General features: G+C 65.2%; 103 protein-coding genes and 5 pseudogenes (1 of these 108 only partly in view). 50 read left to right on the forward strand and 58 right to left on the reverse strand.

From position 1 onward, the window contains the following. Nucleotides 1-113 precede the first annotated feature (113 nt). Nucleotides 114-629 carry a hypothetical protein gene (locus tag M2428_RS04135; protein ID WP_277523998.1) on the reverse strand — a complete coding sequence of 172 codons (516 nt, stop codon included), beginning with the start codon at nt 627-629 and terminating at the stop codon, nt 114-116. 71 nt (nt 630-700) lie between these two features. Continuing rightward, on the reverse strand, nt 701-1,006 hold the full coding sequence (locus tag M2428_RS04140; protein ID WP_277523999.1) for a hypothetical protein: 306 nt from the start codon (nt 1,004-1,006) through the stop codon (nt 701-703). Nucleotides 1,007-1,184: 178 nt separating this feature from the next. Between M2428_RS04140 and M2428_RS04145 the strand changes: the two genes are divergently transcribed. Next, nucleotides 1,185-2,036: an alpha/beta hydrolase gene (locus M2428_RS04145; protein WP_277524003.1), complete on the forward strand. Its 852-nt coding sequence runs from the start codon at nt 1,185-1,187 to the stop codon at nt 2,034-2,036. Between the two features lie 40 nt (nt 2,037-2,076). Here M2428_RS04145 and M2428_RS04150 read toward each other — a convergent pair whose 3' ends face one another. From M2428_RS04150 to M2428_RS04160, 3 genes are all read right to left on the reverse strand, one after another. Continuing rightward, nucleotides 2,077-3,165 carry a DUF3616 domain-containing protein gene (locus M2428_RS04150; RefSeq protein WP_277524004.1) on the reverse strand — a complete coding sequence of 363 codons (1,089 nt, stop codon included), beginning with the start codon at nt 3,163-3,165 and terminating at the stop codon, nt 2,077-2,079. A gap of 156 nt (nt 3,166-3,321) precedes the next feature. Further along, nucleotides 3,322-5,148 carry a gamma-glutamyltransferase gene (gene ggt / locus M2428_RS04155; RefSeq protein WP_277524006.1) on the reverse strand — a complete coding sequence of 609 codons (1,827 nt, stop codon included), beginning with the start codon at nt 5,146-5,148 and terminating at the stop codon, nt 3,322-3,324. Nucleotides 5,149-5,262: 114 nt separating this feature from the next. Further along, entirely contained in the window at nt 5,263-5,802 is a 540-nt protein-coding gene (locus M2428_RS04160; protein ID WP_277524008.1) for a hypothetical protein, read from the reverse strand. 138 nt (nt 5,803-5,940) lie between these two features. Here M2428_RS04160 and M2428_RS04165 point away from each other — a divergent pair, with 138 nt between their 5' ends. Beyond that, a complete protein-coding gene (locus M2428_RS04165; protein ID WP_277524010.1) occupies nt 5,941-6,516 on the forward strand; it encodes an antibiotic biosynthesis monooxygenase in 576 nt (191 codons plus the stop codon). Between the two features lie 35 nt (nt 6,517-6,551). On the opposite strand, the gene M2428_RS04170 is transcribed toward M2428_RS04165, so the two are convergent. From M2428_RS04170 to M2428_RS04195, 6 genes are all read right to left on the reverse strand, one after another. Beyond that, on the reverse strand, nt 6,552-7,424 hold the full coding sequence (locus M2428_RS04170; protein ID WP_277524012.1) for a Rieske 2Fe-2S domain-containing protein: 873 nt from the start codon (nt 7,422-7,424) through the stop codon (nt 6,552-6,554). A 118-nt stretch (nt 7,425-7,542) separates the two neighbouring features. Beyond that, nucleotides 7,543-9,528 carry an aconitate hydratase gene (locus tag M2428_RS04175; protein WP_277524014.1) on the reverse strand — a complete coding sequence of 662 codons (1,986 nt, stop codon included), beginning with the start codon at nt 9,526-9,528 and terminating at the stop codon, nt 7,543-7,545. A gap of 160 nt (nt 9,529-9,688) precedes the next feature. Continuing rightward, nucleotides 9,689-10,750: a hypothetical protein gene (locus tag M2428_RS04180; RefSeq protein ID WP_277524015.1), complete on the reverse strand. Its 1,062-nt coding sequence runs from the start codon at nt 10,748-10,750 to the stop codon at nt 9,689-9,691. Nucleotides 10,751-10,918: 168 nt separating this feature from the next. Further along, the gene (locus M2428_RS04185) at nt 10,919-11,581 is read right to left on the reverse strand and encodes a DUF2182 domain-containing protein (protein WP_277524018.1); all 663 of its coding nucleotides are present in this window, start codon (nt 11,579-11,581) and stop codon (nt 10,919-10,921) included. Between the two features lie 105 nt (nt 11,582-11,686). Continuing rightward, nucleotides 11,687-12,292, reverse strand: a complete 606-nt coding sequence (locus M2428_RS04190; RefSeq protein ID WP_277524020.1) for a DUF1326 domain-containing protein — start codon at nt 12,290-12,292, stop codon at nt 11,687-11,689. Nucleotides 12,293-12,492: 200 nt separating this feature from the next. Beyond that, entirely contained in the window at nt 12,493-12,696 is a 204-nt protein-coding gene (locus M2428_RS04195; protein WP_277524021.1) for a hypothetical protein, read from the reverse strand. A gap of 243 nt (nt 12,697-12,939) precedes the next feature. On the opposite strand from M2428_RS04195, the gene M2428_RS04200 reads away from it, so the two are divergent. Beyond that, a complete protein-coding gene (locus M2428_RS04200; RefSeq protein ID WP_277524023.1) occupies nt 12,940-13,512 on the forward strand; it encodes a GNAT family N-acetyltransferase in 573 nt (190 codons plus the stop codon). A gap of 148 nt (nt 13,513-13,660) precedes the next feature. Continuing rightward, nucleotides 13,661-14,473, forward strand: a complete 813-nt coding sequence (locus M2428_RS04205; RefSeq protein WP_277524025.1) for an IclR family transcriptional regulator — start codon at nt 13,661-13,663, stop codon at nt 14,471-14,473. Between the two features lie 62 nt (nt 14,474-14,535). Here the strand turns inward: M2428_RS04205 and M2428_RS04210 are convergent, their stop codons facing one another. Beyond that, a complete protein-coding gene (locus M2428_RS04210) occupies nt 14,536-15,672 on the reverse strand; it encodes an aromatic ring-hydroxylating dioxygenase subunit alpha (RefSeq protein WP_277524026.1) in 1,137 nt (378 codons plus the stop codon). A gap of 84 nt (nt 15,673-15,756) precedes the next feature. Then, the gene (locus tag M2428_RS04215; RefSeq protein WP_277524028.1) at nt 15,757-16,992 is read right to left on the reverse strand and encodes an FAD-dependent oxidoreductase; all 1,236 of its coding nucleotides are present in this window, start codon (nt 16,990-16,992) and stop codon (nt 15,757-15,759) included. 244 nt (nt 16,993-17,236) lie between these two features. On the opposite strand from M2428_RS04215, the gene M2428_RS04220 reads away from it, so the two are divergent. The 4 genes from M2428_RS04220 to M2428_RS04235 all read left to right on the forward strand — a co-directional run bounded on the left by M2428_RS04220 (nt 17,237) and on the right by M2428_RS04235 (nt 23,145). Next, the gene (locus tag M2428_RS04220; protein WP_277524030.1) at nt 17,237-17,587 is read left to right on the forward strand and encodes a bifunctional 3-phenylpropionate/cinnamic acid dioxygenase ferredoxin subunit; all 351 of its coding nucleotides are present in this window, start codon (nt 17,237-17,239) and stop codon (nt 17,585-17,587) included. A 34-nt stretch (nt 17,588-17,621) separates the two neighbouring features. Further along, the gene (locus tag M2428_RS04225; protein ID WP_277524032.1) at nt 17,622-19,595 is read left to right on the forward strand and encodes a BCCT family transporter; all 1,974 of its coding nucleotides are present in this window, start codon (nt 17,622-17,624) and stop codon (nt 19,593-19,595) included. Between the two features lie 71 nt (nt 19,596-19,666). Continuing rightward, a complete protein-coding gene (gene purU / locus M2428_RS04230) occupies nt 19,667-20,617 on the forward strand; it encodes a formyltetrahydrofolate deformylase (RefSeq protein ID WP_277524531.1) in 951 nt (316 codons plus the stop codon). 20 nt (nt 20,618-20,637) lie between these two features. After that, on the forward strand, nt 20,638-23,145 hold the full coding sequence (locus M2428_RS04235) for an FAD-dependent oxidoreductase (RefSeq protein ID WP_277524034.1): 2,508 nt from the start codon (nt 20,638-20,640) through the stop codon (nt 23,143-23,145). Between the two features lie 311 nt (nt 23,146-23,456). On the opposite strand, the pseudogene M2428_RS04240 reads toward M2428_RS04235, so the two are convergent. From M2428_RS04240 to M2428_RS04250, 3 genes and pseudogenes are all read right to left on the reverse strand, one after another. Next, a pseudogene (locus tag M2428_RS04240) lies at nt 23,457-25,833 on the reverse strand (FdhF/YdeP family oxidoreductase). Then, nucleotides 25,830-26,450, reverse strand: coding sequence for an MBL fold metallo-hydrolase (locus tag M2428_RS04245; RefSeq protein WP_277524035.1), 621 nt, complete (start codon nt 26,448-26,450; stop codon nt 25,830-25,832). The pseudogene M2428_RS04240 and the gene M2428_RS04245 overlap by 4 nt, the downstream one beginning before the upstream one ends. Continuing rightward, on the reverse strand, nt 26,447-27,571 hold the full coding sequence (locus tag M2428_RS04250; protein WP_277524037.1) for an S-(hydroxymethyl)mycothiol dehydrogenase: 1,125 nt from the start codon (nt 27,569-27,571) through the stop codon (nt 26,447-26,449). The genes M2428_RS04245 and M2428_RS04250 overlap by 4 nt, the downstream gene beginning before the upstream one ends. Before the next feature lie 444 nt (nt 27,572-28,015). On the opposite strand from M2428_RS04250, the gene M2428_RS04255 reads away from it, so the two are divergent. Further along, on the forward strand, nt 28,016-28,720 hold the full coding sequence (locus M2428_RS04255) for an HAD family hydrolase (protein WP_277524038.1): 705 nt from the start codon (nt 28,016-28,018) through the stop codon (nt 28,718-28,720). Between the two features lie 79 nt (nt 28,721-28,799). Here the strand turns inward: M2428_RS04255 and M2428_RS04260 are convergent, their stop codons facing one another. Both M2428_RS04260 and M2428_RS04265 read right to left on the reverse strand, forming a co-directional pair. Continuing rightward, complete coding sequence (locus M2428_RS04260; protein ID WP_277524040.1) at nt 28,800-29,219, reverse strand: hypothetical protein; 420 nt, start codon at nt 29,217-29,219, stop codon at nt 28,800-28,802. 182 nt (nt 29,220-29,401) lie between these two features. Then, nucleotides 29,402-29,578, reverse strand: coding sequence for a hypothetical protein (locus M2428_RS04265; RefSeq protein ID WP_277524042.1), 177 nt, complete (start codon nt 29,576-29,578; stop codon nt 29,402-29,404). A gap of 150 nt (nt 29,579-29,728) precedes the next feature. On the opposite strand from M2428_RS04265, the gene M2428_RS04270 reads away from it, so the two are divergent. Next, nucleotides 29,729-30,763 (forward strand): NAD-dependent epimerase/dehydratase family protein, encoded by a 1,035-nt coding sequence (locus M2428_RS04270; RefSeq protein WP_277524044.1) that lies wholly within the window; start codon nt 29,729-29,731, stop codon nt 30,761-30,763. A 644-nt stretch (nt 30,764-31,407) separates the two neighbouring features. Here M2428_RS04270 and ppsA read toward each other — a convergent pair. Together ppsA and M2428_RS04280 are read right to left on the reverse strand one after the other, a co-directional pair. After that, nucleotides 31,408-33,813 (reverse strand): phosphoenolpyruvate synthase, encoded by a 2,406-nt coding sequence (ppsA, locus tag M2428_RS04275; RefSeq protein ID WP_277524046.1) that lies wholly within the window; start codon nt 33,811-33,813, stop codon nt 31,408-31,410. A 149-nt stretch (nt 33,814-33,962) separates the two neighbouring features. Continuing rightward, a complete protein-coding gene (locus M2428_RS04280) occupies nt 33,963-34,781 on the reverse strand; it encodes a pyruvate, water dikinase regulatory protein (RefSeq protein ID WP_277524047.1) in 819 nt (272 codons plus the stop codon). Between the two features lie 125 nt (nt 34,782-34,906). Here M2428_RS04280 and M2428_RS04285 point away from each other — a divergent pair, with 125 nt between their 5' ends. Beyond that, nucleotides 34,907-35,245: a hypothetical protein gene (locus M2428_RS04285; protein WP_277524049.1), complete on the forward strand. Its 339-nt coding sequence runs from the start codon at nt 34,907-34,909 to the stop codon at nt 35,243-35,245. Here M2428_RS04285 and M2428_RS04290 read toward each other — a convergent pair. After that, on the reverse strand, nt 35,172-36,179 hold the full coding sequence (locus tag M2428_RS04290; protein ID WP_277524051.1) for an EamA family transporter: 1,008 nt from the start codon (nt 36,177-36,179) through the stop codon (nt 35,172-35,174). The two genes, M2428_RS04285 and M2428_RS04290, sit on opposite strands and share 74 nt — an antisense overlap. 75 nt (nt 36,180-36,254) lie before the next feature. Between M2428_RS04290 and M2428_RS04295 the strand changes: the two genes are divergently transcribed. Continuing rightward, nucleotides 36,255-37,136, forward strand: a complete 882-nt coding sequence (locus M2428_RS04295; RefSeq protein WP_277524052.1) for a LysR family transcriptional regulator — start codon at nt 36,255-36,257, stop codon at nt 37,134-37,136. Nucleotides 37,137-37,324: 188 nt separating this feature from the next. On the opposite strand, the gene M2428_RS04300 is transcribed toward M2428_RS04295, so the two are convergent. Further along, nucleotides 37,325-37,567 (reverse strand): DUF6480 family protein, encoded by a 243-nt coding sequence (locus M2428_RS04300; protein ID WP_277524053.1) that lies wholly within the window; start codon nt 37,565-37,567, stop codon nt 37,325-37,327. A 182-nt stretch (nt 37,568-37,749) separates the two neighbouring features. Between M2428_RS04300 and M2428_RS04305 the strand changes: the two genes are divergently transcribed. Further along, entirely contained in the window at nt 37,750-40,254 is a 2,505-nt protein-coding gene (locus tag M2428_RS04305; RefSeq protein ID WP_277524054.1) for a nitrate reductase, read from the forward strand. Further along, nucleotides 40,251-40,712: a hypothetical protein gene (locus M2428_RS04310; protein ID WP_277524056.1), complete on the forward strand. Its 462-nt coding sequence runs from the start codon at nt 40,251-40,253 to the stop codon at nt 40,710-40,712. The genes M2428_RS04305 and M2428_RS04310 overlap by 4 nt, the downstream gene beginning before the upstream one ends. 150 nt (nt 40,713-40,862) lie before the next feature. Here M2428_RS04310 and M2428_RS04315 read toward each other — a convergent pair whose 3' ends face one another. From M2428_RS04315 to M2428_RS04325, 3 genes are read right to left on the reverse strand one after another with little or no spacing between them, the layout of a single operon-like run. After that, nucleotides 40,863-41,384 (reverse strand): hypothetical protein, encoded by a 522-nt coding sequence (locus M2428_RS04315; protein ID WP_277524058.1) that lies wholly within the window; start codon nt 41,382-41,384, stop codon nt 40,863-40,865. A gap of 54 nt (nt 41,385-41,438) precedes the next feature. After that, nucleotides 41,439-43,133 (reverse strand): sodium:solute symporter, encoded by a 1,695-nt coding sequence (locus M2428_RS04320; RefSeq protein WP_277524059.1) that lies wholly within the window; start codon nt 43,131-43,133, stop codon nt 41,439-41,441. Further along, complete coding sequence (locus M2428_RS04325; protein WP_277524061.1) at nt 43,130-43,411, reverse strand: DUF3311 domain-containing protein; 282 nt, start codon at nt 43,409-43,411, stop codon at nt 43,130-43,132. Before M2428_RS04325 ends, M2428_RS04320 begins: the two co-directional genes overlap by 4 nt. 496 nt (nt 43,412-43,907) lie before the next feature. On the opposite strand from M2428_RS04325, the gene M2428_RS04330 reads away from it, so the two are divergent. Together M2428_RS04330 and M2428_RS04335 are read left to right on the forward strand one after the other, a co-directional pair. Then, nucleotides 43,908-44,174: a GlsB/YeaQ/YmgE family stress response membrane protein gene (locus tag M2428_RS04330; RefSeq protein ID WP_277524063.1), complete on the forward strand. Its 267-nt coding sequence runs from the start codon at nt 43,908-43,910 to the stop codon at nt 44,172-44,174. A 275-nt stretch (nt 44,175-44,449) separates the two neighbouring features. After that, a complete protein-coding gene (locus M2428_RS04335) occupies nt 44,450-45,577 on the forward strand; it encodes a DUF2382 domain-containing protein (RefSeq protein WP_277524532.1) in 1,128 nt (375 codons plus the stop codon). Nucleotides 45,578-45,855: 278 nt separating this feature from the next. Here the strand turns inward: M2428_RS04335 and M2428_RS04340 are convergent, their stop codons facing one another. Next, on the reverse strand, nt 45,856-46,491 hold the full coding sequence (locus M2428_RS04340; RefSeq protein WP_277524065.1) for a dihydrofolate reductase family protein: 636 nt from the start codon (nt 46,489-46,491) through the stop codon (nt 45,856-45,858). 351 nt (nt 46,492-46,842) lie between these two features. Between M2428_RS04340 and M2428_RS04345 the strand changes: the two genes are divergently transcribed. Both M2428_RS04345 and M2428_RS04350 read left to right on the forward strand, forming a co-directional pair. Then, nucleotides 46,843-47,736, forward strand: a complete 894-nt coding sequence (locus tag M2428_RS04345; RefSeq protein WP_277524066.1) for a potassium channel family protein — start codon at nt 46,843-46,845, stop codon at nt 47,734-47,736. A gap of 152 nt (nt 47,737-47,888) precedes the next feature. After that, nucleotides 47,889-48,686, forward strand: a complete 798-nt coding sequence (locus tag M2428_RS04350; RefSeq protein WP_277524067.1) for a hypothetical protein — start codon at nt 47,889-47,891, stop codon at nt 48,684-48,686. Between the two features lie 143 nt (nt 48,687-48,829). Here M2428_RS04350 and M2428_RS04355 read toward each other — a convergent pair whose 3' ends face one another. Continuing rightward, entirely contained in the window at nt 48,830-49,105 is a 276-nt protein-coding gene (locus M2428_RS04355) for a hypothetical protein (RefSeq protein ID WP_277524068.1), read from the reverse strand. A 401-nt stretch (nt 49,106-49,506) separates the two neighbouring features. On the opposite strand from M2428_RS04355, the gene M2428_RS04360 reads away from it, so the two are divergent. Continuing rightward, nucleotides 49,507-51,195, forward strand: a complete 1,689-nt coding sequence (locus M2428_RS04360; protein ID WP_277524070.1) for an FAD-dependent oxidoreductase — start codon at nt 49,507-49,509, stop codon at nt 51,193-51,195. Next, on the forward strand, nt 51,192-52,436 hold the full coding sequence (locus M2428_RS04365) for a cytochrome P450 (protein WP_277524072.1): 1,245 nt from the start codon (nt 51,192-51,194) through the stop codon (nt 52,434-52,436). Before M2428_RS04360 ends, M2428_RS04365 begins: the two co-directional genes overlap by 4 nt. 78 nt (nt 52,437-52,514) lie before the next feature. On the opposite strand, the gene M2428_RS04370 is transcribed toward M2428_RS04365, so the two are convergent. After that, the gene (locus M2428_RS04370; protein ID WP_277524073.1) at nt 52,515-52,787 is read right to left on the reverse strand and encodes a hypothetical protein; all 273 of its coding nucleotides are present in this window, start codon (nt 52,785-52,787) and stop codon (nt 52,515-52,517) included. Nucleotides 52,788-52,980: 193 nt separating this feature from the next. On the opposite strand from M2428_RS04370, the gene M2428_RS04375 reads away from it, so the two are divergent. Continuing rightward, entirely contained in the window at nt 52,981-53,673 is a 693-nt protein-coding gene (locus M2428_RS04375; protein ID WP_277524075.1) for a DUF998 domain-containing protein, read from the forward strand. Between the two features lie 3 nt (nt 53,674-53,676). On the opposite strand, the gene M2428_RS04380 is transcribed toward M2428_RS04375, so the two are convergent. The 6 genes from M2428_RS04380 to M2428_RS04405 all read right to left on the reverse strand — a co-directional run bounded on the left by M2428_RS04380 (nt 53,677) and on the right by M2428_RS04405 (nt 61,724). Then, on the reverse strand, nt 53,677-55,140 hold the full coding sequence (locus M2428_RS04380; protein WP_277524077.1) for a protein adenylyltransferase SelO: 1,464 nt from the start codon (nt 55,138-55,140) through the stop codon (nt 53,677-53,679). 166 nt (nt 55,141-55,306) lie between these two features. Next, entirely contained in the window at nt 55,307-56,296 is a 990-nt protein-coding gene (locus M2428_RS04385) for a manganese catalase family protein (protein ID WP_277524079.1), read from the reverse strand. Between the two features lie 218 nt (nt 56,297-56,514). Beyond that, complete coding sequence (locus M2428_RS04390; protein WP_277524080.1) at nt 56,515-57,768, reverse strand: DUF6596 domain-containing protein; 1,254 nt, start codon at nt 57,766-57,768, stop codon at nt 56,515-56,517. Between the two features lie 22 nt (nt 57,769-57,790). Continuing rightward, nucleotides 57,791-58,210, reverse strand: a complete 420-nt coding sequence (locus M2428_RS04395) for a YciI family protein (protein WP_277524083.1) — start codon at nt 58,208-58,210, stop codon at nt 57,791-57,793. Between the two features lie 119 nt (nt 58,211-58,329). After that, complete coding sequence (locus M2428_RS04400) at nt 58,330-59,538, reverse strand: trypsin-like peptidase domain-containing protein (RefSeq protein ID WP_277524085.1); 1,209 nt, start codon at nt 59,536-59,538, stop codon at nt 58,330-58,332. A gap of 254 nt (nt 59,539-59,792) precedes the next feature. Beyond that, entirely contained in the window at nt 59,793-61,724 is a 1,932-nt protein-coding gene (locus tag M2428_RS04405) for a glycoside hydrolase family 15 protein (protein ID WP_277524087.1), read from the reverse strand. 208 nt (nt 61,725-61,932) lie between these two features. Here M2428_RS04405 and M2428_RS04410 point away from each other — a divergent pair, with 208 nt between their 5' ends. After that, on the forward strand, nt 61,933-62,223 hold the full coding sequence (locus M2428_RS04410) for an antibiotic biosynthesis monooxygenase (protein ID WP_277524089.1): 291 nt from the start codon (nt 61,933-61,935) through the stop codon (nt 62,221-62,223). A gap of 89 nt (nt 62,224-62,312) precedes the next feature. Here M2428_RS04410 and M2428_RS04415 read toward each other — a convergent pair whose 3' ends face one another. Next, on the reverse strand, nt 62,313-63,161 hold the full coding sequence (locus tag M2428_RS04415; protein WP_277524091.1) for an aldo/keto reductase: 849 nt from the start codon (nt 63,159-63,161) through the stop codon (nt 62,313-62,315). A gap of 453 nt (nt 63,162-63,614) precedes the next feature. Here M2428_RS04415 and M2428_RS04420 point away from each other — a divergent pair, with 453 nt between their 5' ends. Next, a complete protein-coding gene (locus tag M2428_RS04420; RefSeq protein ID WP_277524092.1) occupies nt 63,615-64,004 on the forward strand; it encodes a RidA family protein in 390 nt (129 codons plus the stop codon). A gap of 584 nt (nt 64,005-64,588) precedes the next feature. Here the strand turns inward: M2428_RS04420 and M2428_RS04425 are convergent. After that, complete coding sequence (locus tag M2428_RS04425) at nt 64,589-65,413, reverse strand: VOC family protein (protein WP_277524093.1); 825 nt, start codon at nt 65,411-65,413, stop codon at nt 64,589-64,591. A gap of 230 nt (nt 65,414-65,643) precedes the next feature. On the opposite strand from M2428_RS04425, the gene ligD reads away from it, so the two are divergent. Next, nucleotides 65,644-66,888, forward strand: a complete 1,245-nt coding sequence (ligD, locus tag M2428_RS04430; protein ID WP_277524095.1) for a non-homologous end-joining DNA ligase — start codon at nt 65,644-65,646, stop codon at nt 66,886-66,888. 96 nt (nt 66,889-66,984) lie between these two features. Here the strand turns inward: ligD and M2428_RS04435 are convergent, their stop codons facing one another. Further along, a complete protein-coding gene (locus M2428_RS04435) occupies nt 66,985-67,446 on the reverse strand; it encodes a phage tail protein (protein WP_277524097.1) in 462 nt (153 codons plus the stop codon). A gap of 361 nt (nt 67,447-67,807) precedes the next feature. Between M2428_RS04435 and M2428_RS04440 the strand changes: the two genes are divergently transcribed. Next, nucleotides 67,808-68,326 (forward strand): DUF1269 domain-containing protein, encoded by a 519-nt coding sequence (locus M2428_RS04440; protein WP_277524099.1) that lies wholly within the window; start codon nt 67,808-67,810, stop codon nt 68,324-68,326. Nucleotides 68,327-68,391: 65 nt separating this feature from the next. Here M2428_RS04440 and M2428_RS04445 read toward each other — a convergent pair whose 3' ends face one another. Beyond that, complete coding sequence (locus M2428_RS04445; RefSeq protein ID WP_277524101.1) at nt 68,392-68,778, reverse strand: nuclear transport factor 2 family protein; 387 nt, start codon at nt 68,776-68,778, stop codon at nt 68,392-68,394. A gap of 459 nt (nt 68,779-69,237) precedes the next feature. Here M2428_RS04445 and M2428_RS04450 point away from each other — a divergent pair, with 459 nt between their 5' ends. The 5 genes from M2428_RS04450 to M2428_RS04470 all read left to right on the forward strand — a co-directional run bounded on the left by M2428_RS04450 (nt 69,238) and on the right by M2428_RS04470 (nt 74,991). Next, on the forward strand, nt 69,238-69,525 hold the full coding sequence (locus tag M2428_RS04450; RefSeq protein WP_277524103.1) for a zinc ribbon domain-containing protein: 288 nt from the start codon (nt 69,238-69,240) through the stop codon (nt 69,523-69,525). 35 nt (nt 69,526-69,560) lie between these two features. Next, complete coding sequence (fmdA, locus tag M2428_RS04455; RefSeq protein WP_277524106.1) at nt 69,561-70,817, forward strand: formamidase; 1,257 nt, start codon at nt 69,561-69,563, stop codon at nt 70,815-70,817. 147 nt (nt 70,818-70,964) lie between these two features. Beyond that, on the forward strand, nt 70,965-71,822 hold the full coding sequence (locus M2428_RS04460; protein ID WP_277524108.1) for a prephenate dehydratase: 858 nt from the start codon (nt 70,965-70,967) through the stop codon (nt 71,820-71,822). Between the two features lie 117 nt (nt 71,823-71,939). Further along, nucleotides 71,940-74,111 (forward strand): transglycosylase domain-containing protein, encoded by a 2,172-nt coding sequence (locus M2428_RS04465; protein ID WP_277524110.1) that lies wholly within the window; start codon nt 71,940-71,942, stop codon nt 74,109-74,111. A 295-nt stretch (nt 74,112-74,406) separates the two neighbouring features. Next, on the forward strand, nt 74,407-74,991 hold the full coding sequence (locus M2428_RS04470; protein ID WP_277524112.1) for an HhH-GPD-type base excision DNA repair protein: 585 nt from the start codon (nt 74,407-74,409) through the stop codon (nt 74,989-74,991). 74 nt (nt 74,992-75,065) lie between these two features. Here the strand turns inward: M2428_RS04470 and M2428_RS04475 are convergent, their stop codons facing one another. Further along, nucleotides 75,066-75,377 (reverse strand): MmcQ/YjbR family DNA-binding protein, encoded by a 312-nt coding sequence (locus M2428_RS04475; RefSeq protein WP_277524113.1) that lies wholly within the window; start codon nt 75,375-75,377, stop codon nt 75,066-75,068. Between the two features lie 122 nt (nt 75,378-75,499). Between M2428_RS04475 and M2428_RS04480 the strand changes: the two genes are divergently transcribed. Further along, nucleotides 75,500-76,048: a TOPRIM nucleotidyl transferase/hydrolase domain-containing protein gene (locus tag M2428_RS04480; protein ID WP_277524114.1), complete on the forward strand. Its 549-nt coding sequence runs from the start codon at nt 75,500-75,502 to the stop codon at nt 76,046-76,048. Nucleotides 76,049-76,140: 92 nt separating this feature from the next. Here M2428_RS04480 and M2428_RS04485 read toward each other — a convergent pair whose 3' ends face one another. Both M2428_RS04485 and M2428_RS04490 read right to left on the reverse strand, forming a co-directional pair. Then, a complete protein-coding gene (locus tag M2428_RS04485) occupies nt 76,141-77,172 on the reverse strand; it encodes an NADPH:quinone reductase (RefSeq protein ID WP_277524116.1) in 1,032 nt (343 codons plus the stop codon). Between the two features lie 323 nt (nt 77,173-77,495). Continuing rightward, nucleotides 77,496-78,389 carry a response regulator transcription factor gene (locus M2428_RS04490; protein WP_277524118.1) on the reverse strand — a complete coding sequence of 298 codons (894 nt, stop codon included), beginning with the start codon at nt 78,387-78,389 and terminating at the stop codon, nt 77,496-77,498. A gap of 742 nt (nt 78,390-79,131) precedes the next feature. Here M2428_RS04490 and M2428_RS04495 point away from each other — a divergent pair. Together M2428_RS04495 and M2428_RS04500 are read left to right on the forward strand one after the other, a co-directional pair. Further along, on the forward strand, nt 79,132-79,944 hold the full coding sequence (locus M2428_RS04495) for an MBL fold metallo-hydrolase (protein WP_277524120.1): 813 nt from the start codon (nt 79,132-79,134) through the stop codon (nt 79,942-79,944). Nucleotides 79,945-80,045: 101 nt separating this feature from the next. Further along, entirely contained in the window at nt 80,046-80,432 is a 387-nt protein-coding gene (locus tag M2428_RS04500) for a VOC family protein (protein ID WP_277524121.1), read from the forward strand. A gap of 57 nt (nt 80,433-80,489) precedes the next feature. On the opposite strand, the pseudogene M2428_RS04505 reads toward M2428_RS04500, so the two are convergent. The 4 genes and pseudogenes from M2428_RS04505 to M2428_RS04520 all read right to left on the reverse strand — a co-directional run. Beyond that, nucleotides 80,490-80,867 (reverse strand): annotated as a pseudogene (locus M2428_RS04505) (aldo/keto reductase); the annotation flags it as partial. Continuing rightward, on the reverse strand, nt 80,800-81,390 hold the full coding sequence (locus tag M2428_RS04510; protein WP_277524122.1) for a histidine phosphatase family protein: 591 nt from the start codon (nt 81,388-81,390) through the stop codon (nt 80,800-80,802). The gene M2428_RS04510 and the pseudogene M2428_RS04505, both read right to left, overlap by 68 nt. Nucleotides 81,391-81,741: 351 nt before the next feature. Next, nucleotides 81,742-81,917 (reverse strand): annotated as a pseudogene (locus M2428_RS04515) (ISL3 family transposase); the annotation flags it as partial. A gap of 80 nt (nt 81,918-81,997) precedes the next feature. Further along, nucleotides 81,998-82,127: pseudogene (locus tag M2428_RS04520) on the reverse strand (DUF4193 family protein); the annotation flags it as partial. Nucleotides 82,128-82,473: 346 nt separating this feature from the next. Between M2428_RS04520 and M2428_RS04525 the strand changes: the two are divergent. The 3 genes from M2428_RS04525 (at nt 82,474) to M2428_RS04535 (ending at nt 84,379) form a co-directional block, all read left to right on the forward strand. After that, a complete protein-coding gene (locus tag M2428_RS04525) occupies nt 82,474-83,322 on the forward strand; it encodes an HAD-IIB family hydrolase (RefSeq protein ID WP_277524125.1) in 849 nt (282 codons plus the stop codon). Between the two features lie 96 nt (nt 83,323-83,418). Beyond that, nucleotides 83,419-83,799, forward strand: a complete 381-nt coding sequence (locus M2428_RS04530) for an aldo/keto reductase (protein WP_277524126.1) — start codon at nt 83,419-83,421, stop codon at nt 83,797-83,799. An 82-nt stretch (nt 83,800-83,881) separates the two neighbouring features. Next, the gene (locus tag M2428_RS04535; RefSeq protein WP_277524128.1) at nt 83,882-84,379 is read left to right on the forward strand and encodes a substrate-binding domain-containing protein; all 498 of its coding nucleotides are present in this window, start codon (nt 83,882-83,884) and stop codon (nt 84,377-84,379) included. A gap of 125 nt (nt 84,380-84,504) precedes the next feature. Here M2428_RS04535 and M2428_RS04540 read toward each other — a convergent pair whose 3' ends face one another. Continuing rightward, nucleotides 84,505-85,209 carry an SOS response-associated peptidase gene (locus M2428_RS04540; protein ID WP_277524130.1) on the reverse strand — a complete coding sequence of 235 codons (705 nt, stop codon included), beginning with the start codon at nt 85,207-85,209 and terminating at the stop codon, nt 84,505-84,507. A 49-nt stretch (nt 85,210-85,258) separates the two neighbouring features. Next, nucleotides 85,259-85,432 carry a hypothetical protein gene (locus M2428_RS04545; RefSeq protein ID WP_277524131.1) on the reverse strand — a complete coding sequence of 58 codons (174 nt, stop codon included), beginning with the start codon at nt 85,430-85,432 and terminating at the stop codon, nt 85,259-85,261. Nucleotides 85,433-85,926: 494 nt separating this feature from the next. On the opposite strand from M2428_RS04545, the gene M2428_RS04550 reads away from it, so the two are divergent. From M2428_RS04550 to M2428_RS04570, 5 genes are all read left to right on the forward strand, one after another. Next, nucleotides 85,927-87,255 (forward strand): SulP family inorganic anion transporter, encoded by a 1,329-nt coding sequence (locus M2428_RS04550; protein ID WP_277524133.1) that lies wholly within the window; start codon nt 85,927-85,929, stop codon nt 87,253-87,255. After that, on the forward strand, nt 87,252-87,629 hold the full coding sequence (locus M2428_RS04555) for a sodium-independent anion transporter (protein ID WP_277524135.1): 378 nt from the start codon (nt 87,252-87,254) through the stop codon (nt 87,627-87,629). Before M2428_RS04550 ends, M2428_RS04555 begins: the two co-directional genes overlap by 4 nt. A gap of 265 nt (nt 87,630-87,894) precedes the next feature. Next, complete coding sequence (locus M2428_RS04560) at nt 87,895-88,452, forward strand: putative immunity protein (protein WP_277524137.1); 558 nt, start codon at nt 87,895-87,897, stop codon at nt 88,450-88,452. A 13-nt stretch (nt 88,453-88,465) separates the two neighbouring features. Beyond that, on the forward strand, nt 88,466-88,978 hold the full coding sequence (locus tag M2428_RS04565; RefSeq protein ID WP_346780712.1) for a recombinase family protein: 513 nt from the start codon (nt 88,466-88,468) through the stop codon (nt 88,976-88,978). Between the two features lie 529 nt (nt 88,979-89,507). After that, nucleotides 89,508-89,834, forward strand: a complete 327-nt coding sequence (locus M2428_RS04570; protein ID WP_277524138.1) for a hypothetical protein — start codon at nt 89,508-89,510, stop codon at nt 89,832-89,834. A gap of 145 nt (nt 89,835-89,979) precedes the next feature. Here the strand turns inward: M2428_RS04570 and M2428_RS04575 are convergent, their stop codons facing one another. Beyond that, nucleotides 89,980-90,918 (reverse strand): LysR family transcriptional regulator, encoded by a 939-nt coding sequence (locus tag M2428_RS04575; RefSeq protein WP_277524142.1) that lies wholly within the window; start codon nt 90,916-90,918, stop codon nt 89,980-89,982. A 240-nt stretch (nt 90,919-91,158) separates the two neighbouring features. Between M2428_RS04575 and M2428_RS04580 the strand changes: the two genes are divergently transcribed. Together M2428_RS04580 and M2428_RS04585 are read left to right on the forward strand one after the other, a co-directional pair. After that, complete coding sequence (locus tag M2428_RS04580; protein ID WP_277524144.1) at nt 91,159-92,277, forward strand: PrpF domain-containing protein; 1,119 nt, start codon at nt 91,159-91,161, stop codon at nt 92,275-92,277. Nucleotides 92,278-92,289: 12 nt separating this feature from the next. After that, nucleotides 92,290-93,738, forward strand: coding sequence for an SLC13 family permease (locus tag M2428_RS04585; RefSeq protein ID WP_277524146.1), 1,449 nt, complete (start codon nt 92,290-92,292; stop codon nt 93,736-93,738). A 416-nt stretch (nt 93,739-94,154) separates the two neighbouring features. On the opposite strand, the gene M2428_RS04590 is transcribed toward M2428_RS04585, so the two are convergent. Both M2428_RS04590 and M2428_RS04595 read right to left on the reverse strand, forming a co-directional pair. Next, complete coding sequence (locus M2428_RS04590; protein ID WP_277524148.1) at nt 94,155-95,405, reverse strand: IS256 family transposase; 1,251 nt, start codon at nt 95,403-95,405, stop codon at nt 94,155-94,157. 178 nt (nt 95,406-95,583) lie between these two features. Further along, nucleotides 95,584-97,944 (reverse strand): arylsulfatase, encoded by a 2,361-nt coding sequence (locus M2428_RS04595; RefSeq protein WP_277524150.1) that lies wholly within the window; start codon nt 97,942-97,944, stop codon nt 95,584-95,586. Nucleotides 97,945-98,347: 403 nt separating this feature from the next. On the opposite strand from M2428_RS04595, the gene M2428_RS04600 reads away from it, so the two are divergent. After that, nucleotides 98,348-99,286: a formylglycine-generating enzyme family protein gene (locus tag M2428_RS04600; protein ID WP_277524151.1), complete on the forward strand. Its 939-nt coding sequence runs from the start codon at nt 98,348-98,350 to the stop codon at nt 99,284-99,286. Between the two features lie 294 nt (nt 99,287-99,580). Here the strand turns inward: M2428_RS04600 and M2428_RS04605 are convergent, their stop codons facing one another. The 5 genes from M2428_RS04605 to M2428_RS04625 form a co-directional block, all read right to left on the reverse strand. Then, on the reverse strand, nt 99,581-99,736 hold the full coding sequence (locus M2428_RS04605; protein ID WP_277524152.1) for a hypothetical protein: 156 nt from the start codon (nt 99,734-99,736) through the stop codon (nt 99,581-99,583). Nucleotide 99,737: 1 nt separating this feature from the next. Further along, a complete protein-coding gene (locus M2428_RS04610) occupies nt 99,738-100,196 on the reverse strand; it encodes a DUF6325 family protein (protein WP_277524154.1) in 459 nt (152 codons plus the stop codon). Nucleotides 100,197-100,823: 627 nt separating this feature from the next. Beyond that, nucleotides 100,824-101,036: a hypothetical protein gene (locus M2428_RS04615; protein ID WP_277524156.1), complete on the reverse strand. Its 213-nt coding sequence runs from the start codon at nt 101,034-101,036 to the stop codon at nt 100,824-100,826. Between the two features lie 367 nt (nt 101,037-101,403). After that, the gene (locus tag M2428_RS04620; RefSeq protein WP_277524157.1) at nt 101,404-101,757 is read right to left on the reverse strand and encodes a hypothetical protein; all 354 of its coding nucleotides are present in this window, start codon (nt 101,755-101,757) and stop codon (nt 101,404-101,406) included. Between the two features lie 322 nt (nt 101,758-102,079). Beyond that, nucleotides 102,080-104,569, reverse strand: coding sequence for an ATP-dependent Clp protease ATP-binding subunit (locus M2428_RS04625; protein ID WP_277524159.1), 2,490 nt, complete (start codon nt 104,567-104,569; stop codon nt 102,080-102,082). Between the two features lie 711 nt (nt 104,570-105,280). On the opposite strand from M2428_RS04625, the gene M2428_RS04635 reads away from it, so the two are divergent. Beyond that, the gene (locus M2428_RS04635) at nt 105,281-106,279 is read left to right on the forward strand and encodes an NADP-dependent oxidoreductase (protein WP_277524161.1); all 999 of its coding nucleotides are present in this window, start codon (nt 105,281-105,283) and stop codon (nt 106,277-106,279) included. A gap of 48 nt (nt 106,280-106,327) precedes the next feature. Next, complete coding sequence (locus tag M2428_RS04640; RefSeq protein ID WP_277524164.1) at nt 106,328-107,194, forward strand: alpha/beta hydrolase; 867 nt, start codon at nt 106,328-106,330, stop codon at nt 107,192-107,194. Nucleotides 107,195-107,522: 328 nt separating this feature from the next. On the opposite strand, the gene M2428_RS04645 is transcribed toward M2428_RS04640, so the two are convergent. Both M2428_RS04645 and M2428_RS04650 read right to left on the reverse strand, forming a co-directional pair. Beyond that, entirely contained in the window at nt 107,523-108,236 is a 714-nt protein-coding gene (locus M2428_RS04645; protein ID WP_277524166.1) for an SDR family oxidoreductase, read from the reverse strand. A 74-nt stretch (nt 108,237-108,310) separates the two neighbouring features. Further along, entirely contained in the window at nt 108,311-109,384 is a 1,074-nt protein-coding gene (locus M2428_RS04650; RefSeq protein WP_277524168.1) for an alkene reductase, read from the reverse strand. A gap of 166 nt (nt 109,385-109,550) precedes the next feature. On the opposite strand from M2428_RS04650, the gene M2428_RS04655 reads away from it, so the two are divergent. From M2428_RS04655 to M2428_RS04670, 4 genes and pseudogenes are all read left to right on the forward strand, one after another. Then, nucleotides 109,551-110,153: a helix-turn-helix domain-containing protein gene (locus M2428_RS04655; RefSeq protein WP_277524170.1), complete on the forward strand. Its 603-nt coding sequence runs from the start codon at nt 109,551-109,553 to the stop codon at nt 110,151-110,153. Between the two features lie 332 nt (nt 110,154-110,485). Next, on the forward strand, nt 110,486-110,914 hold the full coding sequence (locus M2428_RS04660) for an Hsp20 family protein (RefSeq protein ID WP_277524171.1): 429 nt from the start codon (nt 110,486-110,488) through the stop codon (nt 110,912-110,914). A gap of 193 nt (nt 110,915-111,107) precedes the next feature. Continuing rightward, nucleotides 111,108-111,464: a J domain-containing protein gene (locus M2428_RS04665; RefSeq protein WP_277524173.1), complete on the forward strand. Its 357-nt coding sequence runs from the start codon at nt 111,108-111,110 to the stop codon at nt 111,462-111,464. A gap of 80 nt (nt 111,465-111,544) precedes the next feature. After that, nucleotides 111,545-111,881 (forward strand): annotated as a pseudogene (locus M2428_RS04670) (hypothetical protein). A 137-nt stretch (nt 111,882-112,018) separates the two neighbouring features. On the opposite strand, the gene M2428_RS04675 reads toward M2428_RS04670, so the two are convergent. Beyond that, on the reverse strand, nt 112,019-112,954 hold the 3' portion of the coding sequence (locus M2428_RS04675) for an NAD-dependent epimerase/dehydratase family protein (protein WP_277524174.1). It continues 9 nt past the right edge of the window; the window shows 936 of its 945 coding nt (coding positions 10-945); its start codon lies beyond the right edge, outside the window; its stop codon occupies nt 112,019-112,021.

Genomic DNA, 112,954 nt, shown 5'->3' on the forward strand with positions numbered 1-112,954 from the left:
CCGCCAGGGCGAGGAGGGAGCACGAGCCCATTCTCGTCTCCCCTGCGGACGCGCGCCAGAGCAAATCAGGCTAGGGGCATAGCGCGCTCGATCGGGCCAAACCGCCGGCCTGCTCAGCTGCCTTGGTTCGTGTAGAACGACCGACGGCGGGCGTACTCATGGACCCGGTCCAGGGTGGCGATCTGTTCGCGTGCCTGCGTGGCCAGTCCGTCGAACCTTGACCCGTCCAGTCCCAGATCGCCGGAGAGGTCGTGCAGCGTCTGCCACATCCCCAGTTTTCCCAGCACAGCCGACCGCATGAGCTCGGATTCCAGCAACAGCGTCATCGGCGAGCGGCTCACCAACCGCCCGTTGAGTTTGAGCCGGCCGGCACGCTCCGCGAGCCACGCCGCCGCGCGCCGCGGAGTTCGCCGGGGCAGGCCAAAATCGCCCACTAGTCCGCGTACGTACTCCCGCTCTTCCCGAAACTGGGCGGCAAGCGCACTAAGTTCGGCGTGGAAGGGGGTGTCCGTGAAGTCGCGCGCCATGCGCTCTATCCGGCCCTGCCCTGCCGTGGCCCCCGCGAGGTGGTCCGACAGGTAGAGTCCGAACAATTTTTTATCGACTGTGCTGGAAATCCGGGGTGCCATGAAAGCTCCACTCTGATGGAGGAGTTGCTTCGGGGTCACCACCCTACAGCAGCCTCCGGCACGGCTGACGGCTATTGGGGCGAATCGTCGCGCGCCGGCCGCACTGCCTCGGCGTCGGGGTCCATCGCCACAAGCCCGGTGTCGTCCGCCACCTCTGTCAGCTCCTGGGCGACGTCGGGCTTGAGCCAGGACGCCACCACGCTGACGCCGCCGCCGTCGTCGCGGTCAATCACGACGTCGATCTCGTTGGCGGCCGCGCCCATGCCCAACAGCTGTTCGCGATACGACGCCTCCAGGGCAACCAGGCTTTCCTCGGTCCACTCCCCCGGCCGAATCCTCGTTGAGATCTCGACCGGTTCAGGCTGATACAGCGTCATGAAAATCCCTCCTTTGGGGTTTGACCCGGGCGGGCACGAGCCCATTCTCGTCTCCTTGGCCGGTGTGCGCCAGAGAGGTCGCATCGGCCGCCGTTGCTGCCGGGCGTTCCGGAGGGAACGCCTCGGTGGCAGACTTTGTTCACCTGCAGTACCGATGAGGAGGATCCCGGTGGCAGACATGGCTGAGGCCCTTTTGCACGACGGCACGGCAATACCGATCCTGGTGAACGGTGACGGCCGGGCGCTCCTGATCCCTGCGGATATGAAGCCGCATTCCGAGTCGGAGGCCCAGACAATGCGCGATTGGGGCGCCGACCCCGGCCTCGGGCCCAACCTTGTTGCGGCTTTGTCGCAGTCCTATCGCGTAGTAGCGGCCGACTACGAGGGGCACCGGATGGCGCACCCGGCACCGGACACCCTCACGCCGGAGAACGTCACCGCCGATTTCCTGGCCATCGCGGATGCGGCACACGCCGAAACCTTCGCCTACTACGGCTACTCCTGGCTGGCCCTGTGCGGTCTGCAGTTGGCGGTCCGCACAAACCGGCTCTGGGCGCTCGTCATGGGCGGATTCCCGCCGTTGGAGGGCCCGTACAAGAGCATGCTGGCGGTGACGCAGGCGGCACACTCGGCGGCTGCCAGGTCCTCGGAACAATCTCCGGCAGTAACCCTACCCGTCGAACCAGGCGACTGGGATGCCGCGACAATACAGACCAACGAAGCGCAGACCCGCCAGTTCGTCACGCTGTACGAGGCGCTCCAGGACTTCGACGACGCAGCTGTTGCCCTGGCGCGGGACCTCCCCCGGCTTGCGTTTGCCGGCTCCGCCGATCAAATCGTTTATGGACCCCGTTGGGGAGACGTGACGGTGCGGATCGGCGAACCGCTTGCTGCCCACGAGCCCGAGCTCATCGACGCCGGGTGGGACGTGCAGGTGCTCCCAGCCCTCGATCACCTGGGCGCGATGCACAGCGACGTCGTCGTTCCCCTCCTGACGGCCTGGCTCGGAAAAGTGGGCCGGGAGCACTAAGAACGCCCACAACCTGCGGGGCTGTGGCAACGCTGGTTCCCTACTTGCTGAGACGGAAGACATCGGCCTTGATTTCGTGGCGTCCGGTTTTCCGCTTTCCCGCCGGTGTCCCATATACAACCAAGGCCGACCTGCCGCCGTCGAGTACGGTGATGCCCTCGGCATGGTCCTCACCCTCACCGAACGGCGCGTCAAATTCGCAAGGCAAGTCGTCTTTCTGCAGGACGGCCTCGGCCTGCGACCTCAGCGCGTTCCGCCAGCGAAACACGGCCGTGCGCCCGGCGAGCTCCATGGTGGGTCCTGCCAAGACGAGCAGGTCCTCTCCGTGACGGCACAGGTCCCGCACGCCCAAACCATGCAGGCGAAGGAAGTGCTTCCGGTACCGACGATTCCCGGGACCGATCGGCTGCGGCGCCAGGCCGGGGCCGTCACCAACCTGGAGCTCGACGATCAGGGCCCACCCGCGCAGCACCGGCCCGCGCAGACCGATGAACACCCGGTCTCCCGCTACGGCGAGGCCCTCGCAGTCAATGCCGTTGTCCTTGCCCGGGATCGGGCGCGACCCGGACTTCGAGGACTGGATGAAGCTCCCCAGGTGAGGGTCATCGGCCAGGAGGTCCACCAAGTCCGTGCCCCGGCCGAGACCCAGGACGGCAGGGCGTTGCTGCTGCCCTGTCCGGCTGCTGCCCGGATCGAGGAGAGACTGAGTCGAGAGGCGGGCCAACACCCGACGGCGCTGGCTGACCTCCACTGTCGCCAGGGACCTCTGCGCCTCTTCGGGCGTGTCGTTGTTCTTGACCTGTTTGCGGGCCGAGCTGTGCGATCCGGCCAGCCACAGCGTGTCACCCTCGACATCGAGCCCTTCGATGTCCATCTCACCCCTGTCACCGGGCAGTTCCAGGAGCTGGGTAAGATCGAAGCTGCGATGGGCGCGAGCCTGGTCGCCGGCCTCCAGCGTGAGGCGTTCGACGCTGGTCGTCTCGTCATTGGCGACCCAAAAGTGGCGGCCCTGGCGGGCGACGGCGGACAACCCGTCGCGGAGGTCAGCCTTCCGGTCAAGGGTGCTGCGCTGATCGAGTACGAGGGTGATGTCACCGATTGGCTCGTCCGGCCGCGGCCATCCGCTCATCGCGGATCACCCGTCCTCATCAGCGGCGGTCGGTCTCTCATTTCAGCTCCAATGCTTCACGACAACATCCCCCTCTGGGCGGGCAGGGCGCGGCCATTGTTCCCCGCCGCCCAGCCTCCGGAAGTGCTCGGCCGGTGCCCCGGATCCGCGCAGGCATCATCGTGACCGTTTGACCACCATCGCAGAGCCGCCCCCGCGCCTCACCGGCTCAGCCGCGGCGACCATGCGTCCGTCGGACTTGAACTCGATTGCTGTCGCCGCGCCGATCTCCGCCGCGGAAGTCGACGGCGCACCCGCCGGCACGAGCTGATGACCGTAGAGTGCCAACTGGCTTCCGTACGCGGTGATGAACTCCGACTCCGCTGTGACCGTTGCCGCGTTCCGCTGCGACGCACGCGGCGCAGCGATCGCCTCCGAGATGCTCATGCCCAGATCCACCCGGTTCAGGATCGTTTGCAGGACGGTGGTGATGATCGTCGATCCACCCGGCGAGCCGAGCGCGAGGAACGGTTTGCCGTCCTTGAGGATGATGGTCGGTGACATCGAGGAGCGCGGACGCTTCTTCGGCTCAATCCGGTTGGGGTCCGTCGGATCATAGACGGCGGAGAAGTCGGTCAGCTCGTTGTTGAGCAGGAACCCGCGGCCGGGAACCACGATGCCGGACCCGCCCGTCTGCTCGATTGTGAGCGTGTACTCAACCACGTTTCCCCACTTGTCCGCGACCGTCAGGTTGGTGGTCGAGATGTTCTCGGTGTCCCTCTCGATCGCAGGCGCCGCGGCGGCGGCGGGACACACGCCGTCGTACGAGGCCACATCACCGGGCGGGACCGGCTTCGTGGCCGCGTGCCGCGGATCGATCTGGCACAAGCGCTCCTTGCCGAAGCGCGGGTCAGTGAGCGCGGCGGTGGGGACGTCGACAAACGCCGGGTCGCCCACGTATATGCCCCGGTCCGCGAAAGCCAGGGCGCTTGCCTCAAGGTAATGGTGCAGGGCGCCGGGTTTGGACATCTCGGTGAGGTTGAGTGGGTCAAGGATGTTCAGAGCCTCCGCGACGGTGGTGCCCCCGCTACTCGACGGCGCCATGCCGTAGATGTCCAGGCCCCGGTAATCCACGTGTGTGGGGGCCTGATCCAGGACGCGATAGGCGGCGAGGTCGGCCTTTGTCATGTGGCCTACGGGAACGGGCAGCGCAGTGCCCGGAGCCTTCGGCGGAGCCTGCACACTTGCCGCGATTTCCGCGGCCAGTGTGCCGCGGTAGAAGCCGCGCGCGCCCCGCTTGGCGAGAAGCCGGTAGGTTTCGGCGAGCTCGGGATTCCGGAAGACACTGCCGACGGCGGGTGCGTCGCCGCCCGGCAGGAACAGCTTGCTGGTGGAGGTGAACGCCGCGAACCGGGGCTTGTTCTCGAGGGTCTGCAATCGGAACGTGTCGTCGACGACGAAGCCCCTCGTGGCAACCTTGATGGCAGGTTTGAGAACATCTGCGAGGCTCAACGTCCCCCATCGGTCGAGTGCCCGCTCCCACGTCGCCGCCGTGCCGGGGACACCAACGGAGACGCCGCTGGTGACGAGCTCCGGGGTGAAGGGGTATGGCTTACCGGTCGCCGGGTCGATGAACGCGTCGTGCCGCATCGCTGCCGGTGCAGTTTCACGGCCGTCGATGGTGCCGACCTTGCGGGACTCCGCGTTGTAGAACACGAAGTAGCCACCACCGCCGATCCCGGCGCTGTACGGCTCGGTCACGCCCAGGGTCGCGGCTGCGGCGACGGCGGCGTCCGCCGCGTTTCCACCCTTGCGAAGGACTTCAATTGCCGCAGCCGATGCCTCCGGATCCACGGTGCTCACCGCGCCGCCGTACCCGGTAGCCGTCGCGGTCCTTTCAGTCTCCCGCGGGTCGGCGAAGGCGGGGGCGCTAACGGTGCCGCTGGCCATGCTCAAGGCCAGAGCCGCCGTAAGGGCAGCGAGTCGACGTCCCGCATGTGGCATGGTCGCTCCGGGGTCAGGGTGATGCGAGTACACGGTGGAGTCACGGTACCCCCTCCCTAGGGCGACACTCAACACCCTCAGGACGTTTGGGCCGAGCGGTACTGCCTGAGGGCCCTAACCCGCCTGCGGGTGGCTGAGCTGGCGCTTGATGGCATCGAGCTCGTCGCTGAGTTCTTCGACCCGCTGGCTGTATCTGGCGAATGCGGCCTTGCGGCGCTGCGCCTCCCGGCAGCTCACAACCAGAGTGAGGATGCCCAGGGGCACGGCGACAACCAAAGCCCAGCCAGCTCCCGAAAGGTAGTCCAAGGCGACCGGAAGCGCGGCCCGGAAATCGATGAACTCGTTGACGCCGTCCACGACTCCGCCGAGGACCGTGTCAAGGGAGCCCAGAAACTGTCCCACTACGGGGGTATCGGCCAGCGACGGCGCACCTAGCCGGTCCGCGGCACCGCCGCCCCAGCGGGAATCTCCGAGGTGGGACAAGACGTAGATGCCCGCGCCGATGTTGGCCACCGCATAGACGAGGACTGAACCGAGTGCAGCCCAATGAAGCCGACGAGGCCGCCAGAAACACAACAGTAGCCCGGCGGCGATGGCCGACAGCCAGGTCAGCGCCTTCAGCCACTCGCTACTGACGCCGCTAAAAATATCCACAACACCGACCTTCCCTAGACCCCTTGGAAGGCTACCGCCTGCCCTCCTGTTCAATCGCACCATGAGGTTCGACACGGGCTAGTGCAAGAGGGCCGACAGATCCGACGGCGGGGCAACTGCGCCGTCGGTAAGATTCGTATGGTGACCATCTCCGATTCCCAGCTCCAGCCCGTTACGGTGTCCGTTGCCCGCACGGTCCAACCCGGCCGGACGCGCCAGGCCAGCGCCTGGGCGCATGCAGGCCAGGAACTCGCCCGCGAATGGCCGGGCTATCTCGGCTCCGGCTGGGTGCGTTCAGCCGCGGACTCCAACGAATGGCACATGCTGTACCGCTTTGCCGATGCCGGCCTGCTCAACGACTGGGAGCAGTCCGACGAACGGCGCTGGTGGATCGACAGTGCGGCAAACCTCGTGGAAGTCACGCAGATCGAGCGGCGCACCGGCATTGAAGGCTGGTTCGCTCAGCCCGGCGATGTCCGCCTCAGCGTTCCCGAGACGGTTGTTCCTCCCCGGTGGAAGCAGATGGTGAGTATCTTTCTGCCCTTTTTCCCGCTCAGCCTGCTGGCCAATTTCCTGCTGCACCCGCTGACTCAGGAGTGGCCCCTGGTGTTCCAGGTGCTGCTGGCCACGTGTCTCCTCACGCCCCTGATGACGTATGTCTTCCTTCCGGTCACCACCCGGCTGTTGGGATCCTGGCTCCGCAAGAAGCGCTGACGGAGGCGCCCGCCGAGCTCCTGGCCTGTTCCCCCTTACCCCGCGCCGGGGAGGGACACCTCAACCAGACCATTCTCGATGCGTGTGCTGAACCGCGGCTGGCCCGCTGTCGCTGGGCCGCCCAGGACCTCTCCGCTACGCAGCGAGAAGGCACTCCCATGCCACGGACAGACAACGCAGGGCTCCCCGCGTTCTTCGACTTTGCCTTCATGGAGGGGCCCGGACAAGTGGCTGCAGGCATCAGACAAGACGTGGACGGCGTCGCCCCGGCGGAACACGAGCAGCGGCATCCCGGCCACCATCCTCCGCTCCAGTTTGCCGTCAACGAGCTCGTCCAGCGGGGCCAGGGCGTGCCAACCGACAGGGAAGCGGTGAGGAACATCCTCGCTGTGGTTTACACCGGCGGCCTGACGATACGTGAGGTGGCCACCGAGGAAACCGGCGGCGGCAAGCGTCGCAAACCCAAGATACCCGAGCAGCTTGCCTCGTGGCTGCCGCCCGCGGGACCGCTCCACCAGCGACGCGACATACAGACCAGTGGCCGCGAGGTTCCCCGCGGCGTGGACCAGGCCCACGCGCTGCTGCTGTTCATGAAGTTCCGACCAGTCGGTGAAGCCGGCCACAGCGGAGGGAACCGCGCTGACGACCCCCACGCCAATCAATATGCTGGCCGCCCGGTCGTTTCCGGGCATAGCATCCAAGATGGCGGCCGATGTCCACGCCCCCATCGGTATCTGGACTCCAACAGGGTGAACCGGATGTCCCAGAGGCACCCCGTGGAGCACATCACGGAGCCAAGGGAACCGGACAATCGAGTTCACGGTTCCTTTGACTCCCGCGACTAAAGGATCAAGCCAGAGACTGTCCTCCAGACGAGAAACGAGGTTCAGCAGCGGCAACGGTTTCATGTGCTTCCTCCATCATCTGATCGTTCAGCTGAGCCTAATTTCTCGGCCCTCATCTGCACAGCCCTTGGAGGCTCAATTGTGTGTCAGCAGTCGGACCGAAGCAACGGCAGCCGGGCACTCACACGGTTGCTTGATCGCGGGCGTCCCGCGCCCTCCGTTCGCGCAGCCAAGGGATGAGACCACCGGCCAGGAGCATGTCCACCTGGCGATCGGAGAGGCTGTGCCGCACGGGGTAGACCTCGCCGCGGGTCTCGTTCTGCACGAGGATCTCTTTGTTTGTCACGAGGGCGTCGTGTATTCCTGTCAGCAGGAGCACATCGCCTTGTTGGATCCGGTCGTGATCGGCGGCATTTGTGAACTCGAGTGCGAGGACGCCGAAATTAGCCAGGTTCTGCCAATGGATCCGCGCGAACGAGACGGCCACCACTGCGCGCAGCCCGAGGAAGCGCGGGGTGATGGCTGCGTGTTCGCGTGAAGATCCCTGGCCGTAGTTGGTGCCGCCGACCAGGATGTGGCCTGTCGCGTCGCGGGTCCGTGCGGCGCGGGCGGGGTAGGTGGGATCGACCTGATCGAAGGTGAATTCGGCGAGTTTGGGGATGTTGCTGCGGTAGGGCAGAACGCGCGCACCGGCCGGCAGAATCTCATCCGTGGAGACATCATCCCCCACCACCAAGGCGACTGGTGCCTCGATGCGGTCGGTGAGGGGACCGAATACCGGAAGAGAGGAGATGTTTTCGCCCTTGACCAGTGCCACTTTGCCGGCTTCCTCCGGCGCCAACGGTTCCTCCAACATTGCCACGTTCACGCTCGACACTTCGGGGAGTTCGATCACGGGGTATTCCAGGTCAAAGAGCTGTGTCAGGTCCCGCGGGTCCGTGATCGTTCCGGTGAGTGCGGCAGCCGCGGCCGTCTCCGGTGAGCACAGGTAGACCGAGTCCTCCTTCGTGCCCGAACGGCCCGGAAAGTTGCGGGGCATCGTGCGCAGGCTGTTGCTTCCGTTGGCGGGGGCCTGGCCCATCCCAATACAGCCCATGCATCCGGTCTGATGCAGGCGGGCCCCGGCGCTGATCAGATCAAACGTGGCGCCCATCCTGGTGAGGTCCTGCAGGATCTGTCGGGAACTCGGATTGACGTCAAGGGACAGCCCGGGGTGGCACTGCCGCCCCTTCGTGATTGCCGCGACAATGGCGAAGTCGCGCAGGCCCGGGTTCGCTGAGGACCCAATCACGACCTGCGCCACCGGCCTGCCTGCGACCTCCCGCACCGGAACGACGTTGCCGGGCGAGCTGGGCAGGGCGATGAGCGGCTCGATCGTGGCGAGGTCGATCTCGTCGGTCACGTCATAGGCGGCATCGGAATCGGCGAGGAGTTCGGTGAAGTCGCCCTCGCGCTGTTCGGAGCGCAGGAAGGCCCGGACCTGGTCGTCGGCCGGGAAAACCGTGCTCGTCGCACCGAGTTCGGCGCCCATGTTGGCAATTACGTGACGGTCCATAGCCGTCAGTGTCGCGAGGCCGGGACCGTGGTACTCGATGATCCGGTCCCTGCCGCCCTTGACGCCATGCCGGCGCAGCATTTCGAGAATGACGTCCTTGGCGCTGGTCCACGGCGGCAGCTGGCCGGTAAGCCTCACGCCCCAGATCTCCGGCATCTTCAGGTAGAGCGGCTCCCCCGCGATTGCCAAGGCTACCTCGGTGCCGCCGACGCCGATTGCCAGCATCCCCAGTGCACCTGCGGCCGGGGTATGGCTGTCGGAGCCAACCATGGTCTTGCCCGGAATACCAAACCGCTGCATGTGAGTCGGGTGCGACACCCCGTTTCCGGCCTTCGAGAACCACAGGCCAAACCGGCGGCAGGCCGAGCGGAGAAAATCATGGTCCTCCGCATTCCTGCTGTCGGCCTGCAACAGGTTGTGGTCCACGTACTGCACGGATACTTCAGTTTGTGCCTGGTCGAGCCCAAGGGCCTCCAGTTCAAGCATGACCAGCGTCCCGGTCGCGTCCTGGGTGAGGGTCTGATCGATATGCAAACCGATCTCACGCCCGGGAATCATTTCTCCGGCGACCAGATGGGATGCGATGAGCTTCTGCGCCACGTTGTAGGCCACGGCGGGCTTCCTTACTCGAAACGCGAGGCCGGACGCATCCGTCGGCAACGAACCGGCCACCGGGCACTCGCCTTATCCCCAAAATAGCCCACTCCGGGCGCCGGGAACAGTGGAGATCGGACGTCCTCGGGCAGGGATGCCCGGGCGGTCCGTATGCCGTTCATCGCGGCAGAGCCGGCCCCGGCACGCTTCTGGTGTTCCAGGAGCTGAGGAAGGCCAGAGCCGCAGCCAATCCCGCACTCAGCACAACGGCTCCCAGCCACATCGACACGGGCCATTGAATCGATGAGCCTAGCGCGATGCCGGCCAGTTGGCCCGTCCAGATAAGTGCAACGAGTATTGCGGTGACCGCCGGCAACCGGCGCCTCAGCCACGGTCCCTCCCGTCCGGCGAGCAGCACGTCAGTCGCCACCGCGACTATCGTGGCCCCGGCCGCACCGGCGACCGCTGCCGGGCGCAGCCCCGACATGGCCAGGGGCAGCCACGCCACCACGGCGACCAGGATGGTGGCAATGCCGTAAGGCGGCCGTCTGGCGCCGGAGAAGCTGTAGAGGAAGGGGCCGATGATCAGCGCCGTGGTCACCAGATAGCTGGCCAGCCCGAGGGCCGGAGGCAGCTCCGCTTGGGTGTGCCCGGGACTCCCGATCGGCGTCTGTAGATATGGGACGGCCGGCGGCGTCCGGACGAACGCCGAGCAGTAGATCAGGAAGAAGGCGCCCAGTCCGGTCATGAGGGCGAGAGAGAGCACTGCAGGCGGCGTCCATCTAAAGGCCCCCGGGCCGCCGGCGGCCCGTGCACTACGGATGCCGGTGCCGAGGATGAGGAAGAGGCTGAACCCCAGCAGCAAGTGTGTGGGGCTCACCAGCGCATCGAGGGAGACTTCGATGCCCAGGATCTCGTGCCACGCCAGATCCAGAACGCCGGCGACGGCGAAGAGGACAAGTCCGATGACCGTGCCCTGGTAGCCGGCGGGTACCGCCCGGGTCAACGGCCGCCCGGGCTGGCGGTTCCTCCAGATCACATTTGCCGTCCACGCGGCGGTGGCCACGAGGCCCGAATAAAGCGCGGCGTGCCAGGGAGTGAAGAAGGTTTCCAGCTCGGGAACGTGCAGGTGGGCCCAGCCGTCCAGGAAGACGGCCAGGAGGAGCCAGATGCCCAGCAGTTCGGTCACCAGATCGTTCCGCGCGCCTGCCCGGAGAGTCGGTGCTGCCGTGTCAACCATGGTCGCTCTCCTCGCACCCAACGTGCCACCCCAAGCGGCCGGGGCCGCCAGTATGGGGTCCCGCGCCGACTGGTTAAAGCTTGGACCTCCCGGGGTCCGACCGCCAGTGCCGCCGTCGCCGTTCCTGGAACCCGCGGAGGGTCATTCGAAGAGGGCGATTACCGTCCCTCACATGGGCGCGGTCATTTGGAGCCCGGGCAGCAACTCCGGGTGAGCCGGGACGAAGAGCGCGAAAACAATCAGTGAGACTCCAGTGATCCGGCTGAGGGCGGGCCCGTATTTCCACGTCTTCTCCAGGAAGATGACAACCGTGAGCACGGCCATCCATGCCAGGTTCATTACACCAACAGCAATCAGCACCACCATGAGCCCCCAACAGCAGCCCACGCAATACACGCCGTGGTACATGCCGACCCGGACATCCCGCAGGCGGCCCTTGTACCCGGAGACGTGCAACAGGAATGCTATGGGCGACCGGCAGTGCCTGAGGCAGAAATTCTTCAGCGGGGTCAACTGGTAGGCACCGGCCGCCACAAGCACTCCAGCTCCGACCCAAGGTGCAATATCCGCCTCGTCCTCAGCCAGCAGCGCAGACAACGCCGCGGCCGCGTAAGCAACGACTCCGAATCCTATCCACGTCAAAAGGTAACCGCCCACCAGGCCAGTTGTCCGGATGGCCCGGACCCGGCGGCTGCGGACGGCACGGATTGACCTGAGGTACGTCGAAGTGAGAGGCGCCAGCGCCGGCAACATCATGGCCGCCATCATCAGCGCCCACACCCCAAGGAAACCCCAGAGCCCCAAGCCCATGGTTCCCGGGCCTGTGGACATGTCGGTCAGGCCAGAGAATGTGAAATACCACGCCAGTGCGGCGCACCCGATCAAAGCCAGCTCTGCGGCATGGTGGCTGACAGTCAGGCCGCTCCTGTCCGACACCTAAGCGGACCAGGCGAAGGGGGCGGAGAAGGAGTTCTTCCCGGCGTTATCCCAGGTCATCCCGAACACGTCGACGCGGGCGGTACTGGACGTGCCGGCTGCCAGAGTGTCGGCCGGGAATCCGACCCCGCTGATTTTCACTCCCTGTCCTGTGGGATCCAGGGGCGACACGAAGTCCTCGACCACCATGTCGACGGCACTGCCAATTCGGACCTGGTGGACACGCCCGTCGTCGGCGTAGGCCATTTCCAGGGACTCCATGCCCGCCATTTCACCGATCAACGGAGCGATACCCTCCATCGGTCCGCCGAGCTGTCCGCCGAAGACTGCACCGAGCGCTTCGGCCTGCTCAGCTGAGGCGGCGGCATCCATCAGAACACCGACCTTCCAGCCCCCGTCACCCATCAGGGCCGGGGTATCGGCCACGACGCAGACTGTCAGACCGCCGACGTCGACACCGTTCACTTCGCCGGTGTCCACGTGGAAGGCCAAGGCCACGTTGCAGCGGTCATTGTCCGCCGGTGCGGTCTGCCCTGACGCCGTACACGGGCAGACCATGTCGCAGTTGCAATTCTCAAAGTACGTACCCTCGACATGCCACGGCATTTGGGGCTCCTTTCGAAGAGGCCCCCCAAAAATAAAGTCTCCTCGCGGCCCTGAACAGTGTCAACGGTGGATGGTGACCCGTGCATGAGGCCCTTCAGGGGCGCTCCTCACGTCGAAGGGATGGGTGCAAAGAGCCAAACGTTTGCTGGTGGGAGAGATCGAGTGGCGGCACTGTCACCTCTAGGAATGTGCCGCCGCCGCTAACTGGCCGGCGTCACGACGTCCTCCAGCACTGACCGGTCGAAGAATCGGATCTCGCCCGTTGCCTGGAAAAACACGGGTACTACTGAAGTATTCGCGTCCTTCGAGGTTTCGTAAATCTCGGGAGCGCTCCCGTGTTTTCGCGCGATGGTTCCAACCAGGTCTGTGCCGCGAACCCGGACGGTGCGATATTTATAGCTCATTGGACCCCTTTGTCTGCCGACTTTTCGTCTGCCAAGGCAAACGCTACTCCTGAGGGGGCCTTGAGGTGATCGCGGCCCGCAGCCCTTGGCGCCCATGGCGTCCGGAACGGCTGTTACTGCCCAAACGAGGCAGTGCTTCGGGGGCGCATAAACTGGGCAGGTGGCTATCCTCACGGATGCATCCAGCACTGGCTCAGCAACGGACGGGGTGGGCTCGGACCGGGACCGGGAGGCCTCAACGATATGGCGATCGAGATTCGTCCGGCGACGCAGTTCGAAGACGTGAGAACAATGGTTGGACCCAAGCGGCCCGATGCGACCGTGTGCTGGTGCCTGAGCTACCGCATCCCTTCCAAGCAGAACGTGCAATTGCGTGGCGTGGAGCGCGGCGCGCTCATGAAGGAACTCGTGGGGCAGGATCCGCCGCCCGGGGTGCTGGCGTACGACGGCGACGAGGTGGTGGGCTGGGCCGGCGTCCATCCACGTGCCGACACCAATTTTGCCCGCAACCGCAAAATTCCCCACGTGGACGAGCTCGACGTATGGTCAGTGTGGTGTATCCGGGTGCGGCCCGGGCACCGCGGCGAGGGAATCGCCCATCATCTGCTGCAGGGTGCCGTCGACTTTGCCCGCAGCTACGGTGCGCCTGCCATCGAGGGCTACCCCGTCGACAACCATGGCAGCCACGTCGACCTGACCATGGCCTACGTTGGCACACAGAAGCTCTTCGAGCAGGCCGGGTTCACCAAGGCTGCCGACACCGACTCCGTGATCAATGGCTTCCCTCGCGTGCTCATGCGACTGGAACTGCGTTGACGACAGGACGTGGCAATCCACTTAACGCAATGCCGGCCCCGTCACACAGCACGGCATAGGATCGAAACTGAGGAACTAACCGAGAGGACGCTACGGGCGGCCTTGTGGCGGGTAAGCAAGCCGCAGAAACTACTTGAGAGTATGGATCATGGCTTCGAAAAATGACCCCGAATCCGACGTCGATGCGGAGTCCGGCCAGCACGGCGGCGTCCAGTCGGTGGACCGGGCACTGATGGTCCTGGAGATCCTTGCACGGGACGGCCATGCGGGCGTGAGCGATATCGCCGACGAGATGGGCATCCACAAATCCACCGTCTCCCGGCTGCTGGGTTCACTGGTGAGCAGGGAAATGGTCCACCAGAACAGCGAGCGCGGAAAGTACCAGCTCGGCTTTGGCATCCTGAGGCTGGCAAGCTCCATCCCCGGGCGGCTCAGCCTGGTCCGCGAGGCCCGGCCCATACTGGAAAGCCTTGCTGAGGAATTCAAGGAGACAGTGAACCTCGCCGTCCTGCGCTCCAACTACGCCGTCAACGTGGACCAGGCCATGGGCCCGTCAACACTGGCCACCTACGACTGGGTAGGCAGCCTGACGCCGCTGCACGCGACCTCCAGCGGAAAGGTCCTGCTGGCAGCACTGTCCGCGGACGAACGGGACCGCGTCCTGAAGGAGACCGGGCTTCCGGCCCGGACGCCGCGGACCATCACCAACAGGAACAAGCTCGAAACCCAGCTCCTCGACGTCGCCCGCGACGGTTACGGCGTGGTCCGGGAGGAATTCGAAATCGGGCTCAACTCGATGTCCGTGCCGGTGTACAACCATGTGGGGGCCGTGATCGGCGCCGTCAGCATTTCCGGACCGGCCTTCCGTTTTGATCCGGAGATGGCGCCGGGACTCCTCGAAGCGCTCAAACAGGCGGGGCTGCAGATCAGCGCGAAGATGGGCTACACCGGGGGCCGGTGACTGGCCCTCAAGCCGGGCGGCGGTCCTTCCCGTAGGGTGATGGGCCGCAACCCGGCAAAGCCTCAGGAACGGGGCACGATGTCCCCTACTTTCTCCTGTACCCAGTCGTGGAAGGCGCCGATGTGGTGCTCGCTCGGCACCAGCACGCCGCCCTTCGCGTAGACCTTCGAGCCCATGGCCGGCTGGCACCGTTCGCAGGCGTCGAAGTCCTGCTGGTTGACGCGGTGGAACAGCTCCACAGAAGCGCTGACGTCCTTGCCGCTCTCCACGACGCTGGGCACGTACAGCCAGTCGCACTCCACGATCGTGTGGTCCGCGGCCATAGGGAACATGCGGTGGATGATCACGTGGTCCGGGACCAGGTTCACGAACACTGTGGGCTTGATGGTGATGGCGTAGTACCGGCGGTCCTGGTCCTCCCCCACCCCCGGAATCAGGTCCAGCCCTTCCGAGCCGTCGATGGTGAACCCCTTGACGTCCTCGCCGAATTCGGCGCCGTGGCCCACGAAGTACTGCGCAGCCAGTCCGTCGGCAAATTCAGGCAGCACCTCCGTCAGTTCGGGGTGGATCGTGGCGCAGTGGTAGCACTCCATGAAGTTCTCGATGATGAGCTTCCAGTTCGCCTTCACGTCATAGCGGATGCGGCGGCCCAGGCTGAGGTTGGCCACGTCGTAGCCTTCGATCGCCTTGAGGTCGCCGAGCCGCTCCTCGATGGCCCCCATTACTTCTTCTTCGAATGACGGCGGCACATCGGCCAGGCACACCCAGACGTAGCCCAGGTATTCACGGATATGGACCTTCACCAGGCCGTACTCGTCCCGGTCGATATCCGGCATCTTGGTCAGGTTGGGGGCCGCGATGAGTTTGCCCTCGAAGTCATAAGTCCAGGCGTGGTACGGGCACTGGAACGAGCGTGCAGCTTCGCCCTGCTCTTCCATGCACAGCTTGACGCCCCGGTGCCGGCAAATGTTGTAGAAGGCACGGATTCCGCCCTTGCGGGTGCGGCTGATCAGCACGCTCTCCCGCCCGATCTGGACCGTCCGCCAGGCGCCTGCCTTGTCCAGGTCGGCGGACCGCACGGCGCAGAACCACATCTGCTCGAAGATCCGCTCCTGCTCGGCCCGGAACACGGCCTCATCCACGTAGGTATAACCGGGCAGCGTGGGAATCAGACTCGGTGCACTTACCTCAAGAGACAATTTGTCCTCCTAACGATCAAAGATCAACGAAAGCTGGAACTTGTAGGGACGGGATTTTTTGCGGACAGGTTTCAGGCACGGATTTCAGGACACGACGGCGGCTCCCACCAGCGCGGAGGCGTCCGCGCAGGCAGCCTGCCCGCTGGGCGCGCCCAGTGGCCGGGCGGGTGCAGCGAGCAGGCGCCGCCACTTGGTGAACAGCCGCGGCTGGTTCATCCCGAGGACCGCCACCGGGACGTCCCCGCGGTAGTACACGGCAAGACAGCTGTGCGCCAGGACGTCGCCAACTTCGATCTCCAGCCGGTCGTAGCCGGCGCAGTGGCCCGCGAACTGCAGCTTGACGCCGTGCTGGTCGGACCAGAAATAGTGCGGCTTGGCCGGCTTCGGCGCGGCGTCAGCGTCCAGCAGCGCCTCAACGGCCAGTGCGGCACGCTCCAGGGCGCCGGTCCAGTGCTCCACCCGGCGGTGCGTGCCCGCTACCTGGTCGAACCAGGCGGCGCAGTCCCCCACGGCCGCGATTCCGGGGACACCGGTGCGGCCCATGGCGTCGCACAGGACGCCGCCGCGAAGCTCGAGGCCGGAACCCTCCAGCCACCCCGTGTTTGGCTCGGCTCCAATGCCGACCACCACGACGTCGGCGGCCACATAGCGTCCCCCGGCCAGCCGGAGTCCGGTGACGTTGCCTTCACCGCTGTAGAAGTCCTCGATTACGGCGGAGGAAATGAGTTCCACACCGTTGGCGGCGTGGAGTCCGGCCACCACGCCGCCCATCTCCGTACCGAGCTGGGCGGCGAACGGGACCGGCTTGGTGTCGATCATGGTGACTTCCATGCCTCGCGAGGCGGCAGCCGAGGCAACTTCCGCGCCGATGAAACCGGCTCCAATCACGGCCAACCTGCTCCCGGGCACCAGCTCGGGCGCGAGGCTCTGCGCGTCCGCGAGGGTACGCAGGGTGAAGACGTTGCTGAGCCCGGCCAGGGTGGGCAGCTGCCGGGCCCTCGCGCCGGTGGCAATGACAATGCCGTCCGCCTGCACGGTGCGGCCGTCCTTGAGGCGGATGGTCAGTGAGGAGGCGTCCAGGGAAACGGCCTCGGCGCCCAGGACCCATTCAGCATCCAGCTCGTCGGCGTCGGCCTCCAGGAACAGGTCCTCCGCCGTGACAGTACCAAGCAGGAAGTCCTTGGACAGCGGCGGCCGGTCATACGGGCGGTGCGGCTCGTCGCCAATCATGACCAGGCGTCCACTGAAGCCTTGGGCGCGGGCCGCCCGGGCGGCCGAAAGACCTGCCAGGGAAGCTCCCACAATCGCAAGTGTCTGCACTTCGGCGCCTCCTTTCAATTGCTTGTTACGCAACAACAATCGCTATATGCAACAGCGTGGGGTATGTCACGGGCACTGTCAAGGGTCTTCCTGCCGAGAAGACGGGGGTCCGCAATAGAGAGGAAAAGTCTTGACAACGGATGTGAGCTACCGCACTCTGTTGCTTATTGCGATCGCTGTTGATCCCTGCGGAACAACGCTCCGGCGGTTGCCCAGGATCCCCCAATGGAAAAGAGGTCCATCCATGCACAAGGCATGCCCGCTCAGTGAACTGGCACCCGGGGAAGCGCTCCGCCTGAACACGTCTCCACCCATCGCGGTATTCCACACGGAAGATGGCGAGCTATTTGCCCTCGACGACACGTGCACCCACCAGGACGCCTCCCTTGCCGACGGCTGGGTGGAGGACTGCTGGGTCGAATGCCCGCTGCACGCTTCCCGGTTCAATCTGCGCACAGGTCGTGTGGACGCCCCGCCGGCTAAGCTCCCCATCCGCCGGCACGAAGTCAGCGTGATCGACGGCGACATCATGATCACCGAATCCGACGAGGTTCCCAACCTCCCTCCAGGCCTGACAGTGGACGGCCATCTCTAGCACCAGCCCATGAATCCGAACAAAGGACTTCCTCATGGCATTGAACAGTGATATCGGCACAGACAGCGACATCTCCCTAGACAGTGACATCGACGCGGACACCGGCACCAACGCCCCCGCACCCCTCCCTCCCACATTCGTCCCGGATGCGGAAAACTATGACGAACTCCTCCAGGAACTGCGTCAGAGCAAGACCGAGCGGGCCGTGACGGAACGCCGGAACCGCAAGCTCACCCTCGACAAGGTCACATTCGGGATCACGGGAGCATGCGCCATCGCCTTCGTGCTGTGGGGCTTCCTCGGAAGGGACAGCCTCTCTGCCACGTCACAAGGCGTTCTTGACTGGGTCATGGAATACACAGGTTGGCTCTTCATGGTCCTGGCCTCGCTCTTCGTCGTCTTCGTCCTGTGGCTGGCCCTCGGCAAGTTCGGCAACATTCCGCTGGGCAAAGACGGCGAAAAACCCGAATTCCGCACCATCTCCTGGGTAGCCATGATGTTTGCCGCGGGCATGGGCATCGGGCTCATGTTCTACGGCGTGGCTGAGCCCCTATATCACTACATCTCGCCGCCGCCCGGAACCGTGGATGGACGGACCCCCGCAGCCATCCAGACCGCCATGGCCACCTCCATCTTCCACTGGACCCTGCACCCGTGGGCCATGTATGCGGTGGTGGGCATCGCCATGGCCTACGGCACCTACCGCCTGGGCCGCAAGCAACTCATCTCCGCGGCCTTCACCTCGCTCTTTGGCATCAGGATGGTGGAAGGACCCGTCGGCAAGTTCATCAATATCCTGGCCATCTTCGCCACGCTGTTCGGCACGGCTGCCTCGTTGGGCCTCGGCGCCCTCCAGATCGGCAGCGGCCTGACGTCCAACGGCTGGGTGGGGGAAATCGGCACCCCTGTGCTCGTGGTGATCGTCGCCATCCTGACTTCATGCTTCGTGGCCTCCGCTGTATCCGGCATCAGCCGCGGCATCCAATGGCTGTCCAACATCAACATGGTGCTGGCCGTACTCCTTGCACTCATTGTGTTCGTGGCCGGGCCAACCCTCTTCATCCTGAACCTGATTCCCGCCGCGGTCGGGGACTATGCCAGGGACCTGGCGGAAATGTCCTCCCGGACCGAAGCCGTGGGAGACGAGGCTCTGCGGAGCTGGATGTCCAGCTGGACCATCTTCTACTGGGCCTGGTGGTTGTCCTGGACGCCTTTTGTTGGGATGTTCATCGCCCGCATCAGCCGGGGACGCACCATCCGGCAGTTTGTCACCGGAGTGCTGCTGGTACCCAGCATTGTCAGCGTGATCTGGTTCGGCATCTTCGGCGGCACGGCCTTCAGCATCCAGCAGCAAGCGGACAAGACGGAGAACCCCGCCGACGGCCTCGTGACAATGGTCGACGACGCACCTTCCATATCCTTCGACGGCGCCCTGTTCGACTTGATTAAGAACCTGAACATGCCCTCCTGGGTCACCGCCGCCGTCATCGTGCTGGCCATGGTGCTTGTGGCGATCTTCTTCATCACCGGAGCAGACTCAGCTTCCATCATCATGGCCTCCCTGAGCTCCAACGGATCCAGCGAACCCCGCCGCGGGCTGGTGATCTTCTGGGGCCTCCTGACCGGTGGAGTGGCCGCCGTGATGCTCCTTGCCGGCGGAGATGAACCGTCCGAGGCGTTGTCCGGCCTGCAGCGGATCACGATCGTAGCCGCCCTGCCCTTCGTGGTGGTCATGCTGCTGCTATGCGTCGCCCTGGCCCGTGACCTGCGCCGCGATCCGCTGGCCTTGCGGCAGCGGCTCGCCACAACCGTGGTCGAACGCGCCATCCGTACCGGCGTGGAACAGCACGGAGGCGTGCAGTTCGAGCTGGTGACCAAGCATGATTGCGACGGACGCTGTGCCGAGGGCACGCGGTGCCCCGGCGACGCCAAAGACAGCGAGGCCAAACACAGCGGGGCCAAACGCACCGAGACCCAGAGCAGCGACTCCACCGACGCCACCAACTAGTCGACACCAACCAGGAGTCAAACGTGACCACAATTCTTGAAAGCCGCCAAACCGGCACCATTGCCCCCGTTATGGCCGCGGCCCCTGCCGCCCATTCAGCACCCGGGGCCCGCACGGCGGAATTCGTCCTCACCCTGGCCTGCCCCGAGAGGCCTGGCATCGTCCGGGCGGTGACCGGTTTCCTGGCCGACCGCGGCTTCGACATCGTGGAGCATCAGCAGTTCGATGACCACGTCAGCGGGAACCTCTTCCTGCGCACGGCCTTCACGGGAGGGGGGTCCGTCAACCGCGACCGGGCCCATCCGGAATCCGGTATCGGCGGCCTCGACCACAAGCTCGACAACAACGAGGTGGAGCTCCTCACGGCCGATTTCGGGGCGACGGCCAGCGAGTTTGGCATGGAATTCAGTTTCCACGACGGCCGGCCCAAGCGGGTGCTGGTCATGGTCTCCAAGTTCGGCCACTGCCTGAACGACCTGATCTTCCGCTGGCGTGCGGGCAGCCTGGGTGCGGAGATCGCCGTCGTGGTTTCCAACCACGAGGACCTGCGCTCAATGGCCGAAAACGCCGGGTTGCCCTTCATCCACGTTCCGGTGACCGCCGGCACCAAACCGGAAGCCGAGGCGCGGCTGCTGGAACTCGTGGCCGAGTACGACGCCGATCTGGTGGTCCTGGCCCGCTACATGCAGGTGCTCTCGAACGATCTGTGCACCAGCCTGCGCGGCCGGGCCATCAACATCCACCATTCGTTCCTGCCCGGATTCAAGGGCGCCAAGCCATACCACCAGGCATATGACCGCGGAGTGAAGCTGGTCGGGGCCACCGCGCACTACGTGACGCCGGACCTCGATGAAGGCCCCATCATCGAGCAGGAGGTCTTCCGCGTGGACCACAGTCTGGATCCCGATGCCTTGGTGACTGTGGGCCGGGACGCCGAATCACAGGCTCTGTCCCGGGCGGTCAAGTGGCATTGCCAGCACCGTGTCCTGCTCAACAACACCCGCACCGTCGTATTCCGCTAACGCGAACCAGGAGAAACACTATGAGCGCATCACCACGCGTCGTCATCATCGGCGCCGGCATCGTCGGCACCAACCTTGCGGATGAACTCGCCAGCCGGGGCTGGAACAACATCACGGTAGTCGAACAGGGGCCGCTGGAACTGGCCGGCGGTTCCACATCGCACGCCCCAGGCCTGGTCTTCCAGACCAACCCGTCCAAGACCATGACGGAGTTCGCCAGCTACACAGTGGACAAGCTGCTCTCCCTCAGAGCCGATGGAGAGTCCTGCTTCAACCAGCTGGGCGGACTCGAACTGGCCACCACCGAGGCGCGGCTGCAGGACCTCAAGCGCAAGCTGGGCTACGCCACGTCCTGGGGCATCGAAGGCCGGATCATCGACCCCGACGAGTGCGAGAAGCACTACCCGCTGTTGAACCCCGGCAGCCTTTCCAACGGCAACGAGATCCTCGGCGGCCTCTACGTCCCCACGGACGGCCTGGCCTCCGCGGCCCGCGCCGTCCAGCTGCTGATTTCCCGCACCCGCGAATCCGGCGTGAAATACCTCGGCTCCACCACCGTGACGGGCATCGAACAGATCGCAGGCAAGGTCACCGGCGTCGAAACGGCCGACGGCGTGATCCCGGCGGACATCGTGGTGTCCTGCGCCGGGTTCTGGGGCCGCGAGCTCGGCAAGATGGTGGGGATGAAGGTGCCGCTGCTGCCGCTGGCGCACCAGTATGTGAAGACCACGCCACTGCCGGAGCTGGAGGGCCGGAACGAACTTCCCAACGGCGCCCGCCTGCCCATCCTGCGCTACCAAGACAAGGACCTCTACTACCGCGAGCACGGCGACCGGATCGGCATCGGCAGCTACGCGCACCGCCCCATGCCCGTGGACATGGCACAGTTGCCCCTCGTGGGTGCAGAGGAGATGTCTGATCACCGCATGCCCTCCCGCCTGGACTTCACCATGGAGGACTTCCTGCCCTCGTGGGAGGACAGCAAGGACCTCCTTCCCGCCCTCCGCGGGGCGCAGATCGACGACGGCTTCAACGGCATCTTCTCCTTCACCCCGGACGGCGGGCCACTCATGGGCGAGTCCCCCGACGTCGAGGGCTTCTTCGTGGCCGAGGCCGTCTGGGTCACCCATTCGGCCGGGGTCGCCAGGGCAATGGCCGAGCTGCTCATCGAGGGACAGTCCCGCACCGACCTGCACGGCTGTGAGCTCACCCGCTTCGAAAAGGTCCAGACCAGCGACCAATACGTCAGCGAAACGTCCCAGCAGAACTTCGTGGAGATCTACGACATCCTGCATCCGCTGCAGCCCAAGGAATCACCCCGGGACCTGCGCGTCAGCCCGTTCAACGTCCGGCAGAAGGAGCTGGGAGCGTTCTTCCTGGAGTCCGCCGGGTGGGAGCGCCCGCACTGGTTCGAGGCCAACGCCGGCCTGCTCGACGAGTTGCCGGCGGAATGGCGGGCACCGGAGCGGGACGAGTGGTCCGCCATGTTCCACTCCCCCATCTCGGCGGCCGAAGCGTGGAAGACGCGCACCGCCGTCGCGCTCTATGACATGACCCCGCTGAAGCGGCTCGAGGTCACCGGCCCCGGGGCCATGGGCCTGCTGCAGCGGCTCAGCACGGGCAACATCGCCAAGAAGCCGGGCGCCGTGACGTACTGCCTCCTGCTGGCGGACGACGGCGGCATCCGCAGCGACGTGACCGTTGCCCGCCTCGCGGAGGAAGAGTTCCAGCTGGGCGTGAACAGCAACGTGGACTTCGACTACCTGCGCGTCGAGGCCAGGAAGCAGTCGGCCGCGGATCCGGCCCGGTGGGTGCACGTAGCCGACATCACCGGCAGCACGTGCTGCATCGGGCTCTGGGGGCCGCTGGCCCGTGAGGTGATCGGCAAGGTCAGCGGGGACGACCTCAGCAACGACGGCCTGAAATACTTCCGGACCAAGGAAATTTCGGTGGGCGGCCTCCCGGTCACGGCCATGCGGCTCTCCTATGTCGGCGAGCTCGGCTGGGAGCTGTACACCACGGCGGAGTACGGGCTGAAACTCTGGGACCTCCTCTTCGAGGCCGGACAGGAGCACGGCATCATCGCGGCGGGGCGGGGCGCGTTCAACAGCATGCGGCTCGAAAAGGGCTACCGGCTGTGGGGCACAGACATGACTTCCCAGCACCACCCTCACGAGGCCGGGCTGGGCTTCTCGATCGCCAAGGACAAGGAAGGCTTCGTGGGGTGCGGGGTGCTGGCTGCCCGCAAGGAACAGCCGGCCACCAGGGCGCTGCGGTGCCTGATCGTGGACGACGACACGTCCATGGTGCTGGGCAAGGAACCGGTGTACGTCAAGGGTGAAGCCGCCGGGTACGTCACGAGCGCGGCGTACGGCTACTCGGTGGGCAAGCCAATCGCCTACGCCTGGCTGCCTGCCGCCGTCGGGATCGGTGATTCCGTGGAGGTTGAGTACTTCGGCCAGCGTGTCGCGGCGACCGTCACGGCCGAGCCGCTCTTCGATCCCGGCATGGAGCGGCTGCGCGGCTGACGGTAACCGGGGGCTGCCGGCTAAAGACCGCCAGCCCCCGGTTTTCACGCGTGCTCCCTCGTTCCTCGCTTAGACGCACGCTTTCGAAAACCGCGGCCCGCCGATCTTGGGAATCCCTCCAGGCCGGCGGGCCGTTCGCGCGAACGGACATCTCCGGCCCGTGAGCACCCCGCGAGGTGGCATTTAGCAGCAGTATCGACGTCGGACACTGCCGCTAAGTGTCATCTCGCCGCCTACTTCCCGAACGCTTACGGCCCCGCTTCCCGAAGGAAGCGGGGCCGTAAGCGGGTGTAAATGCCCTAGCTTGCCGCTCAGTCGGCCACGGCTGCGCCCACAGCCGTGGCCGCCCCGAGCAGGCCGGCAGCCTCAGCTTCCGCGGGGTGCGGCACGAACCGGACGAACATGGCTTTGAAGCCGGGGGTGTTGGATTCCCGTGCGACGTTCTCCTTGTGGACCAGGGCGTTGGCCTCGGGGAAGTACGCCGCGGCGCAGCCCTTGGCCGTCGGGTAGGCCACCAGCCGGAACTTGTCCGCCTGCCGGTCGTGTCCGCGGAAGGTGCTCACCACATCCACCAGGTCCCGGTCCAGGAAACCAAGCTCGGCCAGGTCCTCCGGATGCACCAGGATCACCCGGCGCCCGTCCGAGATCCCGCGGTACCGGTCATCCACGCCGTAGAACGTGGTGTTGTACTGGTCGTGGCTGCGGATGGTCTGCAGGACCAGGTGGCCGTCCGGCGGAGTCAGATACTCCAGCGGGCTGACCGTGAAGCGGCCGCGGCCGATGTCCGTCTTGAAGGACCGGGTGTCCCTGGGCGGGTTGGGCAGCACGAAGCCGTTCTTGGTCCGGATCCGGGCGTTGAAGTCCTGGAAGCCCGGGATGACCCGGGAGATGTGGTCCCGGACCACGTCGTAGTCTGCCGCCATGGCCTTCCAGTTGACCGGATGGTCCTCCCCGAAGGTGGCCTCCGCCATCCGGGCGATGATCACCGGCTCGGCCAGCAGGTGATCGGATACCGGCTTCAGCCGGCCCTGGGTCGAGTGGACTACGGACATGGAGTCCTCCACGGACAGGAACTGGGCGCCGCCCGGGTGCTTGTCGTCCTTATCCGTCCGGCCCAGCGTGGGCAGGATCAGCGAGGTGCGCCCGTGCACCACATGGGAACGGTTCGGCTTGGTGGACACGTGCACCGTCAGGCCGATCCGCTGCATCCCGGCCTCCAGGGTCGCCGTGTCCGAACAGGCGAGGGAGAAGTTGCCGCCCATGGACACAAAGACGTCCACCTCGTCGCGTTCGAAGGCCTCCATCGCTTCCACAGCGTCGAAGCCGTGGCCGGGCGGCGAGGTGATCCCGAATTCCTGGTCCAGGGCTTCGAGCAGCCATTCCTTGGGCTTCTCCCAGATGCCCATGGTGCGGTCGCCCTGAACGTTGGAGTGCCCGCGGACCGGGCAGGCACCGGCACCGGGCTTGCCGAAGTTGCCCTGCAGGAGCAGGACATTGACCATTTCCTTGATGGTGTCCACCGAGTGCGGCTGCTGCGTGACGCCCAGGGCCCAGCAGAAGATGGTGGCCTTGGACCGGATGAGCATCCCGGCCACGTCCTCGATCTGGGCCCGGGCCAGGCCGGTGGCCTTCTCGGTCTCCTCCCAGTCCAGCTCCCGGCGGGCGTCACGGTAAGCGGCGAAGCCGTCCGTCTGCCCCTCGATGAACTCGGCGTCAACCACGGTGCCGGGTGCCCGCTCTTCCTCCGCCAGCAGTAGGTGGCCCAGGGCCTGGAACAGTGCCAGGTCCCCGCCCACCTTGATCTGCAGGTACTCGTCCGCCAGCGGTGTGCCGTTTCCGAGCACCCCGGAGAAGGTCTGCGGGTCCTTGAAGTTGAACAGTCCGGCCTCGGGCAGCGGGTTCACCGCCACCACCTTCCCGCCTTTGTCCTTGCATTCCTTCAGCGCCGAGAGCATCCGGGGATGGTTGGTCCCGGGGTTCTGCCCGACGACGAAGATCAGCTCTGCGTCGTGGATGTCGTCCAGGGACACGGTGCCCTTGCCGATGCCGATGGTGGGGTTCAGCGCGGAGCCGGAGGATTCGTGGCACATGTTGGAGCAGTCCGGCAGGTTGTTGGTGCCCAGGGCCCGCGCGAACAGCTGGTACATGAACGCGGTCTCGTTGGCCGTGCGGCCCGAGGTGTAGAAGACGCAGCGCTCCGGGGTGCTGGCCCGGATGTGCCCGCCGATCAGGTCGAACGCATCGGCCCAGGAGATCGGCGAATAGTGCGTCTCGCCTTCGCGGATCACCACGGGCTCGCTGAGCCGGCCCTGGTTGCCCAGCCAGTACTCGGTCTTCCCCGCCAGCTCGGCGATCGGATGCCGGGCCCAGAACTCCGCCCCGACCGTGCGCAGGGTGTTTTCCTCCGCCACCGCCTTGGCACCGTTCTCGCAGAACTCGGCCGCCTTTGCGCTTCCTGTCCGATTCCGGCCACGCGCAACCCGGGCAGTCGAACCCGCCGCGCTGGTTCAGCCGCAGCAGCGACTGCGCCGTCCGGGATACCCCGGCCTGGGCCACGGCGCGCTCCAGCGCCACCATCACCGCCTTGACCCCGGCGGCCTGCCTCTTCGGCGTGTGGACTTCCAGCTCATCCTCGTTGATGTCCGCGACCGGAGCCGGCTGCCGGCCGAGCTTCGGGACGCCCTTCACCGGCTGACCTTGGCCAGCGTCTCCCGCTCCGCCCCGATGGTGGTGCTGTCGCCGTGGCCGGTGTGCACCACGGTCGTTGCAGGCAGCGTCAGCAGCCGTTCGCGGATGGAGGTGAGGATGGTGGGGTAGTCGCTGTAGGACCTGCCGGTGGCGCCCGGGCCGCCGTTGAACAAGGTGTCCCCCGTGAAGACCGTATCTTCGTCCTCAAGGTGGAAGCACGTGGATCCCGGCGAGTGGCCCGGGGTGTGGATGGCGCGCAGGGTCGCCCCGCCCACCTGGAACGCGTCACCGTCGGCGAGGTAGCGGTCCGGGTTGACACCGGGATAGACCTGTTCCCAGAGCATCAGGTCGTCGGGGTGCAGGTAGATCGGCGCCTTCACGGCCTCCGCCACGGCACGCGCCGCGCCAATGTGGTCGTTGTGCGCGTGCGTGAGCAGGATGGCCAGGACCTTCCGGCCACGGACCTGGCCGATGATCGCCTCCGCATCATGCGGGGAGTCGATGATCACGCACTCGTCGTCGTTTCCCACGATCCAGACGTTGTTGTCCACGTCCCAGGTGCCGCCATCGAGCGAAAACGTCCCCGAGGTGACCAGGTTCTCGATGGTGACGCTCATGCGGACTCCCCCACGGACGCGCTGGCAGCGGCCGGGCGGATTTCAACCACGGAACGCAGGACCTTGCCCTCGTGCATTTTGCCGAAGGCCTCCTCCACCTGGTCGATGGTGATGCGCTCGGTGACGAATGCGTCCAGGTCCAAGTTGCCCAGCTTGTAGTGCTGGACCAGCATCGGGAAGTCGCGGGAGGGCAGGCAGTCGCCGTACCAGGAGGACTTCAGCGACCCGCCGCGGCCAAAGACATCCAGCAGCGGCAGCTCAAGCAACATGCTCGGCGTCGGCACGCCCACCAGCACCACGCGGCCCGCGAGGTCGCGCGCATAGAACGCCTGCTTGTACGTTTCGGGGCGGCCCACCGCTTCGATCACGACGTCGGCACCGTTTCCTCCGGTCAGCGCCCGGATGGCCTCGATCGGGTCATCCTTGCTGGAGTCCACGCCGTGGGTGGCGCCGAGGGACTTGGCCATTTCCACCTTGTTGGCGTCGATATCCACCGCGATGATGGTCGTGGCGCCGGCCAGCTTCGCGCCGGCGATCGCGGCGATGCCTACGCCGCCGCAGCCGATGACGGCGACGGATTCGCCCCGCTTGACCTCACCGGTGTTAATGGCGGCGCCGATACCTGCCATCACACCGCAGCCGAGCAACCCGACGGCGGCGGGATCGGCGTCGTCGTCAACTTTGGTGCACTGCCCGGCGGCGACGAGCGTCTTCTCGGCGAAGGCGCCGATGCCCAGCGCGGGCGAGAGCTCCGTGCCATCCTCAAGCGTCATCTTTTGGGTCGCATTGTGGGTGTTGAAGCAGTACTGCGGCTGGCCCTTGGCACAGGCGCGGCACTCGCCGCACACGGCGCGCCAGTTCAGGATCACGCGGTCCCCGGGAGCCACTTCGGTGACGTCCGGGCCGACGGCGCTGACCACGCCGGTGGCCTCGTGACCCAGCAGGATGGGAAAATCGTCGGTGATTCCGCCCTGCTTATAGTGGAGGTCTGTGTGGCAGACGCCGCAGGTCAGAATGTCCACGAGCGCCTCACCGGGGCCAGGATCCGGCACAAGAATGTTCTCGACCGAAACAGGGGCATTCTTTTCCTTGGCGATGACCGCTCTTACTTTGTGAACCATAATTCCTGTGTTCCTTTCCTGAGTCCCCGGGGGACTCTGTAGCGACGGACTCGCGTTGCCAATCCGGCCGACTCGTTGCGGGTCGAAATCGTCTGCCAACACTCGAAACTCTTAGGCTTTGATGGTGACAGGACGTCCCGCACCTGCTGTGTGAATTGCGTATTACACAACGCGATGCACATAGCGCGTACTTGAAATATGGCAGTCATCACATCGGGGTGTCAATAGATTCCCAAAGCGGGACCTACGGGCGGGCCAGCGCGTCGATCTTTCGATACCGCACTGCCCGTTCGGCCGCGTTCGGGCACACTTCAAAGGGCCCACCGTCCGTCAACGCTCGACGCGGGATCTGCCATATTAAGTAGTCTTACTATGCACGTTCATGGGTCGAGCCATCGCCGGGTACGGCGCTTGCGGCCGCCCCCAACTTGAGATGGAGTAGCAGTGGCGTCAGACTCAAAATCCGGAAAGAAGCGCGGTGTCCTTTTCGATGTCGATGGAACCTTGATCGACTCCAGCTATTTCCACGCCATAGCGTGGTGGCAGGCGTTCCGGCGGGAGGGGCTGGACATCCAGATTTCCGCCATCCACCGCTTCGTCGGCATGGGCGGCGACAAGCTCATCGAACACTTGGTTCCCGAGTGCACCAAGGACATGCAGGAAGACCTGAAATCCGCGCACGGCGCCGTGTTCTCCACGTTCTGGCCTTCCCTGCGGCCCTTCGACTCTGCCCGGGACCTCCTGGCCGCGTGCTCGGACGCCGGGCTGGCCGTGGGCTTGGCATCATCAGCGCAGGAGCGCGACCTGAACGTCACCAGGCGACTTCTGGACGCCGGCACGAACATCGACGCGTGGACCAGCTCCAACGACGCCGACCAGAGCAAGCCCGCCCCCGACATCCTCCTTGCGTGTTTGGAGAAGCTTGACCTCAGCCCGGCGGATGTCGTCTATGTTGGCGACGCCGTCTGGGACGTGTTGGCCGCCGCCGCAATCGGAGTTCCCGCCATCGCCCTGACCTGCGGCGGAATCAGCGAAGCCGAACTGCGGGAGGCCGGTGCCGCAGAGGTGTACGAGAATCCGCGGGATCTGTTGGACAACCTTGAGAGCAGCGCCATTGGCAAGCTGAGCGCCGGAGAGTTGAGCGGCTAAGACACTGGACTTGGGGGCCGCTGAGGCCGGGCCGATCGCAGCGATTGTGCTCCGGCCGGGCTCCGTCCGGAGAGTCCAATCAGCCGAAGGCTTCCTCCTGCACATAGGCCCGGATGGCGCCGATCACCGGCGCCGTTCCCTGAGTGCGGTAAACATCGATTGGTCTGGAGCCCAGCCGTACGTTGGGGCTGCACATCCAGAGCATGGCCTGGGCGGGCGTGAAAGCACAGTGAAGGTGCCCTACAAGGGCGTCCAGGTCCGCAAGCTGGAGCCGGCCAGCCGCGTTCGGCGCATCCTGTCCCGATATCCAGCGGCCCAGAAGATCCACATTGACGCCCAGCAGGGGTGCCGCGGCATCCATGCCCAGCGAGTTTACTAGCCGTTCGGCTATTGCCGTTGGGCTATAGCCAGGGGCGTCCCTCAATTCCGCGAGACTGGCGAAAACCGTGGTGGCCGACAGCTCCGGTTCTTCCGCGCTCGTGTCCTGCAGCTGTTCCATGGCGCAATGCTATTTATTCGCCTTCCCCTGGAGTAGGGCCACAGGACCTCCCGAGAGGTGGTCATCCACGGGGTCTGCCTGGAAGGGAGACTGCAACGGGCGCGACCAGAGCAGCCCAGGTTCTCCCAGTGCAGGGATATCCCGCTGGCCTTATTAGCATCGGGCGTTTAGGGGTCGGTGTGCTAGCTTCCGGTCGATTCAGGGTGTTCCCGTGCGCGCTTTTCCTCGGGGGTCTCGTCGCTTTCGTCAGGGATGAAAGTAGGATCGAGTTCCGTTGTAAGATCCCCGGCGGGCTGGATGCCGTGGTTGTGGCCGACGCCGTCTTGTGCTTTGTCCGGTTCGTTCGGTTCGTCACTCATAGCCTCAATGTAGGCCGGGCACCCAAGGGTGTCGAGGCGTTTTCACCCCTTGTGCCGGGGTGTCAATTCTGTTTCGCTGGAGTGGTCCCCGGAAGCGCGGGATAACGAGGCACGTGCACCACCGCCTTCAAACCACGCTGAGGAGAACCCATGCGCATTGTGATTACCGGAGCCACCGGACACGTTGGCACAGCACTCTTGACGCGGCTCCAGGAGGCCCGCTCGGAGGAGGCTGCCGATCTTGAGCTTGTTGGTGTCGCCCGCCGTAAACCCGAGAAACTGTCGGCCCCGTACCGCGACGTGAAGTGGCACTCCATTGACATCGGGGACCCCAGGGACCAGCCGGCATTGGAGAGGGCCCTCGCCGGGGCTGATGCCGTGGTGCACTTGGCGTGGCTGATCCAGCCCAACCATGATCGGGAGCTCCTTCGCCGAACCAACGTGGCGGGCACAGCCCAGGTTCTCGCTGCGGCCCTTACAGCCGGCACCGGGCATATCGTGTGCGCATCGTCAGTGGGCGCTTACTCGCCCGCCCCCAAAGACCAGCGGACCAAAGAGGGCTGGCCAGCGGGCGGCATCAAAGGGTCCCATTACAGCGAGGACAAGGCCGCGCAGGAACGGCTCCTGGACAGTTTCGCCAAGGAGAACCCCGACGTTGTCCTGGCACGGCTCCGACCCGCCTTGACTTTCAGTGCCGAGGCCGGGAGTGAGGTGGGCCGCTATTTCCTTGGCAGCGTCCTGGCGCGGCTCGTCCCCCGTAAGCCTAGGTTGCCCCTGCTGCCCATTCCGAAGGAGCTGGTTTTCCAGGCTGTGCACGCTGCCGACGTCGCGGACGCCTATTGGCGCGTGCTGCAGAGGCGGGCTGAAGGCGCCTTCAACATCGCAGCCGAACCTGTTCTCGATCCGAATGCGCTGGGTTGGGTGTTCAATTCGCGGCGGGTGCTGCCGTTTCCGCTTCCGGTACTGCGTGCCCTCGTCGAGGTTAGTTGGCGCTTGCGGTTGCAGGCGACCGACGGCGGGTGGATCAATATGGCGGCCGGCGCACCCATCATGGATACCGCGCGGGCGCACGAGCTCCTGGAATGGACACCCCGACGGTCCTCGCTGGAGTCGTTGACTGAAATGCTGGAGGGTCTCGGCGCAGGCAAGGGGCGCCAGAGCTCGCCCCCGCTCACGCGGCGGTAACGGTTCACCCGCCCGGGCAGCGGGGCTGCGCTAGTCCCCCGAGCTCAAACCGAGCCCTGCCCGGTTTCAGAGGGATGGCGTGGCAGGCGGGACTGGCTGACCCACCGGTGCGGAGCCAGCCACGGCCTTGAGGAATGCCTGGTCCTCCGGGGATAGCGGAAGCTGGCCGTTACTGTCGACTCCCTCCAGACTGTCGTGCTGGCCACTCGCCCTCACGAGCGCCTCGGTCACACTCCGCGGAAGGACGACGCAGCCGGGATTGGCCCGGAGCCATTCTTGCGCCTTCGGATCCAGCTTGTTCCACAGGTTCTCAATCGACGGCTTATTCACTGTATTCGCTCCGATCAGACGGGTGGGGTGCCCGGGCCAGCGGCCGGCATGGCGGCGGTTACTTCGCGAAACTCGTATGGATTTCGGGACTCGACGCAGCCAAGATCTGTTGGCTATTCTTCCTCGTGTCCGGCACGCTGCTCAATCCCTTTGCTACCGGGCCAGGCCTGGGGCCGCGGACAGCCTAATGGCCACGGAACAACCATTCGTAGGTTACGTCAATGTGACGATGCGCCCACAGCAGCACGGACTGGAATTCGTAGTCCGTGCTGCCCGTCGAGTGTCCTGCCTGTCCTTCCCTGGGCGCGGTGCTGTCAGTTCACCCCGGCGCCGACCCCTGCCTCCACGGCCCCGCCGGCGAGCCGGAGCCAGGTGTCCACCACGGTGTCAGGGTTCAAGGAAACGGAATCGATGCCTTCCTCGACCAGCCATTCGGCGAAGTCCGTGTGGTCACTGGGCCCCTGGCCGCAGATACCGACATATTTGCCGCGCGCCTTGCAGGCCTTGATGGCCATGCTCAGGAGCTTCTTGACGGCGGGGTCGCGTTCATCGAAGCCGCCGGAGACAATCGCGGAATCCCGGTCCAAGCCCAGGGCCAGCTGGGTCATGTCATTGGAGCCGATGGAGAATCCGTCAAAGTAGTCCAGGAACTCGTCGGCGAGCAGGGCGTTGGACGGAATCTCACACATCATGATCACCTCAAGGCCGTTCTCGCCGCGCGTGAGGCCGTTCTCCGCCAACAGTTCAATGACGCCGCGGGCCTCGTCCAGGGTCCGCACGAACGGGATCATGAGCTTGACGTTGGTCAGCCCCATCTCGTTGCGGACGAAGGACAGGGCCTCGCACTCGAGGTCGAAGCAGTCCCGGAAGGAGGGCTCCAGGTACCGTGAGGCGCCGCGGAAGCCGATCATCGGGTTCTCTTCGTGCGGCTCGTAGGCAGGTCCGCCGATCAGGTTGGCGTACTCGTTGGACTTGAAGTCGGACATCCGCACAATCACCGGTTCCGGCGCGAAAGCCGCCGCAATGGTGGACACGCCTTCGGCCAGCCGCTTGATGTAGTAGTCGCGCGGGCTGTCGTACGCGGCGATCCGCTCCCGGATTTCGGCGGCGACGTCCGCCGGCTGGCTGTCCAGGTTCAGCAGCGCCTTGGGGTGGATGCCGATCTGCCGGTTGATGATAAATTCCAGCCGGGCCAGGCCCACGCCGTGGTTGGGCAGCTGCGCGAACGTGAAGGCCTGCTCCGGTGTCCCGACGTTCATCATGACCTTGACCGGGGCCTCGGGGAGCTGGGTGATCTCGGTTTCCTCGACGCTGAAGTCTAGGAGCCCTTCGTAGATAGTGCCGGTTTCGCCATCGGCGCACGAGACGGTCACGTCGAGTCCGTCGGAGAGCACATCGGTGGCCGCGCCGGTGCCGACGACGGCGGGAATCCCAAGTTCCCGGGCGATGATGGCCGCGTGGCAGGTGCGTCCGCCGCGGTTGGTCACGATGGCGGAGGCCCGCTTCATGATCGGTTCCCAGTCCGGGTCGGTCATGTCCGCGACGAGGACGTCGCCGGTCTTGAACGCGGCCATCTGGTCAATCGACGTGAGGATGCGGACTTTGCCGGCGCCGATGCGCTGGCCGATGGCGCGCCCCTCGACCAGGACCCGTCCGGAGCCGTTGAGGCGGAAGCGGCTCAGGCTGCCGGAGGCCCGGCGGGACTGCACGGTCTCCGGGCGTGCCTGCAGGATGTACAGGCCGCCGTCGATCCCGTCCTTGCCCCATTCGATGTCCATGGGGCGGCCGTAGTGGTTCTCGATGGCGACGGCGTGCCGCGCGAGCTGCTCGACGTCGTCGTCCGTGAGGCTGAAGCGGTTCCGCAACGATGCCTCCACGGGTACAAAGTCGATGGTGCGGCCGATCTCGCGGCTGCTCGTGTAGGTCATCTGGAGGGCCTTCTCGCCCAGTCCGCGCTTGAGGATGGCGGGACGGCCGGCCTGCAGCGCAGGCTTGTAGACGTAAAACTCGTCCGGGTTCACGGCGCCCTGGACAACGGCCTCGCCGAGGCCGTAGGAGGACGTGACGAACACGGCGTCCTGGAACCCGGACTCCGTGTCCATGGTGAACATGACGCCGGAGGCCCCGACGTCCGAGCGCACCATGCGCTGGATGCCGGCCGAGAGTGCCACCTCGGCGTGTTCGAATTTGTGGTGCACACGGTAGGCGATGGCCCGGTCGTTGTAGAGGGACGCGAACACGTCCTTGATTGCGAGCAGGATGTTCTCGATGCCGCGGACGTTCAGGAAGGTTTCCTGCTGCCCGGCGAATGAGGCGTCGGGAAGGTCTTCCGCGGTGGCGCTGGAACGGACGGCCCAGGAGAGGTCCTCGGAGCCGCCGTGCTTGTCCACCAGCTGCCGGTAGGAGTCCCGGATCTGCGCCTCAAAGTCCGGCAGGAAGGGCGTCCCGAGCATCAGAGACCGAATCTCCTGCCCGGCCGAGGCAAGGGCCGTCACATCATCGGTGTCCAGGCCGACCAGCCGGTCGGCGATCTTCTGGTCCAGGCCGGAATCTGCCAAGAAGCTGCGGTAGGCATCCGCGGTGGTGGCGAAGCCGTCCGGGACCTGGACGCCGGCAGAGGTCAGATTCTGCACCATTTCGCCAAGGGAGGCGTTCTTTCCGCCCACCCGGTCCAAATCCTTGAGTCCGAGTTCTGAGAACCACAGGATGTCTGTCGTCATGGTTACTGCTCCTTTGCAGATGATGGCATGCAGATGTGCCGCCCGCTTGCGACGATAGCCGCTAGTGGGCGCGAATCCTGTCCACAGTGACAGGTCTCGGGCGCTCTTTCCACATGATGTGCGCCACACCGGGTTTGTGAAACTTTTCCCTAATGTTTGAGGTTCATGCGCTGCAGAATGGTCGCCGCCATTTCCTCCACGGAAACCGTGGCTGAATTCAGGTACGGAATCCGGTGGGATACGTACAATTGCTCGGCGCTGCGCAGCTCAAAACCGCACTGCCGCAGCGACGCGTAGGGTGAGCCGCGGCGCCGTTCGGTGCGGATTTGGCTTAGGCGCAGGGGGTTGGAGGAGAGGCCGAAACATTTCTCAACGAACGGCCGCAGCGGTTTGGGGAGCCCCTCCCGCTGAAAGTCCTCGTCCACCAAAGGGAAGTTCGCGGCGAAGATTCCATGTTGCAGCGCCAAATACATGGTGGTGGGTGTTTTTCCGCAGCGGGACGGTGCCACCAGGATGACCTGGGCCTTTTCCAGCGCGCGCAGGCTCTGGCCGTCGTCGTGTTCCATGGCGTACTCGACGGCGGCCATCCGGGATTGATACCGCTCCGCATTTCCTAGGCCGTGGGCCCGGCCGGGCTCGCCGCTGGCCGGTGAGCCCAGGGCCTGCTCCAGCTGTCCGAGATGCGTTCCGATGAGATCCACGATGATTCCCCGGCATGTCGCCAGGACCTGGCGGATGTCACTGCTGACGGCGGTGGAAAAGACGATCGGTCGCAGGCCGGTGGCGGCCAGTTTGTCGATGGTTCGGACCACGGTCTTGGCCTGTTCGACGGTGGTGATGAAGGGAACCGTGATGCGGTCAAAGTTATTAGCGGGGAACTGCGTCAACAAGGTGTTGCCGAGCGTCTCCGCAGTGATGCCGGTGCTGTCCGAAAGGAAGTAGACAGGCCGAAGATCGTCATTGGTCATGAACGCATTCTCCACCAGGAGCGGTCCCCGCCCGGCATCGGGCAGCCGGCGGGTCCCTATCCGGGCCTCCGGACACAGACGTAGACTGCTCGCGTACAACGCCACCAACCGTCGGGGAGATTTACATGAGCTATGCAGGCACCGGAAACGAGAAGGCCCTCGCAGCAAGCGACCTTAACCGGACACATGTCGGACTGACCGTGAGCTTCCAGCCGGACGAATTCACCGTGGTCTTCGGCCGGATCGGCGCCATTGCGCGCAAGGAGGGCGGCGTGACCATCGCACTTGCAGGAGTGGACGGCACGGGTGGGCTGCCTTCCCACTTCAGCCTGCCTCCCGCCCAACTGGTCTACGTCCAGCCGGACATGCTCACTAATACCGAGTCGACCATCAAGGATCTGTTCGGCAAGGTGCAGGAGAATCTGCGGAGCCACAAGGGAGATCAGCGGCCCGACGCCGTCTAGGGATCCTTCCCTGCGGATCCAGTCTCGCGTCGCCCGGAAGTGATTTGGCGGGCCTGGGAGCGTTGATCGGCGATGCTGTCCGGATGGCGCCTATGCTGGCAGCCACTACGAGGGCAACCGCTATGGCGTCGATGTATCCGAATTGCTGCCCGAGCACCGCAAAGCCGGCCAGTGCCGCCACGGCCGGCGCGGTGCAGGTCAGCACCGAGAACGTGGCGGCCGGGAGTCGGCGCAGGGCCATGAGCTCGAAGGAGTATGGGATCGCCGTCGAGAGCAGTGCGACGCCGAGGCCAAGGCCAAGGACCGTCGGCTCCATCAGGGCGGTCCCGGCCGTCAAGATCGCGCCAGGCAGCGAGACGACCGCCCCGATGGCCATTCCGAGGGCCAAGCCGCCCAGCCGTGGGAATGTTGCTCCGGTCCTGGCGTTGCACAGGATAAACAAGGCCCAGCACGCCGCCGCACCGAGAGCGAAGCAGACACCGGCGACGTCGAGATCGGCCAGCCCCTCCTGTCCAAGCAGGGCTACCCCGATGAAGGCCAGAGCCGCCCACAGCAGGGCTTTGGCGCGTCGGCTGACCACGACGGATAGGACCAGCGGGCCCAGTACTTCGATGGTGACCGCCGTCCCCAGCGGCAGCCGTGCAATGGCCTCGTAGAACAGTGAGTTCATCGCTGCCATGGTCACTCCGAGTCCGATGGCAGCCCGCCATGCCCTTGGGCTGTGCCCGTGCAGCCTCGGCCGGGCAACGGCCAAAAGGATGACGGCGGAGAACGCCAGACGCAGCGTCACGATGCCCAGCGGTCCGGCGGCGGGAAAGACGAGCACAGCTACTGCTGCACCGAGCTGCTGGCACAGCACCGCGGCCATCACCAGCACGGTTGCCGGGGCGTAACCGGGGGCGGGCGTGCCGGAGAAGGCCTGGGATGTGGTCATTTGCATGGTTCCAACGTTAGGAAAGTCAGCAGGCGGCAGGAAATACCATTTGAGTTGCTGTTATAACCTAGACGCATGAGCGTTGAGGCGCGACATTTGAGGGCATTCCTGGCAATCGCCGAAGAAGGCGGGTTCAGTTCCGCTGCGGCCGTGTTGCGGATCAGCCAACCGGCGCTGTCCCGGACGCTGCGGCAACTCGAGGCACACCTGGGCGCCAAACTTTGTGACCGCTCGACCCAACACGTGGCCATCACTCCTGCCGGAGAGGCACTGCGTCCGCGCGCCGCCGCCGCGATCACCGCCCTCGACGCGGCCCTGGACCCCGCTGGGATACCTGTCCGGCCCCTGCTGCTGGGATATCCGTGGTCCGCGCTCGGCCGCCGGACTGGACCCCTGCTACGCCGCTGGCGCGAACTGCACCCGGGGACGCCGGTGGAGTTGCGCCGCGTGGATGACCGTTTCGGCGGTCTAGCCACCGGGCGCGCCGATGTCGCCCTGATACGCGGGGATCCACCCGTGGCCGGGGGCCCGGCCAGCATGCGGCAATGCGAACTGGCCGAGGAACCCCGCTTAGCTGTTCTGCCTGCCGACCACGTACTGGCCGGCCGCGACGAGGTGCGTCTTGCCGACCTGTCTCACGAAGTTGTCGTGGTCAATACGCTCACCGGGCTCACACGGTTGGACCTGTGGCCAGCGGGGATGCGCCCGAAGCACACGGTGGCCACTGACAATACTGACGACTGGCTGCTCGCGATTGCCTCCGGCCGCGGCATCGGCATCAGCGGCAGCTCAACTGCGGAAACCTACCAGCACCCTGAGGTCACTTACCGGCCGCTCGTCGACGCCCCGCCGGTCACCGTGTCACTGGCATGGCTGGAGCCGGTGTCCCACGCGGCCGTGCCGGCGTTCGTGAAGTTCATGGTGAACGAAGTGCCGCCGGACCTCGCCGCGGACTAGGACTGCCTGGCGGGACCGCGGGTTCAAGGGGTGCGGCCCGGGTTCCGCAGAAGGTCCGGTATGGGCCGAAGCTTTCCGGGTCTGCAGCGGCATAGTGCTCGAGACCGGGCCGCCCGCCGCCCGGCGGACCGCGGGTCCATCGCCGGGCAGGGGCAGGGGCCGTGGCCGGCCGGAAGTAGGGCAAGCCCCTATTCCTCGTGGCCCTGGTCCCCGCTCATCGAGTCTTCGGCCGGGGGCGTTTCTCCCGGAGGCACTCCCCCGCCTGGCTCCAGCCCGGTGATGTTGCCGCTGAGTGGATCCGGGTTGGCCGAGGCGGCGGGATCGGAGGGCCGGTCACCGCGTGTGTCCGGATGCTCCGAATGCTCCGCGTTCCCCGCCTCCCCAGGAGGATCCGGGTTGGCCGGGTCATTTTCGGGATGATAGGTGCTCATAGTTGTTCCTTCCCTCGAGTGGTGACTCTGGACTATTTGTAAGCATGCTGATAATTCTGGAACCGTCAAGGCCGGGACTCGAATACGAAGCAGCATGAGGGCTGCGGTGGCCTGAGATAGAGGGCCGCGGGGTGGCCTGAGATAGAGGGCCGCGGGGTGGCCTGGGGTAGAGAAGGAGTGAGATGGTCGACCGGATAGCCAATATTTGGGGAACCCGGACCGCGTACGCCCGGGACGGCCTGTGGCCGGTCCGGGTGGACCAGGTCCTGGACGACGGCATCGCGGAGGGCGACGTTGACCGGTGGGTGCAGTCCGCCTGCGTCCTCTGCAGCAACGGATGTGCCTGCGACATCGCCGTCAAGGACGGCGCGATGGTCGGGATACGCGGCCGGGCGCAGGATCTGGTCAACCATGGCAGGCTCGGACCAAAGGGCCTCTTCGGCAGCCGCCAGGGTGTGTCCCACAAAGACCGCCTGACGAGTCCCCTGGTCCGCGAGAATGGGCAACTGGTCGAATGCGACTGGGACACGGCGATGCGCCGGATTGTGGACCGGAGCAGGGACCTGCTGGCGGAACGCGGCCCGCTCAGCCATGGCTTCTACACCAGCGGGCAGCTGTTCCTGGAGGAGTACTACGCGCTGGCCGTGATCGGGAAGGCCGGCATCGGCACGCCGCACATGGACGGAAACACCCGGCTGTGCACTGCTACGGCGGCGGCGGCCATGAAAGAGTCGTTCGGCGCCGACGGCCAGCCCGGATCCTATACCGACATCGACAGCTGCGACGCGCTCTTTCTCTATGGCCACAACATGGCCGAGACACAAACGGTGCTTTGGTCCAGGGTCCTGGACCGGATCGCGGGCCCCGACCGGCCCCGGATCGTCTGCGTGGATCCGCGCAACACGGAGGTCGCACGCCATGCCGACGTCCACCTGGCCATCCGGCCCGGCACGAACCTTGCCCTCATGCACGCCCTGGTCCGAGAGGTGCTGGCCCAGGGCTGGGATGATGCCGGCTATGTCCGCGACCACACCTTGGGCCTGGACGCTCTCCGGAAGGTGGTCGAGCCTTGGACGGCCGAGGCGGCTGCCGCCGTCTGCGGTGTCCCGGCGTCGGACATCAGGGACGCAGCCAGGATCTTCGGCACCTCCGACCGGATTGTCTCCACCGTGCTGCAGGGCTTCTACCAGTCCTCGCAGGCGACGGCGGCGTCGTGCCAGGTCAACAACCTGCACCTGCTGCGCGGGATGCTCGGCGCCCCAGGGCGCGGGGTCCTCCAAATGAACGGCCAGCCCACGGCGCAGAACAACAGGGAATGCGGCGCGGACGGGGACCTGCCCGGATTCCGCAACTGGGAAAACCCGGACCACATCCAGGAATTGGCCCGGCTGTGGAACGTGGATCCGATGACCATCCCGCACTGGGCGCCGCCAACCCACGCCATGCAGATCTTCCGGTACGCCGAACAGGGCTCGATCGACTTTCTGTGGATCTCGGCGACTAACCCGGCGGTGTCCATGCCCGAACTTCCCCGGATCCGGGACATCCTCGCCAAACCCGACCTCTTCCTCGTCGTCCAGGACCTCTACCTCACAGAAACAGCGCAGTACGCGGACGTGGTGCTTCCGGCAGCCGGATGGGGCGAAAAGACCGGGACGTTCACAAACGTCAACCGCATCGTGCACCTCTCCGACCAAGCGGTTGACCCTCCAGGTCAGGCCCGCAGCGACTTGGACATTTTCCTCGACTACGCACGCAGAATGGATTTCACGACGCTGAACGGGGGGCCGCTGCTGGACTGGACCGGGCCCGAGGACGCGTTCGAGGCCTGGAAAGACTGCTCCCGCGGACGCCCGTGCGACTACACCGGCATCACTTACGGCAGGCTGCGCGGCGGCAGCGGCATCCCCTGGCCGTGCAACGAGGACCACCCCAACGGAACGGACCGCCTGTACCGGGACGGCGTTTTCCCCACCGACCCGGATTACTGCGAAAGTTACGGCCATGACCTGCTCACCGGCGCCACGGTGGGAGCCCAGGCCTTCCGCGCCCAGGACGCTGGAGGGCGGGCCCTGTTCAAGACCGCCCCGTTCCACCCGCCGCACGAGGAACCCGACGAGGACTACCCGCTCCGGTATACGACCGGGCGCACGGTGTACCACTTCCACACACGCACCAAAACGGGCCGTTCGCGGCCGCTGTCTGACGCGGCACCGCGGGCCTGGGTGGAACTGGCCCGGGAGGACGCGGACCGGCTCGGCATTTCCGAAGGCGACCTGGTCCGGGTCACCTCCCGCCGGGGCCGGATCGAGGTCCCCGCACGAGTCAGCGGCATCGCGCCCGGCACGGTGTTCGCCCCATTCCATTACGGCTATTGGGACACCGGCGGCCGCCCGGGGACCCACCCGACGGCCGCGAATGAACTGACCCTGACCGAATGGGACCCCGTATCCAAGCAGCCGATGTTCAAAAACGCGGCGGTGACCGTGGAGAAGATCGGCGATGCCACCGGACCGGCGCCGGCCCCGACCACCACGGCGTCCCGGCCCGCCGCGGCGCCTGGCACCGCGCCGGTCCCGGCCACGACCGGCGGCGACGGGGCCCAAGCCACGGAAACAACGGACACCAAACCTGCACCCCGGTTCCCCGACACGATCAGAAACACCACGGAGGGTGGCCGGCCATGAACCTGAACATCTACCTGGGCATGCTCCGTCAGGCCGAGAACACGCTCGCCGATTCCTTCCGCCAAGTGGCCGAGGGCCACGGGGCCGAGCCAGATGTTCACTTCCTCTGCCGCACCCTGGCAGCCCAGTGCGACGGGCACGGGGAACTCCTCGGGCCCGTCGTGCAGCGCTACGGCGAAAACAGCTCCGACAACGAGCCCGAACGGCTGCACGCCCAGGGCCTGGCCACAACCCGGAACGGTCCCGTCGGTCTCCTGCGCGACCTGCAGGACCTCTACCTGCTGGCCAGCTTCGTCGATGTCACCTGGACGATGGTTAAGCAGGCCGGGTCCGCGCTGCGCGATAACGAGTTACTCGCCGTCGTGGAGAAATGCGACGCCGAAACGGCCACCCAGCTGCGCTGGCTGCAAACCCGGATGAAACAGGCCGCACCCCAGGCCCTCGTCGCAGCACGCTGAGGCCATCGAAAGGGACCACACGGCGGCGCCCGGAAAGATGACCCCAACGGACTCACTGCGATGGAACCCGGGTAGGGGTGCCCCGCCACCTTGCTGACGTGGCAGCGCTGTGGTCCGCAGGTCGAAGGATCGTCGACGAACGTCCGAGTCTCACTGACCGGCGTCGGTGAACCGTTCCGCCGCGGTTTCCAAGAGGAGACCCTCGAGTTCGCGGAGCTGTGCCGTTGCCCGGTCCAGCAGATTCGCCACCTGCTCCTGTCCAATGCGCGGGTCCGTGCGGGACAGGAGACCCAAGGTCTTCCAGAGCAGCGACTTGCCCGTGACGGCACTGATCAGCGCTTCGAGTTCCAATTGTTCGGCCGCGCCGGTCCTGGCGTGGAACGGATTGAGCGGGCCAAGGGACGCGAGGTGCGCCCCTGTCCAAGCGAAGGGCTTTTTGTAGGCCGGGATGCCTAGACCGAGCCCCTCGGTGATGCCCTCTAGGGTTGCCTTGTCGGCACTGACTTCCGTCGCGAGCCGCGCGATGGTACTGCCGCGTGGCGAGTCCTTCCACGTCTTGGCCGCCTGTTCGAAGAGTCGCTCCCCCGCCGCCGCGGCTATCAAGTGACTGTGCAAGTACGCGGCCAAGGGGCTCTCCCCGGTTGTGCCCTTGCCGTGCTGTCCGGCGTTCATGGTCATATACCTTTCGTCCCTCGGGCTCCTGTGCGGTCTCGGGTCCCCAGTGACCTAGAACGTGGGGGCGCCGGGTTCAGCGAGCGGGTGCTCGCGCTCGATCTGGGCGACCTTTGGATCGTTCTCGTCGGCGCCGTAGTCCGAGCTGCGGGTGATGTCATTCCCACCAGGGAGCTTCATTGCGTGGAAGAGCAGAGATAGGCCTGTGGCAACCACAAGGTTTATCGCAAACGCCACAACGGCGATGTAGACCTGTATGTCGGTTCCGGGGATGGCCGCGATCGAGCCCCCGAAGTAGGCTTTCGTGACCGGGTTGACCACGTTGTACGCCGCGATGGTGCCATAGATGATTCCGGCTATCCAGCCGCCGAAAAGCGCCCATCGGTGGAACCAGCGGGTGTAGAGCCCGGCCACGATCGTCGGGAAGGTCTGCAGGATCCAGATGCCGCCGAGGAGCTGCATGTTAATTGCTGCCGACTGGTCCATGGCAATGACGAAAATTAATGCACCGAATTTCACCACAAGCGACGCAATCTTGGAGACCTTTGCTTCCTGCCGGGGGGTGGCGTCGGGCTTAATCAGGTCGCGGTAGATGTTGCGGGTGAACAGGTTCGCCGCGGCTATCGACATGATCGCGGCCGGGACCAGAGCCCCGATGGCGATGGCGGCCAGGGCGATTCCGGCAAACCAGGCCGGGAATTGATCCAGGAACAGCTGCGGCACCACCAACTGCGGGTTGACAGCGCCGTTCAAGTCGACGGGATTGGTTCCGGCGAAGATGGCCACGTAGCCCAGCAGAGCCAAGAACCCCAGCATCAACGAGTACAGCGGCAGCACCGCGGCATTCTTCCGGATCGTATTCCTGCTCTTGGTCGCCAGGACGCCCGTGATCGAGTGCGGGTACATGAAAAGCGCCAAGGCCGAGCCCAGAGCCAGCGTCCAGTAGGCCGAGTAACTGTTCGCGCCCGGAATGAAGACTCCAGTGGGTTTACCGGTGGCAGGGTTGACCGCAGCGAGTTTCGCCTCGGCAGAGTCGAAGATGGGGCCCCAGCCGCCGAACTTGATCGGCAGGTAAATTACCGCGACGATCACCGCCAGGTAGATCAGCAGATCCTTCACAACGGCGATCAGGGCCGGAGCCCGCAGGCCCGAGGTGTACGTATAGGCGGCCAGGACCACGAACGCGATGATCAGCGGCAGGTCGGTCAGCAGTACGTTCTCCGCACTGCCCAGGCCCAGCACCGTGAGCACGGCCTTGATTCCGACCAGCTGAAGCGCAATGTAGGGCATCGTCGCGACGATGCCGGTGACGGCGACGGCAAGGGTCAGCGCCCTGCTGCCGTAGCGGCCGCCGACGAAGTCGGCCGGCGTGACAAACCCATGCCGGTGCGAGACGGACCACAACCGGCTCATCAAAAGGAACACGATCGGGTACAGAACGATTGTGTACGGCACCGCGAAGAATCCGCTGACGGCGCCAGTGGCCCACATTGCAGCCGGAACGGCCACGAAAGTGTAGGCCGTATACAGGTCGCCGCCGAGCAGGAACCAGGTCACCCAGGTTCCAAAACCGCGGCCCCCAAGGCCCCACTCGTCAAGGCTGTGCAGCCCTGTCCCCTCTCCCCGCCGCCACCGCGCAGCCACGAACCCCAAGACCGCCACCAGGACGAAGAGAATGATCACAATGGTCAGTGGAACCCAGCTAATGGGCCGGTCCGGAGCGGCCAGCGGCACGGCTGCCCCGCTCATCGCTCCTCCTCATCACCGGTCACGCCGCGCACGGATTCGCGCCGGCGGCGATCCTCCTTGCCGACCAGCCAGTAGGAGATCCCTACTAGGGCCGAGGTGATCGGAATCCACATCATCTGGTACCAGTAGAAGAACGGCATACCGGCCAAACGCGGCTCATCGACAGAATACGCGGGCACATACAACGGAATCACAATGGCGATGGCCAACAGGATTCCGGTGGCGACATATGGACCGGGTCTGGCCGGCCCGCGCGTTGGCACATCGGGACTGGACATCGACGCCTCCTCATTGAGACGGGCCCCCGGAGCGGGAGGACTTCCCGGGACGTGCCGGCGGCCTGAAGACCGCGTGTCGCAGCGGTCATTACACACAGGATAGACACTGGATTTATTCTCGAACAGGGCAAATGCACATGCCTCTGACGGCGAGGAGCAGTGCCATCAGCAGCGCAGGTGTCCCCAATTCAGGTTAGTTGCCCGGACGGTCTCCCCACACCAGACTTCAGGCCGTCGGCACGAGCTGAATACGATCCGCCAGCCGATCGACGCTCAGCTACGGTTTGGCCTTGTCCGCCGCCGCGCGGGACCGCCTGGCATAGAAGGGTGGCCCCGGCTGAGTCCCAACGAGCCAGCCTGATCTGTGAGGCCACTAGCGGCGGATATTGAGCACTGACGCGCCACCGACCACGAGGTATTGCGTGCTACTAAGCATGCTGATTAGATCTTGATATCGGCCGCATTCCACGACCGGCAACCGAAAGGACGGACAGTCATGGGAATTCTTGCATTCCTCATTCTCGGCCTTATCGCAGGAGCTATCGCCAAGGCGGTTCTTCCCGGCCGGCAGGGAGGCGGCTGGGTGATCACACTCGTTATCGGCGTCGTGGGCGCCATCCTCGGAGGCTGGATAGGTTCGTTGATCTTCGGCGGAGGCCTCGCTGACTTCTTCGATCTGCGGACCTGGCTCCTCTCCATCCTCGGAGCCGTTATTGTGCTCCTGATCTATGGCGCCGTCGCCGGCCGCAGAACCAGGGCATAAGGGCCACCGGCCCATTGCTGCCCCGTGGGACGTTCGGGGAATTGCTGGAGGGCTTGGTAGGAACCCGGCCAAGTGCCCGATCCTGCTTTCCCGGGCGGCCCTTTCCACTCCGGGCAATTCTCAGCCCCGCGGCGCCTTCAAAGCACTGGTCGGCATCGAAGGACTCTGCCCAGTATCGGTCAGGCACTCCATCGAGGGTTCCCGATCGGACGCACTGTTCCAACCGATGAGATCCAAGGAAACGTCATGTTCACCACCGAACAAAAATTGATCGTCTGCTCAACCAAGGCGCAAATGTTCTTTCAGAGGACGGAGAAAAGATCGGCTCCATCGGCCAGGTCTTCGTGGACAACAAAGACGGACAGCCGAGCTGGGTAACCGTCAGGACGGGCCTATTCGGAATGTCCGAATCATTCGTACCCCTGGAAGGAGCCCGAACAGAGGGAAATGACATCGTGGTCCCCTACAGCAAGGACCACGTCAAGGACGCGCCAAGGATCGACGCCGATCGGCCCCTGGAGCCTGCCGAGGAAGACCGGCTCTACCAGCACTATCAGCTCGACACCGGACGCACCTACACCGAAGCGACTACGGCAGATTCCGGGCCCGGGCCAGAGCGTACCGGCGCACCCGCCGCCACGGGCACCACCGCACCCACCGAACAACGAGACACCACCGACGACGCCACAACCCCCGCCGCACAACGAGACACCGCCGCACCAGACCGCACCCAAGCACCCGCCGCCGCCGCCGCAGGATACGACACCACAACTGCCACCGAACAACGAGAGACCACCGCGCCAGACCGCACCGCAGCAACCAGCACCCCCGGCGCACCCGGATACGACACCACAACTGCCACCGAACAACGAGAGACCACCGCGCCAGACCGCACCGCAGCACCCACCGTCGCCGCCACCCCCGCTGCCACCGGCGCATACGACACCACCGAACAACGAAACACCGCCGCACCAGAGCGCACCCAAGCACCCACCGCTGCCGGCACCGGCACCGCCGGATACGACACCGCAGCACCCACCGAACATGGAGACACCGCACAACGAGACACCGGCGCAGCAGCTACCGCCACCGGCCGGGCACGCCTGCGCAAATACGTCACCACGGAACAAGTCACCAAGACGGTTCCGGTACAGCGCGAAGAGGTCCGAATCGAGCGAGAACCGATCACGGAGGAAAACCGTGACGAGGCATCGAACCGTGCGGACCAAGACGACGAGCGCGACGTCATCCTCCACGAGGAACGACTCATAGTCACCAAGGAGACCGTCCCGGTCGAACGAGTCCACATCGGCACCGAAACGGTCACCGAGGAGGTCACCATCAACGAGGAAGTCCGCAAGGAACACATCGACACCGACGGACCCGAAGAGGGCCGCGGCTAAACCCGCCGAACCATCAAATACCGGGGCAAGGAGCCTGTCGCCCTTGCCCCGGCGTCTGAACGCGGGAAGGCGACGGTTCCCGTCGCGTTGCTTCGCCGGGCTCTGGTGTGGAGGCCCCCCAAGCCAAGGTTTCGACGCCGCCACCCACACAACCGAACAGGCCAATGCGGCGGCCAGGCAAGAGCCGAACAGCCCCGCGGGCGCATCCTCAACGTTGAGGCTTGCAGGGACGCGTCCTCAACCTCCGCGCACTGGGCCGAAGGATCCCCCGGGTTGACTCATCTCGGACCATTGCCCGGCGGACCGCTGAGCACGGTGGGAACGTACTCGAGCAGCTGGAGCCGACCGTCGAAGGTCCTGCTGTCCACCATGTCGAGCGATACGTCGGGATAGCCGTCGTAGATCCGCTCCCGCCCGGTTCGGCCGGTGATCACCGGGAAGACGACTACCCTGAACCTGTCCACAAGGCCAGCGGTCAGCAGCGACCGGGAGAGGCTGAGGCTGCCCAGGGTGCTCATGGGCCCGGTTCCGGCCCGTTTCATCTCCGTCACGGCCTCAACCGCGTCACCAGTGACCAGCTGCGAGTTCGGCCACGTGAGGGGCGCCTGCATGGTGGAAGAGAAGACGACCTTCGGCACCGCGGCAAGGCCGGTCAGGCTGGCGCCCTCATCCTCGGAGAACCCCGAGCTCCCGGCCGCCGCCTCCTCTGACATGCTGGACATCAGCCGGTATGTGTTCGCCCCCAGAAGGAAGGTGTAGCCCTTCTCCCCCTCCTGCTCAAGCCAAGCTAGGTATTCCGGCCCCTCCAGACCCCACCAGCCGGGCCATCCCTCGGCCGAGGCATACCCGTCCAGGGAGATGATCAGGTCAACCATCAACTCCGCTGATGATGCCTCTGCAGTTGTTTCAGCCATGGCCCTCTCCTCGGTCCGGAAGACATCAGCTTCTAAAAGACGTCAACGTCCACTAGGCCCGCCAGGTCGGGGACAGCCGGTTCCCTTCCGGGTCTAACCAAGCAATGCCGCACCGCTAAGTCCCCGACCGGCACCACGCCGCAGATGTGCCATCGACGTCCGTGCCGGCAATGCTAGCCCTTGAGCGATCAGACGTTCAAGGGAGCGATGACTCCGGCGGCCGCCAGCCATGTCGGAAGCAGCGCCGACGCGGCAAATCCTTGGCGCACGCATCCCTACGCCTGCATTGCGGGCTGCCACGCCCTTCCGACTAGTCAGATGCTCCGGGATTTCCCCGCCATATGATGAGGCATGGACTTCGTGGATGCGCTTTGGACTGCGGTAGGAGCCGGACTGATCTTGATGATGCTCGCCGACGTCTTCCACACCCTTCTCTATCCGCACGGTTCCGGTCCGGTCTGCAGAACAATAATGCGGGCATTCTGGCTACTAACGAGGAGCTTTAGAGGTAGGGCCGGCACATTGTCGGCTCCCGTGTCTTTGGTCGCCGTTATTGCAGCTTGGACGGGACTCGCAATCCTGGGATGGGCTTTGCTCTACCTGCCTCACCTGCCGGGAGGGTTCGTCTACGGAGAAGGGGTGCCGCAGCAGGGGGATTTTGCCGAAGCCGTCTACATCTCAATGGGTAGTCTTTCCACCGTTGGCTACGGAGAGATAGTCGCCGGACCTCCGCTCCTGCGGTTATTGGCAGGCCTGCAGTCCATCACCGGATTCGCGTTGCTGACAGCCACAGTGTCATGGCTCCTGCAACTTTTTCCTGCTCTGACCCGCCGTCGGACTCTCGCTCACCAGCTCAATCTGATGAGGGAAGCGGGCGGACAAGAAGGCATAGCCGGACTGGACCCGACTCACTCTGCGGCGTTGATCGAATCGCTGGCGAGAAGTGTGGCTACGGTCAGTGTCGACTTGAGTTCCCTTCGTGAAAGCTATTACTTCCGGGAAGTCGAACAGAGGAGTTCACTGGCAGCCACAGTTGCTTATGCACAGGACCTGTCATCCGAGGCGAAGCTCAGTGACAACACGGAACTCCGTTTCGCCGGACGAATGCTGCACGCGTCCTTAGATGACCTGGCAGCAGTCCTCCGCGGTAAGTTCGGTCACTCCGGCGAAACGTCGTCGGCAGTGTTTGACAGTTACGCATTGCACCACCGGCACCGTCAGGAGCATGCCCGGACCGGGCACTAGCCACCCGGAAAATGCCTTTCCGGTACTCAGCTGCGTTTCCGGGACCTGCTCGGACGACGACGGCGACACTGCCCTATCGTGGGGCAGAGGCTCTCGCTAGACTTAAATTGCGCCGGACTAGACGCATGAATTCGTCTCGGGAGGGCAGGATCATGACAGACCGCAGCGACTCTGAATTACCCGCGGACCAGGTGCCCACGGAAAAGAAACCAGAAGAACGGGAGCTCCGGGGCCGGTACGTCGAAGGCACCTATGGCAAGGCCGGCGTGCAGAGAGGTCGCCGCGCGGAGGACGAGGAAGGCCAATACATCCAAGGTGACTACGGTGCGGCCGGCAGCGAGGGCGGTCTGCCCGAACCCTTGGGAGACCAGGCCAAAGAATCCGGACGCTACGTGGCGGCCGACTATGGCGACGCTGGTGCGGCTCCGGGACGTACGGCCGGGTCGGAAATCGGTCAGTACACCGCAGGTGACTATGGTGCGGACGGTACTGTGGATCCCCTGCGCAAGGCCGGAACAGGTCCGCGAAACGAAGAGCCAATGACCGAGAATCCGCACGTCGGCCAAGAGGCTGCATCGCAGGACCGGCACTCCTCGCCGGGTGCGGACGCCCACGCCGATGAATCCCGCAGCGGTGCAGACGTGGGAGAGTCGATCGAGATCGCGGAGCGGGGCACCGAGGCGGAGGGGGATCACTCGCATCCGGAACGGGCCAAGACGGGCGAGGCGCCCGTGGAGCAAGTGTTCAACGACCCCGCCATGACCGAGGGGCAACGGACCGTGAGCGGCTCCGCAACGACAACCGAGGCCGTACCGCCTGGACCTTCACCTGCCGAAGCCGGCTCCGGCGGAGCCCAGTCAGTTGTTGGCGCCCGGGAGTCGGACCGTCTCGCGGCGGGCGAGCCACCGGCCGCAGGCAAGCCCTTCGACACCGGCACGAAGGAGGAATGAACCAGGCAGGGAGGCGATCCCTAGCGTTCGAACCGCCGCGTTCCAGGTTGTTTCCCTTGGCGCGGCCGAAGCCGTCGGAGTGCTTGCCTTCGCTCCCCCGTGCGCCCCGGACCAGCATAGTCCGGGGCTTGCTTGGGCGTCTGTTAGCGCCCGATGCTGACAGTGAGATCCAGATGGATGTCGTTATCGGCGACAAAGCGGTCCTGGAGGTAGCGAGCAAGGCTCGCGTCGGTGGCGGTGTGAACGCTTTGCGCGATCGCTCCGCGCAGCACCGCCTGGGTGTTGGTGGACTTGACGACGTCCAGCGGCGCCCATCCACGATGGCCGCCGGTAAGACGTTCTATGTCCGTGCGGAAAGAACGCTTGTGGTCTTCTCGGACAGTAGCGCGCATGGTGAACGGGATAAAGGGAGTGGGCAAGGAGGTCCTTTCGCGAGGCAGCCGGTCGTCGACGCCCCAGTCTGAACAAGTCCTCCGCAGCCCCGGCTATTCCTCCAAAGCAGCCAAGGAGTCCAAAATCACGGCGCAGGAATTCCCGCCGATGAGCAGCAGCTCGCGGTTTATTCGGAGTTCGCCCTGACATGAGCGTTCGAGACCGGATTCAGCCGCCGTCCGGGCCCCGCCTGTCCGGTCGCAGGCCTCTTCCGCCGCGCGCCCATGGGGCCTACACTCTTCAAATCGAACCGAGTGCAGGCCCCGTTCCGCGGCCCAGCTTAGGGGGACCGGAAGCTCTGGCAGGCTCGGGCGGCCCGGTCGGATCGGAAGAGGCGCCGGCTGGTTGGCCGACGGCCGACGTAAGCCCCCAGAGGGAGAAAAGCGGCATGAGGATCCTCGTCGATCTCACCAAATGCCAGGGCTACGCCCAGTGCGCCTTCCTCGCCCCGGACGTCTTCACGATCCAGGGCGACGAGGCACTGACCTACGACCCGCACCCTGACGGGGCGCATCTGACCGGGATTCGGCGGGCGGCCGCTGCGTGTCCGGTTCAGGCCATCCGGCTCGAACAGCCGGACGGGCAGGACGGATCGCTGCATCCGGCCACAGCACCCGCGACGGCTGCCCCGGTCGAAGACAGCGGGGGCACTTTCAAGAGGACTGGACGGATCGTCATCGTGGGGGCATCGATGGCGGGGCTGCGCGCGGCGGAGCGGTTACGCGAGGAAGGGTTCACCGGATCGCTGACTTTGGTCGGCGAAGAGCCGCACGAGCCCTACGACCGGCCTCCGCTGTCCAAACAGGTCCTGGCCGGGTCGGTGCCCTTGGAAGACACCTCACTGCCCCGGCACCGGGACATCCACGCCACCTGGCGGCTGGGTATGGCGGCCACCGGGCTGGATCTGGCCGCGAAGCAGCTCCACCTCGCCGACGGCAACCGGATCGGCTTCGACAAGCTGTTGATCGCCACCGGCCTGCGGGCCCGCCCCTGGCCTAACCCTGTGGAGGCGGACCTTGCGGGAGTGATGACATTGCGCACCCGGGAGGACGCCGCAGCGCTGCGACAGTACCTCGCGGGCCGTCCGCGTCGGGTGCTGGTCATCGGGGCCGGGTTCATCGGGTGCGAGGTCGCGTCCGTGTGCCGGGAACTCGGCCTGGCGGTCACGGTGGCAGAAGCTGGGCCGGCTCCGCTCGTCGCTGCCCTTGGCGGGGTGGTCGGCGCAGTCGCCGGGGAGCTGCAGATCGACAATGGCGTGGACCTGCGATGCGGCGTCCGCGTCCTGTCACTTGAGGGTGATGCCACCGGACAGCTGCGCCGGGCCATTCTGTCCGACGGCACAACTCTTGAGGTGGATGTGGCGGTCGCCGCGCTGGGCTCCGTCCGCAATGTCGAATGGCTCGCAGATTCCGGTCTGGCGTGCGGTGTATGGGGCGTCGCCTGCGACGCCGGCTGCCGCGCGTTCGACGCTAACGGGCTGGTCACCGATGACGTGTTTGTCGCCGGCGACATTGCGCGCGCCCCGCAGCCGATGTACGGCTATCAATACCTCGCCGTCGAACACTGGGGAAACGCCATCTCACAGGCCGAGGTCGCGGCACACAACATGGTCAGCGGCGAGACCGAACGGTGGCCTCACTTGGAGGTGCCGAAATTCTGGTCAGTTCAGTTCGGCACCGAAATAAAGAGCGTCGGGGTACCCTCGGTCGCCGATGAGGTAGCCATCGTCCAAGGATCGGTGGACACGCGGCGCTTCCTGGCCGTCTATGGCTACAAGGGCCGCATCGTGGCGGCGGTCGCCTTCAACCAGAACAAGTGGCTCGACTTCTACGAGCCACTGATCGAGCAGGCCGCGCCCTTCCCGCCGGCATTCCACCACATCGATGAATCAGTCCAGGCCCGGCCCTTGCCTGCCGGGTTCAAGCCCGCTGTCAGCCCCACCCAGGACGCGACCGTCGTTGTGACCGGCCACGATCCCAATGAACGCCGCGCCAGACTGACGAACACCGCGGCCGGTGAGACGCCGTCACGGAGACCCACAGAAACCACCCCCCGATTGAAGGAGCCTTCGCCATGACCCAGGCCAGCACCTGGGAGCAGATCCTCGACTTCTCCAACCGGGCTAACCCCTACCCGTTTTACGACGAGCTCCGCAGGACCCCTGTGACACGGCTTGCGGACGGAAGCTACCTCGTCAGCACGTACGCGGAGATCGCCGCCCTGCTGCACGACCCGAGGGTCAGCTCCGACATCACCCGCAACCCGGCTGCCGCTGCTGCGGGCGCCACGGCGGACGGAGACGACGGGGACGGCCCGGGCATGACGCCGACTTTCCTCAGCATGGATCCTCCTGATCACGACAAGTTTCGACGGATCACCATGCGCCACTTCGGACCGCCTACGACGCCGGGCAGGGTCGCCGGGATGGAGGCGAGGATGGCGGAAATTGTCACCGACCTGGTCGACAACATGACTGCCCAGTCCCGGATCGACGTCGTCGATGATCTGGCGTATCCACTGCCCGTCACGATGATCTGCGAATTACTTGGGGTGCCCCCGGGCGACGAACAGCGCTTCCGGGTCTGGGTGGACGTAGCCCTGCAATCCACGGATCCCGGACTCGATCCCGAAACACAGCAAGAAAAGAGGGCCGAGGCCGGCAAAGAACTGCGCGCGTTCATGGAAGAACTGGTCGAAGCCCACCGGCGGACACCGGGCCCGGACCTGCTCTCGGCGATGGCCACTGATGACGGCCCGGAAGGCCGCATGCCGGAGGAACAGCTGGTGAGCACGGGGCTTCTTCTGCTCATCGCCGGACATGAAACCACCGTGAACCTCATCTCCAACGGCGCACTGACGTTGCTCCGCCACCCGGCCGAACTCCAACGGCTACGCGACGATCCCGGCCTCGCCATCCCGATGGTCGAGGAATTGCTCCGCTACGAGCCGCCCGTCCATTTCGTCCCTTTCCGCACAGCCCTCGACGACATCGACATCGCCGGCACCACCATCCCCGCCGGCGCCTCCCTCACTTTGGTCCTGGCCTCGGGGAACCGCGACCCCGCCCACGTCGCCGACCCCGACCTCTTCATCCCGGACCGGCGCAACAACCAACACCTCGGCTTCGGCGGCGGCATCCATCTCTGCTTCGGCGCACCCCTGGCCCGGCTCGAAGCCCAGATCGCCCTCACCGCGTTCGCCACCAGGCTGGAGAACCCGCGGATGGTCTCCGATCCGCCCCCGTACCGGCCGAGCCCGTTCCTCCGCGGCCCCTCGCATCTCCTGGTCGACATCGACGGCATCGCCGCTCGTCACTAGTCAACAGCGGACAGCGAACAGCGGACAGCGGGGATTGCCGTCGACGAGCGAGGCGGCGCCGTGGAAGTGCACGCGGCGTTATGGATGCCGTGGCCGTTCGCCGGGGAACACGATTCCGAGCTGATTCCTGATGGCGTCGGCGACGGCCATGGTCCGGATCGATTCGGCCAGCGGCCGCTGCGGGACTTCCAGCTGCCCTGCCGATATGGCGCGGGCGACGGCGGCAGCCTCGTAGTGCAGGCCCTCAAATTGCGCTCCGGCCGGCTCCTCATAGGCCAGCCGGGTGCCGTCCGGGAAACGGACGCTGAAGTTGCCCGGCATCCGCGCGGCGGAGTTTCTCCTCGCCCGCATCGCCGACCACTCCCTGCCGCCACGCACCGAAGTGCTGACCCCGCGCCTCGTCGTGCGCAACAGCACCGCTCACGCTGCCTACATCTAGCGCGCCAGCTTGTCTCAGACCGCATCCACGTGATGAAGAGCGGCCGCTTCGTCGAAAGCGGCCAGGTGTCGTCCGGCGTCTCCACTGAACCGTAGACTTCACCGTGTGGTGTCAGTTTCTATCGCCAGCCAGGCGGCGGCCCGACGTCGGCACATCGGGCTGGCCGCCATGGCTGGCATGATCGGGGCGGTCCTTTTCGTGTCCGTCTTCACAGTGTCGGGGTGGCTGTACCCCGACTACTCCCCGACGCGAATGTTCGTCAGCGAGCTGTCCCTTGGCCCCTACGGCTGGGTGCAGATCCTCAACTTTGTCCTCACCGGCGCCTTGCTGCTGGCGTTCGGACTGGGGCTGGCGGCGCACTTCAGCATCGGCGCCGCGTTCCGTGCCGGTCCCGCGCTGATACAGGGCATCGGAGTCAGCCTGATGGCCTCTGGGCCGTTCACCACCGACGCGTCTGCGGTGTTCCAGCAAGCCAGTATTCACGGCGTCGTGCACGGCATTTTCGGTGCGCTGGTCTTCACGTTCGCGCCGATCAGTTGCTTCGTCTTCTACCGGCGCTTCCGCCGTGAGGCAGACTGGCGCTCCCTGGCGGCGTGGACACTGGCCAGCGGTGTTGTTCTAACTGTCGGAGTGGTCCTGCTCAAGATCAGCCAGCAGCCCGGGAGCGGACTGTTCGAGTGGAAGGGCCTCGTGCAACGCGTCATCCTGTTCACGTTCATGGCCTGGATCTTCGCAGTCGCATTCCGCCTTCGCCGCCAATGCCGGAGCGGGGAAGGCACCCCGCCAGCGCAGCCGTGATGCTCAGGTGCCGCAGAAGGTCCGGTAAGGGCCGAAGCTTTCCGGGGCGGCAGCGGCGTAGTGCTCCAGACCGGGCCGCTCGTCGAAGGGTGAGGCTACCGCGTCCATCAGCCGTTCCAGCGGACCCGTGTTCCCGCCGGTAGCGGCCGTCAGGGCCTCCTCCACCAGGTGGTTCCGCGGAATGTAGGCGGGGTTGACCCGGTCCATGGCGTCAGCGTCCGGCGCCAGGACGCGCCAGCGCGTTACCCAGGCATCGAACCGTGCCGGATCCAGAACCTGGCCGCGCGCAGGTTCTGCTTGGCCGCGGGCGGCTTTGCCGAGGTGCCGGAAAAACGATGTGTAGTCCGCCCGTGACTCCTGAATCAGAGCCACAAGCTCGTCCACAAGGGGCGAGGTCACTTCGTCGCCGAGCCCTTCACGGAACCCCAACTTGGCCTTCATGCCTGCCGACCAGGCTTCACTGTACTTCGGGCGGAACTCGCTGAGTGCTTCCACCGCGAGGTCCACCGCCTGCTCCTGGCCATCGTGGAGCAGAGGCAGGAGAGATTCCGCGAGCCGGGCAAGGTTCCACTCCGCCACCACTGGCTGATTGCGGTAGGCATACCGTCCGGTCTCGTCAATCGAACTGTAGACGGCAGCGGGGTCGAAGCCTTCCATGAAGGCACACGGCCCATAGTCGAGGGTCTCGCCCGAGATCGTCATGTTGTCGGTGTTCATGACGCCGTGAACGAACCCAACGAGCATCCACTGGGCCACCAGTGAAGCCTGGGCTGATATTACCGCTTGGAGCAGTGCGAGATAGCGGTTCCCGGCCTCCGCAGCTGCCTGGTGGTGACGGGTTATTGCGTATTCGGCGAGGCGGCGAAGGAGGCCGATGTCGCCCGTGGACCGGGCGTACTGGAAGCTGCCGACGCGCAGGTGGCTGCTGGCAACCCGCGTAAGCACGGCGCCGGGCAGGAGTGTCTCGCGCTGCACCGAACGCCCCGTCGCGCCGACGGCGAGGGACCGCGTGGTGGGGATGTTCAGCGCGTGCATCGACTCGCTCACGATGTATTCGCGCAGCATGGGACCGACCACCGCCTGGCCGTCGCCGTTTCGCGCAAACGGCGTCCGTCCTGATCCCTTGAGGTGGATGTCGCGGAGCTGCCCGTCCGCGTGCCCGATCTCGCCGAGCAGGAGTGCGCGCCCGTCGCCGAGGCGGGGTGCGTACCAGCCAAATTGGTGGCCGGCGTAGGCCTGCGCCACCGGACTGGCCTCCGGAGGGACAGCGTTGCCGATCAGCAGAAGCAGACCCTCAGGGCTCCGGAGAAAGGCCGGATCGAGACCTAGCTCGGTGGCGAGGTGCTCGTTGAGTACCAGAAGGTGCGGATCGGGAGCCTCCTCCGCGCGCCACGGAATGGCCATCTCCTTGAACTCGCGGGCGAAGCGGTCATCAAATGTGACGGTTGAATGCGCGATGTCACTCATCTATCAAGGATACGGTCGACGCTCACGCACCAGTGCCATCGGAGGTCAGCTTCCGCCTGCCTATCGCGCGGGGTGCAGAGGCAGCCCGCCTTCCATGTGGAAAGCGGGCTGCCTCCGAAGGAGCCGGCAAGGGCGGGGATTCCTGTGGGCCCCTCCCGCGCCGGGGCTATCTTTTGTTGGATTCTTTCTTCGGTTCTTTCTTGGGTTCTTTCGTGGGTTCCTTGGGATTGTCGGCGTCCTTGAGTTCTACTTCTGCTGTGGCTTGGATCAGTGCCAGCAGGTCAGGGTCGAGCCCGGGCGCGAATTCCTCGCGGCGTTCCGGTGAAATGGTCATCGGGAAACCGTCAGGCATGACGTCGGTGCTCAGCTCGGTGCCGTCGTTGGAGGGCGATGCGCCCCGGTACAGCTTGCCGGCCTCGCTGAGGTTGTCGGCGCTGAAGGTGTACTGGATGCTCTGCAGGCCCAGGTCCAGGAGCTTCTTCACCTCGGGGAACTGCTCGGCGTTGGTCTTCGGAATCGGAAGCACCTTGCCCCAGTTCACGCCGAGGCTTTCCAGGGCCTTCGCAAACGCATTCTCGTGGGCCTGGTCCCGGACGATGAGGTAGGCGATCGTGGACCGTGCCGTCTTGTTCTCGGTCATTTCGTAGATCCGGCACTTCTGCAGCCGGCCGGTGGACTCGAGCATCAGGTTGTACAGCAGGTCCAGGACCAGGTTGCCGCTGTTGTACACGTAGGACCCGCTCCACGGGTTGCCGGCCGCATCCACGGGCAACGCCCCCTGCGCGCCGACCAGGTAATGGTGGATGTTGCTCGTGTCCAGCGCGATCTTCAGCGGCGTGGCCCCCATGGCTCCGGGCTGGTCCACGGGATCGGTCTTCTTGCCCTGGTACTCGGGGGACCCGTCCAGCAGCCGGGAGATGGTGGTGCCGATCAGCTCGACGTGACTGATCTCCTCGGTACCCACGCCCTGGAGCAGGTCCTTGTAGGGCTTCGCGGCTGCGTCGCCGCGGAAGTTCATGCTCTGGAACAGGTACTGCATCATGGTGCGCATCTCACCGAACTGCCCGCCCAGGCCCTCCTGCAGGGCGTTGGCCGCGGCGGGGTCGGGCTCGTCGACGGCGATTTCGTTGATCAGTTGCTGGGTGTGCAGGTACATAGGCTAGTTCCTCACTCTGGTCTGATGCTGGTCGTCGTCCTCTTCAACTCCGGCTTCGAATACCTCATGACCGGATCGGTACGGTACTTACCGCGGTGTGGCAGCCGCAGGATCTAACCATAAGCATGCTTAGTATCCTTGGCAAGGGAATTAGTCAGCGAAATCGCGGCCGCACAGCGCTCTCGTCCCAGGCGGCCCGAAGGCTCCCGCGGCGGGACCTACGGGCGGGCTAGCTCCTCGATCTTTCGTTCCAGCACTGCGCGTTCGGCCGCGTTCGAGCACAGCGCGACCGCCTGCTGCAGGGCAGACTTTGCTTCTCCGCGCCGGCCGAGCCTTGCCAGCATCTCGCCCCTGACCGCAGGCAGCAGGTGCGAGACTTTGAGCTCACCCCGTGATCTGATCGCGTCGGCCAGTTCCAGCCCGGCCGCCGGACCCGATGCCATCGCCACCGCCACTGCGCGGTTCAGTTCGACGACCGGAGAGGGCACCAGCCTCCCCAAGGCCTCGTAGAGGATCACGATCCGCTGCCAGTCCGCTTCCGCAACAGAACGGGCCACCGCGTGGCATTCGGCGATCGAGGCCTGCAGCCCGTACGCGCCGAGCCCACGGCCGGCAGCCACGGCCCTCGCCAGCGCTGCACGGCCGCGCCGGATCGCCGACTGGTCCCACAAGCGTCGGTCCTGGTCCTCCAGGAGAACCGGCCGGCCGGACGTATCAAGCCTCGCGGGGAAGCGCGCGGCCGTCAGTTCCATCAGGGCCAGCAGGCCGAACACCTCAGGTTCCGGCGCCAGCCGCGTCAGCACACGGCCCAGGCGGCGCGCTTCACCCGCCAAGTCCACGCGCATCCAGGAGTCACCGCCGGACGCGAAGGAACCCTCCGTGAAGATCAGGTATATGACTTGGAGTACCGATCCTAGCCGTTCGGGCACTTCACGCGTTTCTGGCACCGCGAACGGGATGTGGGCAGCGGCCAGGGTCTTTTTGGCCCGGGTGACGCGTGCCTGGATGGTCGGCACCGGAACCAGGAACGCCTTCGCGATCTCGTCGGTACCCATGCCGCCCACCACGCGCAGCGTCAAGGCGATCCGCGCTTCCTTGGATAACACCGGATGGCAGGAGATGAACATCAGGGCCAGCACGTCGTCGTCGATCGCGTCGGGGCTAAACAGGGAATCCGCGCCCGGAAGCTCCTCCGAGAGGTCGCGGGCCAGGAGGGCGTACTTTTCGTCGCGGGCGGCACGCCGCCGGAAGGTGTCCACCGCCCGGCGCCGGCCGGTGGTCAGCAGCCAGCCCACCGGCTCGGCGGGGACCCCGTTTACCGACCAGGTTACGAGGGCCTCGGCGAGCGCCTCCTGTGCGAGGTCTTCGGCCAACGGGAAATCGCCCGTATAGCGGGCCAGGGCGCCGACGATACGGGCGGACTCCATGCGCCACACCGCTTCGACGGCGGCCCGTGCCTCGTTGCTGCTCACTGCCGGTTCCGGGCTGGCTGGTTCAGAGCTGGCCGGTCTGTTCCCGCCACGCGCGTTCCTTCTGGATCCATTCGTTGTCCTGCGGGAACTCTTCGATGGAAGGTACCCGGCGAATCTCGGTCTTGGTACCCGCCGTGAGGGGTGCGCGTTTTGCCCACTCGATCGCTTCCTGCTTCGAGGCGACATCGAGGATGTAGTAGCCGGCGAACAGTTCCTTGGTTTCGCCGTAGGGCCCGTCAGTGACCACCGGGGTTTCACCGGTAAAGTCCACCACGACGCCCTCTGTCGGATCGTCAAGGCCCTCTGCTGCCAGCAAGACCCCAGCGCGGATCAATTCGTCATTGAATTTGCCCATGGTCTCGAGAACCTCGTTGAAGTCGGCGTTCGCAAGGTTGGCGTACGACTCGTCGGTTCCGCGCATGATCAACATGTACTTTGCCATTTCAATCTCCTAGGTTTCGGAAGGTCGCCCTTCGACCTTCCCACCCACAGGTCGAACAGCGCGAGGGTCAATCGACACCGGCCGGGAAATTCATTCAGCGTGGACAAGGGACACCCTCGTCAGCCAGCGGTGGCCGCGCCGAGGGTGACGTCCGTGCTCTGCTCCTGGCCGTCGCGGACAAAGGTGACCTTGACGGTGGCCCCGGCAGCGTGCTCCCGGGTCGCCGCCGTGAGCTCGGAAGCATCGGTCACAGTGCGGCCGCCCAGCCTGGTGATCACGTCGCCGGCCTTAAGACCGGCCTTGTCCGCTGCGGAGCCCGGGGTCACGGAGGATGCCTCTGCTCCGGCCGCGAACTCCGAAGAGGCTCCCGAGGCCTTGTCCCGGACCGAGACGCCGAGTTGGCCGTGTGTGGCCGTGCCCGTAGCGATGATCTCCTGGGCGACGCGTTTCGCGTCGTTGATCGGGATGGAGAAGCCGACGCCGATGTTCCCTGCCTGGGCAGAGGAGGACGACGTGGATCCGGCCGAGGCGATGGCCACGTTGACTCCGATGATCTCACCGTTCGCGTTCACCAGGGGGCCGCCGGAGTTTCCCGGGTTTATGGCCGCATCCGTTTGGATGACGTTAATGCTGATAGTGTCCTGCGCGGCGCTGGAGGCGCCGTTCTGCAGGGCGGACGTGGCCGAGGACGCTGCCTCGATGGTGCGGTTCGCTGCCGAAACGATGCCGTCAGTGACCGTTCCACTCAATCCCAGGGGCGCTCCGATGGCTATGGCGGTGTCGCCGACATTGACCTTGCCGGAGTCGCCCAGGGCCGCGGCAACGAGCCCCGGGGCAGTGATTTGGACGATGGCCAGGTCCGAGAGCGGATCCGTTCCGACGATTGTCCCCGGGTAGACGCTGCCGCCACTGGTCCGAACCTCGATGGCCGCGTTCGCTGCCTGCCCGTCCAGGGTGACCACATGTGTGTTGGTCAGAATATGGCCGGAAGCGTCCAGAATGATGCCCGACCCGGTACCGCCTGAAGTGCCGGAACTGGCGCTGATGGTGACCACACTGGGTGAGGCCTTCTGCGCGGCGGCTGTCACCGTACTGACACTGTCGGGATTGTTGACGATCACCGGCGTGTATTGAGTCGTTTGTACAGTGCCGGATGCCGGAGCGGCGGTGTTCCACATCGCCGTCGCCCCGGCCGCCACGCCCCCGCCGACGCCGCCCGCAGCCACCAGGCAGGCAACATAGAGCCCGGCGCCAATGCGCTTTCGGGTTTTCAGGCCTGCAACGGTTCCGGTGTTTTCGCCGCGGATGGGCAGTTCATGCTCGTTCATGGGTCATCCTGATCTCGTCGTATTTGCCCTGTGTCGACCTCACGCCTCATGATCGCGCTCGGGGTTGCCGCCCCGCGGATTTCGAAGCCGTATCCCCATCCTCAAACTCCGGACTGTCGACGATCTGTCGTGCCGCTGTGAGCGGACTGTGAGCCTTCGCGAAGCGATGCCGGCGGTCGGGGCTGTTCGGGCAGTGCCGCCGCTCATGTCCCTGGACTGGAAGCCCTAATCCACGTCCACTTCCGCCTTTGCTGTCACGTGCTGCGGTGTGCAGGGGCGAACTGCGCCGAAAGATTGGTTTCTTCGGCGCGGATGAGGTGCACGAGCGCGTTGATCAGGGCCAGGTGGGTGAACGCCTGTGGGAAGTTGCCGAGGTGACGGCCGCTCACCGGATCGAGCTCCTCGGCGTAGAGGCCCAAGGGACTGGCGAGGGACAGCAGACGTTCGCACAGTGCCTTGGCGCGTACCACCTCTCCGATCTCGACGAGGGCTGAGACAAGCCAGAACGAGCAGGTGGTGAAGGTCCCCTCGTCGCCGGCGAGTCCGTCGTCGGTCTGCTCGGGACGGTAACGCAGGACGAGGCCGTTCCGGGTGAGTTCATCGGCAATGGCCAACACAGTGGCGCAAACGCGCGGATCGTTGGCGGGAAGGAACCGGACGAGCGGGACGAGGAGAAGCGAGGCATCAAGGTTCGTCGTGCCGTAGGACTGGACGAACACGCCTCGGTCGTCGACACCGTTGCGGCAGATGTCCTCATGGATCTCCTCGGCGATGGTGTCCCACTTCCGGGCGTAATCAGCCTGACCGTGCAGGCGCGCCAGCCGGGCACCACGATCCAGGGCGACCCAGCACATGAGCTTTGAGGAGGTGAAGTGCTTCGGTTCGCCACGGACCTCCCAGATGCCGTGGTCGGGGTCCCGCCAGTGGGCGGCGGCTTGCTCGACCTGGCGGAGCAGGACGGGCCAGAGCGGCTCGGGAAGCTGGTCACGGGATTTGGCGTGGAGGTAGACGGAGTCCAGCATCGTGCCCCAGACGTCGAGCTGCCGCTGATGGGCGGCAGCGTTGCCGATCCGGACGGGGCGGGCGCCGTCGTAGCCGCCGAGCCCCTCGACGGTAACCTCCGGAAGATCCCTTTCGCCGTCGATGCCGTACATGATCTGCAGGTCGTCCTCGGCGGCGACGTCGCGGATGAAAGCAAAGAAGTCATCGGCTTCCCGGTCCAGGCCGAGCGTGTAAAGGGCCCAGAGCGCGAACGTGGAATCGCGCACCCACGTGTACCGGTAGTCCCAGTTCCGCTCTCCCCCGGGCGTCTCGGGCAGCGACGTGGTGGGCGCCGCGACCAGAGCTCCGGTCGGCGCGTAGGTGAGGCCTTTCAACGTCAGTGCGCTGCGCTGCAGCTGCTCCCGCCACGGGTGGTCGGGGAACTCGCCGCCGGTGATCCATTGCCTCCAGAACTCAGTGGTCTGCCACTGCTTGCGCGTGGCTTCCCCCCACGTCCGCGGCGGGGGCAGAGACCCCCAGGAGAGCGCGATAAAAGCCTCCTCGCCCTCGGTCATCCGGGTGCGGATGACCGCGATGGAGTCCTCGATGCCCAGCCGGCGGTCGGTGGTCAGACGCAGCACCGGATTGCCCTCATCGCCGCTGACGGTCACTACCTCCCCGTAACCGGGACTGGAAAACTCCCACCGTGCACGGCGCCTGCCGTAGTCGAAGACCGGCTCGCACAGCACGGACAGCTCAACTGCGCCGTTGACGCACCTGACCGTGCGCAGCAGGCAATGCTCAGCCTCGTAGTTCATCGGCGGCCGGCGGTATCGGCGGGCCCTCTCGTCGGTGTGGTGCCACGGACCCATCACCAGGGCATCCCTCACGATCAACCAGCCCGTCCTGGTCTGCCAAGTGGTCTCCAGGATCAAGCTGCCGGGGAGATAACGGCGCGCAGTGGGCTCCCGGACGCCGTACGGCGCCACCTTGAACCCACCCGCGGCGCGGTCGAGCATAGTGGAGAACAGACTCGGCGAGTCGTGACGTGGCACGCACATCCACTCCACCTGCCCGCTCGATGCGATCAAGCAGTTGGCCTCACAGTCAGACAAAAACCCATAGTCGGCGATCGGCGGGTACGGGCTCGTGCCTGCCCCGGGCCGCCGCCGCCCCTGGGGCCCTGATCCGGCGTCGATCCTCACTACCCCAGTATGCTCGCCCAGACTGGAAGCGGGAATCCTGTTCCCGGCTCACAGCGGGGGCAACCTATCCGGCCATGCGGACCCTTCCCATGAGTCAACGCCCAGCCTTGACACTCGTGGGGCGACGAATCTAGAACTGCTACAGCGATCGCTCCAGGCAGCGTGTCGGGCCACATCTGTGGGGATTCCTTTGTGTGAAACTGATCCAATGATTACCGAACACGCGCTTTTGCCAGTCATCCCCGGCCAGGAAGACGACTTCGAGCTGGCGTTTAGCGAGGCGCGGCCCATCATTGCTTCGATGGCTGGCTTCAGGAAATTGTCGTTGTCACGTTCGATCGAGTCGCCGAGCACGTATCTGCTTCTCGTTGAATGGGATCGGCTCGAAGACCATACCGTTGGATTCCGACAGTCCGACCAATACGGCAATTGGCGCGCACTACTGCACCACTTTTACGATCCTTTCCCGGTCGTGGAGCACTACGAGATCATCCTGTAAGTGGTCGGCCCCTCGCGGCTTGATGCAGCCGAAAAGCCGGAGACGGTCCCGGCCGATCGGGACCGTCTCCGGCTTTGCTGCCGGACGGGCTAGAGCTGGCTGTGCGCGGCAACGGCCGGATCGGCGCCGGCGCGGGCGCCAGACTCCAGAGCCGATATCTGCGCTATTTCGGCCGGGGTGAGCTGGAGCGCCGCGGCGCCCAGGTTTTCCCGCATGCGCGCGCTATCGGCCGACTTGGGGATGACGATGGTGCCTTGGGCGAGATGCCAGGCGAGCACGATCTGGGCGGGTGTGGCACCGTACCGGGCTGCTACCGATTTCACGGCGGATGCATCGAGATCCGCGCCCTGGCCCAAGGGACTGTACGCCTCCACTGCGATGCCCAATGACCGGCTCTTGGCCGCCAGGTCTCGCTGCTGGAAAGTGGGGTGGATTTCGATCTGGTTGACCGCCGGGACAATATCCGAGGCCTCGAGAAGCGTGTCCAGATGGTCAGAGAGGAAATTCGACACTCCGATGGCGCGGATCTCGCTGCCGGAATAGAGCTTTTCCATGGCCTTCCAGGCCTGGGTGAAGAGTCCTTGGGATGGCACGGGCCAGTGGATCAGGTACAGGTCCACGTAGTCGATGCCGAGTGCCTCGCGGCTGTGCTGGAACGCCTCGTAGGCTGTGCCCTGTTCGCCGTTGCGCAGCTTGGTGGTGACGAAGATTTCCTCGCGCGGGATTCCTGATGCGGCAAGAGCGGCGCCGACGCCGGCCTCGTTCCGGTACGCGGCGGCGGTGTCTATGTGGCGGTAGCCAGCCTCCAGAGCGTCCTCGACAATGCGCTGTGTGTCTTCCGTCGGGACCTGGAAAACGCCGAAGCCGAGCTGGGGGATCTTGACGCCATTGTTGAGGGTCACGGTGGGGATATTGGCTTCACTAATCTGCGGCATCATCACTCTTCCTTGTGGGTGGGTATCTGGTTTGGGCCGGTACACACAGGCGGCCGTTGATAACCAGCAAAGCCATCATCAGTGAATTATCCATCGTCTTCTTCCTGTCATCGGTTGTGCGTTGAACCGTGACTCCAGCCATGGGCCGGTCTTCTTCTTCTACTGAGTCCGGTACTTCGACCTGTGCCGGCTTTCGCGCGGCCATGCATTCGACGCTACGGACGTGGGGATGCGATGTCAGCAGGGTTGCCGCTCCCTGCAGTTCCTAGGAATGGCAGTCCTACCTTCGCCATGGAAAGCACGGACCCGGCCCGGCAAAATGGAAGACATGGGTCAAAGCGCAGAGTTTGGAAAATTCCTGAAGGCCATGCGGTCACGGCTGACGGCTGTGACGGAAGTTCCTTGGGCAACAGTCCGTCAACAGGCGGACTTTCTGCATCGTCAGGAGGACATCGCGTGACGATCAAGCGCACGAATTCTGGTCCGGGACTACCCGGAGGCTTCCCCTTCAGCCTGGCCAGCGAAGCAAATGGTGTCTGCTTCGTCAGCGGGATGCCCGCACTGGATCCCGACGGCAAGTATCACGAGGGAACCTTCGAGGAGGAGACGGCGCTGGCCTGGCACAATGTCACGATGATCGCCCACGCTGCCGGCTTCGCCGTCGAGGAGATCGTGTACGTGCAGTGCGTCGTCGCTGACATCACCGACTACAGCAGTCTGAATGCGTGGTGGCGGCGGCAGTTCCCGGACCTGTCTACCGCTCCGGCCAGGTTCACCTTCCAGGCTGGCGCTCTTCCTTTCGGCGCCAAGGTCGAGATCCAAGCGGTGGCGGCGCACGGCACCTGAGGCGACGCCGACAGAATGCGGATTGAGGCGGCCCTCATGGCGGGAACGGATCGAAAACTCGACAAAGGGCACCACTCCCCCGCGCCCACCTCCATCGGAGGGCTTTCTCAGGTGAGGGTTGGGCGACGCGCGAGGATGTAGTCGACGGCGGCGGGTCCGGTGGTCCGAAGCCCGGGGCGAATGAAGCGCCGTGCGACACGACGTCGTTCGCTAAGGCCCAGCCCGCTCATGGCTGTCCAGAATGCTCGGGATGGCCGGGGCTGCTCGCTTTGGAGCAGACACCAACTGATATACACCCCGTACATTTCGTCTTCGGCCAGTTCTTGGTGGGGATCCGGTACCGCAGCGATGCACGTCTTGACGAAGCGAGCGTAGTCGGAGGCTGTCACGTTTTGGACCATTCTGCTGGGGAGTTGCCGGGACGGCTGGCCCGTCGGGCGATTCATCCGGCACGGACTCAAGCAATTCGAACCAGCACCGGGCCTGGATGGGTCCGGGCCGTGCGCCGATCAACCCTGTCTCCTGCCATTGCCTGGTAGCCGGACTATGACGCTGCCATCCGTGGCTGCCGTCTGTTGAATCGCTCATCCCGACGGGGGCGTGAACTGGCTGGCGGTAAACTCGGCGCCCTGAGGGTCCCGGATCAGTGCCGTGCGCGTCCACTCGGTGTCGTCTTGGCTAAGGACCTGGGCGCCGAGTCGTTCCGCATCAATCACCGTCTGGTCCCGGTCGGCCACGGTGAACGAGACGTGCCAGTGCGGCGGTTCGTCGGGGGCGGTGGTCGCCATCCAGGCGATCGCATCCTCGAAGCCAGGTGGGGCGGCCAGCCGTGACTGCCTCTCCCTGATGCCCGGATCGACTGTCGCCTCAAGGTGATCACCATAACCGGGCCTGCGGATCATCATCGCGAAGCCGAGGTCGTCGACCTGCCAGCCGAACGCGTCTTCGTAGAACTTAATGGCCGCGCCGGGGTCAGCCGTGTGCAGATCGCTGAAATTCCACGCCCCTGGCTGATTGGCCGCCTGTGCCCCCATGCGTCGCCTAGCCTGCCAGAGGCGGAACTCGGCGCCCTCCGGATCGGTCAGCGCCGCACTGCGGCCGCCCTCTCCGGCATCGGCAGGCGCCGAGCGCACCGCAGCGGCGGCAGCGACCAGTCGCTGCACTGCGGCATCCGCGTCCTCGACGGATATGTATGTACTCCACGCCGCGGCACCCTGGGCGCTGGCCATCCCAGCGACGTCGTTGCCCTCGAGCTTGGCAATCAAGTAACGTCCCGGCGCTCCCGTCGGCATGGCGTCCTCGAACGTCCAGCCGAAGATTCCGGCGTAGAACTCGACGGCCGCCTCGACGTCAGGCTGCTCGGTGTCGATCCAACACGGGACGCCCTGCGGGTAGGTCCGTTGGGTCATGTCTCGCTCCCTTCCGTGGGACACAGCCTAGCGAGCCAGGATCCGGCCGGGTACCCCATCCGTCCCCCGACCCCGCCACCCCCACAAGGTGACCGCGGCACCGCCGTCGCACATTGCCCCACTTCAAACCTGCCGCTGGTCAAGGGCCGGGCCGGGGCACTTTCCAGGCCAACTTCGCCTGCGTCACCGCCGGTCTGGCTGGGACATCCGATCATTGCTAGCGTGGCGGAATGAACGCGTCGAAGGCCCCCGCCGAGATCCTCAACATTGACGGTAACGAGGTCCGCATCTCGAGTCCGGACAAGGTGGTGTTCCCCGAGCCGGGGCTGACCAAGCTCGACGTGGTGCGCTACTACCTCGCCGTCGCGGATGGTGCGCTGCGGGGCGCCGGCGGACGGCCCATGGTGCTCAAGCGCTTCCCGAAGGGAATCGGCGCTGAGCCGTTCTTTCAGAAGCGCGTGCCTGAAAACCACCCCGACTTCATTGACACGGCGACGCTGCACTACGCGTCGGGGACATCAGCCGAAGAGGCCGTCATCCGGGATGCTGCGGGCTTGGCGTGGGTGGTGAATCTTGGATGCCTGGACCTCAACCCGCACCCCGTGCGCGCCGAGGACCTCGAACACCCCGACGAGCTCCGGGTCGACCTCGACCCGATGCCGGGGGTCGACTGGTCGCAGATCGTTGACACCGCCTACGTCGCGCGGGAGGTGCTCGACGACGTCGGGCTGGTGGGGTGGCCGAAGACGAGCGGTTCGCGGGGCCTCCACATCCTGGTGCGCATCGCGCCCCAGTGGTCGTACCGCGACGTGCGGCTCGCCGCCGAGACCCTCGCCCGCGAGGTCGAGAACCGCGCTCCGGGCCTTGCCACCGCCCGGTGGTGGAAGGAGGAGCGTGGCGAGAGCGTGTTCGTCGACTTCAATCAGAACGCCAAGGACCGCACCGTGGCATCGGCGTACTCGATCCGGCCCCTGCCCGACGCCCGCGTCTCGACGCCACTCACATGGGACGAGGTCACCTCCACCCGGCCGGAACAATTCACGGTGCCCACGGTGCTTGAGCGCTTCGCTGTGATGGGCGACCCCCACGCCGGCATCGACGACGCGGTAGGGTCCCTCGACAGACTCATCGCCCTGGCTGCCGAGCTCGGCCCCGCCGAAAAGCCGCCGCGGGCAGGCGACGGCTTGGGCCGGCGGCAGTCGGTGATGCCGCTCATCGAGGTGGCACGTACCAAGACCAAGCCCGGGGCGCTCGCGGCGCTCGACGAATGGAAGACCCGGCATGCGGACCTCGTCCCGGCCCTGCATCCCGCGGACATACTCGTCGACGGAATGCGCGGATCGAGTTCGCTCTGGTACCGGGTGCGGGTCAACCTGCAGCATGTCCCCGAAAATGAGCGTCCGCCGCAGGAGGAGCTCATCGCTGACTACGACCCATGGGCGGGCAAAGAGTGGCCGGGGCGCCCTGGGACCTGACACCGGATGTTGTCCATGCCACGCTGGGACCCATCCTGTGCGCAGATGGTCATGTTCAGTCTCGCGGGTCGCGTTCAAGCGGCACGGTCGTTGCGGTCAGTACTCTCCCTTGATCACGAAGTACGAGCCGCGAATAACGCCCGCCAGCTTCGATTTTTGGCGGGCGAACTTGAAGCGCGTCGCCAATTCCTCCGGAATCTCCATGCCTTCGGCGAGTTTGAACCCGACCGCTCTCTTCCCTGCGTCGATGCTGTACAGGACGTTGATCGACAGCCCCGACTCGTAGAAGACGTAGGCCATCCGCAAACCGTCGACGTCGAAGGAGGTCGCTTCCAGCGGGCGGGAACCGATGACGATTTCACGCTCATCCCGGAGTATCCGGCTCACCCGGTCGACCACCTCCGGAACCTCGCTCGCGGGGCTCACAGTGAAGACGTGGTCGTACTTGTTCCGGTAATAGCGAGCCTCGTTGGCGCGCAACCCGGCGAGGGCCTCAGCGACCGGAGACGATTCCAAGCCGACAGTGGAAACGTTCTTGAAGTCAACGACGTACGGCATGCACCCTCCTGGTAAGACGTTTTGGGACCAATGCTAGCGCGACGACGTGCTGCCCGGACGTCAGAACGTTCGTGCGTAGGGTGCCGGGTCCTGTGACAGGGGCTCAGCCCTAGTGATGCTCATCCATGAAGTCGTAGCGCCATTGGCGCATGAAAGTGGAGGCCTTAAGGCCCTGCCGGTGCGCGTCCGTCGGGGCAGAGTTTGACCTACGCGCCGACCGGTGAGCGTACCGCCCCCGTGTGGGCGGACAGGCCGCCCGCCGTCGGGAGTTCGGTCATTTCCAGCACCGTCGGGACCGACAGCGTCGACCAAAGAAGCGGAGTGGCCGCAACGCCGGCCGGAACCGAGTGGAGGGCACACCATGTCAGAGCGCAACTACACCTTGTTCGTGTCGTCATACGCCGACGCGGGCTCGGCGGCAGACGATTTCAAAACGATCAAGAGCATGGACGACGCGGCCGTGGTGGCTGCGGTCGTCCTGTCGCGTGACGCCTCGGGCCAGACCGAGGTCAAGGAGCACGGGGGCGGACTGGTCGCCGGCGGCACGTCGGCGGGCGCCATCGGCGGGCTCGTGGTCGGGTTGTTCGCTCCGCCGCTCCTGCTGTCCAGCGTGATCGGCGCTGGTATCGGCGCAGGTGTTGGCGCCATCGCGAAGCGTCACGAGGAGAAGTCCATCGGCGTCAACGCGGACGAGTGGCTGCCGCCGGGCTCCTCGGCGATCATCGCCGTCGTCGACGACCTCTACCTCGACCGCGTCGACAAGGCGGTTGCCAAGGCCACCAAGAAGGTCAGCAAGGCCGTCGAAAGTGGTGACTACGACGCCGTGGTCAAAGCCGTGAACGAAGGCGACGAGAAGATCATCGAGGCCGCCTCGTCCTGATCGGCCGAAGCACCCAACTGGGAGACGGCCCGCTGCTTCGATGACGTCCTCGGTGATGGTGATCCTTACTGGGCTGGCGGTACCCGCGCGTTCAGGGCCTCATTGACGGGGGCGAAGGCGACCCGATCCAGGACAAGTTCGATCTCGCGGATTTTGTCTGCGTTGATGGTGAGCAGTTCGATGCACCTGACTGCACCAGCAGCCGTGTCGGTGATGAAGTCATACACGACGCAGGCACGGTCCTGCGCGGTGAAGACCTCCCGGATCTCGTTGCGGACCAGGGCCGGGAGAAGGCGCTTTAGTGCCGTGGTCCATCCGGCCTTGTCGAGGGCGGTGCCGGCGAAGGTGGCTACAAGATCCTCACCGAGCAGGTTCTCAAGGGCGTTCAAATCGTGGGAGCCAACGGCCTGGATGTAGGAGCGCGCGATCCCTTCGACGCTGGAGTCCGGCATGAGAGATCCTTTCTTGAGCAGCGGAGGGCCCCGCCAGAGGGAGGCCCCGCCAAAGGGCCATCGGCAAGCCAATAATCCGCGGGTGGTCACATCGTTTCCCAGAAGCCTAGCGGCCGTGGAGTGAGGCGGGAAGCCTCGCACTCATGAGGTTTGGGGCATCCGGCCGGGCCACCAGTGCCGGCTCGAGGAAGGGCCCAAAGCCCCTGACTCCGTTGCGGGGCTCCGCCTACTCTGGCAACACACTCTGGGATGGTTTTCCATCTTCGTCGTCGACTGCGCCCGGCCGATACGAGACCAACAACGCCTATGCGGCGCTGGTAGCGGCGCCGGCCGTGGTCTCCGCGACTGCCTACTTCCTCGGCCGGAAGGCGATGCGAAGCAGGTCCCAACCCGCCCCAGTCACGAACGTGACCCGGCCCGCCTGACATACCCGCACCGGGAACGGAGAGGAACCGATCCATGGCCACTTATGAGTACCGATGCTCCGATGGTTCGCTTTTCGAAGCATCCCACCCGATCGGGGACGCACCGGACATTCTTCCGTGCCCCTCCTGCGGTGAACCGTCCCGTCGGGTATTCAGTACACCGCACCTTTCCAGGGCCGGTTCGCAGGCCTTCCGACTCATCGACTCCACGAAACGCAGTGCAGCCGAACCCGAGGTCGTGAACTCTCGGATTCCGGGAAGCCCGAGGCGTGTACAGCAGTATTCATCCAACCCGTTACATCGGACACTGCCGCGACCCTAACCGGCAATACGTGGCGACCAGTCAAAGGAGATGAAATGCCAGCAAAGATATTTTCCCTGGACTCCAGCAAGAAGTTCGAGGATCAGGAAAAGATCGGGCACAACCGATGGCATCCCGACATTCCCCCCGTCGCGACGGTCAAACCGGGGGATTCCTTCCGGGTCGACTGCCGGGAATGGTTTGACGGCGCGATCGTTAACGATGACTCCGCCGACGACGTCCTCAATGCCCCGCTGCTGACCGTCCACAAACTCAGCGGTCCCTTCGCCGTCGAGGGCGCCAAGCCCGGTGACCTGCTGGTGGTCGACATCCTGGACGTCGGTCCCATCCCACAGGAGGATTCCGGCCCACTTGCCGGACAGGGCTGGGGCTACACCGGCATCTTCGCGACGAGCAACGGCGGCGGCTTTCTCACCGAGCAGTTTCCCGACGCATACAAAGCCATCTGGGACTTCACCGGACAAATCGCAACATCGCGGCACGTGCCGGGTGTTTCCTTCACCGGACTGATCCACCCTGGGCTAATGGGGACGGCACCCTCAGCCCAGCTGCTGGCGAAATGGAACAAGCGCGAAGGCGACCTGATCGCCACGAACCCGAACAGGGTCCCACCCTTGGCGCTGCCGCCAGAAGCCGAGCACGCCGTTCTGGGGCACCTGCCGCCGTCGGAATTCGACAGGGTGGCCGCGGAAGCGGCTCGGACCGCACCGCCACGGGAAAACGGCGGGAACCAGGACATCAAGAACATGTCCAAGGGCACCCGTATTTTCTACCCCGTGTTCGTGGACGGAGCCAACCTCTCTATGGGCGATCTCCACTTCTCGCAAGGCGACGGAGAGATCACGTTCTGTGGCGCCATTGAGATGGGCGGCTTCATGGACCTCAGGGTGGAGCTCATCAAGGGCGGCATGGAGACTTACGGGGTGAGCGAAAACGCCATCTTCATGCCGGGCAACGTCGACCCGCAGTTCAGTCAATGGCTGGCGTTCTCCGGCACCTCGGTGACTCTGGGCGGCGAGCAACGCTACCTCGACTCGCACCTTTCCTACCAGCGGGCCTGCCTCCACGCCATCGACTACCTGACCAAATTCGGTTACAGCAGCGAGCAGGCATACCTGCTCCTAGGTGCCGTACCGATCGAAGGGCGCCTCTCCGGCGTCGTGGACATCCCGAATTCCTGTTCCACGGTCTACATCCCGACGGCCATCTTCGACTTCGACGTACGTCCCTCAGCTGACGGCCCCCACAAAATCGACCCAGGCATCGGAGCGCCGAAGACCAGCAACAAATAGCAGCTGCCGACGGCGGTGGGAACCGTGGTCGGTAAGGTTGCGTCCCCAACCGCGGTCACGGCTGAGGCTGAAGTAGGAAGAGTCACGGTGACCTTCCGCGCGCCCCCGTTTGGGTGGGCGGGGGTGGGTCGTGACACCATACGGATCGTGACCCAGAAGATTGCGTACCAAGGTGAGCCCGGCGCCAACTCCCATATCGCGTGCAAGCAGATGTTCCCCGAGCTGGAAAGCGTCCCGTGCGCCAGCTTCGAGGACGTCTTTGAATTGGTGTCCAGCGGCGGGGCCGATCTGGCCATGATTCCGATCGAGAACTCGATTGCCGGCCGGGTGGCGGATATCCACATCCTGCTCCCCGAATCCCGTCTACAGATCGTCGGCGAGTTCTTCCTGCCCATCCACTTCGACTTGCTTGGCATCCCCGGCAGCACCATCGAGGCTGCCACCGAGGTCCACAGCCACATTCACGCCCTGGGCCAGTGTCGGCGCCTGATCCGTGAAGCACGGTTACGCCCTGTCATCGCCGGCGACACGGCGGGTTCTGCCCGCGAAGTGCGGGAGTGGAACGATCCCGCCAAACTCTCCCTCGCTCCCCCGCTCGCGGCCCAGATCTACGGCCTGGAAGTGCTGGCTTCCCGGGTGGAGGACGATCCGTCCAACACCACCCGCTTTGTGGTCCTCGCGCGGGAAGCGGAACTGCCAACCCGGGATGAGTTGCCCGGACCGGCAGTGACCAGTTTCGTGTTCCGCGTCCGGAACGTCCCATCCGCGCTCTACAAGGCTCTTGGCGGTTTTGCCACCAACGGCGTGAACATGACCCGGCTGGAGAGCTACATGGTGGGCAACGAGTTTGCTGCCACCATGTTCATGGCCGACGTCGAGGGCCACCCCGGGGACCTGCCGCTGCAGTTAGCCTTGGAGGAACTGGAGTTCTTCACCGCCGAGGTCCGGATCCTGGGTGTATATGCCGCCGCAGAGTTCAGGACCCGGCAGGCAGCCAGCAGCTGACCTCCCTGCTTACCCGGCCGCGTTATTCTCCTACCCAAGGCCCTTCCGCGCACTGGCCCTCGATGGGGTTCCCGCGTATTCTGAACACACGTTTCGCGCGCGAAGGCTGGACAGAAAATGGCGCCGAAGAACCGAAAAAGGTTCCGTCTGGCCGCGGCCCTCTGGAGGGTCCTCGGGTTCTTGACTGTGAGCGCGATCTGCGGCGTACTGGCCGCCAGCCTCTTGGTGCCCACCGTGGCCGCGACCGGCATTGCGGTCAGGACTTCGATCACCTATTTCAATGGCCTCCCCTCGGAGCTGGTGGTTGATTCGCCGTCACAAACAACCAAAGTGCTGAGCGCGGACGGGAAGCGGATTGCCACCTTCTATGCGGAGAACCGTGTGAAGGTCGGGTTGGACCAGATGTCCCCGTACATCAAGGGTGCGATTGTCGCCATCGAGGACAGCCGGTTCTACGAACACGCCGGCATCGACCCGCAGGGGATCCTCCGGGCGCTGGCATCCAATCTGACCGGCGGGGGGCGGCAGGGCGCCTCCACACTGACGCAGCAGTACGTCACCAACGTGCTCAATGAATCCCTCGTCTCTGCGGACAGGGGCGATCAGGTCATCCTCAGCGGGCAGAAGAGTCTCGGCTATAAGGTGCGCGAGATGAAGCTCGCCATCGAACTCGAGAAAAACTACACCAAGAACCAGATCCTCGAGGGCTATCTCAACATCGTGTTCTTCAACCGGGACGCCTACGGCATCGAAGCCGCGGCGCGGCATTTCTTCAGCACCACGGCCAAGGCCCTCACCTTGCCTCAGGCTGCCCTTCTTGCGGGGCTGGTTAACAGCCCCACCTTCTATGATCCGTCCGTCCATCCGGACAACTCCGTCAAGCGGCGCAACCAGGTCCTGGACGCGATGCTCAGCCAAGGCAAGATCACCCAAGCTGAGCATGACGCCGCGGCAGCCAGCAGCGTCGGGCTGAAGATCGCTCCCGCGAAGCAGGGCTGCGCCGCAGCGGAAATGGCACCGTACTTCTGCGACTACGTTTCCCACCTCATCCTCAACAACCCGGCCTACGGCGCGGATGTTGCCGAGCGCGAAAGGAAGTTGTACCGCGCCGGCCTGACCATCAGAACCACTCTGGACAGCAGGCTGCAGGGTCCGGCGCAGGCGCAGGTCGATGCCACTGCCGGGGCGAACCCGGACAAATGGGGTGCCGCGCTCGTTTCCATCCAGCCCGGCACGGGCAAAATCCTGGCCATGGCGCAAAACACCGTCTTTCTCCCGGCGCCCGGAAAATTCGATACCCAGCTGAACTTCAACGTCGATTCCAAGGACGCGAACGGCAACGACCTCAACGGCGCCGGCGGGTTCCAGCCAGGTTCCACCATGAAACCGTTCACGTTCGCGGAATGGCTCAACGAGGGAAAATCCCTGGTCGCGGAGGTGGATGCGTCCCGGCGGACCTATCCGCTGGACTTCCCCTGGAAGTCCAGCTGCGGAAAGGTCCTCGGCGCCTACAATACGGCGCAGAGAGCCCTCGGCGCCGCGGATGACCTCCAGAACAACGATGAGGGTTACTACCGCAAGATGCCCGTCAACTACGGCCTCTACAACTCCATCAACACGGCAACTTTCGCTGAGGCCGCCCAACTCGACTTCTGCGGCATCCAGAAGATGGTGGACGCCGTGGGGATCCACAGCGGTGTGGACAACGCCCGGGTCAACATGCACCAGCTGGGCAACCTGCTCGGTGCCATCGGTGTGGCCCCGCTCCATCTCGCCAATGCGTTTGCCACCTTCGCCAACGACGGCAAATACTGCACACCCATTGCGATCACGGCAGTAACCGACGCAGCGGGACAGAAGCTGCCGGCCGAGACCAGCGCCTGTCATGGTGCGATCAAGCCCGAGGTCGCCCGCGGTGTGAACTCCGTGCTGCAGGACGTGCTCAAGCGCGGGTCCGGCGTTTACATCAAACCCAAGGTCCAAGCCAAGTTTCCGACCGCTGCCAAGACAGGCACCTCCAATACCAACGGCGCCACCTGGGTAGTGGGCTACACGTCCGGCCTCGCCACTGCTTCCTTCTTCGGCGACACCTTGGAAGGCCAGAAGCGGCCCGGCCGGAACATCACCGTCAAAGGCAAGTTCTACAAGGCCATTGACGGATACATGCTCGCCGGCCCGCAGTGGGCGAACTACATGCTGCAAGTCGCCGGGCTCTACGCGGCCGCGGCCTTCCCTGCGCCGCCCAAGTCCATGACCACGCCGCCCGGCCCCCGCAATGGCGCTCCGTGACGCACCCGTTTCGGAACGACGGGTTTCCGATTCACAGGGTTGATTGCTCACTTTGTGTTGGCCGTGAACAGCAGCGGCATGGACCGGCGTCGATGTCGGCGGTGGTTATCCACACGGAGGTGGTCGGCGTTTATCCACTCCGTCGGGGAGCACCAACGCGTCAAAGTCCGATGCGTTCGGTGGGACGGAGTTTCAGCGTCCCGCCTGCCGAGTTCGTGGGACGTGGCGGCGCGGACGGCAACGCCCTGCTGTGTCATGCCATGACGCGGCTCGAAGCAGGTGGGAGGATGAGCGCATGGAACTGCACATCACTGGCGATCCCGCCGCCGACCAACTGCTCAGCAATGACGCGTTCGCACTCCTAGTCGGCATGCTGCTTGACCAGCAGGTGACCATGGAGTCTGCGTTTGCCGGACCCGAAAAGATCAGGACGCGCATCGGATCCATGGCTCCTGCCGAAATCGCCGAATATGACCCCGCGGGCTTTGTTGAGATTTTCAAGGAGCGTCCGTCCATCCACCGCTTCCCTAGCTCCATGGCCGGCCGCGTCCAGGACCTCGCCGCGACCGTACAGCGCGATTGGAACGGGGACGCAACTGCCATCTGGAACCAGGACGACCCTGACGGCCAGGAGGTGCTGCGCAGGTTGCAGGAATTGCCCGGCTTCGGAGAGCAAAAGGCAAAGATCTTCCTCTCACTACTCGGCAAGCAGTGCGGGCTCCAGGCACAAGGCTGGCGTGAGGCTGCTGGTTCCTATGGCGAGGAGAGTGCATTTCTTTCCGTCGCCGACATCGTGGACCCCGAGTCGCTGAAAAAAGTGCGCGCCAACAAGCAGGCTGCCAAGGCCGCCATCAAAGCCGCGAAGGCATCCGAGCGCTGATACGAATGGCAAGACCCAAGGCGTCCCGATATGTTTGGTGATCTGTTGGGCGGACCCCGGCAATGACCCGGCGCTTACCTGCCCGCTCCCGCGCCAGCCAAGCGGTACGACTCCTGCAGCAGCTCGTCAAGTTCCTCGACGTCGATCCTTTCCAAGCGGACCAGCACCAGTTTCGGGAACCGTTCGTGGTGGGGCGTCCAGAAATAGGTGCCGGGACCGGTCCCTGCGAGTGCTTCCCGCTCCTCGGTTTTCACGGTGAGGACGCCATCTTCCCAGATGCGCGCCATCAGGGTCTTCCCGAACCACGCCGGCTGGCCCCAACTGGGCCGCTCGCTAACCCCCGGGAGTCCACGGCAGATCTGCCGGACGTCTTCCTCTGTGGCCATGGTTCACTGTGGCACCGGAGCCCCTGACCAGGCAATGCCTGTCCTCCATCGGAAGATTTCGAAAACGAACTAACGGCGCAGGTCGAGAGCGGCCGCGGCTGGGCTTCCGACATACTGGTTCTATGCAGGCGACGACGGTGTTGGTCGAAGGCGAGAGTGACCGGCTGGCGGTCGAGACGCTGGCCTTTCGCTTTGGCCATGACCTGGCAGCCTTGCGCGTGTCGGTCGTACCGATGGGAGGCGCGACCAGCATCGTCCATTTCCTCGACCGCTACGGCCCGAACGGCGCAGGCCACCGGTTGTTCGGGCTGTGTGATGCAGGGGAATCCCGTGGCATCGCCCGCGCGCTCGGCCGGGCAGGTATCGGGTCCGGTTCGCTGGCCGAGCTTGGGTTCCACGTCTGTCACGCCGATCTAGAGGACGAGCTCATCCGCTGCCTTGGGATCGATGCCGTGCTCAACGTCATCGCGGCTCAAGGCGAGCTCGGGTCGTTCCGGCTCCTCCAACGCCAGCCGTCACCGCGAGAGCGGCCATTAACGGCGCAGTTGCGCCGGTTCTTCGGAGGACGCAGCGGTAACAAGGTCCGATACGCGCCGCTGCTAATCGACGCATTGCCAGCCGGACATGCGCCTCCGCCGCTTGCCCGCCTCGTTGCATCATTCTCACCGTGATCCGACGCGGTGCGTAGTCCCGACGGCTCGGCCCGCTCAGTCCCGGGGCTGCAACACGTGATGACCCCGCGATGCTCCCGAAGCGTTATCGGCTAGCCCGCTGGCACATCGATCAGCACCTTGCCGACAATGCTCTCTTCCACCGCCGCATGGGCCGCAGCCGTGTCAGCCAGGTCAAAGCGATGCAGCGGCAGGCCTGCGGCCTCCCCCACCGGAAGGGCGCCGTCGGCGATGGCCGCATTGATGTCCTCGGCGGCGGCGTGCACCGCCGCCATGCCAACGGTGTAAAGCAGCACGAACTGGTAGCGGACGTTGAGGCTGAAATGCCTGCGCACGTCCAGGGTCACCTGATCGCCGCCGTTGTTGGCGTAGACGGCGATGGAGCCGCGGTTGCGGATCACTGCCAGGTCGAGTTCCGCGTTCTGCGCGGGTGCCACCTCCACGATCTGGTCGACGCCGTTGGGCGCAATCCGGCGGATCTCCGCGGCCGCGTGGGTTTCCCGGTAATTAATGACGTGATCGGCGCCGGCGGCCGTGACCAGCGCAGCCTTCGCCGGTCCGCTCACGGTCGTGATCACAACGGCGCCGGCCCACTTGGCGAGCTGGATCGCCGCATGGCCCACGGCGCCGGCCCCTCCAGCGACGAGAACCATTTTGCCGTCCAAGGCTCCCGGGTGCAGCCGCCGCGGCCCGTCCTCGGCGATGGTCAGGGCCCGGTGGGCGGTGATCGCGGGAACGCCCAAGCTTGCGCCGAGGTCGAACCCGGCATTCTCCGGCAGCGGAAAGACCCGCTCTGCCGGCAGGACGGCGAACTCCTGCGCTGTCCCGCCGTCGGCGCGCTGGTAGGCGGCCAAGGCCAGCCAGACCCTGTCACCGACGTGGAGGTGCTCAACGCCGGGTCCGACGGCGTCCACCACTCCGGCGCCGTCTTGGTTCGGCACGACCTCCGCGAAGGGCAAGGGCTCGCCCGGTTTGGCACCGCGGCGCGACTTCCAGTCGGTGGGGTTCACCGCGGAGACCATGATCCGCACCCGCGCCTCCCCGGGCCCCGGATCGCGGATCTCGCGGTCGACGAGCTCGAGAACAGACGGATCGCCGGTGGCACTATACACGATTGCTTTCATACTCACACCTAACGCCTCCCCCGACCGAAAATTCCCGCCCGGCGCCGGACCGGATGCGGGCAACGGTCCCTCCATGCCGTAGAGCCGAGGTCAAGCCGAGGAACAACGGTCGCTTGTGCCGTCCGAGCGCAGCGAGGTCCGATGCTCTGCCCTGGCGCTACCAAGGAAGGCAGGAAGCGGAGTGGTCCGAGTTGTGCGGACGGCCCGCTTGTCCGCCACGACGGACGTAGCCAGAAGCATGGCCCAGCAGGACGGGTACCTGGCGTTTGGTTTCCGGAAGTGCTGCCGGGACGCCAGCAGGCCTGGCCTCGCGAGCGAACTCATCACTTGGACTTTTTCGCGGGCGGACGGTCTGATGGCCGGGCCTGCGGATCGGCCTTGGTCCCGGCAAGTGCAGCGGCCAGGGCGCTGGCGGCTTGGGCACGTGCGGTGTCATCGAGCGGTGCTGTGCCTTCTTTGATGCAGTTCAGCAGCGCGGCAGTGATTCGGGTGGTTTGTTTCGGAGGACGGATGTACGCGTGGCCGGCGCTGTCAGGGCCGGGTGTCAGGTTCGTGGAAGTGGCGATGAAGACGGCGGCCTGGGTTCTGGTCGCCATTCCGAGTTTATGCAGGACGCTGGCGACAAGGTTTTTGACGGACTTTTCCGAGATGTCCAGATCCTGCGCAAGCTGGCGGTTGCTCTTGCCCTGGCCGAGCCCTATGGCGGCGTTTGTTTCCTGCCTGCTCAGCGGGCGGAGCCTGCCCTCACTTTGCGGGTCCTGCGGGGAGGTCCCGGACGGCTGAAGAAGGTGCTGGAACCTGCTGCTGAATGCCGTTCCGCCGGCCAGTGCCCGGCGGATCAACCGCAGCTGTTCGGCATTGTCGTCCTGCTTGGACAGGCACCCCCAGGCCTCGGAGAGGACCGCTGCAATCAGTGTGGTCTCGTCTGTTGTGTCGGCAACGATGACGCAGTGGATAGTCGGGTCTGTGGCCCGGATAGCCCTGCACACGGCCGTCCCGGTGCCGTCCGGGAGGTTCGCGTCGAGGATGGCGAGCTGCGGGCGCAGCGCGGGGATCCGCCGTATCGCTTGCCGCGCGGATGCGCTCTCGCCCAGCACGGGTATTTCTGCAGCTTCCAAGAGGTTGCGCAGCCCCAGACGAACCAATTCGTAGTCGTCCAGCAGGAAAACGCCGTGCCCGGGAGCCGGAAAGCTGAACTGTGTGACTGGTTCCGCCATGTGATGCCCTGCCCCCGCCCCGCTGTCGCCGTGGCCGGACAACGCACCTCGTATCCCCGGGCCGGGCCGGGCCGGACGATCCTGGACAGAACCGGACCCCTCTCCCGGTGGACTGTCCCGGCCACTGGGACGGTACGCGGGCAAGCCTCGTTTAGGCCAAAGACTGGGCCCCGACAGGCGCGCACCGGCAGAGGCTTAAGGCCCTCAATGTCAAGCCCCTGCGGAAGGTGTTCCGTGGACGGGAAGCCTTAAGAGTGCGACCGCATCGGGAACCGCATCGGCGGTCCAGCTTTGCGAGCGCACGTCGCGCAGTGTGGTGTTCACTCGAAGGGTCAGCTCCTTGGGTCAAGGGAATCCGGAATCCGGAATCCGGGGCGCGGCTCGTGGACCGCGGAGATCGGAGGGCGGCATGCAGCGAACGGCTGTCACCGGCCACAAGCACGGCAGCGGGCAGCTCAGTGGGTTCAACGATACACGGATTACTTGCAGCTTCAACTATATGATTTCGCGCTCGCGCCTTACTGGCTCCCCGGGCGCCAGGCCTTGCGGGTTCGCCGTCCCGGGTCAGCATGGGCTTGGAATTCGTGCATGCGGCGCCACATTTGCAATCCCGGACAACCAGAAACCGCAAGGATTTCTCTTCCTGGGAGACTTTCGCGTGCCATAGTCTGGGCACGTCAGCCTGCGGCCGAACGTGAAGAAGGCGGAAAGCAGGACACCTGACGCTTAGAAGGGGCGGACCATGCTGATCTGCGCGACCTGCGCCGTCGAACGCGACGAACCTACCCCGGGGGTCTGTCCGATCTGCGCCGACGAGCGGCAGTATGTGCCCGAGGACGGACAAAAGTGGCTCTCACTGGACGGGCTGGCGCGGGAGGGCCAGCAAACAGTGTTGAAGGAGAACGAGCCGGGACTTATCGGGATCCAGACAGCGCCGAAGGTCGGGATCGGCCAGACCGCCCAGCTTGTGGTGACACCCGGGGGTTCGCTGCTGTGGGATCCGGTCGGCTATGTCGATGACAGCGCTGTGCAGGCAGCGCTTGAGCGGGGCCCGGTCCTGGCGATCGCCGCCAGCCATCCACACATGTTTGGTGTGCAGGTCGAATGGTCGCATCGGCTCGGTGGCGTCCCTGTGCTTGTGGCCGACGCAGACCGGCGGTGGCTGGGGCGCAACGATACTGTCGTCGAATACTGGTCCGGCCGTCAAACTATCGCCGAAGGGTTGACCCTGCACCAGACCGGGGGGCACTTCCCGGGCAGCGCAGTGGTGCACTGGGCCGCAGGAGCCGGCGGCAGAGGAGTTCTGCTCACCGGTGACAGCGTGTATCCGAATCCCGACCGCTGCTCCATCTCCTTCATGCGCAGCTACCCGAATCATTTGCCGCTATCCGGCACGGTGGCGTTGCGAATCGCCGCGCAGCTGGGGGAGCTCAAGTTCGACCGGATCTACGGCAACTTCAACAACGTCATCGCGTCCCAAGCCCAGGCCATCCTGCACGATTCCGCCCAACGGCACGCGGCTTGGGCACGAGGAGACTTCGACCACATGACCTGAACGTCCATTCTCCGTAAGCGTCAGTTTGGAATCGAGCAGAGGTTCAACCTGAAGAGCGCTGGACGCAGATGGTCGCAGACAACACACCCGAGGAGGTCACCATGACAGTCACTTTCAACCACACCATCGTCTACGCAACCGACAAGCGCCGTTCGGCGGAGTTCCTGGCCAACGTGTTCGGACTGCCGAAACCTCAAGCCATGTGGTCTTTCATGACCGTGCCCCTCAACCACGGAGTGGCCCTCGATTTCGCCACGGCGGACCGGCCCATCTCTCCGCAGCACTACGCCTTCCTGGTCAGCGAGGAGGACTTCGACGGAATCTTCGCAAGGATCCAGGCCCAGGGCATCCCCTACTGGGCGGACCCGGGACGGTCCCGCCCGCAGCAGATCAACCATAACGACGGCGGACGTGGCGTCTACTTCGCGGATCCGGACGGGCATTTCCTCGAGGCGATCACGCGTCCGTACGGATCGGGTGGTGCATGAAGTCCTAGGGACGACGCTGACGACCGCCTTTGGCAGCTCGGGCCGGAGCGCGTTCAGTCGGTCCAGTTGGTCGCCGGTCAGTTCGATACCGTCAGCCGCGGTGTTCTCCTCGACCCGGGTGACCCGGCGGACGCCGGGCATCGGGGCAATGTCGTTCCCGCGGGTCAGCAGCCATGCGAGGGCGGTCTGTGCGGGGGTCGCGCCGATCTCGGCGCCGATGGCCTTCACCTCGTCGACGATCGCGAGCTTGCGGCGGAAGTTCTCGCCTGTGAACGGCGGGTTGGTCTTGCGCCAGCGCCGAAGCGCGATGTGTTGGATTGAAAGGGTCGACTGGCAGGGACGGAACCGGTACAAGGGCCGATGCCTGTCAGCCTTGGGCGCCAGCCATGACCGGTTCGCCGTTGACGTATTCGACCTGCCAGCCGTCGTCGGCATGGTGGGCCAGGTTGAGCGCGGCGGGGTCGATGTGTGGCAGGGTATGGCCGATGGCGCGGCTAAGGCTCACCCTGATGAGGGTGCCGTGGCTGACGGCCAGGACGCGACACCCCCTGAACTCCGCGGCCAGCGCTTCCAGCGCGGCCAACCCGCGGCGTGCTGTCGCATCCTTGCTTTCGGCGCCGCGGAATCCACCCGGGATGCGCAGTGCGTCCAGTTCGGGTCCGGGCTGCAGGCCCTCCGCGGGTCCGAAGCTGCGCTCGGCAAGTTCCGGCACGCGCCGGGCCACGCTGAGCCGCAGCCCGGCAGCAATGAGGTCGGCAGTTTCGGCAGCACGGCTCAGCGGTGAGGACACGATCGCGTCCCACTCGTAGCCGGCCAGGGCGGCGACGGCGTAGCGCGCCTGGCCGCGGCCGACGTCGTTCAGCGGAATGTCCGTGGACCCCTGCAGCCGGCGCTCCGCGTTCCAGTCCGTCTGGCCGTGGCGGACAAGGGCAAACGTCGTTACGGTGGCGCACTCCATGCTCGAGACGGACGGAAAGGTGTGCGGGCGCACCATAACCGCGCGGCTGTAAGGCCGTCCGTGAAGGCAGAGGCCCTCGCCGGGACAAAGCAGACGGTGGGGTACACCGACAACGCCGATTTCGCCGGCGCCGGCCCCAGCCCTGGCGCACCGCACCCGTCCGGCCACAAAGCAAGGCGCTGCCTTTCCTGATTTCGGCATGATCCCTCCTGCCCAGATGCGGAATCCATGCAAACTTGACGCATTAACAACGTTGCCCGGCTGTGCTGAGAAATCACTGAGACAGGCCCCTGCGGGGCGTCCCGGCGAGGGTTTCTCAGGGTCTGCCCAATCCGCTGCCACATCCTGCCTGACGTACTCACCGCCGCGGCCGGTGTGACGCCAGCAGTGCTCGTCGGCGCCGATCACGCGCACGCCGTCGAACCGGTGTGGGTCCTCGATCAACACACGCCTGGCTTGGGCCAGCACCGCGTCGTGGGCGGTGTTCCACAACACGCCGAGGCCTCGGCGACCCGAGCGACGCATAGTGCGGATCACATCACGCTGTTGAGGCTACTCCTGCGTCCTGGCATCGGAAGCGATCGTCCTAGCCTTCGCACTCGATGCACTAGGAGTGACCGTTCTTTCGCGCGCGTGCTGGGAGCGGTGCCGGACTAGGAAACAGGAGTAGCAAGGTGAACTTCATCCTGGGCCTGGGGAATGACCTGAACGATCAGTTCCTCGACGACAAACTCCCCCAGCTCCCACGGAAACATGCGGAATCCGGCCCGATCCGACCCCTGTACGACCCGATCCGACGCCCGAAGTGTGGACAAGGTACACACCCAAAAATTGGCCAGCTCCAGGGATTCCGACGAGGGCTGGACCTAGCGGCTTCGGCCGATTGCAGAGCTAACGGATAGCGAAGATCATGACAAGCCAGCGTCCAGAAAGGGTTCGATTAATGGCTAGGCAAGGCCACCACTCGATGCCGCGCTTCTCTCGGCCAGCAGCCGATTCGGTCTTGGAACAGTGAGACTGTCAAATCCACAAGAATGAGTCCCGGTTGGGTCGGAATGGCGATGATGGATATGATCGCGGATCATGAGCGCAACGCCGAGCACCACTGGAACCGTCCGGGCTGTCTTCCTTGACGTGGACGGAACGTACGCCGACTACGGCGTGGTCCCCGAGGGCCATGCGCGCGCTGTGCGGGCGGTACGTGAAGCTGGCCACCTGGTCCTGTTATGTACCGGCCGGCCGGTATCGATGCTGCCCGACAGTATCCTCGCGGCGGGCTTTGATGGCATCGTGGCCAGCGCCGGCGCCTACGCGGAGGTGGCCGGGACCGTGCTCGTGGACCGGCGCTTCCCGCCAGACCTGGCGGCCAGAACGGTCAAAGCACTCGACGCCCACGACGCCGTGTATGTCCTGGAGGCGCAGGAGGCGCTGCACGTTTCACCGGCGGCGATGCAGCGTTTGCGGGCGATCCTCGACGCCCACTTCAGCAAGGCGCCGGAGGGCCCGGTGGGTTCTTCCGCTATTCTCGGCGCGGTGCGCACCGCTGCGGACCGTGGGGCCGTGCCCTTCTCCAAGGTCTCCGTCTTTGAGTCGCCCGTTGCCATGGAGCGTCTGGTCCAGGAAATCGGCGACGGAATTGCCGTCGTCGCCAATTCGGTGGCCGACGAGGGCCGGCACGCCGGGGAACTGTACCAGCGCGGGATCAGCAAGGCTGACGGTGTCGCGGCCGTTATCGCCCACGTCGGCATCGCCCGCGAAGACACGATTGCGATAGGTGACGGCGCCAACGACCTTGAGATGATCGCCTACGCAGGTGTCGGCATCGCCATCGAAGGCTCCTCCCCCGAGCTCATGGCCATCGCGGACCGCACCGCCGCCGGTCCGCGGCAGGAGGGGCTCGTTGCCGCGTTCGCCGAGCTCGGCCTCCTCTAATCCGGCACGGCTTGAGACTTCACGGAATTGATATGACGATTGCCAAACAACTAGGCTTCAATTAATTAGACTCGCGACCGCATCGGCTATGGCACGATGCAACTCACGGGGCCTGGTGCGTGGGGGCAACCGGCGGACACCGAGGCTGCGGCAAGGGTGCTGCTTCGCGCCGTCGAACTCGGGGTCAACTTCATCGACACGGCTGATGCCTATGGCCCCTTCGTCAAAGACCAACTGATACACAAGACACTCTCGCCGTACGCGGACGACCTAATCATTGCCACAAAAGTCGGACAATCGCGACGAGGACCCGGTCAGTGGACGGCCCTCGGTCGGCCTGAATATCTCCGCCAGCAAGTCGAACTCAGTCTTCGTTTCCTTGGGTTGGACAAACTGGGATCTGTTGCAACTCCATCGGATAGATCCCAACGTGCCGCTCGAAGACCAGATCGGGGTGCTCTCCGAACTTCAGCGTGAGGAGAAAAATCCGTCAGACCGGCCTGTCGAAAGCCACCGTGCAGCAAATTGAGCTGCGAGACAAGTCACTCCAATCTCCACGGTGCACTTGGATACCGGCCGTCGGCCGCGGCTTCGAGGCTCAAGGGAGGCCGGACCGGCAACAGAAGAACGCCGGCGTGGCTTTGAATCGGCTCTCGCGGCACACGACGCCACGGTGCACGAGGACTGGGTGGTCGAGGCCGGCTACACCATTGAAGGCGGACGCCGGGCCATGTCCGAACTCATCCGGCACCGGGGCGACCTTCCCTCAGCGGCCTTCGCGGTGTGCGATGAGGTCGCCTTTGGCGCGCTCATGGCCCTCAAGGAACATGGGCTCTCCTGCCCGGAGGACATCTCGATCATTGGCATTGACGATCATCCGATGAGCTGGGTGCTCGGCCTGACTACCATCGCCCAACCTGTTGCCGACGAAGCGGCCTTTGCAGCATCCCTGCTCCTCGATCGGCTGCAGAAACCGGACGATGCCGGGGCAGCCGGCAGTCATCAGCTGTCGACGGCACTGGTGGATCGCACTACCACCAGTAGTTATCGCGCCTAACGACCGGACTGCACCCCCTGAATAGCCGTCACCTGACCGGGGCGGCCGTTTCCCCGTTTCTTCGGTCTTTGTCCATATCCGCTGCCGTCAGCCCGGGGACCGGTGGGTAGGTCAGGAATACGGAGTCAGGTTGCCGGGTCGAGGAGTTCGGGGCCGTTGTTGCGGACGCTATTCACCCGGTCCGTAACCACCGTCGGCGTCAGGACCGGTTCGGGGATGGCGTCCAGGATCTTCTGCACCTCGGTCTTGTCGGTGGTGCCGGGGTTGAGCCAGTCGTGGAACATCTCCGGCGGGACGATGACCGGAGCGCGGTCGTGGACATGGCCCAAGGAGTCATGGGCCGTGGTGGTCAGCACGGTGCAACTGAGCAGCCACCGGTGCGGGTCACCCTCCGGCAGGGACGGGTCCGGCCAGAACTCATAAAGCCCGGCGAAGGCCAGCAGCTCATTCTTCTCCGAGTGGAGGTAATGGGGGATCTTCTTCCCGTCCGGGGTTTTCTCCCACTCGTAATATCCCTCGGCCGGGATCAGGGCGCGCCGCTTGATCGCCGCCTTACGGAAGGCCGGCTTGTCCAGGATGGATTCGCTGCGGGCGTTGATCAGCTTCGAACCGATCTTCACCTCCTTCGCCCAGGACGGCACCAGGCCCCAGCGGGCGATCAGGAGCCGGCGCTCCACCGCGTCCTCAGCCAGCCTCTCGGCGATGATCGGCACATCCTGGGTCGGCGCCACATTCCAACTCGGCGGCGGCGGGCTGCCCTCGACTTCCTTCGCCTCGAAATGGCGCAAGAGATCCCCGGTCGCCTTGGACATCACGTACCTGCCGCACATACCCTAATTCTCCCCCCACACACGGGTTTGCGGCGGAGGGTCCGAAGAGTCAGTCCCCGGCGGCCGTTTCCTCGGGAATCTGCCAGACCGCGATACGCTGGGTCGTCTTCTCGTAGGCGGCCTCAATGAACTCCATCAGGTCATCCTCCCGGACGCGCCAGACGCCGCGGTTATCTTGACGGGGTCGGGCTGCGAGAATCGTGCGTTTAGGCGTGGTCATCATCAGTAGCTAACACTTTTCTGGTGCGTGTAAGGATGGTCGCGGGCGTAAATCGAGCAGAGTCCCCGGTGCCTCCCAATTAGCTGCTGTTGCCGCTGACGTGCCGCTCACCGATGGAGTCGATCTGAACGTAGCCGACCACAGTGACATGAAGTTCGGGGTGATCGTCGAAGTCCCCAGCTGTGGCGGAAGCTGTGTGGCCGGTGGCGCCGCGAGAGGCTGCGGCGGTCCGGTTTGTCCTCCACAGGCCGCTAGCGACGCCGTCGACAAGACCGCTAAGACGACGAAACCAGCGCATCGTTTCCGCACACCGTTCCGGTTGTGTCCCACGTCCGCACACTATTTCGACGTGATCCGGGTGAAAACCGCGCGCGAACCCTGTCGATGGATAGGCCGGCGAAATTCAACGCTCCCTGGGTGACCAAGAATATTTGCGCAAGGCTGAGTTCGCCCGATTATGGATGGCGAGCAGGGGCATGATGGGACATGATCGGAAGATGCGCCGATCCGGAAAGATTCCGTTCTGGGCGGTCCCGCCAGCCCTGCGTGGCTACAGGATCGAGTGGCTGCGCCACGACCTGGTGGCCGGCGCCGCGCTCTTCGCGATCTTGGTCCCCGCGGGCATGGCGTACGCCCAGGCCGCCGGCCTTCCACCGGTGACCGGCCTGTACGCGACTGTAGTGCCCCTGCTTGTCTACGCAGCTGTCGGGCCATCGCGGGTGCTGGTGCTGGGGCCGGATTCCGCGCTCGCCCCGATGATCGTTGCAGCCTTGGTTCCCTTGGCCGCGGATAACGAGCAGAAATCCGTGGCCCTGGCCGGTCTCCTCGCCATACTGATTGGCGGCATCTTGCTGCTCGGCTCAGTGCTGAGATTGGGAATCGTCACTGGACTGTTGTCGAAGCCCATCCGGCTCGGCTATCTCAACGGCATCGCCTTGCTGGTGGCTGTGTCCCAGCTTCCCACCCTCCTGGGGATCTCCGTGGAAGGCAGTACACCCTGGGAAAAACTGATCGCCGCCGTGCCGAAGGTGCTTGCCGGCGAGACCAATTTGACGGCACTGCTGCTCGGCTTGGTCTCGCTGGCGCTCATCTGGGTTCCCCGCCGGCTGAAATGGAAGGTTCCGGGCGTGCTCATTGCGGTGGTTGTGTCCTGCATCGCCGTGGCCCTGCTGGGACTCCAAGAGCGTTTGAAGGTCACAGGTGCCCTCCCGCAGGGGCTCCCTGCACCGGCCCTGGGCGGAATTGGCTGGGCCGACGTTCTGACACTGTTGCCCGCCGCCGCCGCGATCGCCCTCATCGTCTTCGTTGATACCGGAACTCTGTCCCAATCCCTGGCGGCCGCAGAAGACGGCAGGGTATCCGGCAACCATGAAATGGCAGCCTTGGGTGAGGCGAACGCTGCCACCGGGCTACTGGGTGGCTTCCCGGTGTCGGCCAGCACGTCCCGCACGCCGGTGGCAGTCGAGTCCGGTGCGAAATCCCAGCTCACGGGAGCCGTAGGCGCAGTACTGGTGCTCGGCTTCATGCTCGTGGCGCCCGGCGTCACCGAGTTCCTGCCGGCCACAACCCTTGCCGCCATTGTCATCGCCGCAGCCGCCGCAATAGCCGACCCGGCCGGTGTGCGACGGCTCATTGGCATGAGCCGCAGCGAAACGTTGGTGATGCTCGCGGCATTCCTGGGGGTCACCATACTGGGCGTCCTCCCGGGCATCGCCGTCGCCATCGGCTTGGCAATCCTGGACTTCCTGCGGCAGGCCTGGGACCCCTACCGTGCTGAACTGGTGGACGTGCCCGGGGTACCGGGGTACCGAGGTACCACGACGTGAGCCGTCATCCGGAAGGGGAACGCATCCCCGGCCTGTTGATCCTGCGCTTCGACGCCCCGCTGTTCTTCGGCAACGGAGCCTTGCTGGGCTCCTTCGTGCGCAACGAACTGGACCAGGCGGCGGACGGCACTGAACGCGTGGTGCTGGCGGCAGAGCCAGTGACGGGAATCGGCACTACTGCACTTGACGAGTTGGTGCAGCTTGACGAATGGCTGGACCGGCAGGGTGTGGACCTGGTGTTCGCCGAGCTCAAAGATCGGGTCAAAGACAGATTGTTGCAGTACGGCATGGGCGCCCGCTTCTCTCCCGAACATTTCTACCCAACAGTGAGCGAAGCAGTGAGGGCGTTCCAACGGGAGGATAGGGAAGAATAGGGAAAAGATTGTCCCCGCGGGTACACCGTAGCGTGCCGCAACCAGGAGCCACAGTAGGCCTGCCCAGAGCGAGGTGGCGCTCAGCCAGCCCTTGATGAACGCGTACGCATCCAGGACCACCCTGTGTGACTGAACTGCCTGCGGCTGCGCCGCGTCCCCAACGCCATGAACCTAGCCTACCGATGCGCAAAAGCTTGGCGTATGTGTCCGAGAGTGCGGCCGCCCGATCGGGGATCGGTCTGCGAGCCGTGTGTACGGTACTGATATGGCTTCTCCACAGACGCTAAGCGAGGCCGAGCGCCGCGTCGTCGCGGCTTGGGCCGCAGACTGCGCTGAGCGAGTCGTGGCTATATTTGAGGCAGAGGCTCCGGCAGATGGTCGCCCCCGCGACGCCATCGCTCGAGCCCGGGCCTTCGCTCGCGGTGAGCGAAGTGCCGCCGAAGAGATCCGCCGACGGTTTGTTGCTGGCCGTGCCGCACGCGAGGTGAATAGCCCTGCTGCGATGGCTGCCGCGCGGTCTGCCACGCAAGCCGCAGCCGTCGCCCACATGGGCGCGCACGCCTTGGGGGCGGCCGCGTATGCCGCGAAAGCGGCCGGACTGGCGGCGCCCGATCAGCCCCAGACGGTCGACGACGAGATCCACTGGCAACTCGAGCACATGACTGCCGAAGCCCGGTCCGCGCTTCGGCGCTTGCCGCCGCTGGGTGGGAATTCCGCCGGTCCGCTGGGGCCAGGACTTCTCGCGTCCGGAATCCTCGGCTCGATCATCCGCGTGATCCAAGCCGACTTGGCCCGCCCTGACCAGCCTGCCTCCTCCAGCTGAATCTGCTGCGCCCATGAGCGCCCACATCATCGGCTACGCCCGCATGTCTACCAAGGAGCAGTACCTGTCACCCCCGCGGACCGCGCTCGACGCCCTCGGTGTTCCCGCAGACCGGATCTATGTCAACCATGGTCTGAGCGGCAGGAACAGGGAACGAGCGGGATCGGGGGAAGTCTTTGCCGCTATCCGTACAGGCGACACGCTGCTGGTCACGAAGCTCGACCGGCTGGCCCGGTCGCTGCCGGACGCAGGGGACATCATCGAAGACCTCACCAAACGGAGTGTGAAGCTCGGCATCGGCGGCTCCATCCGCGACCCCACCGACCCCGTCGGCCTGCTCCTCTTCAACGTCCTGGCCATGGTCGCGACCTCATCCCCGGCGCACCCGCGAAGGCATGCAGGTCGCCAGGACCAAGGGCGGAAGAAAGCCCCGGTCCACCGCCATGCCGCGCAAGCTAACGGCACACTCGACGCAATCCAGGGCGGGCCGCCCGCCAGAGCATTCGGACAGGCGAACAGGCCATGACGCCTAAGAACGAACACAACAAACCGAAAGTCATGTCACCCAGAAGTCGTGCCTGCATGAGCTCGTGTCAGCAGAAATAGGCACGGAGGGAGTCATCCACTAGCAACGGCATCACGGGGACACAGGTGTGGACCCTGTACACACCCTTTGGCCGGACAACAGCCAGCAGCTTCTCCCCGGGAGTCAGCACTGATTTCTCAGTCCAACTTCCGGGGAGCAGTTCAGATCCGCCTGCCTCCTACGACCCCGGACATCCCGCTGAAATCGGTCAGCCGAGCCGCATCGACGCAAGACCTATTTTCCCAGTCGGCCCGAAACAGGAATGCCTCACCGTCTCCCTCCCCTGCCCGGCCCCGCGGGCATCACCGACGACATCCAAGGCCTGGAAGCCGGCATGATCTCCCTGCATGTGGGCAGACTTCAGCACGGTTGCGTCCCACTCACGGATGATCTTGTTATCCAGGTCACATTGCGTCTATCGTTGTCGGGGGCCACAGCGTGGTGGCCCCGATTTAGAGCGGAGAACTTTGTGAATGAGAAGCTGCGGGTGCTGGTCCGCGTGGACCTCGACGGCGCCAAGGCCCACGTCAGGGTCCAGGGCCACCTGACTGTTCAGAGCGTCCATGGCCTGTATGACGTGGTCAAGCGCGCCAGCTCGCTCGCCTCTGGACTGGCGCTGGAACTCGATGTGACCCGCGCGCAGACTGACCCCGACGCCATGGGAGAGCTTCACGCGTGCGCAAAGTCGCATCACCTGCCGGTGCACGTCGACCCGCTCCAGCACGACTACCGGATCAGCATCCTGACGCCGAACCACGCGACGTCCGCGGCCCCAGCGCTAGTCCTGGCAGCCTGACCTGCCGGAGCAAGCCGCGCAGTAGCTCACAACCCGGTTCTGAATGCTGAATCCGCCGCCCACGCAGGGCGCGCCGCACAGGCCGGTGCCCCTGTCAGGGATGAGCGGCGTAAGGGTAGTTCGGGACCTTCTTCCCGCCCTCGGCCTAGAGGTAGTCCCCGATATGTTCGCGGGCGATTTCCAAGAGGGTGGATTGGAAAGCGACCTCTGCCGGGGCGTAGACCTTGTCCTGGCGCTGGGCCAGCAATACCCGCCGCATGGGCGCGGCAGCACCGAGACTGATTACCCGCACGTCGGGGTGTTGGAGGGCCACTGCAGTCTTCGGCACCATGGCCACGCCCATGCCGACGCTGACCATGGCCTGGGCTTCTTGGTAGTCGTTGGCCAGGAAGGCAATGGTCGGTTCGAAGCCAGCGTCGTGGGCGGAGCGTTGCAGGACCTCGACCACCGGGTGGGCCTCCGCGCGAACTATCCACGACTCCTTGCGTAGATCCTCCATCCTTACCTCATCCCGATCGGCGAGCGGGTGCCCGCGGGCTACCAGGATGACAGTGCTCTCCTGGAAGACCTCTGTTACCCGGATGGAGTCGTCGTGGAACCGGTTCCAGGGGTAGTCCCAGAGCAGGCACAGTCCGGTGACTCCGGACTCGAGGTCCGACACAAGTTCGTCGAAGCGGGCACTGCGGACGGAGAGGCCAATTGCCGGGTAGCGCTTCTTGAAGGCGCGGATGACAAGGGGCAAAAACGATCCGGCGAGGGTGGGGAACGTGCCGACGGTCAAGGAGCCGCGTCTGAGCCCGGCGATCTGGTCCAGGTCAGACTGGGCTGCCCGCATCTGTCCAATAATCTTGCGGGCGTGTCCGGCCAGCACCTGGCCGGCCTCTGTGGGCGCAACCCCACGGGAGCGGCGGTTGAGCAGGGGCTGCCCGACTTCCTGTTCGAGCTTCCGCAGCTGCTGGGAAACTGCGGACGGGGTGTACATCATCAGCTCAGCCGCCGCGGTGATCGATCCCTGCTCGACGACCTCCACCAGCAGGGCCAAACGACGGATGTCGAATAAATCTTGGCTCTCATTGTTAAGCAATGGTTCACCCTTCTGTCTATTTGGTTCATTCTATGTAATCCCGGGTTAATCTGCGTGATGGCGGCCCCGTCATTCTCCATTAGGAGGCCAAGGAACCAGGCTGCAGTCCTTCAGTGCCAATGATTTAAGTATCTCTACATCCCCCATCAATAATTGAACATTGTCTTCAATTGTGATCCGGCTCATTCTGTTATCAGGCCCCAGAACATATGTGCGGTACTAGGAAACGTAGGGAATACGATGAAGATTGAAGCTGAATGGATGCGCGGAGGGACCAGCAAGTGCTGGGTCTTCGAAACGGATCACTTGGACGAGACCCGCACCAGCCTCGATGAGTTGCTGCCCCGGCTATTCGGAAGTCCGGACTCCCGGCAGATTGACGGTGTCGGCGGAGCAACTTCGACAACCAGCAAGGCCATGATCCTTCGCCGGCCCGCCGAGGACGATGTTGACGTCGAGTTCACCTTCGCCCAGGTCGGCATCGAAGAGGTAGCAGTGGACTGGGGCAGCAACTGCGGGAACTGCTCCGCGGTAGTCGGCCTCTACGCGATCGAAAAGGGTTGGGTGGTCCCCAGCGGGGATAACACCCGCATCGTCACCCGCAACACCAACACCGGCCAGATCATCATCCAGCGGGTCGCCACTCCCGCAGGCGCCCTGCCCATCGTTCCGGATGCGCAGATGCCCGGAGTTGCGTTCCCCGGCTACCGGGTCGGTCTCGGCTTCCAGGACCCAGCCGGCAAAACCACCGGAAAATTGCTGCCCACCGGTGAGGCGACCGACACGATACTTGCCGGTGGAACACGCTGGAATGTATCGATGGTCGACGCCGGAGCGCCAGTAGTCATCGTCCGCGCTGAGGAGTTGGGCCTGAACACAGCCCGATACGACAGCTGGGTCGCCGGCGTGGAATTACAGCTGGAAACTCTCGATCACATCCGCCGACAGGCTGCCGTCCGGATGGGGCTGGCACAAACGATCGCCGAAGCTGCGCGCGCCATCCCCAAGCTCGCGATCGTCGCCTCCCCCACCCAGTCGGACCCGGGCTGCGACGTCAACGTCATGATGCTCTCGATGGGAAAACCCCACCCTGCGTTGGCCATCACCGGCAGCATCGCCCTGACACTCGCCGCCCGCACCCCGGGCACCGTACTCAACAGCATCACAGGCGACACGCCGCGGTCCACGCTGAGGCTACGCACTCCCGCGGGAGTGATCGAAACCTGGAGCGAGGAGCGTGACGGGTCCCTGCTGGTCGGCGTCGACCGAACGGCCCGCACCATCGCCACCACCATCATCCACCTCCCGGAAGCTCTCGGCAGCGCCGTCGAAGCCCCACTAGCATCAGCCACTCAATGAGGAGCCAAGATCATGACTAAGACTATTTACCAACCCGCTCCCAAGGCAGAGAGCGAAATCCGGGAAGACCGTCCCAAGGGTCCCAATCGTCGGCGCCGTATCCTTCTGATATCGGTAGCCGCGATCGCGATCCTCGGTCTGGTCGCCCTCGTGCTCGGGGGTGCCATTTTCAACCCGGCGGCCACCTCGGAATCGGAGCCGCCCATGACCGCCATCCAGATCATCCCGCTGGTCATACTTGTCGTGATGTTCGTCGTCGCCACGAAATGGCCACTGAACATCGGGGTGATGGGATTGGTGGCATCGTTCGGCGTCGGCTACTTCATGCTCGGAATGACCGACAAGGAAATACTCGCGGACTTCCCCGCCAGTATCGTTCTGACGATCATCGGGGTCACCTACTTCTTCAGCATGGCCCAGAGGAACGGGACCATCGACATCATCGTGCAGACCTGTGTGCGCCTGGTCAGGGGCAAGACGCTGCTGCTGCCCTGGGTGTTCTTCCTCATGGCTGCCGCATTGACCTCGCTGGGCACTTTCTCCCCCGCCGCCGTCGCACTTCTCGCACCTGCTGCCATCGGCTTCGCCTACGAATCGCGGATCCACCCCGTACTGATGGGTGCGTTCGTCATCAACGGAGCGCACGCGGGCGGGTTCTCCCCGCTGTCCGTCGCCGGCGTGTTGGTGCACAACATCGCGATGGAAAACGGCTTCCCGGTCTCCCAGGGCGCACTCTTTGCCGCCAGCTTCGCCATCAACCTCATCCTCTCGGCCCTGACTGTCGCTCTGTTCGCCCTCCTGGGTAAGCTCAAGGACGGCGAAGGTGCCCAGCATGTCGGCCTTGACGCGCCCCGCACCAGCCGTCCGCACGGCCAGCAAATCCTTACGCTGGCGCTGATCCTTGCAATGCTTGTCTGCACGCTGGGCTTCCACATGCCGATCGGCTTCGTCGCACTCTCCGCCGGTCTCCTCCTGGCTCTGATCAACATCAAAGAACACAGGACATTCATCGGTGGCATCTCCTGGTCCACCGTCCTGCTGGTGGCCGGCATGATCACCTACGTTTCCCTGCTCCAGCACGTTGGCGTCATCGATACCCTCGCCCAAAAGGCCTTGGCTTTGGGCGCACCGCTGCTGATCGCACTGGTCCTGTGCTACGTAATCGGCGTCGGCTCGGCCTTCGCCTCCTCCACGGCATTGCTGACCGCATTCATCCCCCTGGCCGGTCCCCTGCTCGCCTCAAGTACGCTGAGCGCTTCCGGAACGGTCGCGGCACTCGCCATCGCTGCTACCGTCGTGGATGTTTCCCCCTTCTCCACCGACGGCGCCCTTGTTGTCGCCAACGCCCGCGACAACGACCGCCAACGCGTCTACAAGCAGCTGATGATCTACGCCGGCGGAGTGGTACTCGTCGCCCCCGCGCTGGCCTGGGCCCTGCTGGTACCCACCGGCATCATGTAACCGGAGCCCGCGCCTCGGGCAACGGCCGGTCAGCAACAACTGACGAGCCGTTGCCCGTCCCGGCGAACCCACCAGTGCGTCCACGGCCACCGCAGATCCACCACGGACAAGCTCCGAGGACACGCAACATGCTGCCGGACTCAGCGTCCGGCACGCGTGCTGCCGTTCCCGCACTCCATCGCAACAGGTAGCCCGAAAGACGGGCGCGAGAACTGCGCAGCATGCAATTGAGGCAGGGTGACCACGATGTCACCCTGCCTCCTCCCACAACTGTCCCCCGACATAATCCATCATCCCGACCTGCCCTCGTCCAAAGAGAAATCCCATGAACTTCGGCCATCACCCCGCCAAACCCCTTACCTCTGGGACCCGAGGCGAAGGGACTGTCCGATTTTCGGTGGATCCGCGGTTGGCATTTAGTTGATTCTTCCGTCGAAGCTAATGGCGAAGGCATTTAGAGCCGGCTTCCATCGTGAGGCCCATCGTGCCCTGCCTTTGCCGGTGGGGTCCAGTGCGCGGGTCGCCAGGTACAGGCATTTCGGGGCTGCCTGCTCGGTGGGGAAATGGCCTCTGGCCCTAACCGCGCGCCGGTAGCGGGCGTTGAGGGATTCGATGGCGTTGGTGCTGCAGATGACCCGCCGGATTTCCACGTCATAGTCCAAAAACGGCACGAACTCGCTCCAGGCGTTCTCCCACAGCCGGGTGACCGCCGGGTACTGCCTGCCCCACTTGGTCGAGAACTCCACGAACCGTTCCTTCGCCGCGGCCTCCGACGGTGCCGTGTAGACCGGGCGCAGATCCCGTGAGATCTCGTCCCAGTACTGCCGGGCCGCATACCGAAAGGTGTTGCGGATCAGGTGCACGATGCAGGTCTGGACCACGGCCAGCTCCCAGACTGTGGTGATGGCCTCCGGCAGGCCCTTGAGCCCGTCGCAGACCGTGATGCAGACGTCCTCCACGCCGCGGTTCTTGATCTCGGTCAGCACCGAGAGCCAGAACTTCGCGCCCTCACCGCCGTCCCCGGCCCACAGCCCGAGGATGTCGCGTTCGCCGTTGACGCTGACACCGATCGCGACGTAAACCGGCCGGTTTGTGACCTGACCGTCGCGGACCTTGACGTGGATCGCGTCGATGAACACCACCGGAAAGATCCGGTCCAGCGGCCGGTTCTGCCACTCAGTCATCTCCCCGATGACCTTCTCGGTGATCCGCGAGATGGTGTCCTTCGAGACCCTGGCACCGAACACGTCGGCGAAGTGCGCGGCGATTTCACCGGTAGTGAGGCCTTTCGCGCTCAGCGACAACACGATCTCATCCACGCCCGTCAGCCGGCGCCGGCGTTTCTTCACGATCTGCGGATCGAACGTCGACCCGGTGTCCCGCGGCACGTCGATCTCCACCGGCCCGATCTCGGTCAGCACGGTCTTCGTACGGGTGCCGTTGCGGGAGTTCCCGCTGCCGCGTCCGGACACGTCGTGTTTTCCGTATCCGAGGTGTTCATCCATTTCCGCCTCCAGCGCGGTCTCCAGAACGTTTTTCGTCAGCCGGTTCAACAGCCCGTCCGGACCGACGAGGTCGATGCCCTGCTCTTTGGCCTGGGCCAGGAGCTGCTGCGCTAACTCTTGCTGATCCATTTCAGTCGCCATGGGATCCATGGTTCCGCTCATGATCGGTCCTCCCCGCCAGGCACCGCCCGGCGTGTCAGGCCAACCCCGGATCCACCGTTATTCGTACACTCCCGAGGCGAACAATCCGATCGAGTATGTGGATCGGTCCTGGCCGGCCGCCCCCTGGCAGCGGGGAGCGTACATGGCCGTGCCGGCAGCTAGGCTGGTTCCTTTCGCTTTACTGTTGCGCCATCAGTCGGGCTATATCGGCGTCGTGGTCGCGGATCAGCTCGCCCGACACCTCGATGGTGACCGAGTGGATCGTGCCCGTGAACGTGAACGGCGGCTGATAGCTGTCGGTGGCCGGAGCGCCGAAGTCGTAGCCACAGCTGAGGCCCTCGAGTTCGAAGAGGAGCGGCGTGGTGTACGGGAAGTCTGCGGTCCCGACTAGTCTGCCGTCGATGTAGAGCTGGGCGCGTCCGGGCGTTCCTTTGCCCACCTTGAGGTCAGGCGGACCAGTGGGCTCGAATTCGTAGCGAACGGCATGCCGTCCCGGAAGCAGCGGTTCGGACGAGGAAACCTCGAACTGTTCGCGTCCGACATAGTTGTACAGGTACCGCGGGCGTCCGTCGTCCACGAAGAAGGTGTAGCCGCCGGCGTCTCCGCCCTGCGCGATGAGAACGCCGCTGGCGCCGTCGGCCGGAATCTCGACGTCTGCCTCGATGGAGTGGGGCCGATTGTAGATGGGTGGCGCCGCGAAGGCCGGGACCAACGAGGTGTGCGGGCGATAGATGAAGCGGGTGCGGGGCCTCGATGTCTGCGGACGCTCCGTCGCCAGACGTGTCTGTAGCGAGCCGTCCAGCGGAAGTACTTTGTACTTCTCGGCTTCCTCCCACCAAAGGGCAATCAGCTCGCGGAGCTGGTCGGGGTGCTCGGCAGCAACGTTGGATGACTCTGTGGGATCCATGTTGATGTCGTACAGCTCCCATCCGCTCGCGTCGAGCTGCTCGAGGACCTCCGGCGTGATCGGCTCACCCATCCGGCGACCCATGGCGGCGGCCTCAGTGTAGTTCGGCCCCGGCCAGGGACACACCGCCCGCCACCCGTCGTGGTAGATCGCCCTGTGGCCGAACATCTCGAAGTACTGCGTCGTATGGCCTGCCGGCGCGTCCGCCGCGTCGAAGGAACCGGCGAAGCTGACCCCTTCGATCGGTGTCTGGGTGACCCCACGCACGGCGGCCGGCGGCTCAACACCAAGGGCGTCGAGAACGGTCGGCACCAGGTCGATCGCGTGGGCGTACTGGTCGCGGACTTCGCCGCGGGCCGCGATCCTCGCCGGCCAGGCGACGACGAACGGGTCGGTCGCCCCGCCGCGGTACGTCTCGCGCTTCCATCGGCGGAACGGCGTGTTGCCCGCCCAGGTCCAACCCCACGCGTAGTGGTTGTACGTCCGCGTGCCGCCCAGCTCGTCGATCATGGCAAGATTATCGTCGAAGTTCTCGGGGACCCGATTGAAGAACAGCATCTCGTTGAAGGAGCCCGTCACGCCGCCTTCGGCCGAGGCGCCGTTGTCTGAGATGACCATAACCAGCGTGTTCTCGAGCTCGCCGATCTGCTCGATAGTGTCCAGCACGCGCCCGAGGTGGTGGTCCGCGTGCGAGACGAAACCGGCGTAGACCTCCATCATGCGGGCGTACAACCGACGCTCGTCGTCGCTCAGCGAGTTCCACTCCGGAACATCAGGGTCACGTGGCGATAGTTCGGCGTCGGCCGGGAACAGGCCAATGTTCTTCTGCTGGGCGAACACCGTTTCGCGGTAGGAGTCCCAGCCTTCGTCGAACCTGCCGCGGTAGCGGTCGGCCCAGTCCTTCGGCACATGATGCGGAGCGTGTCCGGCCCCGGTGGCGTAGTACATGAAGAACGGCTTCTCCGGCGCATTGGCCTCGCTGTCCAGGATCATCTTGATGGCCTGGTCCGCGAGGTCCTCGCTCAGGTGGTAACCGTCCTCGGGCAGCCGCGGCTGGCGAACCTGCGCGTTGTCCTGGATGAGGTCGGGATACCACTGGTTGGTCTCGCCGCCAAGGAACCCGTAGTAGCGCTCGAATCCTCGCCCAAGAGGCCGGCGGTGGAAGGGTCCGGCCGGGGAGTTGTCCTCCGTCGGCGACAGGTGCCACTTGCCCACACAGAACGTGTTGTAGCCGTGGTCAATCAACATCTCGGGCAGCATGCCATTCTCGAATGGCATCCGGCCGTCGTAGCCAGGGAAGCCGGTTGCCAACTCCATGATGCAGGCGACTCCGTTGGAGTGATGGTTGCGGCCGGTCAGGATGCACGACCGGCTCGGCGAACACAACGCAGTCGTGTGCATGTTCGCGTACCGCAGGCCGCGCGCCGCGACACGGTCGATGTTCGGTGTCTCGACCAGTCCACCGAAGCAGGAGAGCTGTCCATAGCCCACATCGTCGAGAACGACGAGCAGCACGTTCGGTGCACCTTCGGGGGCCCGTTGGGGAGCGGGCCAGGCCGGCTCCGACTCCTCGACAGTCCGCCCGGCCACGCCGGGGAACCGGTCTCCTGGCGTGTACTCCCTGATTGTCATGGGGCTCCCCTGGGTAGTTGCTATGGTGGCTCGCCATTCACTCTGCTCCGCCCCATCAACCTCCGCCTCACCCCAAAGGAATGAACCGCGGCAATTCAAAACCGTCCGCGACCTCATGCGCGCGATCCGCCGGGTCATCGGCGGGGCACAAACACTCCCCGGGTCGGCGGAGAAAGCCCATGCGGGGGGAGATTCCGCTGCCGGGCCCGCTGAACGGCTCCCGGCGCATCGACTGGTCGGTTACGGCCAGGTCCGAGGAACACCTGGCCCAGTGGACGTCGGACGGTGTCTGGAACGATGCCGCGGTAGCAGGTAGCATCGGCTCAAGCCATGGCGCGCGGCAACCGGGTCCTCATCTGACGGAGCAGCTGGCCCATGCGGAACGGAAAGGACAACGCCCGGGATGCCCGTAACGCCGACGATGCTGCGTGTTCCGGCCGGTGAGTTCCTGATGGGATCGGACGCGTTCTATGCCGACGAGGGACCCTCACACCGGGTCCGCGTGCGGGCCTTCGAGCTGGATGAGCGTCCCGTCACCAACGCGGATTTCGCCGTGTTTGTTGCGGCAACGGGTTACCTGACAGTGGCCGAACGGCCGCTGGACCCGGCGGAATATCCCGGCCTTTCGCCCCGTGACCTGGCCCCGGGCGGGTTGGTTTTCACGCCTTCACCCGGGCCGGTGGATCTGGGCGACTGGAGGCAGTGGTGGCGCTGGGTTCCGGGCGCGTGCTGGCAGCAGCCGCTGGGCCCCGGATCCTCAATCGAAGGCAGGGAGGACCACCCGGTCGTGCAGGTGTCCTTCGCGGACGCTGGTGCTTATGCGGGCTGGGCCGGCAAACGGCTGCCCGACGAAGCCGAGTGGGAATTTGCGGCCAGGGGCGGACTGTCCGACGCGTTCACCTACGCGTGGGGAAACGAAGCCAGCCCGGACGGTGTGCTCAGGGCCAACACTTGGCAGGGGCGTTTCCCCTACCTCCATACAGGCGCGAACGGGTGGAAAGGAACGTCCCCGGTCGGGACGTTCCCCCCGAACGGGTACGGGCTCGTCGACATGATCGGAAACGTGTGGGAATGGACCAGAAGCTACTATTCGGCCCGCCACGACACAGGGACCCACGACCGGGTCAGCGGGTGCGCATGTAGTCCGCACCGGGACAAGGCCGCCGAAAGCGCGGAACCCGGGTCCGGCGTCCCGCGCCGCGTACTCAAGGGAGGCTCGCACCTGTGCGCTCCGGAGTACTGCCTGCGCTACCGCCCGGCGGCGCGCTCCCCACAGGCCGAGGACACGGCGACCTCGCATATCGGCTTCCGCTGCGCACGTTCCCTGCCTGCGGACCAGTAATCTGGGAAATCCCAGGCAGGCCCTGGCGGACCCGTGGTGTCCCTGATCGGGTGGATCTGGATCCTGCGTCTGGGCCGGCCCGGCCCGACGGCCGCGCCGGCGGCGGTCTCAGAAGCCGGTGGCATACTGCCGAGTTGGCGCTGTGGAAGCTGCCGGGGACGGCGGCGACGTGGCGGCCGATACTTTTCGTTCTCCTGAGACGGTTCCCCGGGTGGGGAGTGGGCGTCGTTTGGGGTGCGCATGACCCAAGAATGTCATGCGCACCTGCGGGTGCCGGGAGCCGGCTCTGTGGTGTCAGTCGCGGCGGTCGCCGCGGTCGTCCCGGCGGTCGCCGCGGTCGTCCCGCCGGTCGTCACGGCGGTCGCCGCGCCGGTTAATCCCGTGGGCGACGACAACGGCCCCGCCGACGGCGGCGGCGGTCCTGCGCCTGCGTCGTGCTGCCAGTGGCATGTCAGGCTCCTTCCTTTGCTTCTTCGGCGTCGGCCTCGAAGGCGGCGATGACGGCCTGGGTCGGGATCCGGCCACTGGCCACGAGCTGGCCGCCGGCCTTGCGGACGGCCGCGCCGAACGGAGCCGCCCACAGGTTTTCCCAGACGAGCACCGCAGCGGAGTGGCCGGGCTCGATCGTCTCGGCCAGGTCAATGACGTCCTGCTCAGAGAGCACCATGGCCAGGTCTGCCTCGGCCGTGCGCACCTCGCCGAGCTCGCTCGGGTCGAGGTCGGATATTTCGGCCGTCTCGAGCGTGCCATCGTCGGTTTTCCTCAGGAACACCATGTCGAGCACCCTGATGAGGTCACGCTTGACCAGGTCCTCCAGGAACGGGGCGATCTGGCCCTTGCCGAAGTCGGGTCCGGGGAACTCCACGACAAGCCAGTCCACCGGCCCTAGTTCATCCAGTGTCTCAGCCATACTGATGACCTCCGTTTCTCATTGGGTACAAGGCAATCCGACGGACCGCCGCAGTTCCATCCTGTGCCCCCGGTGGGGTGCGGCGCCTCATCCGCGCCGGGTGACCTCACGCACGGGCCACACGAGAGTCGTGTATCTAATCTGGCGGTTGGGGTGGTGCAGAAACGGAGTCGGTCGGCGCGGTCAGTGGCCTACGCGTTGGCGATGCGCTGGCAGTTGTCCTCGTACTCGTCGAAGACGATGTGTGCCGGGCGCCCCTCCGTGCCAGCATTGGGTGAGGCCAGCAACTCGTAGCAATTTCGTCTAATTCAAAGTGTGCACAATGTACACACGCCAAATTTGGCCAGTTCAGAGCATTGCGGCCCCGCTCCCCAAGCCGGGTGTGTGCCGCCGTTCGGCTACGGCGGCGAATCCTGACGGTCCTGCACGCGACCGGCAAGGCTGGCTCCGATCTCCACTCAACCGGGCTCAACTTTGAAATTTACTCATGGCACCCAACCCTGTCGAGAGAAATCTGGCCGCCCACCCTCGACGTTCTCAGACTCGGAAACCACCTGGTTGGCGATCAGTTCCACCCGATCGGCTGCGGTAAGCCTGTCGTCGTTCTAGATAGCAGCTACGTCCCGGCTATCTAACGCCCCCGATGTCCTCCTGGTTGGCGGCGTCCTCGGCGTGGAGATCAGCTTGGTGCCGGGCCCTCTCCAGATGGTGCTCCAGCTTCTCCTCGGCGTCCCGTCGGCGCTGGCCGACGGTGCGCATTTGCTGCGTGGTCGGTGAACTGACGTAACCCTCCCGATCGTGGCCATGCTCCCGCGGAGCCTCAGCCTTCTTCTCGCTCATACTGGAATCGTCCCACCGGCCATCCTTATAAGGAAGGATGGCCAGGGAAGCTCGGCGACAACGGAAATCACAAAAGTTCACCGGACACCGACGACGGCGGCCCTGTTGTCATCAGTATTCCCAAGCTGCTCGAGCCGGCCGACCGGTCCCCCGCGATGGATGCCCTCGGGATCCTGGCCACCAACTACAGCCTCCCTCCCGTCAACAGGCTCAAGCGGAGCTGACCGCGGCGACGGTTCGGGCCGTGGCCACAGTCGCCAGGCTCGTCGTTGCGGCGTTGCGGGGTTGCGGCCACGGCCGGACTGGCGCTTCTTCTCTGTCGGGATCACAACCGGCGGCCGGGGAATTCGCACTGGCCCTCGGATGGCTAGTCCTTCGCGTAGCTCAGGGGCGGGAAATCGCGGGCCAAATCAGACGCCGGTGTAAGCATCCAACCTTCCCTGTCCTTCTCGTAGCTAATCACCATCGGCGCCTCGGCGTCGCGGGCCGTATCCATGGCCAGCAACAACGCATCCTGCAGCCGCCGTGCATAGTCAAGCCTTTCAGCCTGTGCTCCCACGAGTTCGCTGTCGTCGATAACATGGAAAGCCTTACCTCCCGCGACCACCGTTACCGCATATCCCCTCTCCTCGTGGACCGATCCACGAGAAGTTCTAATTTCAGTGACTTTGGCGGCCCGAATCAGGCCCTGGTCGGCGGTACGAATCCACACGTCACCCATGGAAACTCCCTTGTTCTGTGGGCATCTGCAAATCTACTCCCATTTGACCCACGCGACTACGCCGCCGCGGCCGACGGATCAGGTGCCCTTGACGCATATGTGCCGCTCGTCCTCGACCCGCAGCAGCCGGCCGATCACGCTGCTTCAATTCCTCGGTCTGTTCCCGGCCGGGATTCTCGAGACCTGCCGCTGTCCCTGACTTAGTTGATTCATTTCTCCTAGCACCCCAGTGAATCCGGAAGATGCCTCGCTCTCCGGCGCAGTTACCTCAGCAGCCCCCGGTCCTCAGCCCACGCCGGCGTTGGCCAGCGGCGGTTTCCGTTTAGCCTGCAGCGGGCAGTGCGTCCGGGATGCGCGGCTTGGCGTTGCCGGCGAAGGTGAACTTCGCGTCGTCGCCTTCGCCTTCCACATCCACCACCACGATGTCGCCGGAGTGCAGTTCGCCGAAGAGGATCTTCTCCGAGAGCTGGTCCTCGATCTCGCGCTGGATGGTGCGGCGCAGCGGCCGGGCACCCATGGCGGGGTCATAGCCGCGGGTCGCCAGGAGCACCTTGGCCGCGGACGTGAGCTCGATGCCCATGTCCTTGTCCTTGAGGCGCTTCTCGAGCCGGCCGACGAACATGTCCACGATCTCGATGATCTCGTCCTGGGTCAGCTGCGGGAAGACCACAACATCGTCAACACGGTTCAGGAACTCGGGGCGGAAGTGCTGCTTGAGCTCCTCGGTGACCCTGGCGCGCATCCGGTTGTAGCCGGTCTGCGTGTCCGTGCCGGACTGGAATCCGGTGGCAACGCTCTTGGAGATGTCCCGGGTGCCGAGGTTCGTGGTCATGATGATCACGGTGTTCTTGAAGTCCACCACGCGGCCATGGCTATCGGTCAGGCGGCCGTCTTCCATGATCTGCAGCAGCGAGTTGAAGAGATCGGCGTGCGCCTTCTCCACTTCATCGAACAGGACCACGGAGAACGGACGACGGCGGACCTTCTCGGTCAGCTGGCCGCCTTCCTCGTAGCCCACGTAGCCCGGAGGGGCACCGAAGAGCCGCGAGACCGTGTGCTTCTCCGAGTACTCGGACATGTCCAGCGTGATCAGCGCGTCCTCTTCGCCGAACAGGAACTCGGCGAGGGCCTTGGCCAGTTCGGTCTTGCCGACGCCGGTGGGGCCGGCGAAGATGAACGAGCCGCCCGGACGCTTGGGGTCCTTGAGGCCTGCACGGGTGCGCCGGACCGATCGCGAAACCGACTTAATCGCCTCATCCTGGCCCACCACACGTTGGTGCAGCTCGTCTTCCATCTTCAGCAGGCGCGAGGACTCTTCCTCGGTCAGCTTGAAGACCGGGATGCCGGTGGCATTCGCCAGCACCTCGGCGATGAGGTCCTCATCGACCTCGGAGATGTCGTCCAGGCCGCCCGCCTTCCACTGGCGTTCCTTCTCTTTACGCTCGCCGGCGAGCTTCTGCTCCTCATCGCGCAGTGACGCGGCACCCTCGTAGTCGTAGGCGTCGATCGCGGATTCCTTCTCCAGCTTCATGGCGGCGATTTTCTCGTCCATGATCTTGAGCTCGGGCGGGGCGGTCATGCGCCGGATGCGCAGCCGCGCGCCGGCCTCGTCGATCAGATCGATCGCCTTGTCCGGCAGGAACCGGTCCGAGATGTAACGCTCCGAGAGGTTCGCGGCGGCGACCAGCGCGCCGTCGGTGATGGTGACCCGGTGGTGTGCCTCATACCGGTCCCGGAGGCCCTTGAGGATCTCGATCGCGTCGGCCACGGAGGGTTCCTTGACCTGGATCGGCTGGAAACGGCGCTCCAGCGCGGCATCCTTCTCGATGTGCTTGCGATACTCGTCCAGCGTGGTCGCACCGATGGTCTGCAGCTCGCCGCGGGCCAGCAACGGCTTCAGGATCGAGGCCGCATCGATCGCACCCTCGGCGGCACCGGCACCCACCAGGGTCTGGATCTCGTCAATGAACAAAAGAATGTCCCCGCGGGTGCGGATCTCCTTGAGGACCTTCTTCAGGCGCTCCTCGAAGTCACCACGGTAACGCGAGCCAGCCACCACGGAGCCCAGGTCCAGGGTGTACAGCTGCTTGTCCTTGATGGTCTCCGGGACATCCCCACGCACGATCGCCTGGGCAAGGCCTTCAACGACGGCGGTCTTGCCGACGCCGGGCTCGCCGATCAGCACGGGGTTGTTCTTGGTGCGCCGGGAAAGGACCTGCATGACGCGTTCCATTTCCTGCTCGCGGCCGATCACCGGGTCCAGCTTGTTCTCGCGCGCCGCCTGGGTCAGGTTGCGGCCGAACTGGTCCAAAACAACGGAACCAGAGGGAATCGCTTCAACGTGATCCTGGCCGGGGCCTGGGGTCCCCTTGCCCTGGTAACCCGAGAGCAGCTGGATGACCTGCTGGCGGACCCGGCTCGGATCCGCGCCGAGCTTGACGAGCACCTGGGCGGCAACGCCCTCGCCCTCCCGGATGAGGCCGAGGAGGATGTGCTCGGTACCGATGTAGTTGTGGCCCAGCTGCAGGGCCTCGCGCAGCGAGAGCTCCAGGACCTTCTTGGCACGAGGGGTAAAGGGGATGTGGCCGGAAGGCGACTCCTGGCCCGGGCCGATGATCTCCTGGACCTGCTCGCGGACACCGTCGAGCGAAATGCCAAGGGACTCAAGGGCTTTCGCGGCAACACCTTCACCCTCATGGATCAGACCCAACAGGATGTGTTCGGTACCAATGTAACCGTGGTTCAGCATGCGTGCCTCTTCTTGGGCAAGCACAACTACGCGACGGGCACGGTCCGTAAATCTCTCAAACATTTCGCCACACTCCTGGCTGCCCCCATACCTTGATGCTACGTCGCCTCAGGCCCGCTTGGGGCGTTCGCCGGAGGCAGGATATTAGAGAGCCGGATTCAGCTGACGTCAGCGCCCGGGAACGAACGCTCCTGGGAAGCATTCATCGCCGACCTCACCACACCCGGATCACCGCCGCCAAGGACTGGCCGAAGAACTCCTGCGCCCCCGGGCCTATGTCCCGGAGGAAGCTCTGCATCGTCGGGGGCCTGAATCCTCGCACCCTGGCGGCTTCAGCGAACGCGGTTTCGTAGTGGGGCCAGAACTCTTCGATCGCTTGGTCATCGGTGGCGGCAACGTGTCCGGGCGAATGAACGCCGACGGGGCGCTTGGGCTGGCCGAACTCAGCCAGGCCCGCCGGAACAGCCCCGCGAAGGGTGCAAAGCGTGTTGTTTCCCCGCCAATGATCGCGATCGTGAGGGAGAAGCCGTACCGTGCGGCGCCCACCACCGACTCGGGGCTGATAGTTTCGGAGGTCGTACCCGAACAGCAGGACTCGGTGCTTGATCCTCGTCCCAGGATCGGTGGGCACCCGAAACTCCCTATCCCCCGTCTTCGGGAACATTCAAATGACCGCGCGCACCTAACGGTCCTACTTGACAATATTTTTGAGTGCACTCAAAATTGAATAGGCTCATTTTTAGCCTACCGCACGTCATAGAGGAGCAGCACGCCATGAGGGCATTCGTCGTCACCAAGTACAAGGAGCCGCTGCGCGCAGCAGACGTCCCTGAGCCGACCGTCGGCGACCGCGATGTGCTGGTCCAGGTCCAGGCAGCTGGCCTCAACCAATTGGACGAAAAGATCCGCCTGGGTGAGTTCAAGCAGATCCTCCCGTACAAGCTCCAGCAGGTCCTCGGCAACGACGCCGCCGGCACCGTCATCCGTGTCGGGGCAAAGGTGCGCGGATTCAAGCCCGGTGACGAGGTCTACGCCCGCCCCGACAAAGACCGCATCGGCACGTTCGCCGAGCGCATCGCCATCACCGAGGCCGATCTGGCACTGAAACCTGCATCGATCAGCATGGAGGAGGCCGGCTCGCTACCGCTGGTTGCACTTACGGCGTGGCAGGCCCTCGTTGAGCAAGGCAGCGTGCGGCCGGGGCAGAAAGTTCTCATTCACGCCGGGGCCGGCGGGGTCGGGTCGATCGCGATCCAACTCGCCAAGCACCTCGGCGCCACCGTCGCGACCACCGCAAGTGCCTCCAATGCCGACTTCGTGCGCGACCTCGGCGCGGACACGGTGATCGACTATCGCACGCAGGACTTCGAGCAGTTCATCACCGGGTACGATCTGGTGCTCGACAGCCTCGGCGGGGAGAACCTCGTGAAGTCACTGCGCATCCTGAGGCCCGGCGGGAAGGCGATCGGAATCGCCGGTCCGCCGGACCCGGCGTTCGCGCGCAAAGCCGCTCTGAACCCTGTGCTGCGCCTGGCCATCGCGGGGCTCAGCAGCAGGATCCGGCGGCAGGCGAAGAAGCTCGGCGTCAGCTACGAATTCCTCTTCATGCGTGCCAGCGGCGACCAGTTGCGCCAGATCACCGCCCTGGTTGACGACGGCGTGCTGCGCCCGGTCGTGGGGCAGGTCTTCGACTTCGCCCAGACCCCACAGGCGCTCGAGTCGCTGGCCAAGGGCGGCCTCCGCGGCAAAGCCGTCGTCACCCTTCCCTCCTGAGCCGCCGGCAGCCATTCACCTCACAGAACACTTAGGAGGACAACCAGCATGAGCAGCTTCACCACCCCGAACGGCTCTGTCGTCACCTCGTACGCGGAGGCGGCCACACGCACCATCACCGCCGGTGGCGTTACCTACGCATACCGCGAGCTGGGGCCCAAGGCCGGCATCCCCGTCGTATTCTTCGTGCACCTCGCCGCGACCCTGGACAACTGGGACCCCCGCATCATCAACCCCATCGCGAAGAACCGCCACGTCATCACCTTCGACCAGCGCGGTGTCGGCGCCTCCACCGGGCAGGTTCCCGACAGCATCGAGGCAATGGCCGATGACGCCTACACCTTCATCAAGGCCCTCGGGTTCGACCAGGTCGACGTCTTCTCCTTCTCAATGGGCGGCATGATCGCCCAGGACCTGGTCCTCAAGCATCCCCACCTGGTCCGCAAGGTCGTGCTGGCCGGCACCGGGCCGCGCGGCGGCAAGGACATGGACAAGGTCGTCGGCACCACCTACTGGGACATCGTCCGCGCGGCCCTGACGCGCGCGGACCCGAAGGAGTTCCTGTTCTTTAACCGCAACACGGCCGGCAAACCGGCCGCGAAGGCGTTCATCAAGCGCCTGCAGGAGCGCACGGTCGACCGCGACAAGCCGATCAGCACCAAAGCCTTCCAGACGCAGCTGAAGGCAATCCAGAAGTTCGGCCGCTCCGCGCCGTCGGACCTGTCGAAGCTCACCCACCCCACCCTCATCGCCAACGGCGACAACGACCGCATGGTGCCGTCGATCCTGTCCGAGGACCTGCACCGGCGCATCAAGGGATCCGAGCTGATCATCTACCCCGACTCGGGCCACGGCGGCATCTTCCAGTTCCACGACCGATTCTCCCCCGTCGCCGTAGAATTCCTCGCCCACTGACCAGCACGTACCCGACAAGATCCCGCCAACAGAGCAGAGAGGCACTGTGGCTGTGCCCGCCCGTGAATACGGGCGGGCACAGCCATTGGCGTGGGACGGCGTCGCGCTGGCCAGCTCCAGTAGGCACTCCGAACGCGTCAGCTGAGGAGTAGGCACTTCGAACGCGTCAGCCGAGTGAGTAAAATATTTGCGCCCCGCGGCCGTGCTCGATCTGCTGACCCGCCAGTTCCTTCGGCTCATATTGGGGCATCGTAGGCCGCGGCGTCCTTTGACAGGGGTGGTGCCACCGCGCTCACTTTTGGTGAACGCGGTGGCGCCGGTTGTTCGCCTATGCGTGCGTGTCCACCAACTGCGGGTAGACCGCTTCGAGGGGTGCGCTGAGTCCGGCCTTGAGCTGGACAGACGTGTCATCGGCGAGGACCTCGTACTCCCCCGCCTCCATGGCCTCGAATACGGTGCGCACCAGCACGGCCGGGTCGAGCTTCGGGTCGGTGGCGTGCGCGGCCATCGCGGTGTCGACGTATGCGACGTGGACGCCGACGACGTGCACGTCGGCGGGAGCGAGTTCGAGGCGGAGGGAGTTAGTCGCGGACCAGAGGGCGGCTTTGGTGGCGCTGTAGATGCCGGCGACGGCGTACCAGCTCAGGGCCGAGTGGATGTTGATGATCGTTGCTTCGTCCTTTGCTGACAGGACCGGAGCGAATGCGCGGGCTACGAAGAGCGGACCGAGGAAGTTCGTCTCGACGTTGCTGCGGATTTCCTCGTCCGTGTGGGTGAGGATCCCGGGGCTGGAGACCGACGCGCCGGCGTTGTTGATCAGCACGGTCACATCCGGTGCCGCCTCGACCGCTGCCTGGATGGAGGCCGAGTCGGTGATGTCCAAGGCGAGCGGAACGATGCGCTCGTCGTTCCAAGTGCGGGGTGTGCGGGCGGAGGCATAAACCTTTGCAGCTCCCCTGGCGAGGGCTTCGTGGACGAACTGCGTGCCGATTCCGCCGTTGGCTCCGGTGATGAGGACGACAGCTCCGTTGAGTGAGGGCATGAGTTTCTTCTTTCTGATGGTTCTGCTGGGTAGGGGGTGTGTGATGTCGGTGGCGTGCGGCCCGCGGCAGACGATTAGGCGTGTGCCAGAGCGGGGTAGTCGGTGTACCCGGCCGCGCCGCCGCCGTACAGAGTGGCCGGGTCCAGCTCGTTCAGCGGCGCGCCGGTGCGCAGGCGCTCGACAATGTCGGGGTTCGCCAGGGCGAAGCGGCCCAGCGGCGCGATGTCCGCGAGCCCGGCGTTGATGTCGTCGGCGATCTGCTCGCGGTCGCGCCCGTACCGGACGACGAGGATGGCCGCAGGCCACGCGTCGCGGAAGGACCGCAGCAGTTCGTCGTCACCGAGGTGGTGTACGTGCAGGTACGCAAGGTTCAGGGTGGCGAGTTCGCCAACCAGGTGGAGGTACTGAGTCCGGACGTCGGCGGGGTCCCCTTCGTTGATTCCGCCCAGCGGGAACGCCGGTGAAATGCGGATGCCGGTCCGGTCTGCCCCGATCTCCTCGGCCACCGCGCGGGCGACCGCGACGACGAACCGGGACCGATTCTCCACCGATCCGCCGTATTCGTCCGTGCGGTGGTTCGAGTTCGGCGAGAGGAACTGGTGGAGCAGGTACCCGTTCGCGCTGTGGATCTCCACGCCGTCCGCTCCCGCTGCGATAGCGGAGGCTGCGGCGTGGCGGAACCCGGCGATGGTGGCCTGGATGTCGTGGGCGCTCAGCTCACGCGGCACCGGGGTCTCCTGCGGGCCCGTTGGAGTGAACATGTCCTGCTCGGCCGAGATCGCCGACGGGCCAACGGGCTGACGGTGGTGCGGGGTGTTATCCGGGTGCGACATCCGGCCGACGTGCATCAGTTGGATGAACAGGGCTCCGCCGCCTGCATGCACCGTGTCGGCGATCTTTCGCCATCCCCCGACGTGTTCGGGAGTGTAGATGCCGGGGGTGTTCAGATAGCCCTGGCCATCCTCGGACGGCTGTGTGCCCTCGGTGATGACCAGCCCAAGTGAGGCGCGCTGGCCGTAGTACTCCGCGGCCAGCTCGCCAGGGGTGCCGTCAGGGTTCGCGCGGCTCCGGGTCAGCGGGGCCAGCGCGAGCCGGTGCGGCAGCTCCACGCTGCCGAGAGTGAAGGGCTGCCAGAGGGAGGAAGTCATGCGTGCGATCCTTTGCGTCGTGGGGTTTCGGCGCCACTACCTCGCGTGGTCGGACGTCAGGCTCCGCCCTTGCGTGGGAGAATGAACGAAGAAAATTCAAACCCACACAGTAGTGACTACACTCATAACTGAGTGCAGTCAGAATATATTCCGGAGGATACTCACCATGTCTCTCGCCTCCCAGCCGGTCGGACGGCGCGAGCGGAACAAGCAGCAAAAGCTGGACCGCATCACTGCCGCGGCCAGCGAACTGTTGGCCGCACACGGCATCGAGGACGTCACGACCCAGCAGATCGCCGACAAAGCGGACATCGGCACCGGGACTCTGTTCCTTTACGCCAAGACCAAAGGCGAGCTGCTCCTGCTCGTGCAGAACGCCCACTACGCCGAAGCGCTTCAGCGAGGTCGGGCTGATGCTGCAACCATTCCTGGAGTCCTCGATGCGGTGCTGGCAATCGTACGGCCGATCGTGGAATGCAACCGCGTCCAGGTCGACAACGGACGCACATACCTGCGGGAGATGGTCTTCGGCGATCCCACGGAGCCCCGACACGCTGAAGCCCTCTCCATCGTCGCGCAGACCGAGGAGGCCATCGCTGCCGTCCTGGGCAGGCACCCGCTGGTCGGTGCGCACGATGCCGCAACGACGGCACACGTCGTCACCGCCATCATGTTCCTCAGCATGGCAGCAAGCGTGAACGCCGCATTGAGCATCGACGAGATTGTGCAGGACATCCGGACCCAGGTCGGCGTGCTGCTGTCTCGCTGACGCCGTCGGCAAGAACTTTCGGGCGCTTGCTGGCGTAAGCGCCCTCGGCGGAGCGGCGTTCCGACGCCGGCCCGGGCGGTCGGCGCGAACAGCAGCTGCCCGCACCGACGTCCGGATTTCCGCCGGCCGCCTGTCGTGGATCGGCAGGCGCCATTCGTCAACGACCTCGTGGCCAACGTAGGGCCAGGGACCGCGCCCAGCTGGTGCCTCAAAAATTCTCAAAAATCCCCTTGCTCCAGTTTCACACCAGTGCTATAAAAAATCTATGCCAGCCACCACAGATAATCGGCTGAGGTGGAATGACAGGATCGACTGCAAGGAGTGAATAGACCATGCTGATGCGTACCGACCCGTTCCGCGAGCTCGACCGGCTCGCCCAGCAGGTCCTTGGCACCACGGCCCGCCCCGCGGCCATGCCCATGGACGCGTGGCAGGAGGGGGAAGAATTCGTCGTCGCGTTAGACCTGCCCGGAGTCTCCGTGGATTCGGTGGACATCGACGTCGAACGCAATGTCCTCACGGTCAGGGCAGAGCGCAAGGGCCTGACGGGTGAAAATACGGAGCTGATCGCCGCCGAACGTCCCCGGGGTGTCTTCAGCCGCCAGCTCATCCTCGGCGACGCGCTCGATACTGAGTCCGTGAAGGCCAGCTACGACGCCGGGGTACTGACGTTGCGGATCCCGATGGCCGAAAGGGCAAAGCCACGGCGCATCGAGATCACCTCTGAGCAGAACGAGCGTCAGGAAATCAACGCAGCCTGACCCACCCCAGGGTCAGGCTCGCAGGACGGGAGCACTCTGCCGGCCGCCGGAATAGTAAGGGCGATGCAGAGAAGCCACGCCACCGCGCCACTTCCGCACCGAAATACGGCTCCGACGGTGCATCCCGCACCGATGGTCCCCGGCGCGGCTCCGGGCGCGGACAGGAACAGAACAGCAGACGGGAGCCTGGACCATGAGAGAGCACAGCCGGGATCCATACGAGGTTCTCCATCTGGGTCCTGCGGCGACGGCCCGCGAGGTCGCACGCGCCTACCGGTCGCTGATGCGGACCCTTCATCCCGACACCCGCGCCGCCGAGGCCGTGCGCGCAGATCCGAACTCCTGGGCGCTGGAACTGCAGAAGATCATGGATGCCTACGCCGTTCTCCGGGACCCCGCCAAGCGGGCCGCCTACGACCGGCAACGGCGGGAGTCGCCGCCGGAGCCTCCGCCACCGCAGCGGGACCCCGGTCCTTCCGGCCCTGACCTCCTTGACACCGGGCCCTGGACGGCAGATCCTGTGGTGGATACCGCTGTGAACAAGCCCTAGACCGCCGCCGTCCGCTTACCACACGATTCGGGAATGGTAACCGCGCCGCGAGCGCCTGGCGCCCGTACGATGCCCATCTGATGCCGGCGTTTACGAACGCTTTGAACAACGCTGGGGCAAGGGAACAGCCCCGTTCCTGGACCCCGAGGTACACGAACCCCTCCCCCGGGCGCAATGGATCAACCCGGACTCCGGTGCCGCGGTGGCCGTAGTCCCCAACTGGGCCGACGAGCCCCGGCACCGCTCCTTCGGCGTTTTCTCCCGCCCGCCGGGGACATCTGCGGGCTGCACCCCGGACACGCGACGTACATCGAGTCCAGCCCGACGGATACCGACGAACAGATCACCCTCCGCAACGATGCCTTCAGAGTAGCCGTCAATCACGCGAAGGAATTCATCTACGGCACCCGGCCCTAGACCACGAACCGCGCCACTCTCAGGTACAGGCGGGGAACGAAGCCATCCTGGGGCAGCTTCCCTCCGCGGGCCGCCGGAGGTGGGCGCCGGATGGGGCATCCACAGACGATCGGCGCCCGGGGTGCCGGTCTTGCACACTACTTATCAGGTCTGTAACTCAGAAGTGTTTCGGTGAGGGCCTCATGCATGGGGGTTGCCTCGAGACCGAGCTTGTCAGCGATTTTTGTGCTGTCGACGATGAAGGGTTCCTCGAATTGGTACTGCATTTCCAGGAGTTCACGAACAGTGGGGTTGATGAGGCTGAGGCCGCGCAGGAGCAGCGGCGGCACGGCGCGGAGCCTGGCGCGGGGCTGGCCGGCAAGTTTGTAGATCATGTCGACGAGTTCTCGTGTCGTGCGGGTTTCGGGGTCGTTGGGCAGGTGCCAGATTTCTCCCGGGGCGTCGGGGTGTTCGCCGAGCACGGCGAGACCTTCGCCGATGTCAGGGATGTAGGTGTAGGTGTGGGGCTGGTCCGGGTTGCCGAGCACATTGGCGGTTTTCCCGGCCAGGGCTGCGGGGAAGACCCGGTCGCCGAGGTTGGATTGGGCACCGCCGCGGGGGCCGAAGTAGTCGGAGGCGCGGCCGATGGCGACCTGGACGCGGCCGGCGTCGTGGGCCGTGAGGAGTTCTTGCGACATCCTGGCCCTGAGTTGGCCCTTCTTCGTATGGGCGTTGTTTGCGCGGGTTTCCGTTAGCGGGTGTCCGTCGGGTCGTCCGTACATGTAGACGTTTTCCATGCTGACCAGGCGGGCGCCGGTGGTTTCGGCGGCGGCGAGAACACCGGACTGCAGGGCTGGGAACTGCGTGCCCCACTCGGGGTACGGCGGGTTCATGGTCTGATAAACGACTGCGGCACCGCGGGCTGCGTCGGCGGCGAATGCGGGATCGCTGGCGTCCCCGCCGGCGACTTCGACGCCGTCGGGGACGCGTGCCTGTCCTGACCGGTTCACGAGCCGGACGGTTCGGCCGCGGCGCCGGAGGGCGTCGAATGTGGCGAGACCTATGGCTCCGGTGCCGAAGATGACATGCAGTCC

Source organism: Arthrobacter sp. ES3-54 (genome assembly GCF_029504395.1).
Taxonomy (GTDB): Bacteria; Actinomycetota; Actinomycetes; order Actinomycetales; family Micrococcaceae; genus Arthrobacter.

What these genes read in the sequence shown, in the direction of transcription:
- M2428_RS04665 (WP_277524173.1), top strand. Translation starts at nt 111,108, where the DNA reads ATGAGAGAGCACAGCCGGGATCCATACGAGGTTCTCCATCTGGGTCCT.
- M2428_RS04480 (WP_277524114.1), top strand. Translation starts at nt 75,500, where the DNA reads ATGCAGGCGACGACGGTGTTGGTCGAAGGCGAGAGTGACCGGCTGGCG.
- M2428_RS04395 (WP_277524083.1), bottom strand. Translation starts at nt 58,210, where the DNA reads ATGGCAAAGTACATGTTGATCATGCGCGGAACCGACGAGTCGTACGCC.
- M2428_RS04235 (WP_277524034.1), top strand. Translation starts at nt 20,638, where the DNA reads ATGAGCGCATCACCACGCGTCGTCATCATCGGCGCCGGCATCGTCGGC.
- M2428_RS04270 (WP_277524044.1), top strand. Translation starts at nt 29,729, where the DNA reads ATGCGCATTGTGATTACCGGAGCCACCGGACACGTTGGCACAGCACTC.
- M2428_RS04525 (WP_277524125.1), top strand. Translation starts at nt 82,474, where the DNA reads ATGAGCGCAACGCCGAGCACCACTGGAACCGTCCGGGCTGTCTTCCTT.
- M2428_RS04500 (WP_277524121.1), top strand. Translation starts at nt 80,046, where the DNA reads ATGACAGTCACTTTCAACCACACCATCGTCTACGCAACCGACAAGCGC.
- M2428_RS04545 (WP_277524131.1), bottom strand. Translation starts at nt 85,432, where the DNA reads ATGATGACCACGCCTAAACGCACGATTCTCGCAGCCCGACCCCGTCAA.
- M2428_RS04560 (WP_277524137.1), top strand. Translation starts at nt 87,895, where the DNA reads ATGGCTTCTCCACAGACGCTAAGCGAGGCCGAGCGCCGCGTCGTCGCG.
- M2428_RS04350 (WP_277524067.1), top strand. Translation starts at nt 47,889, where the DNA reads ATGACAGACCGCAGCGACTCTGAATTACCCGCGGACCAGGTGCCCACG.
- M2428_RS04440 (WP_277524099.1), top strand. Translation starts at nt 67,808, where the DNA reads ATGTCAGAGCGCAACTACACCTTGTTCGTGTCGTCATACGCCGACGCG.
- M2428_RS04615 (WP_277524156.1), bottom strand. Translation starts at nt 101,036, where the DNA reads ATGAGCGAGAAGAAGGCTGAGGCTCCGCGGGAGCATGGCCACGATCGG.
- M2428_RS04580 (WP_277524144.1), top strand. Translation starts at nt 91,159, where the DNA reads ATGAAGATTGAAGCTGAATGGATGCGCGGAGGGACCAGCAAGTGCTGG.
- M2428_RS04265 (WP_277524042.1), bottom strand. Translation starts at nt 29,578, where the DNA reads ATGAGTGACGAACCGAACGAACCGGACAAAGCACAAGACGGCGTCGGC.
- M2428_RS04345 (WP_277524066.1), top strand. Translation starts at nt 46,843, where the DNA reads ATGGACTTCGTGGATGCGCTTTGGACTGCGGTAGGAGCCGGACTGATC.
- M2428_RS04660 (WP_277524171.1), top strand. Translation starts at nt 110,486, where the DNA reads ATGCTGATGCGTACCGACCCGTTCCGCGAGCTCGACCGGCTCGCCCAG.
- M2428_RS04385 (WP_277524079.1), bottom strand. Translation starts at nt 56,296, where the DNA reads ATGTACCTGCACACCCAGCAACTGATCAACGAAATCGCCGTCGACGAG.
- M2428_RS04600 (WP_277524151.1), top strand. Translation starts at nt 98,348, where the DNA reads ATGCCCGTAACGCCGACGATGCTGCGTGTTCCGGCCGGTGAGTTCCTG.
- M2428_RS04340 (WP_277524065.1), bottom strand. Translation starts at nt 46,491, where the DNA reads ATGGCTGAAACAACTGCAGAGGCATCATCAGCGGAGTTGATGGTTGAC.
- M2428_RS04540 (WP_277524130.1), bottom strand. Translation starts at nt 85,209, where the DNA reads ATGTGCGGCAGGTACGTGATGTCCAAGGCGACCGGGGATCTCTTGCGC.
- M2428_RS04310 (WP_277524056.1), top strand. Translation starts at nt 40,251, where the DNA reads ATGAACCTGAACATCTACCTGGGCATGCTCCGTCAGGCCGAGAACACG.
- M2428_RS04365 (WP_277524072.1), top strand. Translation starts at nt 51,192, where the DNA reads ATGACCCAGGCCAGCACCTGGGAGCAGATCCTCGACTTCTCCAACCGG.
- M2428_RS04290 (WP_277524051.1), bottom strand. Translation starts at nt 36,179, where the DNA reads ATGACCACATCCCAGGCCTTCTCCGGCACGCCCGCCCCCGGTTACGCC.
- M2428_RS04485 (WP_277524116.1), bottom strand. Translation starts at nt 77,172, where the DNA reads ATGAAAGCAATCGTGTATAGTGCCACCGGCGATCCGTCTGTTCTCGAG.
- M2428_RS04635 (WP_277524161.1), top strand. Translation starts at nt 105,281, where the DNA reads ATGAGGGCATTCGTCGTCACCAAGTACAAGGAGCCGCTGCGCGCAGCA.
- M2428_RS04495 (WP_277524120.1), top strand. Translation starts at nt 79,132, where the DNA reads ATGCTGATCTGCGCGACCTGCGCCGTCGAACGCGACGAACCTACCCCG.
- M2428_RS04400 (WP_277524085.1), bottom strand. Translation starts at nt 59,538, where the DNA reads ATGAACGAGCATGAACTGCCCATCCGCGGCGAAAACACCGGAACCGTT.
- M2428_RS04165 (WP_277524010.1), top strand. Translation starts at nt 5,941, where the DNA reads ATGGTGACCATCTCCGATTCCCAGCTCCAGCCCGTTACGGTGTCCGTT.
- M2428_RS04425 (WP_277524093.1), bottom strand. Translation starts at nt 65,413, where the DNA reads ATGACCCAACGGACCTACCCGCAGGGCGTCCCGTGTTGGATCGACACC.
- M2428_RS04435 (WP_277524097.1), bottom strand. Translation starts at nt 67,446, where the DNA reads ATGCCGTACGTCGTTGACTTCAAGAACGTTTCCACTGTCGGCTTGGAA.
- M2428_RS04445 (WP_277524101.1), bottom strand. Translation starts at nt 68,778, where the DNA reads ATGCCGGACTCCAGCGTCGAAGGGATCGCGCGCTCCTACATCCAGGCC.
- M2428_RS04145 (WP_277524003.1), top strand. Translation starts at nt 1,185, where the DNA reads ATGGCTGAGGCCCTTTTGCACGACGGCACGGCAATACCGATCCTGGTG.
- M2428_RS04260 (WP_277524040.1), bottom strand. Translation starts at nt 29,219, where the DNA reads ATGGAACAGCTGCAGGACACGAGCGCGGAAGAACCGGAGCTGTCGGCC.
- M2428_RS04170 (WP_277524012.1), bottom strand. Translation starts at nt 7,424, where the DNA reads ATGAAACCGTTGCCGCTGCTGAACCTCGTTTCTCGTCTGGAGGACAGT.
- M2428_RS04295 (WP_277524052.1), top strand. Translation starts at nt 36,255, where the DNA reads ATGAGCGTTGAGGCGCGACATTTGAGGGCATTCCTGGCAATCGCCGAA.
- M2428_RS04410 (WP_277524089.1), top strand. Translation starts at nt 61,933, where the DNA reads ATGATTACCGAACACGCGCTTTTGCCAGTCATCCCCGGCCAGGAAGAC.
- M2428_RS04645 (WP_277524166.1), bottom strand. Translation starts at nt 108,236, where the DNA reads ATGCCCTCACTCAACGGAGCTGTCGTCCTCATCACCGGAGCCAACGGC.
- M2428_RS04470 (WP_277524112.1), top strand. Translation starts at nt 74,407, where the DNA reads ATGGAACTGCACATCACTGGCGATCCCGCCGCCGACCAACTGCTCAGC.
- M2428_RS04450 (WP_277524103.1), top strand. Translation starts at nt 69,238, where the DNA reads ATGGCCACTTATGAGTACCGATGCTCCGATGGTTCGCTTTTCGAAGCA.
- M2428_RS04585 (WP_277524146.1), top strand. Translation starts at nt 92,290, where the DNA reads ATGACTAAGACTATTTACCAACCCGCTCCCAAGGCAGAGAGCGAAATC.
- M2428_RS04205 (WP_277524025.1), top strand. Translation starts at nt 13,661, where the DNA reads ATGGCTTCGAAAAATGACCCCGAATCCGACGTCGATGCGGAGTCCGGC.
- M2428_RS04305 (WP_277524054.1), top strand. Translation starts at nt 37,750, where the DNA reads ATGGTCGACCGGATAGCCAATATTTGGGGAACCCGGACCGCGTACGCC.
- M2428_RS04325 (WP_277524061.1), bottom strand. Translation starts at nt 43,411, where the DNA reads ATGTCCAGTCCCGATGTGCCAACGCGCGGGCCGGCCAGACCCGGTCCA.
- M2428_RS04300 (WP_277524053.1), bottom strand. Translation starts at nt 37,567, where the DNA reads ATGAGCACCTATCATCCCGAAAATGACCCGGCCAACCCGGATCCTCCT.
- M2428_RS04640 (WP_277524164.1), top strand. Translation starts at nt 106,328, where the DNA reads ATGAGCAGCTTCACCACCCCGAACGGCTCTGTCGTCACCTCGTACGCG.
- M2428_RS04225 (WP_277524032.1), top strand. Translation starts at nt 17,622, where the DNA reads ATGGCATTGAACAGTGATATCGGCACAGACAGCGACATCTCCCTAGAC.
- M2428_RS04490 (WP_277524118.1), bottom strand. Translation starts at nt 78,389, where the DNA reads ATGGCGGAACCAGTCACACAGTTCAGCTTTCCGGCTCCCGGGCACGGC.
- M2428_RS04190 (WP_277524020.1), bottom strand. Translation starts at nt 12,292, where the DNA reads ATGCCGTGGCATGTCGAGGGTACGTACTTTGAGAATTGCAACTGCGAC.
- M2428_RS04320 (WP_277524059.1), bottom strand. Translation starts at nt 43,133, where the DNA reads ATGAGCGGGGCAGCCGTGCCGCTGGCCGCTCCGGACCGGCCCATTAGC.
- M2428_RS04550 (WP_277524133.1), top strand. Translation starts at nt 85,927, where the DNA reads ATGCGCCGATCCGGAAAGATTCCGTTCTGGGCGGTCCCGCCAGCCCTG.
- M2428_RS04195 (WP_277524021.1), bottom strand. Translation starts at nt 12,696, where the DNA reads ATGAGCTATAAATATCGCACCGTCCGGGTTCGCGGCACAGACCTGGTT.
- M2428_RS04140 (WP_277523999.1), bottom strand. Translation starts at nt 1,006, where the DNA reads ATGACGCTGTATCAGCCTGAACCGGTCGAGATCTCAACGAGGATTCGG.
- fmdA (WP_277524106.1), top strand. Translation starts at nt 69,561, where the DNA reads ATGCCAGCAAAGATATTTTCCCTGGACTCCAGCAAGAAGTTCGAGGAT.
- M2428_RS04650 (WP_277524168.1), bottom strand. Translation starts at nt 109,384, where the DNA reads ATGACTTCCTCCCTCTGGCAGCCCTTCACTCTCGGCAGCGTGGAGCTG.
- M2428_RS04530 (WP_277524126.1), top strand. Translation starts at nt 83,419, where the DNA reads ATGCAACTCACGGGGCCTGGTGCGTGGGGGCAACCGGCGGACACCGAG.
- M2428_RS04565 (WP_346780712.1), top strand. Translation starts at nt 88,466, where the DNA reads ATGAGCGCCCACATCATCGGCTACGCCCGCATGTCTACCAAGGAGCAG.
- M2428_RS04330 (WP_277524063.1), top strand. Translation starts at nt 43,908, where the DNA reads ATGGGAATTCTTGCATTCCTCATTCTCGGCCTTATCGCAGGAGCTATC.
- M2428_RS04605 (WP_277524152.1), bottom strand. Translation starts at nt 99,736, where the DNA reads ATGCCACTGGCAGCACGACGCAGGCGCAGGACCGCCGCCGCCGTCGGC.
- M2428_RS04510 (WP_277524122.1), bottom strand. Translation starts at nt 81,390, where the DNA reads ATGGAGTGCGCCACCGTAACGACGTTTGCCCTTGTCCGCCACGGCCAG.
- M2428_RS04200 (WP_277524023.1), top strand. Translation starts at nt 12,940, where the DNA reads ATGGCGATCGAGATTCGTCCGGCGACGCAGTTCGAAGACGTGAGAACA.
- M2428_RS04150 (WP_277524004.1), bottom strand. Translation starts at nt 3,165, where the DNA reads ATGAGCGGATGGCCGCGGCCGGACGAGCCAATCGGTGACATCACCCTC.
- M2428_RS04185 (WP_277524018.1), bottom strand. Translation starts at nt 11,581, where the DNA reads ATGTCCACAGGCCCGGGAACCATGGGCTTGGGGCTCTGGGGTTTCCTT.
- M2428_RS04280 (WP_277524047.1), bottom strand. Translation starts at nt 34,781, where the DNA reads ATGACCAATGACGATCTTCGGCCTGTCTACTTCCTTTCGGACAGCACC.
- M2428_RS04595 (WP_277524150.1), bottom strand. Translation starts at nt 97,944, where the DNA reads ATGACAATCAGGGAGTACACGCCAGGAGACCGGTTCCCCGGCGTGGCC.
- M2428_RS04590 (WP_277524148.1), bottom strand. Translation starts at nt 95,405, where the DNA reads ATGAGCGGAACCATGGATCCCATGGCGACTGAAATGGATCAGCAAGAG.
- M2428_RS04415 (WP_277524091.1), bottom strand. Translation starts at nt 63,161, where the DNA reads ATGATGCCGCAGATTAGTGAAGCCAATATCCCCACCGTGACCCTCAAC.
- M2428_RS04220 (WP_277524030.1), top strand. Translation starts at nt 17,237, where the DNA reads ATGCACAAGGCATGCCCGCTCAGTGAACTGGCACCCGGGGAAGCGCTC.
- M2428_RS04360 (WP_277524070.1), top strand. Translation starts at nt 49,507, where the DNA reads ATGAGGATCCTCGTCGATCTCACCAAATGCCAGGGCTACGCCCAGTGC.
- M2428_RS04250 (WP_277524037.1), bottom strand. Translation starts at nt 27,571, where the DNA reads ATGGTTCACAAAGTAAGAGCGGTCATCGCCAAGGAAAAGAATGCCCCT.
- M2428_RS04380 (WP_277524077.1), bottom strand. Translation starts at nt 55,140, where the DNA reads ATGAGTGACATCGCGCATTCAACCGTCACATTTGATGACCGCTTCGCC.
- purU (WP_277524531.1), top strand. Translation starts at nt 19,667, where the DNA reads ATGGCCGCGGCCCCTGCCGCCCATTCAGCACCCGGGGCCCGCACGGCG.
- M2428_RS04245 (WP_277524035.1), bottom strand. Translation starts at nt 26,450, where the DNA reads ATGAGCGTCACCATCGAGAACCTGGTCACCTCGGGGACGTTTTCGCTC.
- M2428_RS04285 (WP_277524049.1), top strand. Translation starts at nt 34,907, where the DNA reads ATGAGCTATGCAGGCACCGGAAACGAGAAGGCCCTCGCAGCAAGCGAC.
- ppsA (WP_277524046.1), bottom strand. Translation starts at nt 33,813, where the DNA reads ATGACGACAGACATCCTGTGGTTCTCAGAACTCGGACTCAAGGATTTG.
- M2428_RS04620 (WP_277524157.1), bottom strand. Translation starts at nt 101,757, where the DNA reads ATGGGTGACGTGTGGATTCGTACCGCCGACCAGGGCCTGATTCGGGCC.
- M2428_RS04465 (WP_277524110.1), top strand. Translation starts at nt 71,940, where the DNA reads ATGGCGCCGAAGAACCGAAAAAGGTTCCGTCTGGCCGCGGCCCTCTGG.
- ggt (WP_277524006.1), bottom strand. Translation starts at nt 5,148, where the DNA reads ATGCCACATGCGGGACGTCGACTCGCTGCCCTTACGGCGGCTCTGGCC.
- M2428_RS04655 (WP_277524170.1), top strand. Translation starts at nt 109,551, where the DNA reads ATGTCTCTCGCCTCCCAGCCGGTCGGACGGCGCGAGCGGAACAAGCAG.
- M2428_RS04610 (WP_277524154.1), bottom strand. Translation starts at nt 100,196, where the DNA reads ATGGCTGAGACACTGGATGAACTAGGGCCGGTGGACTGGCTTGTCGTG.
- M2428_RS04180 (WP_277524015.1), bottom strand. Translation starts at nt 10,750, where the DNA reads ATGGTTGACACGGCAGCACCGACTCTCCGGGCAGGCGCGCGGAACGAT.
- M2428_RS04475 (WP_277524113.1), bottom strand. Translation starts at nt 75,377, where the DNA reads ATGGCCACAGAGGAAGACGTCCGGCAGATCTGCCGTGGACTCCCGGGG.
- M2428_RS04315 (WP_277524058.1), bottom strand. Translation starts at nt 41,384, where the DNA reads ATGAACGCCGGACAGCACGGCAAGGGCACAACCGGGGAGAGCCCCTTG.
- M2428_RS04370 (WP_277524073.1), bottom strand. Translation starts at nt 52,787, where the DNA reads ATGCGGGCGAGGAGAAACTCCGCCGCGCGGATGCCGGGCAACTTCAGC.
- M2428_RS04135 (WP_277523998.1), bottom strand. Translation starts at nt 629, where the DNA reads ATGGCACCCCGGATTTCCAGCACAGTCGATAAAAAATTGTTCGGACTC.
- ligD (WP_277524095.1), top strand. Translation starts at nt 65,644, where the DNA reads ATGAACGCGTCGAAGGCCCCCGCCGAGATCCTCAACATTGACGGTAAC.
- M2428_RS04625 (WP_277524159.1), bottom strand. Translation starts at nt 104,569, where the DNA reads ATGTTTGAGAGATTTACGGACCGTGCCCGTCGCGTAGTTGTGCTTGCC.